114 protein-coding genes (2 of these 114 cut by a window edge) are annotated in these 115,343 nt (G+C 33.9%); 42 read left to right on the plus strand and 72 right to left on the minus strand.

All coding sequences use genetic code 11. The features are described 5' to 3' along the window. Positions 1-656, plus strand: the end of a protein-coding gene (locus Q0770_RS06260; protein ID WP_299115156.1) for a M14 family metallopeptidase. The gene continues 1,081 nt to the left of window position 1, outside the view; the window shows 656 of its 1,737 coding nt (coding positions 1,082-1,737); the start codon falls outside the window, past its left edge; its stop codon occupies positions 654-656. Here Q0770_RS06260 and Q0770_RS06265 read toward each other — a convergent pair. Beyond that, positions 653-1,042 carry a lipocalin family protein gene (locus tag Q0770_RS06265; RefSeq protein WP_299115158.1) on the minus strand — a complete coding sequence of 130 codons (390 nt, stop codon included), beginning with the start codon at positions 1,040-1,042 and terminating at the stop codon, positions 653-655. The two genes, Q0770_RS06260 and Q0770_RS06265, sit on opposite strands and share 4 nt — an antisense overlap. A gap of 59 nt (positions 1,043-1,101) precedes the next feature. After that, entirely contained in the window at positions 1,102-1,683 is a 582-nt protein-coding gene (locus Q0770_RS06270; RefSeq protein ID WP_299115159.1) for an NUDIX hydrolase, read from the minus strand. A gap of 119 nt (positions 1,684-1,802) precedes the next feature. On the opposite strand from Q0770_RS06270, the gene pyrE reads away from it, so the two are divergent. Further along, complete coding sequence (pyrE, locus tag Q0770_RS06275; RefSeq protein WP_299115161.1) at positions 1,803-2,447, plus strand: orotate phosphoribosyltransferase; 645 nt, start codon at positions 1,803-1,805, stop codon at positions 2,445-2,447. A gap of 94 nt (positions 2,448-2,541) precedes the next feature. Further along, complete coding sequence (locus tag Q0770_RS06280; protein WP_299115163.1) at positions 2,542-2,937, plus strand: SRPBCC family protein; 396 nt, start codon at positions 2,542-2,544, stop codon at positions 2,935-2,937. Here Q0770_RS06280 and Q0770_RS06285 read toward each other — a convergent pair. Next, positions 2,934-3,665 carry a biotin--[acetyl-CoA-carboxylase] ligase gene (locus Q0770_RS06285; protein ID WP_299115165.1) on the minus strand — a complete coding sequence of 244 codons (732 nt, stop codon included), beginning with the start codon at positions 3,663-3,665 and terminating at the stop codon, positions 2,934-2,936. The genes Q0770_RS06280 and Q0770_RS06285 overlap by 4 nt on opposite strands. 94 nt (positions 3,666-3,759) lie before the next feature. On the opposite strand from Q0770_RS06285, the gene rsfS reads away from it, so the two are divergent. From rsfS to Q0770_RS06325, 8 genes are all read left to right on the plus strand, one after another. Next, a complete protein-coding gene (rsfS, locus tag Q0770_RS06290; RefSeq protein WP_299115166.1) occupies positions 3,760-4,131 on the plus strand; it encodes a ribosome silencing factor in 372 nt (123 codons plus the stop codon). A 16-nt stretch (positions 4,132-4,147) separates the two neighbouring features. Beyond that, positions 4,148-6,088 (plus strand): ATP-dependent zinc metalloprotease FtsH, encoded by a 1,941-nt coding sequence (gene ftsH, locus Q0770_RS06295; protein ID WP_299115167.1) that lies wholly within the window; start codon positions 4,148-4,150, stop codon positions 6,086-6,088. A 103-nt stretch (positions 6,089-6,191) separates the two neighbouring features. Next, positions 6,192-6,800, plus strand: a complete 609-nt coding sequence (locus Q0770_RS06300) for an LUD domain-containing protein (protein WP_299115168.1) — start codon at positions 6,192-6,194, stop codon at positions 6,798-6,800. Continuing rightward, complete coding sequence (locus Q0770_RS06305; protein ID WP_299115170.1) at positions 6,801-7,625, plus strand: phosphatidate cytidylyltransferase; 825 nt, start codon at positions 6,801-6,803, stop codon at positions 7,623-7,625. It abuts the gene before it with no gap. Next, complete coding sequence (locus Q0770_RS06310; protein WP_299115172.1) at positions 7,615-8,268, plus strand: phosphatidylserine decarboxylase family protein; 654 nt, start codon at positions 7,615-7,617, stop codon at positions 8,266-8,268. Before Q0770_RS06305 ends, Q0770_RS06310 begins: the two co-directional genes overlap by 11 nt. Then, the gene (locus Q0770_RS06315; protein ID WP_299115174.1) at positions 8,265-8,531 is read left to right on the plus strand and encodes an acyl-CoA-binding protein; all 267 of its coding nucleotides are present in this window, start codon (positions 8,265-8,267) and stop codon (positions 8,529-8,531) included. Before Q0770_RS06310 ends, Q0770_RS06315 begins: the two co-directional genes overlap by 4 nt. A gap of 160 nt (positions 8,532-8,691) precedes the next feature. Then, positions 8,692-10,686, plus strand: coding sequence for a hypothetical protein (locus tag Q0770_RS06320; RefSeq protein ID WP_299115176.1), 1,995 nt, complete (start codon positions 8,692-8,694; stop codon positions 10,684-10,686). A gap of 217 nt (positions 10,687-10,903) precedes the next feature. After that, entirely contained in the window at positions 10,904-11,575 is a 672-nt protein-coding gene (locus tag Q0770_RS06325) for a hypothetical protein (RefSeq protein WP_299115178.1), read from the plus strand. Positions 11,576-11,647: 72 nt separating this feature from the next. Here the strand turns inward: Q0770_RS06325 and Q0770_RS06330 are convergent, their stop codons facing one another. The 37 genes from Q0770_RS06330 to rpsL all read right to left on the minus strand — a co-directional run bounded on the left by Q0770_RS06330 (position 11,648) and on the right by rpsL (position 38,080). Next, positions 11,648-12,559 carry a dimethylarginine dimethylaminohydrolase family protein gene (locus Q0770_RS06330; protein WP_299115180.1) on the minus strand — a complete coding sequence of 304 codons (912 nt, stop codon included), beginning with the start codon at positions 12,557-12,559 and terminating at the stop codon, positions 11,648-11,650. Between the two features lie 126 nt (positions 12,560-12,685). After that, positions 12,686-13,972: a citrate synthase gene (locus tag Q0770_RS06335; RefSeq protein ID WP_299115182.1), complete on the minus strand. Its 1,287-nt coding sequence runs from the start codon at positions 13,970-13,972 to the stop codon at positions 12,686-12,688. Positions 13,973-14,132: 160 nt separating this feature from the next. Next, entirely contained in the window at positions 14,133-17,756 is a 3,624-nt protein-coding gene (locus Q0770_RS06340) for a reprolysin-like metallopeptidase (protein ID WP_299115184.1), read from the minus strand. A gap of 241 nt (positions 17,757-17,997) precedes the next feature. Beyond that, positions 17,998-19,290 (minus strand): phosphopyruvate hydratase, encoded by a 1,293-nt coding sequence (gene eno / locus Q0770_RS06345; RefSeq protein WP_299115186.1) that lies wholly within the window; start codon positions 19,288-19,290, stop codon positions 17,998-18,000. Between the two features lie 150 nt (positions 19,291-19,440). Further along, the gene (carA, locus tag Q0770_RS06350; protein WP_299115188.1) at positions 19,441-20,541 is read right to left on the minus strand and encodes a glutamine-hydrolyzing carbamoyl-phosphate synthase small subunit; all 1,101 of its coding nucleotides are present in this window, start codon (positions 20,539-20,541) and stop codon (positions 19,441-19,443) included. 217 nt (positions 20,542-20,758) lie between these two features. Then, a complete protein-coding gene (rplQ, locus tag Q0770_RS06355) occupies positions 20,759-21,232 on the minus strand; it encodes a 50S ribosomal protein L17 (RefSeq protein ID WP_299115190.1) in 474 nt (157 codons plus the stop codon). A gap of 70 nt (positions 21,233-21,302) precedes the next feature. Further along, positions 21,303-22,295 (minus strand): DNA-directed RNA polymerase subunit alpha, encoded by a 993-nt coding sequence (locus Q0770_RS06360; RefSeq protein ID WP_087491748.1) that lies wholly within the window; start codon positions 22,293-22,295, stop codon positions 21,303-21,305. A gap of 100 nt (positions 22,296-22,395) precedes the next feature. Then, positions 22,396-23,001, minus strand: a complete 606-nt coding sequence (gene rpsD / locus Q0770_RS06365; protein WP_299115192.1) for a 30S ribosomal protein S4 — start codon at positions 22,999-23,001, stop codon at positions 22,396-22,398. 191 nt (positions 23,002-23,192) lie between these two features. Continuing rightward, on the minus strand, positions 23,193-23,576 hold the full coding sequence (gene rpsK, locus Q0770_RS06370; RefSeq protein WP_188375173.1) for a 30S ribosomal protein S11: 384 nt from the start codon (positions 23,574-23,576) through the stop codon (positions 23,193-23,195). Positions 23,577-23,678: 102 nt separating this feature from the next. After that, positions 23,679-24,053 carry a 30S ribosomal protein S13 gene (rpsM, locus tag Q0770_RS06375; RefSeq protein ID WP_299115196.1) on the minus strand — a complete coding sequence of 125 codons (375 nt, stop codon included), beginning with the start codon at positions 24,051-24,053 and terminating at the stop codon, positions 23,679-23,681. A 2-nt stretch (positions 24,054-24,055) separates the two neighbouring features. Beyond that, positions 24,056-24,172, minus strand: coding sequence for a type B 50S ribosomal protein L36 (gene ykgO / locus Q0770_RS06380; protein ID WP_008269159.1), 117 nt, complete (start codon positions 24,170-24,172; stop codon positions 24,056-24,058). Between the two features lie 25 nt (positions 24,173-24,197). Next, complete coding sequence (gene infA / locus Q0770_RS06385; RefSeq protein ID WP_007094967.1) at positions 24,198-24,413, minus strand: translation initiation factor IF-1; 216 nt, start codon at positions 24,411-24,413, stop codon at positions 24,198-24,200. A 10-nt stretch (positions 24,414-24,423) separates the two neighbouring features. Continuing rightward, a complete protein-coding gene (gene secY, locus Q0770_RS06390; protein WP_299115197.1) occupies positions 24,424-25,770 on the minus strand; it encodes a preprotein translocase subunit SecY in 1,347 nt (448 codons plus the stop codon). An 11-nt stretch (positions 25,771-25,781) separates the two neighbouring features. Then, positions 25,782-26,234 (minus strand): 50S ribosomal protein L15, encoded by a 453-nt coding sequence (rplO, locus tag Q0770_RS06395; RefSeq protein ID WP_188375176.1) that lies wholly within the window; start codon positions 26,232-26,234, stop codon positions 25,782-25,784. A 16-nt stretch (positions 26,235-26,250) separates the two neighbouring features. Next, on the minus strand, positions 26,251-26,430 hold the full coding sequence (rpmD, locus tag Q0770_RS06400) for a 50S ribosomal protein L30 (protein ID WP_045468968.1): 180 nt from the start codon (positions 26,428-26,430) through the stop codon (positions 26,251-26,253). A 13-nt stretch (positions 26,431-26,443) separates the two neighbouring features. Next, positions 26,444-26,968, minus strand: a complete 525-nt coding sequence (rpsE, locus tag Q0770_RS06405) for a 30S ribosomal protein S5 (RefSeq protein WP_188375178.1) — start codon at positions 26,966-26,968, stop codon at positions 26,444-26,446. A 6-nt stretch (positions 26,969-26,974) separates the two neighbouring features. Then, positions 26,975-27,331, minus strand: a complete 357-nt coding sequence (rplR, locus tag Q0770_RS06410) for a 50S ribosomal protein L18 (protein WP_299115201.1) — start codon at positions 27,329-27,331, stop codon at positions 26,975-26,977. 10 nt (positions 27,332-27,341) lie between these two features. After that, a complete protein-coding gene (gene rplF, locus Q0770_RS06415) occupies positions 27,342-27,884 on the minus strand; it encodes a 50S ribosomal protein L6 (protein ID WP_299115203.1) in 543 nt (180 codons plus the stop codon). 12 nt (positions 27,885-27,896) lie between these two features. Further along, positions 27,897-28,295 carry a 30S ribosomal protein S8 gene (rpsH, locus tag Q0770_RS06420; protein WP_296324860.1) on the minus strand — a complete coding sequence of 133 codons (399 nt, stop codon included), beginning with the start codon at positions 28,293-28,295 and terminating at the stop codon, positions 27,897-27,899. An 81-nt stretch (positions 28,296-28,376) separates the two neighbouring features. Beyond that, complete coding sequence (gene rpsN, locus Q0770_RS06425) at positions 28,377-28,646, minus strand: 30S ribosomal protein S14 (protein WP_188375182.1); 270 nt, start codon at positions 28,644-28,646, stop codon at positions 28,377-28,379. A 2-nt stretch (positions 28,647-28,648) separates the two neighbouring features. After that, positions 28,649-29,200 carry a 50S ribosomal protein L5 gene (gene rplE / locus Q0770_RS06430; protein WP_299115205.1) on the minus strand — a complete coding sequence of 184 codons (552 nt, stop codon included), beginning with the start codon at positions 29,198-29,200 and terminating at the stop codon, positions 28,649-28,651. Between the two features lie 2 nt (positions 29,201-29,202). Continuing rightward, on the minus strand, positions 29,203-29,514 hold the full coding sequence (gene rplX / locus Q0770_RS06435; protein WP_299115207.1) for a 50S ribosomal protein L24: 312 nt from the start codon (positions 29,512-29,514) through the stop codon (positions 29,203-29,205). 14 nt (positions 29,515-29,528) lie between these two features. Next, the gene (rplN, locus tag Q0770_RS06440) at positions 29,529-29,897 is read right to left on the minus strand and encodes a 50S ribosomal protein L14 (protein ID WP_087491760.1); all 369 of its coding nucleotides are present in this window, start codon (positions 29,895-29,897) and stop codon (positions 29,529-29,531) included. 2 nt (positions 29,898-29,899) lie between these two features. After that, positions 29,900-30,157, minus strand: a complete 258-nt coding sequence (rpsQ, locus tag Q0770_RS06445; protein WP_006988541.1) for a 30S ribosomal protein S17 — start codon at positions 30,155-30,157, stop codon at positions 29,900-29,902. A gap of 17 nt (positions 30,158-30,174) precedes the next feature. Continuing rightward, positions 30,175-30,363 carry a 50S ribosomal protein L29 gene (rpmC, locus tag Q0770_RS06450; protein WP_188375186.1) on the minus strand — a complete coding sequence of 63 codons (189 nt, stop codon included), beginning with the start codon at positions 30,361-30,363 and terminating at the stop codon, positions 30,175-30,177. 11 nt (positions 30,364-30,374) lie between these two features. Continuing rightward, positions 30,375-30,794, minus strand: a complete 420-nt coding sequence (gene rplP / locus Q0770_RS06455; RefSeq protein ID WP_299115212.1) for a 50S ribosomal protein L16 — start codon at positions 30,792-30,794, stop codon at positions 30,375-30,377. A gap of 22 nt (positions 30,795-30,816) precedes the next feature. Next, positions 30,817-31,539: a 30S ribosomal protein S3 gene (rpsC, locus tag Q0770_RS06460; protein ID WP_073085356.1), complete on the minus strand. Its 723-nt coding sequence runs from the start codon at positions 31,537-31,539 to the stop codon at positions 30,817-30,819. Positions 31,540-31,548: 9 nt separating this feature from the next. Continuing rightward, complete coding sequence (rplV, locus tag Q0770_RS06465; RefSeq protein ID WP_087491765.1) at positions 31,549-31,956, minus strand: 50S ribosomal protein L22; 408 nt, start codon at positions 31,954-31,956, stop codon at positions 31,549-31,551. A 5-nt stretch (positions 31,957-31,961) separates the two neighbouring features. After that, on the minus strand, positions 31,962-32,240 hold the full coding sequence (gene rpsS, locus Q0770_RS06470) for a 30S ribosomal protein S19 (RefSeq protein WP_008269180.1): 279 nt from the start codon (positions 32,238-32,240) through the stop codon (positions 31,962-31,964). A gap of 12 nt (positions 32,241-32,252) precedes the next feature. Continuing rightward, entirely contained in the window at positions 32,253-33,080 is an 828-nt protein-coding gene (gene rplB / locus Q0770_RS06475; RefSeq protein WP_299115217.1) for a 50S ribosomal protein L2, read from the minus strand. 10 nt (positions 33,081-33,090) lie between these two features. Next, positions 33,091-33,381 carry a 50S ribosomal protein L23 gene (rplW, locus tag Q0770_RS06480; protein WP_299115219.1) on the minus strand — a complete coding sequence of 97 codons (291 nt, stop codon included), beginning with the start codon at positions 33,379-33,381 and terminating at the stop codon, positions 33,091-33,093. An 8-nt stretch (positions 33,382-33,389) separates the two neighbouring features. Then, positions 33,390-34,019 carry a 50S ribosomal protein L4 gene (gene rplD / locus Q0770_RS06485; protein WP_299115221.1) on the minus strand — a complete coding sequence of 210 codons (630 nt, stop codon included), beginning with the start codon at positions 34,017-34,019 and terminating at the stop codon, positions 33,390-33,392. After that, a complete protein-coding gene (gene rplC / locus Q0770_RS06490) occupies positions 34,019-34,636 on the minus strand; it encodes a 50S ribosomal protein L3 (protein ID WP_299115223.1) in 618 nt (205 codons plus the stop codon). The genes rplD and rplC overlap by 1 nt, the downstream gene beginning before the upstream one ends. A 119-nt stretch (positions 34,637-34,755) precedes the next feature. Further along, complete coding sequence (gene rpsJ / locus Q0770_RS06495; protein ID WP_007650482.1) at positions 34,756-35,061, minus strand: 30S ribosomal protein S10; 306 nt, start codon at positions 35,059-35,061, stop codon at positions 34,756-34,758. Positions 35,062-35,073: 12 nt separating this feature from the next. After that, complete coding sequence (gene fusA / locus Q0770_RS06500) at positions 35,074-37,200, minus strand: elongation factor G (RefSeq protein ID WP_299115225.1); 2,127 nt, start codon at positions 37,198-37,200, stop codon at positions 35,074-35,076. Between the two features lie 6 nt (positions 37,201-37,206). Further along, the gene (rpsG, locus tag Q0770_RS06505; RefSeq protein WP_299115227.1) at positions 37,207-37,683 is read right to left on the minus strand and encodes a 30S ribosomal protein S7; all 477 of its coding nucleotides are present in this window, start codon (positions 37,681-37,683) and stop codon (positions 37,207-37,209) included. A gap of 22 nt (positions 37,684-37,705) precedes the next feature. Then, positions 37,706-38,080 (minus strand): 30S ribosomal protein S12, encoded by a 375-nt coding sequence (rpsL, locus tag Q0770_RS06510; RefSeq protein ID WP_008269190.1) that lies wholly within the window; start codon positions 38,078-38,080, stop codon positions 37,706-37,708. Positions 38,081-38,261: 181 nt separating this feature from the next. On the opposite strand from rpsL, the gene Q0770_RS06515 reads away from it, so the two are divergent. From Q0770_RS06515 to rlmB, 3 genes are all read left to right on the plus strand, one after another. Next, positions 38,262-39,950, plus strand: a complete 1,689-nt coding sequence (locus Q0770_RS06515) for a POTRA domain-containing protein (protein ID WP_299115229.1) — start codon at positions 38,262-38,264, stop codon at positions 39,948-39,950. An 81-nt stretch (positions 39,951-40,031) separates the two neighbouring features. Beyond that, the gene (locus tag Q0770_RS06520; RefSeq protein WP_299115231.1) at positions 40,032-41,666 is read left to right on the plus strand and encodes an aryl-sulfate sulfotransferase; all 1,635 of its coding nucleotides are present in this window, start codon (positions 40,032-40,034) and stop codon (positions 41,664-41,666) included. Positions 41,667-41,725: 59 nt separating this feature from the next. Further along, entirely contained in the window at positions 41,726-42,460 is a 735-nt protein-coding gene (rlmB, locus tag Q0770_RS06525) for a 23S rRNA (guanosine(2251)-2'-O)-methyltransferase RlmB (RefSeq protein WP_299115234.1), read from the plus strand. Positions 42,461-42,465: 5 nt separating this feature from the next. On the opposite strand, the gene Q0770_RS06530 is transcribed toward rlmB, so the two are convergent. Further along, a complete protein-coding gene (locus Q0770_RS06530) occupies positions 42,466-43,191 on the minus strand; it encodes a rhomboid family intramembrane serine protease (protein ID WP_299115236.1) in 726 nt (241 codons plus the stop codon). A gap of 86 nt (positions 43,192-43,277) precedes the next feature. On the opposite strand from Q0770_RS06530, the gene Q0770_RS06535 reads away from it, so the two are divergent. Further along, a complete protein-coding gene (locus Q0770_RS06535) occupies positions 43,278-44,555 on the plus strand; it encodes a replication-associated recombination protein A (RefSeq protein ID WP_299115238.1) in 1,278 nt (425 codons plus the stop codon). Here Q0770_RS06535 and Q0770_RS06540 read toward each other — a convergent pair. The 4 genes from Q0770_RS06540 to radC are packed head-to-tail and all read right to left on the minus strand — an operon-like array spanning position 44,552 to position 48,149. Then, the gene (locus Q0770_RS06540) at positions 44,552-45,418 is read right to left on the minus strand and encodes a hypothetical protein (protein ID WP_299115240.1); all 867 of its coding nucleotides are present in this window, start codon (positions 45,416-45,418) and stop codon (positions 44,552-44,554) included. The two genes, Q0770_RS06535 and Q0770_RS06540, sit on opposite strands and share 4 nt — an antisense overlap. 51 nt (positions 45,419-45,469) lie before the next feature. Beyond that, positions 45,470-46,156 (minus strand): YjjG family noncanonical pyrimidine nucleotidase, encoded by a 687-nt coding sequence (locus tag Q0770_RS06545; RefSeq protein WP_299115242.1) that lies wholly within the window; start codon positions 46,154-46,156, stop codon positions 45,470-45,472. Next, the gene (locus Q0770_RS06550; RefSeq protein ID WP_299115244.1) at positions 46,149-47,447 is read right to left on the minus strand and encodes a polysaccharide deacetylase family protein; all 1,299 of its coding nucleotides are present in this window, start codon (positions 47,445-47,447) and stop codon (positions 46,149-46,151) included. Before Q0770_RS06550 ends, Q0770_RS06545 begins: the two co-directional genes overlap by 8 nt. A gap of 3 nt (positions 47,448-47,450) precedes the next feature. Then, a complete protein-coding gene (gene radC / locus Q0770_RS06555) occupies positions 47,451-48,149 on the minus strand; it encodes a DNA repair protein RadC (RefSeq protein WP_299115246.1) in 699 nt (232 codons plus the stop codon). 52 nt (positions 48,150-48,201) lie between these two features. Between radC and Q0770_RS06560 the strand changes: the two genes are divergently transcribed. From Q0770_RS06560 to Q0770_RS06585, 6 genes are all read left to right on the plus strand, one after another. Next, a complete protein-coding gene (locus Q0770_RS06560; protein ID WP_299115248.1) occupies positions 48,202-48,645 on the plus strand; it encodes a DUF1569 domain-containing protein in 444 nt (147 codons plus the stop codon). Further along, positions 48,645-49,238, plus strand: coding sequence for an FMN-binding negative transcriptional regulator (locus Q0770_RS06565; protein WP_299115250.1), 594 nt, complete (start codon positions 48,645-48,647; stop codon positions 49,236-49,238). The genes Q0770_RS06560 and Q0770_RS06565 overlap by 1 nt, the downstream gene beginning before the upstream one ends. Before the next feature lie 99 nt (positions 49,239-49,337). Next, the gene (locus tag Q0770_RS06570; RefSeq protein WP_299115252.1) at positions 49,338-51,182 is read left to right on the plus strand and encodes a PLP-dependent transferase; all 1,845 of its coding nucleotides are present in this window, start codon (positions 49,338-49,340) and stop codon (positions 51,180-51,182) included. Position 51,183: 1 nt separating this feature from the next. After that, entirely contained in the window at positions 51,184-51,483 is a 300-nt protein-coding gene (locus Q0770_RS06575; protein WP_299115254.1) for an immunity 53 family protein, read from the plus strand. A gap of 74 nt (positions 51,484-51,557) precedes the next feature. Beyond that, positions 51,558-52,442 (plus strand): dienelactone hydrolase family protein, encoded by an 885-nt coding sequence (locus Q0770_RS06580; RefSeq protein WP_299115256.1) that lies wholly within the window; start codon positions 51,558-51,560, stop codon positions 52,440-52,442. A 6-nt stretch (positions 52,443-52,448) separates the two neighbouring features. Continuing rightward, positions 52,449-53,159, plus strand: a complete 711-nt coding sequence (locus Q0770_RS06585) for a membrane or secreted protein (RefSeq protein ID WP_299115258.1) — start codon at positions 52,449-52,451, stop codon at positions 53,157-53,159. 6 nt (positions 53,160-53,165) lie between these two features. On the opposite strand, the gene Q0770_RS06590 is transcribed toward Q0770_RS06585, so the two are convergent. After that, a complete protein-coding gene (locus Q0770_RS06590; RefSeq protein WP_299115260.1) occupies positions 53,166-54,569 on the minus strand; it encodes a hypothetical protein in 1,404 nt (467 codons plus the stop codon). Positions 54,570-54,662: 93 nt separating this feature from the next. Here Q0770_RS06590 and Q0770_RS06595 point away from each other — a divergent pair, with 93 nt between their 5' ends. Continuing rightward, complete coding sequence (locus tag Q0770_RS06595; RefSeq protein ID WP_299115262.1) at positions 54,663-55,169, plus strand: hypothetical protein; 507 nt, start codon at positions 54,663-54,665, stop codon at positions 55,167-55,169. Between the two features lie 16 nt (positions 55,170-55,185). On the opposite strand, the gene murC is transcribed toward Q0770_RS06595, so the two are convergent. The 6 genes from murC to Q0770_RS06625 all read right to left on the minus strand — a co-directional run bounded on the left by murC (position 55,186) and on the right by Q0770_RS06625 (position 62,816). Continuing rightward, positions 55,186-56,538 carry a UDP-N-acetylmuramate--L-alanine ligase gene (gene murC / locus Q0770_RS06600; RefSeq protein WP_299115264.1) on the minus strand — a complete coding sequence of 451 codons (1,353 nt, stop codon included), beginning with the start codon at positions 56,536-56,538 and terminating at the stop codon, positions 55,186-55,188. Between the two features lie 100 nt (positions 56,539-56,638). After that, positions 56,639-58,042, minus strand: a complete 1,404-nt coding sequence (locus Q0770_RS06605; protein ID WP_299115265.1) for a TolC family protein — start codon at positions 58,040-58,042, stop codon at positions 56,639-56,641. A 3-nt stretch (positions 58,043-58,045) separates the two neighbouring features. After that, positions 58,046-59,395: an HlyD family secretion protein gene (locus Q0770_RS06610; RefSeq protein ID WP_299115267.1), complete on the minus strand. Its 1,350-nt coding sequence runs from the start codon at positions 59,393-59,395 to the stop codon at positions 58,046-58,048. A gap of 9 nt (positions 59,396-59,404) precedes the next feature. After that, positions 59,405-61,066 (minus strand): peptidase domain-containing ABC transporter, encoded by a 1,662-nt coding sequence (locus Q0770_RS06615; protein ID WP_299115268.1) that lies wholly within the window; start codon positions 61,064-61,066, stop codon positions 59,405-59,407. A gap of 7 nt (positions 61,067-61,073) precedes the next feature. Then, positions 61,074-61,748 carry a TetR/AcrR family transcriptional regulator gene (locus Q0770_RS06620; protein ID WP_299115269.1) on the minus strand — a complete coding sequence of 225 codons (675 nt, stop codon included), beginning with the start codon at positions 61,746-61,748 and terminating at the stop codon, positions 61,074-61,076. Positions 61,749-61,862: 114 nt separating this feature from the next. Continuing rightward, positions 61,863-62,816, minus strand: a complete 954-nt coding sequence (locus Q0770_RS06625) for a lipopolysaccharide assembly protein LapB (protein ID WP_299115271.1) — start codon at positions 62,814-62,816, stop codon at positions 61,863-61,865. Positions 62,817-62,990: 174 nt separating this feature from the next. Here Q0770_RS06625 and Q0770_RS06630 point away from each other — a divergent pair, with 174 nt between their 5' ends. Continuing rightward, the gene (locus tag Q0770_RS06630; protein ID WP_299115273.1) at positions 62,991-69,110 is read left to right on the plus strand and encodes an alpha-2-macroglobulin; all 6,120 of its coding nucleotides are present in this window, start codon (positions 62,991-62,993) and stop codon (positions 69,108-69,110) included. Between the two features lie 96 nt (positions 69,111-69,206). Continuing rightward, entirely contained in the window at positions 69,207-69,581 is a 375-nt protein-coding gene (locus Q0770_RS06635; RefSeq protein WP_188375218.1) for a DoxX family membrane protein, read from the plus strand. Between the two features lie 63 nt (positions 69,582-69,644). Here the strand turns inward: Q0770_RS06635 and Q0770_RS06640 are convergent, their stop codons facing one another. From Q0770_RS06640 to Q0770_RS06660, 5 genes are all read right to left on the minus strand, one after another. Beyond that, positions 69,645-70,925 carry a hypothetical protein gene (locus Q0770_RS06640; protein WP_299115276.1) on the minus strand — a complete coding sequence of 427 codons (1,281 nt, stop codon included), beginning with the start codon at positions 70,923-70,925 and terminating at the stop codon, positions 69,645-69,647. A 32-nt stretch (positions 70,926-70,957) separates the two neighbouring features. Continuing rightward, on the minus strand, positions 70,958-71,512 hold the full coding sequence (locus Q0770_RS06645; RefSeq protein WP_299115278.1) for a DinB family protein: 555 nt from the start codon (positions 71,510-71,512) through the stop codon (positions 70,958-70,960). 88 nt (positions 71,513-71,600) lie between these two features. Continuing rightward, the gene (locus Q0770_RS06650) at positions 71,601-72,116 is read right to left on the minus strand and encodes a DUF4136 domain-containing protein (protein WP_299115280.1); all 516 of its coding nucleotides are present in this window, start codon (positions 72,114-72,116) and stop codon (positions 71,601-71,603) included. 69 nt (positions 72,117-72,185) lie between these two features. Beyond that, positions 72,186-73,184, minus strand: coding sequence for a GTPase ObgE (gene obgE / locus Q0770_RS06655; protein WP_299115361.1), 999 nt, complete (start codon positions 73,182-73,184; stop codon positions 72,186-72,188). 69 nt (positions 73,185-73,253) lie between these two features. Continuing rightward, entirely contained in the window at positions 73,254-74,366 is a 1,113-nt protein-coding gene (locus tag Q0770_RS06660; protein ID WP_299115282.1) for an adenylate kinase, read from the minus strand. 153 nt (positions 74,367-74,519) lie between these two features. Between Q0770_RS06660 and Q0770_RS06665 the strand changes: the two genes are divergently transcribed. The 5 genes from Q0770_RS06665 to Q0770_RS06685 are packed head-to-tail and all read left to right on the plus strand — an operon-like array spanning position 74,520 to position 79,893. Then, positions 74,520-75,674 carry a 5-(carboxyamino)imidazole ribonucleotide synthase gene (locus Q0770_RS06665; protein ID WP_299115284.1) on the plus strand — a complete coding sequence of 385 codons (1,155 nt, stop codon included), beginning with the start codon at positions 74,520-74,522 and terminating at the stop codon, positions 75,672-75,674. 2 nt (positions 75,675-75,676) lie between these two features. Then, entirely contained in the window at positions 75,677-76,156 is a 480-nt protein-coding gene (gene purE, locus Q0770_RS06670) for a 5-(carboxyamino)imidazole ribonucleotide mutase (RefSeq protein WP_299115286.1), read from the plus strand. Positions 76,157-76,168: 12 nt separating this feature from the next. Beyond that, entirely contained in the window at positions 76,169-77,011 is an 843-nt protein-coding gene (locus Q0770_RS06675; protein WP_299115287.1) for a hypothetical protein, read from the plus strand. Between the two features lie 38 nt (positions 77,012-77,049). Further along, entirely contained in the window at positions 77,050-79,092 is a 2,043-nt protein-coding gene (locus Q0770_RS06680) for a M3 family metallopeptidase (protein ID WP_299115289.1), read from the plus strand. A gap of 27 nt (positions 79,093-79,119) precedes the next feature. Continuing rightward, complete coding sequence (locus Q0770_RS06685; RefSeq protein WP_299115291.1) at positions 79,120-79,893, plus strand: hypothetical protein; 774 nt, start codon at positions 79,120-79,122, stop codon at positions 79,891-79,893. Positions 79,894-79,901: 8 nt separating this feature from the next. Here the strand turns inward: Q0770_RS06685 and Q0770_RS06690 are convergent, their stop codons facing one another. Then, entirely contained in the window at positions 79,902-81,179 is a 1,278-nt protein-coding gene (locus tag Q0770_RS06690; protein ID WP_299115293.1) for a DUF2235 domain-containing protein, read from the minus strand. Between the two features lie 100 nt (positions 81,180-81,279). On the opposite strand from Q0770_RS06690, the gene Q0770_RS06695 reads away from it, so the two are divergent. The 5 genes from Q0770_RS06695 to Q0770_RS06715 all read left to right on the plus strand — a co-directional run bounded on the left by Q0770_RS06695 (position 81,280) and on the right by Q0770_RS06715 (position 84,380). Beyond that, a complete protein-coding gene (locus Q0770_RS06695) occupies positions 81,280-81,783 on the plus strand; it encodes a GbsR/MarR family transcriptional regulator (protein WP_299115294.1) in 504 nt (167 codons plus the stop codon). Between the two features lie 392 nt (positions 81,784-82,175). Next, entirely contained in the window at positions 82,176-82,610 is a 435-nt protein-coding gene (locus Q0770_RS06700) for a hypothetical protein (protein WP_299115296.1), read from the plus strand. Between the two features lie 12 nt (positions 82,611-82,622). Next, positions 82,623-83,513 (plus strand): cyclopropane-fatty-acyl-phospholipid synthase family protein, encoded by an 891-nt coding sequence (locus tag Q0770_RS06705; RefSeq protein WP_299115298.1) that lies wholly within the window; start codon positions 82,623-82,625, stop codon positions 83,511-83,513. 56 nt (positions 83,514-83,569) lie between these two features. Next, entirely contained in the window at positions 83,570-84,124 is a 555-nt protein-coding gene (locus Q0770_RS06710; RefSeq protein ID WP_299115300.1) for a sigma-70 family RNA polymerase sigma factor, read from the plus strand. A gap of 4 nt (positions 84,125-84,128) precedes the next feature. Further along, a complete protein-coding gene (locus tag Q0770_RS06715) occupies positions 84,129-84,380 on the plus strand; it encodes a hypothetical protein (RefSeq protein ID WP_299115302.1) in 252 nt (83 codons plus the stop codon). Here the strand turns inward: Q0770_RS06715 and Q0770_RS06720 are convergent. Further along, positions 84,363-85,196 carry a hypothetical protein gene (locus tag Q0770_RS06720; RefSeq protein ID WP_299115304.1) on the minus strand — a complete coding sequence of 278 codons (834 nt, stop codon included), beginning with the start codon at positions 85,194-85,196 and terminating at the stop codon, positions 84,363-84,365. The genes Q0770_RS06715 and Q0770_RS06720 overlap by 18 nt on opposite strands. 122 nt (positions 85,197-85,318) lie before the next feature. On the opposite strand from Q0770_RS06720, the gene gcvP reads away from it, so the two are divergent. The 4 genes from gcvP to Q0770_RS06740 all read left to right on the plus strand — a co-directional run bounded on the left by gcvP (position 85,319) and on the right by Q0770_RS06740 (position 90,850). After that, a complete protein-coding gene (gene gcvP, locus Q0770_RS06725) occupies positions 85,319-88,168 on the plus strand; it encodes an aminomethyl-transferring glycine dehydrogenase (RefSeq protein WP_299115306.1) in 2,850 nt (949 codons plus the stop codon). 177 nt (positions 88,169-88,345) lie between these two features. Continuing rightward, the gene (locus Q0770_RS06730; RefSeq protein ID WP_299115307.1) at positions 88,346-89,404 is read left to right on the plus strand and encodes a 3-oxoacyl-ACP synthase III family protein; all 1,059 of its coding nucleotides are present in this window, start codon (positions 88,346-88,348) and stop codon (positions 89,402-89,404) included. A 24-nt stretch (positions 89,405-89,428) separates the two neighbouring features. Then, a complete protein-coding gene (locus Q0770_RS06735) occupies positions 89,429-89,962 on the plus strand; it encodes a methyltransferase (protein ID WP_299115308.1) in 534 nt (177 codons plus the stop codon). A gap of 51 nt (positions 89,963-90,013) precedes the next feature. Beyond that, entirely contained in the window at positions 90,014-90,850 is an 837-nt protein-coding gene (locus Q0770_RS06740) for a glycosyltransferase family 2 protein (RefSeq protein WP_299115310.1), read from the plus strand. Here the strand turns inward: Q0770_RS06740 and pafA are convergent. Next, positions 90,847-92,511 carry an alkaline phosphatase PafA gene (gene pafA, locus Q0770_RS06745; protein ID WP_299115311.1) on the minus strand — a complete coding sequence of 555 codons (1,665 nt, stop codon included), beginning with the start codon at positions 92,509-92,511 and terminating at the stop codon, positions 90,847-90,849. The genes Q0770_RS06740 and pafA overlap by 4 nt on opposite strands. 111 nt (positions 92,512-92,622) lie before the next feature. Here pafA and Q0770_RS06750 point away from each other — a divergent pair, with 111 nt between their 5' ends. Both Q0770_RS06750 and Q0770_RS06755 read left to right on the plus strand, forming a co-directional pair. Continuing rightward, complete coding sequence (locus Q0770_RS06750; protein WP_188375240.1) at positions 92,623-93,360, plus strand: ABC transporter permease; 738 nt, start codon at positions 92,623-92,625, stop codon at positions 93,358-93,360. After that, complete coding sequence (locus Q0770_RS06755; RefSeq protein WP_299115312.1) at positions 93,360-94,127, plus strand: ABC transporter ATP-binding protein; 768 nt, start codon at positions 93,360-93,362, stop codon at positions 94,125-94,127. Before Q0770_RS06750 ends, Q0770_RS06755 begins: the two co-directional genes overlap by 1 nt. Here the strand turns inward: Q0770_RS06755 and Q0770_RS06760 are convergent, their stop codons facing one another. The 12 genes from Q0770_RS06760 to porU form a co-directional block, all read right to left on the minus strand. Beyond that, complete coding sequence (locus Q0770_RS06760) at positions 94,128-95,612, minus strand: DUF389 domain-containing protein (protein WP_299115313.1); 1,485 nt, start codon at positions 95,610-95,612, stop codon at positions 94,128-94,130. It lies immediately after the preceding gene. Between the two features lie 3 nt (positions 95,613-95,615). Next, a complete protein-coding gene (locus Q0770_RS06765) occupies positions 95,616-96,698 on the minus strand; it encodes a mannose-1-phosphate guanylyltransferase (protein WP_299115315.1) in 1,083 nt (360 codons plus the stop codon). Between the two features lie 43 nt (positions 96,699-96,741). Continuing rightward, the gene (locus tag Q0770_RS06770; RefSeq protein WP_299115317.1) at positions 96,742-97,341 is read right to left on the minus strand and encodes a SprT-like domain-containing protein; all 600 of its coding nucleotides are present in this window, start codon (positions 97,339-97,341) and stop codon (positions 96,742-96,744) included. Between the two features lie 24 nt (positions 97,342-97,365). Next, the gene (locus tag Q0770_RS06775; protein ID WP_299115319.1) at positions 97,366-101,397 is read right to left on the minus strand and encodes an FG-GAP-like repeat-containing protein; all 4,032 of its coding nucleotides are present in this window, start codon (positions 101,395-101,397) and stop codon (positions 97,366-97,368) included. Positions 101,398-101,429: 32 nt separating this feature from the next. After that, the gene (locus tag Q0770_RS06780; protein ID WP_299115321.1) at positions 101,430-102,074 is read right to left on the minus strand and encodes an HAD family phosphatase; all 645 of its coding nucleotides are present in this window, start codon (positions 102,072-102,074) and stop codon (positions 101,430-101,432) included. Continuing rightward, positions 102,075-102,758 carry an SDR family oxidoreductase gene (locus Q0770_RS06785; RefSeq protein WP_299115323.1) on the minus strand — a complete coding sequence of 228 codons (684 nt, stop codon included), beginning with the start codon at positions 102,756-102,758 and terminating at the stop codon, positions 102,075-102,077. Then, on the minus strand, positions 102,751-103,746 hold the full coding sequence (locus Q0770_RS06790; protein WP_299115324.1) for a M20/M25/M40 family metallo-hydrolase: 996 nt from the start codon (positions 103,744-103,746) through the stop codon (positions 102,751-102,753). The genes Q0770_RS06785 and Q0770_RS06790 overlap by 8 nt, the downstream gene beginning before the upstream one ends. An 87-nt stretch (positions 103,747-103,833) precedes the next feature. Next, positions 103,834-105,423: a pyruvate dehydrogenase complex dihydrolipoamide acetyltransferase gene (locus Q0770_RS06795; protein ID WP_299115326.1), complete on the minus strand. Its 1,590-nt coding sequence runs from the start codon at positions 105,421-105,423 to the stop codon at positions 103,834-103,836. Positions 105,424-105,426: 3 nt separating this feature from the next. Then, on the minus strand, positions 105,427-106,428 hold the full coding sequence (gene pdhA / locus Q0770_RS06800) for a pyruvate dehydrogenase (acetyl-transferring) E1 component subunit alpha (RefSeq protein WP_299115328.1): 1,002 nt from the start codon (positions 106,426-106,428) through the stop codon (positions 105,427-105,429). Between the two features lie 135 nt (positions 106,429-106,563). Then, entirely contained in the window at positions 106,564-107,046 is a 483-nt protein-coding gene (cdd, locus tag Q0770_RS06805; protein WP_299115330.1) for a cytidine deaminase, read from the minus strand. Between the two features lie 73 nt (positions 107,047-107,119). Then, the gene (gene porV / locus Q0770_RS06810) at positions 107,120-108,319 is read right to left on the minus strand and encodes a type IX secretion system outer membrane channel protein PorV (protein ID WP_299115331.1); all 1,200 of its coding nucleotides are present in this window, start codon (positions 108,317-108,319) and stop codon (positions 107,120-107,122) included. Between the two features lie 62 nt (positions 108,320-108,381). Next, complete coding sequence (porU, locus tag Q0770_RS06815; protein ID WP_299115332.1) at positions 108,382-112,236, minus strand: type IX secretion system sortase PorU; 3,855 nt, start codon at positions 112,234-112,236, stop codon at positions 108,382-108,384. Positions 112,237-112,490: 254 nt separating this feature from the next. On the opposite strand from porU, the gene gldJ reads away from it, so the two are divergent. Then, complete coding sequence (gene gldJ / locus Q0770_RS06820; protein ID WP_299115333.1) at positions 112,491-114,161, plus strand: gliding motility lipoprotein GldJ; 1,671 nt, start codon at positions 112,491-112,493, stop codon at positions 114,159-114,161. Positions 114,162-114,227: 66 nt separating this feature from the next. Beyond that, positions 114,228-115,343: the 5' portion of a UDP-N-acetylmuramoyl-tripeptide--D-alanyl-D-alanine ligase gene (gene murF / locus Q0770_RS06825; protein ID WP_299115334.1), read on the plus strand. The gene runs 171 nt beyond the window's last position; 1,116 of the gene's 1,287 nt are visible here — the first part of the coding sequence; its start codon is at positions 114,228-114,230; its stop codon lies beyond the right edge, outside the window.

A 115,343-nucleotide genomic window follows, 5' to 3' on the forward strand; every position in this document is an offset into this window, starting at 1 on the left:
ATAGAATTGAAAGTGAGTTAACTGGTGTAAAACGTCTAAAATATGATGTCTCAAAACCATTTACTAAAGATGTAAAATATCAAAATTATTTTAAGCCTACCAAGGAAGTGAATATCCCAAAAGCCTATATCATTCCTCAAGGGATGCATCCAATTATTGAGCGACTGAAACTCAATAATATTGAGATGACTCAGCTTACAAAAGATACTACAATAACAGTTCAATCTTATAAAATCAGGGATTACAAAACACGTCAATCGCCTTATGAAGGTCATTATTTACATTACAACACTACTATTAGTTCTACTCAAGAAGCGTTAAACTTTACTGTAGGAGACTATTTGGTAGAGACGAATCAAAAAGGTATGCGTTATGTATTAGAAACCCTAGAACCAGAAGCGCCAGATTCGTTTTTTAATTGGAATTTTTTCGATACTATCTTACAACAAAAAGAAGGCTTTTCGCCTTATGTTTGGGAAGATAAAGCTCAAAAAATGCTTGAGAACGACAGTGTATTAAAAATACAATTTGAACATAGAAAAAAAGATATCACAGAATTTACTAATAACTGGTTTGCTCAATTAGACTGGCTCCACAAGCAGTCTGAACATTACGAAAAAGCACATATGCAATACCCTATTTATAGAATAAACTAAAGTTTTCGGTATCTAGCACCACAAGGCTCTATACAAGGCACAAAAAAGGTCAGTAAATCACCATTGATTTCAAAGGTATATTCATTATCTGGCAAACCACAAGCATCAGTTTGAAAAAACAACCTCTCAGAGGAGTATGTACCATTGCTTTGCGTGTTTGTATTTAATACTATATCACACATGATACCGTTAGAAGTCACAGTTCCATCAGTATTAAATGTCATCATTTTACTACTAGTAACAGGTGTAAAAGTACCACTGCCATCACCAGGGTCAGCTAATACCTCAACAAGTTGCCAATCACCAATAAGTTCAACATTATCGTCATCACTATCACATGAAACCAATACTAAAAGTAAAACTAGAAATATGCTTAATTTTTTCATAACCAAAGTTTTGTTATAGATGTAAAAAAGCTAAAAACGTTGCGTCAAAAAACAAAAAATTAGACCAAAAGCTTAATATTGGCATAGCTATTCGCCATGGCTTTTTTTATTTTTTTCTTACCTAACCACTTAACTTTTGTGATGCCCTCTTTTTCTTGTGGTATTAGTTCTCCTGAATAGTCAGTCTTCATCTCAAACCAATAGGTGATTTTTATTCTATAGCGACCACGGCGTTTAAATATATGATATGTTGTTTGTAATGGCTTAGTAATTCTCAATCCATCAACACCAGTTTCTTCTTCAACTTCACGAATTGAAGTTTCTTCTATAGACTCCTTACCTTCTACTTTCCCTTTTGGCAAATCCCATTTATCATTTCTATAAATAAATAAGACTTTACCATCATTATTATAGACTTTGCCACCGCCAGCAATAACGTTAGGTAATTTCTTCAAAAACTGCTTTAGTAATTTTTCTTCCTTTTTACCAACAAGATAGACGGCTTGCAAATTTGTGCGATTTAGCATTCTTATCACTTTTGCTAAATCTACTGACTTAAGTAAAAAAACTTTGAAGTCTGTTTCCTTATCAACCTTAGTGGTCAAGTAAATGGGTTTGTCACCTACATAAATAGTATGCATCAATCAGATAACTTATATTTTGTTCTCGTAAATGTATTCTTTTTTACAATACAGAATTTGAATTAAAAATTATTTTAATTTAAAATTTTCATCGTATCAAAATTCATTAATTTTGCGACATGATTTTTAACAAAGACATCGCCAAAAAAACTGCAGAAGTATTACTACAAATTAATGCTATAAAATTGCAGCCTAATGACCCTTTTACATGGGCTTCTGGATGGAAATCTCCGATTTATTGCGACAATCGTATTGTGCTTTCTTTTCCACCGATTAGAAATTATATAAGAGAAACTATGGCTCGACAAATCGAAGCGCTTTATGGTAAGCCAGACGTTATTGCTGGTGTGGCTACTGGAGCTATTGGCATTGGTGCCTTGGTTGCAGAATACCTAAACCTACCTTTTGTATACGTAAGACCTGAAGCAAAAAAACACGGGAGACAAAACCAAGTCGAAGGTTATATCGAAAAAGGGCAAACCGTAGTCGTTGTAGAAGATTTAATAAGTACAGGAAAAAGCAGTCTTAATGCAGTAAAAGCTTTAAATGCTGCTGAGGTTAAAGTTAAAGGCATGGTTGCTATTTTTTCTTATGGTTTTGATATTGCAGATCAAAATTTCTCTGAAGCTAACATAGAGTTACATACTCTTGGCAACTATGAAAACCTACTCGAACAAGCTCTAGAAACAAAATACATAACTAAAGAACAACAAGACATTTTAGCACTCTGGAATGCAAATCCAAGCGATTGGAACGCTAATTGATATATGCTGTTGAGTCGTAAGTTGTAAAGACGTTCGATTAGAATTTTTTAAATCAACTTTTCGTCTACGCAAATAATAATTTAATATTAAAAAAATGAACTTAGAATCTCCAAAAGTAACCTTAGATAAATCTACAGAAGACACTTTTAATTTTTTATCTGATGTAAAGAATTTTGAAAAACTAATGCCAGAAAACATTAGCAAATTTGAAGTTTTAGACGCTGATAAATTTTTGTTTGCCTTAAAAGGCATGCCAGAAATTGTATTAAAAAAGAAAGAAGCTACGCCAAATAGCAAAATTGTACTTGGTGCCGCAGGCGGAAAATTAGATTTTTCTTTAACAGCAGATATCACTGAAGTAGACGCTACAAAAAGTGACGTAAAACTGACTTTTTCTGGCGAATTTAACGCTATGATGGCAATGATGATTAAAGGCCCTATAAGCAAGTTTATTGAAACTTTATCTACAAATATGTCATCTGCTTTTTAGTAAAGTAATTGCACTTCTTTAAGGTCGTAGGCTTCGCGTATATTATCTTCTAGAAGTAATTTTAATTTACCATCATCTGTTACACCTTCAATAAAACCAGAAAAAGTCTGGTCATCAGGAGTTTTAAAAGTTGATGGTTTTTTTATGCGGAATAATAAGGCTTCGTATTCTTTTTTCAAGGTATCCAGATTACATGCTTCTAAAAGCTTAAGTTGGTTTTCAATATGTTTTAGCAAAAGATGAAAAATTTCGTCTTTACTATATACTATTCCAGTTAGTAAATGCAAGGATGATGCATTGGGTAGATTATCAAAAAATTTCTGATTTACATTTAAGCCAATCCCAATTATAGAGCCAACAAGTTTGTTGTTTTTTATGACATTTTCAATCAGTATTCCTGCTATTTTCTTATTCTCTGACAAAATGTCGTTAGGCCATTTAATCTTTATTTTTGGAGCTCGCAATTCATTTAATGCTTTAGTTATACCCAAAGCAACCGCCATACTTATATAAAACTGCTCCGATACTTTTAAAAACGAAACGTCTTTAAAGACACTAAACGTAAGGTTTTTTGATGCTTCACCTTGCCACGTAGTACCCATTTGACCTCGTCCATTGGTCTGCTCATCAGCGACAACAACTGTAAAATCCTTAGGCATCTTTTTAAGACTTAACGTCTTTAGATACGTGTTGGTAGAGTCGATGGCATCAAGTTTGATTATATACATTATAACTAGCAGGTTATTTTATAGATTTCTTATGACAATTTGGGTTAACAAGAACTAAAAAAATAATAACTTTGTATAAATTTAAAACATTTTAATGACGGAAAGAAATAGCAATGCCGACCAACTCATTACTACGATAATAAGCGGAATCGAAGAGGTTAAAGGAAAAGAGATTATACTTTTAGATTTAAGAGAAATAGAAAATACAGTTTGCGATTACTTTATCATTTGCGAAGGTACTTCAAACACCCAAGTCAACGCCATTGTAAATTCCATACAAAAACAAGTTAGTAAAAACACTAAAGACAAGCCTTGGCACGTTGAAGGTTCTGAAAATGCTGAGTGGGTTTTAATGGACTACGTTAATGTTGTTGTACATGTTTTCCAAAAGCACATCAGAGAATATTATGATATTGAAAGCTTATGGGGCGATGCAGTAACCACGCAAATAGAAACTAGTATTTAAAAAAGAAAAGCTAAGAATGGCAAAAGAAAATAAAAATTTAAACAAAAAACCTAAAGTAAGCCCGTATTGGATTTACGGAATTATTATTGCAGTTTTTCTAGGTTTACAATTGTTTGGCGGCAGCGCTTTTCAGAATTCTAAAGAGATAAAAACGTCTGAGTTTATCAAATATCTAGAAGATGGTGATGTCAAAGAGGTTGTAATTATAAGTAATACAAAGACGGCAAGAGTTTTTCTTACTGAGGACGCCTTAAAAAAGACCGTACACGAAAAAGCACGTTCTAAAGGCTTTATGCCAACAGGTAACGTTCCTAACTATACTTTAAAATTCGGAGATCTTGGAAATTTTGAAGACCGCATTGACGATATCATCACTAAAAATAATCTTCCTACATCAAGAAACGCAGACATAGAAAGTAATGCCTTTGGCGATTTTCTAATCTCGTTATTACCGTTTATTCTAATTATTGGTGTTTGGATTTTTATCATGAGACGTATGTCTGCTGGTGGCGGTGGCGGAGCTGGTGGTCAGATATTTAATATCGGAAAATCTAAAGCCAAGCTTTTTGACGAAAAAACAGATACCAAAACCTCATTTAAAGATGTGGCTGGTCTTGAAGGTGCAAAAGAAGAAGTGCAAGAAATTGTAGACTTTTTAAAATTCCCTGAAAAATATACCTCTCTTGGTGGTAAAATACCTAAAGGCGCCTTACTTGTAGGACCTCCAGGAACCGGTAAAACCTTATTAGCAAAAGCTGTTGCAGGTGAAGCAAAAGTGCCTTTCTTCTCATTATCAGGTTCTGATTTTGTGGAGATGTTTGTGGGTGTTGGTGCGTCACGAGTAAGAGATTTGTTTAAACAAGCCAAAGAAAAATCACCTTCAATTATTTTTATTGATGAGATTGATGCTATTGGACGTGCAAGAGGAAAAAACAACTTCTCTGGTTCTAATGACGAGCGTGAAAATACGCTGAATCAATTACTAACTGAAATGGATGGTTTTGGTACAAATACAAATGTTATTGTATTGGCTGCAACCAATCGTGCGGATGTTTTAGATAGCGCATTAATGCGTGCTGGACGTTTTGATAGACAGATTTATGTAGACTTACCAGACGTTCGTGAGCGTAAAGAAATTTTTGAAGTCCATCTTCGTCCTTTGAAAAAAGAAGAAACCTTAGATATCGATTTCTTGGCTAAGCAAACACCTGGTTTCTCTGGTGCAGATATTGCCAATGTGTGTAACGAATCTGCACTTATTGCAGCTCGTAAAGGTAAAAAAGCAGTAAACAAACAAGATTTTTTAGATGCTGTTGACCGTATCGTTGGTGGTCTCGAGAAGAAAAACAAAATCATAACACCAGAGGAGAAGAAAGCGATTGCCATTCATGAAGCTGGTCATGCAACGGTAAGTTGGATGCTAGAGCATGCAGCACCATTAGTAAAAGTCACTATTGTACCTAGAGGACAATCTTTGGGTGCGGCTTGGTATTTACCAGAAGAACGACTTATTGTAAGACCAGAACAGATGTTGGACGAGATGTGTGCTACAATGGGCGGTCGTGCTGCAGAAAAAGTAATTTTCGATAAAATATCTACTGGTGCTTTAAGCGACTTAGAAAAAGTGACAAAGCAAGCTAGAGGCATGGTTACCGTTTATGGTTTGAGTGACAAAATTGGTAATCTAACGTATTATGATTCTTCGGGTCAACAAAACAATGGTTTTACAAAACCATATAGTGAAGAAACTGCGGTATTGATTGACAAAGAAATCTCTTCAATCATTGAAGAACAGTACCAACGTGCTATTAAAATCTTAGAAGACAATAAGGATAAATTAACTGAGCTTGCGGATGTACTTTTAGAAAAAGAAGTCATCTTTAAAGACAATCTCGAAAAGATTTTTGGAAAACGCCCTTTTGAGAAAGCAGAAGTAATCTCTGAAGAAGAGGAGTAAAAAGGGTTCCACTTGACGAAAAAACTTAAATTAACCTAGAGTTAGTTTAAGTTTTTTTATATTTGGGTAATTGACTAAAAAAGCGCCTTAATTGTATCTCTAAATGAGTTTATTCAGAAAAATTTTTGGAGGAAAATCCCCTGGTTCCGAAGAAAAAGTTCCTAATGAAGAACGCAGCAAATACATGCCCGACATTAAACTCCCTGTAGATGAGCGTTTTACAATAAATTTTAAGGCAAATGGCGGTAAATTCTTATACTGCGAGAATATTGAAGAAGTCTACAATAGCTTAGAAAACATTATATCAGAAAACAATTGGGATGACAAAAAAGTATTTTTGTTAGACGACAGGCTACAAGACTTATTTAAAGGGTTTGAATTAGATGGTACTAAAAAGACATCTGAAAGCACTTATTTTTTCACGACCTGTGAGTATTTAATTTCTGATGATGGCTCATTGCTGATTTCATCAAATCAAATTGCAGAGAAAAAACTCAAAGAATTGCCTGCCAATTTTGTGGTTTATGCCACGACTAGTCAATTGGTCGAAAGCATAGGCGAAGGTCTTAAAGGCATTAAAAATAAAAACCAATCCAAAATCCCAACAAATATTACCACGATAAAGCACTTTAAAACCACAGAAGACAAAAACTTCCTAAGCTATGGAAGCAGTGCTAAAAACCTATACCTACTGCTCTTAGAAGACTTATAAATGAAGGAACTTTTAACGCGTGCCATTTCTGGACTTCTCTATGTCGCTTTACTTATTGGTTCCATGTATTGGGAAAACGCCTTACTAGCTGTACTTTATATTTTTGGCTTGGTCTCTCTAGCCGAGTTTAATAAGCTGATAAAGCTCAATGCCTTTTTAATTACCGCAGCAATCTTTACCTTTTTATACTTTGGTTTTTGGTATTGGTGTATGATACATACCTCATCCACAGGCACCAATGAAGCCATACAAATATTACTGGTTATTACCAGTTTTGTGAATCTGTTTTTAATCAAAGACTTGTTTACCGAAAAGAAAATGCCCTTGTTTGAGTCCAAACGCTATATCGCCACAACCTTCTATCTATCTAGTGGTTTTATTTTTATGCTACTCATTGCTAACTACTTAAATTCGTTTACACCATTTTTATTATTGGGTAGTTTTATTCTGGTTTGGGTAAATGATAGCTTTGCATATTTGGTCGGTAAAAATTTTGGACGCCAAAAATTATTTCCAAGTGTCTCTCCAAAGAAAACGGTTGAAGGCTTTTTGGGCGGCCTCTTTTTTGCATGTGTCTCTAGTTATTTTATTGCGACGTATACCGGAACATTAGGTTTTACTAGCTGGTTAATTTTAGCTATTATTGTGAGTGTGTTTGGCACCTTGGGCGATTTAATAGAATCAAAGTTTAAGCGACAAGCCGAAGTAAAAGATAGTGGTGTTATTATGCCTGGTCATGGCGGACTGCTAGACCGCTTAGATAGTATTATCTTTGCAGCACCATTTATATATTTATTCTTAAGAATTTTAAGTTATGTTTCATAAAGAAGGTCATAAAATCATACTCATTACCCTATTTATAGTAGTTGCCGCCATATTTGCTATTGATGCTTTTGTCTCTATAGAATGGTTACGCAAAGTCTTAATGCTATTGGTTTTGGTATTCTTTGTATTGATACTACAATTTTTTAGAAACCCAAAGCGTCACACACACGCTAACGAGAAACAAGCACTTTCTCCTGTAGATGGCAAAGTGGTGGTGATTGAAGAAGTCTTTGAAAAAGAAGTCTTTAACGACAAGCGCATACAAGTTTCTGTGTTTATGTCACCTTTAAATGTGCATGTGACACGTTATCCCATAGCTGGTAAAGTGAGTTTTAGCAAATACCATCCTGGAAAATATTTAGTGGCTTGGCATCCAAAAGCCAGTGAAGAAAATGAGCGTACTACGGTTGTTGTAGAAAATGAAGGCTTTGGAAAAGTCTTGTACAGACAGATAGCTGGTGCATTGGCAAAACGTATTGTTAACTATGCTAAGGTCGATGATACCGCACAGCAAGGTGCCGATTCTGGGTTTATAAAATTTGGCTCAAGAGTCGATTTATTTTTACCTTTAGATGCAGATATTAAAGTTGCCCTCAACCAAAAAGTAAAAGGTGGCGAGTCTGTGATTGCAGAAATGAAATGAGCCAAAGCGAGTTAGATATAGCATTTGAAGCCGCCGTAAAACGGGTTAACGACCATACGGACCCATTTCCTGCAGATTTTTTATTACGCCTCTACGCTTACTACAAAAAAGCCACTAACGATTACGGCAGACCAAGTAGCCGAAAGCAAATTATTAATGCTTTTAAAACCAATGCATTGTTCCAAGTGCAGGACATCTCCGAAGAAGAAGCCAAGCAACATTATATAGATTTGGTAAATCACTACTTTTTGTACGGAAAGTAAACCAAAAAGCCTCAAAATTCTCTTTTTTTAGTCATTTTGCCCTAAAAAAGTGCAAAAACTACGTATTTCTACGTATAGGAATTTAGGTTTCTTTTAGCGAACTTCACAAAATAATTAATAGTTCACTTTATCTCCTTATCTAACATTATTAAAAAACTAAATGAAAGAAACAGGCATTCATCCAAATGTGAGTTTAAACAAAGCTGGAATAAGGCATACTGAACAAAGTATTATAAAGCATTTTAGTAATTTGTTTAGTATCTCATTTGCAAAATCCCATAATTTCAAGGGAGCGTGGTATAATTTTGCTTTTCTAAAACCTACAAAAGAATTAAGAGAAAAATATAGGTTTCAAAATGAAATGCTACTTATAGCAACTTCTTATGAGAATTTCGATACAAGAACATTTGATTATGTAGATAAACTGATGTTTGAATATCAAAACAGACTTGACAAATTATGTGTAATATTAATTAGTGGTGATAAAAAAATAAAAACTAAAATCACTTCTCTTGCCCAACAAAATCCAGAGACTAGAATAATTATCCCTTTTAGTTATATAGACTTTTTTAAAAGTAAACCTGAACAACTGATAAATCAACGATTAAAAGAATTTTTTTATGGAAGAGATTTATTTGCATTTGAATCACCTTTACAGAATGATGCTTATTTTTATGGAAGAACTGAAACTGTACAATTCTTTTATGACAAGTATAAATCGGGAGAAAACAGCGGACTATTTGGTCTTAGGAAAATTGGAAAGACATCAGTTCTTTATGCCTTAAAAAGATACTTGAGTTTACGAGGCGAGAATGCTGCCTTTATAGACTGCCAAGAACCTGCGTTTCATAAAAGAAGGTGGTTTGAGTGTCTTGAGTTTATTGTTAATCAGTTACTAATTGAAGTTAATAATTCATTTCCGAAGAAGGGAAATATCAAATTAAACTCTAACTACTCCGAAAAAGATGCATCTATATTTTTTGAAGAGGATTTAAAAAAAATATACAATACATATAAAAAGAGTAGACTTTTATTAATATTTGATGAAATAGAGAATATAACATTTGATATTTCACCAACTGAACATTGGAATAAAGACAATGATTTCATCTTATTCTGGCAATCTATTCGAGCCATATACCAAAAAAATCAAGGCTTATTCTCATTTATAATAGCTGGTGTAAACCCTAAAACTATAGAAACTGGTCTCATTAATAGTTTTGATAATCCAATTTATAGAATGATAACACCTAATTATTTAAAACTATTCAATCATACAAATGTTAGTGATATGGTTAAGAATATTGGTAATTATATGGGATTAGATTTTGATGAAGAAATAATTACTTTTTTAACAGATGATTTTGGCGGACATCCTTTTCTAATTCGCCAAGTTTGTTCTAAAATTCATCAGGAAACTTCAAGTAGAAGACCTACTAGAGTATCAAAATTCTATTATAAAGAGAGAATAGAAGATTTTAATAAACATCTTGCTGACTATGTTGAGCTCATAGTAGATGTATTAAAAAACTGGTATCCTATTGAGTTTGAACTTTTAGAACATTTAGTTATAGGTAATATTGAGGAATTTGAAAAAATTAGTTCTCTTTCAGACAAAACTATTAATCACTTAATTGGTTATAACTTAATTGAAAAATCAGATAATAAAGTTTATCACGTAAAAATAAACGCAGTTAAAAACTACATTTTAGAACACACTAAAATCCAACAGAGTTACTCAAGAATAGAGGATAAATGGTCTTCCATAACTAAAAAAAGAAATAGTCTAGAATTGAAATTAAGAAGTGTACTAAAACTTTCTTTAAGGTTTAAATTCGGTCAAATCAAAGGTAAATCTGAATTCTTAAAAATCGTTGAAGAGAAAAGAAGAGAAAGATTAAATATTCTGAACTTAAATGAAATTTTTAGTGATAAAGGCGAAATATACTTTTTAGACATCCAAAAATACATATCAAAAAACTGGTCAGATTTTGAAAAAATATTTTTGGATAAAAAAAAGTTTGAGATTTATATAGACTTATCAAATAGTAATCGAATTGATGCTCACGCAAAAGACATGAATCAAGAAGATATGACTATAACTATCTCTGCTTTGAATTGGTTAACTGAAAAATGTAATAACTTCTTAGAATAAAATTTCTTTGAAAAAGGAATTTTATTCCCTAATCAAAGGCATGATACTACAACGCAGCAAGCCTTCTTGTTTGGCAATATCTAAAACTTATAGAAATACTTAAATACCCGTTATCGGGTATTGATACATGCTGTCATTTTATTGATTTTAGTTCTATATAAAAACTGAATTTATCTATTCACTAGATAGTATATGTAACAACTTAAAATCAAAAAAAATGGAAACAAGAAGAACTAAGTTAAAATTCATTCCTTTCACACCAAAAGAACTAAATCATGAAACAAAATTTTACGGGACAATTAACGGAGAAGAGTTCGAGTTAGTTGGTGGTGGGATTGGACAACCACATAATGGAAATTTAAATACAGAACTAAGATCTACAAAAGGGCCCGTAAATTTCCAAATGTTAGCCATTAGTGACGGACCAGTAATGGGATACCCAACATATAGTAACTACCAAAAAGGAGGCTATGATTTGTTCAAGATTTCAGATGGATACAAATACACAAGAAAATGGAAATTTTCATGTGGTGGTACAATGGAAAGTATTCATCATGTTAAAAGGTTTGATGATAAAATGACAGGTGATTTTAAAGTTTTAAATGCAAATTTTGATGCACCTACATTGGCTTATAAAGAAACTCATGTAGAAACATTTTATCCAGATGGTCCTGGTCGTGTAAAAAGTTATTTCAAATCTAGATGGGTTACAGAAAATGGGGGAGAATATACTGCCGATGTTGAAAGCACATACTATTTAAACCACAATCTTGAACTTCCATACACTCATTTTAGATTTATTAAATTCACTACATTTCACTCGGACGAAGTGTTTAGACAAGACGAAATATTAACGGTAATACACGACCCTGAAGCCTTAAATCTATAAATTATTTTCTAATGAAACATATTGAGAGCCATTGTTGATTCAATGGCTTATACTTTTAAAAACTCTATTAACCTACTCTCTAATCAAAGGCATGGTACTACAACGTAATAAGCCTTCTTGTTTAGCAATCTCAGCGTAAGGGACTTCCTCAACGGTAAAGCCTTGCTCACGTAACCAGGTATTTAAACGGGTAAAGTTTTGCTCAGAGATAATGACCTCTTCAGAAATGGAGAAGATATTACTATTCATGTGATACATCTCGTCTTTGGTAATTTCAAACACATTGTCCTTACCAAAATAATTGACCAACCATTGGTATTCTTCCTCAATTAAAAAGCCGTTTTTATGGATAATGGCTTTGTCCTTACCTATGGGTTGAAAACAGCAGTCTAAATGCAAGGCGTTCTCTTTTGGGTCGGTATTAGATTTACGCAGTTCAAAAGCCTTTACTTTTTTATTTGGGAATAATTCTGCCAAGGCATTAATCGCTTCAATATTAGTGCGTGCCGTGATATAATCTGGGTAATCTTCGCCAGTATAGGTACCAATAAAAATATAATCGTTCCAAGGCATGACATCGCCGCCTTCGACATGGCATTCTTCTGGCAAACGAATAATGTTTTCGTTACCAACTGTAGACCACACGTATTCCGTAGCATGTATCTCTTGGTCACGGTCTGGTAAAATATTAGAGATGATTAGCTTATCTTCTATGACAAAAGAGATATCGCGGGCAAAAATCTGGTTGTAATCTTTTATAATTTCAGGACGATACACCGTAACATCATACTTTCTCAACACCTCAGCGACAGCTTCCATTTCTGGTATCATATCTTCTTCCTTAGGATAGGTACCTGCCAATACGTGTTGCTTGCTTTTAGGGTCGTAACAGTCTTCTGCTTTTGGCGTTGGGCCATTACTTTTTGCTGTACCTAAAATAACCGCTTTAAGTCTTGAGGTTTCGTTTTGTATGTTGAGTTTCATTCTTAATAATAAACAGGTGATAAAAACACCCCTAAAGTCCCCTCAAGGGGACAATTTTACGTTTAACTTTTGTAATGATTAGGCATAAAAAAGCTTCATAATCTCTTATGAAGCTCCTTGTTGCTTTTATCTGTTTTCTATTGACGTAAACGGTCTTAATGTTTCGCCAGTGTATAATTGACGTGGACGACCAATTGGCTCTTTGCGCATACGCATTTCTTTCCATTGTGCAATCCAACCTGGTAAGCGTCCTAAGGCAAACATTACGGTAAACATCTCTACAGGAATACCCATAGCACGGTAAATAATACCAGAGTAGAAATCTACATTTGGATATAATTTACGGTCAACAAAGTATGGATCTTCTAAGGCTTCTTTTTCTAAACCTTTAGCAATCTCTAAGATTGGGTCTTCTACACCTAAATCTCCTAATACTTCTGCCGCAGCTACCTTGATAATCTTTGCTCTTGGGTCAAAGTTTTTATAAACACGGTGACCAAAGCCCATTAAACGGAAAGGGTCACTCTTGTCTTTGGCCTTAGCCATGTATTTTTTTGTGTCGCCACCATCTTCTTTAATCGCTTCAAGCATTTCTAATACGGCTTGGTTAGCACCACCATGTAATGGTCCCCAAAGTGCAGAAATACCTGCAGATAGTGACACGAATAATCCAGCGTGCGAAGAACCTGTGATTCTTACCGTAGATGTCGAACAATTTTGCTCATGGTCTGCGTGTAAGATGAGTAACTTATCTAAAGCATTTACTAGAATATCATTCTGTTCGTAGTCTTTGTTAGGACTTTTGAACATCATCTTTAGAACATTCTCAACGTAACCTAAATTGTCATCGCCATACTCTAATGGTAAGCCTTGCTTTTTGCGCATGGTCCAAGCTACCAATACTGGAAACTTCCCTAAAATACGAACAATGGCATTGTACATTTCTTCTTCAGAATCTACATTTACCGATGATGGGTTAAACGCCGTCAATGCACTTGTCAATGAGGATAAAACACCCATTGGATGTGCTGCCTTTGGAAATGCATCTAGGATTTTCTTGATATCATCATCTACAATTGAATGCGATTTAATATCTGTATGAAACTTATCTAATTGTTCTTTATTTGGTAACTCTCCAAAAATCAACAAATACGCCACTTCTAAGAAGTCTGCTTTTTCTGCCAACTCCTCAATAGAATACCCACGATATCTTAAAATGCCTTTTTCGCCATCTAAAAATGTAATAGCACTCTCGCAACTCCCCGTGTTTTTATAACCTGGATCTAGCGTAATAACGCCTTTTGTGCTTCCTCTAAGGGCTTTAACATCTATAGCAACTTCATTTTCTGTTCCGGTAATAATTGGAAACTCATGTTTCTCTCCATTTACCTCCAATATCGCTTTGTCTGACATATCTAATGTTGGTTTTTACTTGAATTTTTAAGGATTACGAAATTACGAAAACTACATCGATTTCGAAAGTGTATTTACAATCGTTTTAACATAATATAAATGGCAAAAAAAAGCTGAAACCCATTTCTAGATTTCAGCCTTAAAAAACGAGAAAAAAAATCTATCGTTTTATTACTATTTTTTTATCGATTGTAAACTGATCGGCTTTGATTCTTACAATATATAATCCGTCAGAAATATTATTGGTTTCTACAGCTATACTATTGCTATTTGGCTGATAGTCTTTGTTTAGTATTTCTCTACCTCTAATATCAAACAGTTGTACGTTAATGTCATTAAACGTTCTTCCGAATGCGATATTAAAATCTCCATTATTTGGATTAGGGTATAGATTAAAGTTTGCAGTATCTAGCTCATCTATGCCTAAGACAACATTAAAACTAAACTCTTGTCCACCCAAAATAGCACTGTCATTTCCTTCTACAGAAAACTTAAAACTATCCGCAGCGGTACTTGAACCATCATGCGTATAAGACAATTGATTATTAGCTATAGCCGTTTGTGTAAAAGTATCTCCGATACCTACTGCAACAGCGTTATTATACAAGATTCCGTTAGATGGTAATTGCGTAATTGTATACGTTAAATCACCATCAACAGCTCCAGGTTGTGCAACTTGTAATTCCGTTAAGCTTACTGTTGTAGACATACCTTGGTTTAATCCCATATCGATTTTGTTGACGATAGTAACATCATTTACAATTTGTAACTCACCACAAATAGTAACGCTAAATGCATTAAAAGTTCCTCCTTGAGAATCTGATTCTCTATCTGTTGCTAATAACACCCAAGTTCCTTGTCCGTTAGAGCCATCAAATCTTGTAAAAGCTTGACTAGGTAAAACATTACCACTAACTCTTGGTGTCCCAGAACACGATAATGAAGAACCTGCATCGGTAAAAGTGACATCAAAATTACTTCCTGAAGAACAGTCTCTATTGTAAACCTCTGCAAATAAGCCAGCAGGTGAACTAAATTGCATTTTAATATCTCCAACATCTGAATGGGTCGCATTCATATAAAATGTTACATCATTAACTATAATATCATCTGGAACGTCCACTCTAGCACTTACCGCATTATTTGAAAATGTTTCCCACTCGTCATCGTTATCTTCATAATATTCATTATCATAAGTAATACACACATCATTTGCGGTTTGGAATACAAATATTTCGCCAAAACTACCTGCTATGCATGTGTTTTCTGGTCGTACTCTCCAGTAATATATTGTACCTGCAGAAAGCGATGTTGTTTGATATTCTGTAGCATTAGCTACTGTAGCAGATTCAGCGAGTACAGCAAAATCTGGTGTTACAGATACTTCTATATCGTACTGTGAAGCACTACTTAATGCACCCCAGTTTAATAAAGGATTAGCAGATTGGTTTCTTGCCCCATTAGTAGGACTTATAAGATTGACATCGCCAATGGTATTATCAAATACATTTAATAGCACATCAAAAGTCTCAGTAGCAGATGTGGTTTGCCCTTCACCTTGAATTGTAATTGGGTAATTACCTGCTACAATTGCACCTGTATTAGAAATTGTAAGTGTAAAACTCCCTACTGAATTTATAGTTGTTGTAGACAGTGTTGCTGTAGTCCCAGCTGGAGCTCCAATAACAGTTAAATCTACATTTTCTGTAAAACCAGGAGCTGGTGTATAATCTAAATTGAACACACCATCTGTAGGTTGGCATATAGATACTGTTGGGTTTGCAGATGTAAACTCAAACGTTCCTGCTTTTATTTCAAAATCTGCATTAGACAAATCGAAGAATATATTACTAGCTGCCTCAATTTTAATTCTATTTGTTGTACCAATATTGTTAGGCACAGTTATATTTTGTGAACCGTCATTGGTGACATTTGATGCTAAAGTGACAGGATATGTATATCCACCATCAGTAGATAGCAATATATTTACATTGGGTGATAATGTAGCTGTATTATTAACATTCCATGTAATAGTCTCTGTAGCTCCAGTATACCAAATTTCACTACCGGTATTTGGAGATGACACTAAGAATGGTCCAGCTGAACCAGAAACTGTAATAACAGTATTATCATGATCTGTTTGACCTCCGGCAACAGCATTATCTCTTACAGTAAGTCTAAAGTCTAGTTGACGGCCAACACTAGGAAGAACCTCCCAAGTTGGCGTTGTATTATTAATTACAGACTCCAAATTTGGAAATGTCCTTGTTGGGTCTGTTACTGGAAAATTAGTTCTAAACACTGGTCCACCTGCATTTGAAGGTAATGGTGGCTGAGCATAAGAACCGTCATTATCGTATTGCTCCCAATTGTAAGTTAAAACATCTGCTCCATTAGGATCTGATGAACCACTCCCATCTAATATAAAAGGTGTAGAGAATGGTATTGTGTAATTAGCACCTGCATTAGCCGTTGGCTCTATATTAGAAATAGATATTTCTGTTTCGCAGGCATCTACTAAAATAGATGATGACATCTGAACAATACTTCTTGCATGAAAATAACCATCACTATTATCTTGAACATTTGGGGCACAAATACCAGCATATCCCATAATTGTAGAAGCACTTCCTGGCTCATAATCATCACTAACTTTAGAACCAAAACAAGCGTTATAATAGGTATGACCAGCACCATATTGGTGACCTATCTCATGTGATACATAATCAATATCAAAAGGATCGAATTCAGGCGTTACAATTCCTGTAACACCTCTACCTTTAGTTGTGCTTGCACATGGACTTGTTCCGGCAATTCCACCACCGCCTGTAGAAAACACGTGTCCGATATCATAAGCTCCTGATCCTATTATTCCTGAAATATTAGATGTATTTACACCTATCATTTGACTTCCACTATAATTATCATAGGGTTCAGTGTCCGGAGTAGGGCTATCTATATTTACGCCATTAGCATAAATTAATCTATCATTATCTGGCACTAATTGAAAAGTTACAGCAAAATCACGTTCGTAAACTGAGTTAACTCTTGCCACTGTAATTACCATAGCTGCAAGTGCATCGGCTCTTGCATCACCATTACCAGGGTTGCCATCATCATGGTAAGCTGTATACTCAGATGTACATGCAATTGCTATTTCATATCTTCTTAAAACTCCATCTTGGACGTTTCGTTCAATTTGACTTGTATCAAAACTCTCTTCAACCTCATTCTGAACATCATCTGCATAGCATCTCCAATTATCAGAAGAACTTCTTGTATAATCAAATCTGTTATACACTACATAATTTGATGTGTCTCCCTTGGCATAAGGATCAATGTAAACTGTTTTTTGTCCTGTAATTACACCCCTAAATCCTTGAGAAGTTATTGTGAAATAAATCTTATTTAATGGGTTTGAAATACTCTGACCGTAATATGTAGAAATAGCTGGGTATTTAGCAGCTAAATCTGGATGCATCACATCTGTTTTTTGAATTCTGTAATTTTCTATTGTACCATCAGGATTAGGAAACTGTGATATTATTGTTGATCCTCTCATACTATTTGAGATACGATTAGGAGCATTGCTAATATCATTAACAAGCTTATTTAAATCCAAGGCAAATACTTTATACGTATTAGGAATAATAACTCTCTCTAAACTTTTAGTTCTGCTAGAAAGTTGGTTTTCTTGACGCTCTTTCCATACGTTAGATTGCGTTTGGGCAAAGATTGAAAGTGTCAAAAAACTCGATACAATTAATAGTAAAGTTTGTTTCATAGTAGGCTAATTATATGACTCTAAAGAAATTAGGGCTTCTTTAATTGATGGTAAAACTAAGATTATTTACAAGAAAATCAAGCGAAAAATTCATTTTTTTAACGATTAAATACATTTTTTTATCGTTTAAGTGTTATTTTTTGAATTAAAAAAAGGAATTTACTTACAAAAATAGCATAGGGATAATAAAAAAAGCAGCATTATATAATGCTGCTTTTAAATAGAATATTTTTTATTCTTGTTAACTAATCTTAAACGCTTTAGTTTGAGGAAAATAAGCCACTTCTCCTAATTCTTCTTCAATGCGTAATAATTGATTGTATTTTGCCATACGGTCGCTACGTGAAGCCGAACCTGTTTTAATCTGGCCAGTATTTAAGGCTACTGCTAAATCTGCAATGGTATTGTCTTCAGTTTCTCCAGAACGGTGAGACATCACAGATGTATACCCTGCATTGTGTGCCATATTTACTGCAGAAATCGTCTCCGTTAAAGTACCGATTTGATTTACCTTAATTAATATGGAGTTAGCAATACCTTCAGAAATACCGCGTCCTAAACGCTCTACGTTAGTTACAAATAAATCGTCACCTACTAACTGCACTTTGTCTCCAATCTTATCGGTTAAGTATTTCCAACCTTCCCAATCGTTTTCGTCCATACCATCTTCAATAGAAATGATTGGATATTTTGAAGCTAATTCTGCTAAGTAATCTGCTTGCTCTTGGCTTGTTCTTACTTGTCCAGATTCACCTTCAAAAATGGTGTAATCGTATTTTCCGTCTTTATAGAATTCTGCCGCAGCACAATCTAAAGCAATCATCACATCATCACCTAAGTTATAACCTGCATTGGCAACAGCTTTTGCAATCGTTTCTAAAGCATCTTCTGTTCCGCCAGCTAAGTTTGGTGCAAAACCACCTTCGTCACCTACAGCAGTACTTAAATTACGGTCATGCAATACTTTCTTCAGGTTATGGAAAATCTCTGTCCCCATTTGCATAGCATGCGTAAAGTCTTTTGCTTTTACTGGCATGACCATAAACTCTTGAAATGCAATTGGTGCATCACTGTGAGAACCACCGTTAATGATATTCATCATTGGTACAGGTAAGGTATTTGTAGAAACACCACCAACATATCTGTACAATGGCATATTTAATTCGTTAGCTGCAGCTTTAGCAACAGCCAAAGACACCCCTAAAATAGCATTAGCGCCTAATTTTGATTTATTTGGCGTATCGTCTAAATCAATCATTAGTTTATCGATAGCATTCTGCTCAAAAACAGAAACACCCAATAACTCTTGAGCAATTATGGCATTGACATTGTCAACTGCTTTTAAAACACCTTTACCCATATAGTTGTCGCCGCCATCTCTAAGCTCTACAGCTTCATGCTCGCCTGTTGATGCACCAGATGGTACAGCTGCACGGCCCATAACGCCGTTTTCTGTAACAACATCTACTTCTACAGTTGGGTTACCTCTTGAGTCAAAAATTTGTCTTGCGTGAATGTTAATGATAATGCTCATTGATATTTTAATTTTAATGAATTTCAAATTTACGAAAATAGCTAGCTATAACTATCGCCGTGGTTTATTATTACGATTAATAATTACGAAAATGTTTTCGCAACTAAAAAATGGCAACAGAATATTGATTTTGTTGCCATTTTTTCATGATTATTTTTTCAAGTTTTCGATAAACTCATCGAAAAGATATGTTGAGTCGTTTGGACCAGGACTTGCTTCTGGATGGTATTGCACCGAAAAACAATTTTTATCCTTAACACGAATTCCCGCAACAGTATCATCGTTAAGATGTACGTGCGTAATTTCTATATTAGCATTGGCTTCCGTTTCTTCTCTACTAATTGCAAAACCATGATTTTGAGAGGTGATTTCACCTTTACCAGTTAATAGGTTTTTTACTGGATGATTAATGCCTCTATGACCATTATGCATTTTGTAGGTTGAAATACCGTTTGCCAAAGCAATCACTTGGTGTCCTAAACAAATACCAAATAAAGGTTTATTCTTAGCGATGATTTCTTTTGCCACTTGCTGAGCTTCCACCAAAGGTTCTGGATCACCAGGTCCGTTTGATAAGAAATAGCCATCAGGGTTAAATGCTTCTAATTCTTCGAACTTTGCGTTATAAGGAAACACTTTGATGTAAGCATCGCGTTGTGCTAAGTTTCGTAGAATGTTCTTTTTAATACCTATATCTAAAGCAGCAATCTTATAGGTTGCATTTTCATCACCATAGAAATAAGGTTCTTTTGTAGATACTTTTGAAGCTAGCTCTAAACCATGCATACTTGGTTGCTCTGTCAATTGCTTTTTTAAGCTTTCAACATTATCTACTTCTGTAGTAATAACAGCATTCATAGCACCATTATCTCTAATATAACTTACCAAAGCTCTGGTATCTACATCAGAAATGGCTAAGGTATTATTGTTTTCAAAGAATTCTTCTAAAGATCTATCTGCTCCTGGACGAGAATACTCAAAACTGAAATTTTTACAAATCAATCCTGCAATTTTTACTGAGTCTGATTCTACCTCAGAATCTTTAGTTCCGTAATTACCAATATGTGCATTGGTTGTTACCATTAATTGTCCAAAATAAGAGGGGTCAGTGAAAATTTCTTGGTAACCCGTAGTACCAGTGTTAAAACAAACTTCACCAAATGCAGTTCCTTCTTTACCTATTGACTTTCCGTGAAAGATAGTACCGTCTGCAAGTAGAATAAGTGCTTTTTTTCTTTGTTTGTACTTCATGCGTTGTGTTGTGTTAGTCTCTTTTTTAGTTTTACACTTCGACTGAGCTCAGTGCATTGCAAAATTCCAAAAAAAAAGGATAAACTGAAACAGTTTATCCTTTATAGTTATCAATGCTTATTAACACTCGATAATCGAGGTTTGTAAAATGAAGAAAGCCGTTTAGAAGTAATATCAATATTGAATTTACAATCTGTTTGCTTTCTTGCTTTCATTTTTATTCTTCTTCGTTAGTAGCTTTAGTTTCTACTGGCGGAGTCGCAACAGCTTTACTACCACCTCTTCTACTTCTACGAGTTGTTTTCTTAGCAGTTTTACCTGCATTGTAAAGCTCGTTGTAATCTACTAACTCAATCATTGCCATATCAGCGTTATCACCAAGTCTATTTCCTAGTTTGATGATTCTTGTATAACCACCTGGACGATCACCAACCTTAGCAGCAACGTCTCTAAATAATTCTGTTACAGCTTCTTTTTGTCTTAGTTTAGAGAATACAATACGTCTGTTGTGTGTTGTATCTTCTTTTGATTTAGTAATCATTGGCTCAACAAACTGCTTTAAAGCTTTTGCTTTTGCAACAGTTGTATTAATACGCTTGTGCTCTATTAAAGAACAAGCCATATTAGCTAACATTGCTTTTCTGTGTGCTGTTTTACGACCTAAATGATTGAATTTTTTTCCGTGTCTCATGACTCTTGTTTTATCATCTTGCTACCAAACTCTTTTATGAGGAGCAAAATATGATTAGTTTAATTTATAATTAGTCTTTGTCTAATTTGTATTTACTTAAATCCATTCCGAAGTTAAGACCTTTAACGTTTACAAGCTCTTCAAGCTCAGTTAAAGACTTCTTACCAAAGTTTCTGAATTTCATTAAATCGTTTTTATTGAAAGATACTAAGTCTCCTAAAGTATCTACTTCTGCAGCTTTTAAACAGTTAAGTGCACGTACAGAAAGATCCATATCAACTAATTTAGTTTTCAATAGTTGTCTCATGTGAAGTGACTCTTCATCATAAGTCTCAGTCTGTGCAATTTCATCAGCTTCTAATGTAATACGCTCATCAGAGAATAACATGAAGTGGTGAATTAATATTTTTGCTGCTTCAGTTAATGCATCTTTTGGATGAATTGAACCGTCAGTTTGAATTTCGAAAACTAATTTTTCGTAATCCGTTTTTTGCTCAACACGGAAGTTTTCGATTCCGTATTTTACATTTTTTATTGGTGTATAAATTGAATCTGTAAAGATTGTACCTATTGGTGCAGATGCTTTTTTATTTTCTTCTGCTGGCACATAACCTCTACCTTTTTCAATTGTAATTTCCATGTTAATGTTAACCTTTGGATCTAAGTTACAGATTACTAAATCTGTATTTAATACTTGGAAACCAGAGATAAACTTTTGAAAATCTCCTGCAGTAATTTGCTCTTGACCAGAAATAGAAATTGTAACAGTTTCGTTATCAACTTCATCAATTTGACGCTTAAAGTTAACTTGCTTTAAGTTCAAAATCATTTCAGTAACATCTTCAACGACACCAGAAATTGTAGAAAACTCGTGATCTACACCTTCTATTCTAACCGATGTTATTGCAAACCCTTCTAAAGACGATAATAACACACGTCTTAAAGCATTACCTACCGTTAATCCGTAACCTGGCTCTAATGGTCTAAACTCGAATTTACCTTCGAATTCATTAGAATCAATCATGATTACTTTATCGGGCTTCTGAAAATTTAATATTGCCATATTTTCTTCGTTTTAATTGTTATCTAGTTGCGCGGTTTATAAGTTTGAAGAAGACCCAATAAACCCTTTGGCTAAATACCAATATGATTAATTAATTTTATTATTTAGAGTAAAGTTCAACGATAAATTGTTCGTTGATTTGCTCAGGAATTTGAATACGTGCAGGTACAGAAACGTAGTTTCCTTCCATTGTATCGTTGTTCCATGTAATCCATTCGTACACACTGCTAGAATTAGCTAATGAGTTTTGAATAGCTTCTAAAGATCTAGATTTTTGTCTTACACCTACAACATCTCCAGCTTTTAATTGGTAAGAAGGAATGTTTACCTTTTCACCGTTTACTGTAATATGTCTGTGAGAAACTAATTGACGTGCACCGCTACGTGTTGGAGCGATACCCATTCTGAATACAACGTTATCTAAACGAGATTCACATAATTGTAACAATACTTCACCAGTAATTCCTTGTGCAGCAGTTGCTCTTTTAAACATGTTTCTGAATTGCTTTTCTAAGATACCATAAGTATACTTCGCTTTTTGCTTTTCCATTAACTGGATTGCATATTCAGATTTTTTTCCACGACGTCGGTTGTTTCCGTGCTGTCCTGGAGGATAGTTACGTTTTTCGAAGGCTTTATCATCTCCGAAGATAGCTTGACCAAATTTTCGAGCTATTTTAGTTTTAGGACCAGTATATCTTGCCATTTTACATTTGTTTTGAGAGTGATTTTAGAATTAAGGTCTTATACTTATCCTTCTAAACCGTTTGCCTCTCGTTGATACTTGTTATTATTTTTCAGTTTGCAAATTTACACAAAATAAACTAATCCCAACATAGTAATTGAAATTAGTTTATTTAATGATTTTCAACACCTTAATGATGTTGTAGTATATAATTATACTCTACGTCTTTTTGGTGGACGACATCCGTTATGCGGCATTGGTGTAACATCAATAATTTCTGTTACTTCGATACCAGCATTATGTATAGATCTGATAGCAGATTCTCTACCATTACCAGGACCTTTTACATATACTTTTACTTTCTTTAAACCAGCTTCTTTAGCAACTCCAGCAGCATCTTCTGCAGCTAATTGAGCAGCGTAAGGTGTGTTCTTTTTAGAACCTCTAAAACCCATTTTACCAGCTGATGACCAAGAAATTACGTCACCTTTTTTATTTGTTAAAGAAACAATGATGTTGTTAAAAGATGCTGTTATGTGAGCTTCTCCTACTGCATCAACTATTACTTTACGTTTTTTTGTACTTGACTTTGCCATATTTTTTAGTTTCTAGTGTTAGCTTTTAGTTTTGAGAATCCTAAACTTTTACATTTCAGACAGATTCATCTAACCTAATTACTAATGACTAATGTCTTTTTATTATTTAGTTACTTTCTTTTTGTTAGCAACCGTTTTTCTTCTACCTTTTCTTGTACGAGAGTTATTCTTAGTACGTTGTCCTCTTAATGGAAGACCAGCTCTGTGACGGATACCTCTGTAACATCCAATATCCATTAAACGCTTAATGTTTAATTGAGTTTCAGAACGTAATTCACCTTCAATTTTGAAAGTTCCTACAGCTTCACGGATTGCTCCGATTTGGTCATCTGTCCAATCTTGTACTTTTGTGCTTTCATCAACTTTAGCAGTTTCTAAAATTTCTTTTGCACGACTTCTACCTATTCCATAGATATAAGTTAAAGAGATAACTCCTCTTTTTTGTTTTGGTATGTCTACACCTGCAATTCTTGCCATAACTACCCTTGTCTTTGTTTGAATCTAGGATTCTTTTTGTTAATTACGTAAAGTCTTCCTTTTCTACGTACCAATTTACAATCGGCACTTCTTTTTTTAACTGATGCTCTTACTTTCATCTGTTTTGATTTTTAAATACTAATATTAGTATCTATAAGTTATACGAGCCTTAGTTAAATCATAAGGACTCATTTCTAATTTTACTTTATCACCTGGTAATAACTTAATATAATGCATACGCATTTTACCAGAAATGTGCGCAGTCACAATATGACCGTTTTCTAATTCTACACGGAACATAGCATTTGATAATGCTTCTATAATTGTACCGTCTTGCTCTATTGCTGCTTGTTTTGCCATTGTATAAATATTATGCTACTGCTTTTCTATTTTTACCTGATTTCATCAAACCGTCATAGTGCTTGTTCAACAAATAAGAATTTATTTGCTGCATCGTGTCTATTGCAACTCCAACCATAATTAATAGTGATGTTCCACCGAAGAATAAGGCCCAACTACCTTGGATACCCATTAGCTTTACAACAAATGCTGGGAACACAGCTATAAGTGCTAAGAAAATAGATCCTGGTAAAGTAATCTGAGACATAATTTTGTCTAAATATTCTGAAGTTTCACTACCTGGACGAATGCCTGGTATAAAACCACCACTACGTTTTAAATCGTCTGCCATTTTGTTCGTAGGAACAGTAATAGCTGTATAGAAATATGTAAATACGATGATTAAAAACGCAAACAATACATTATACCAAAACCCGAATGGGTCTGAAAAATTAGCTTGCATCCACTGACCTGCGTCAGTTTCTTTTAACCATGATGAACCACCTATTAAACTTGGAACAAACATGATCGCTTGAGCAAATATAATTGGCATTACACCAGAAGCATTAAGTTTTAGTGGTAAGAACTGACGAGATCCAAATACGTTTTTCTCAAAACCACCAGAAGCAGTTCTACGAGCGTATTGTACTTGTATTTTACGTACAGCCATTACTAATAATACAGATGCTAATATGATTAAGAACCATATTACAATCTCTATAAGAATAAGCATTAATCCTCCATTACCTTCTAATCTAGATACTGCATTTTGGAAAAATGCTAAAGGTAATGTTGCAATAATACCAACCATGATTAATAATGATATACCATTACCAATACCTTTGTCTGTAATCTTTTCTCCCAACCACATTGCAAAGATACAGCCAGTAACTAATATTACTATTGAAGAGAAATAAAAGATGCCTCCTGTACCCAATAAAAATGCTGATGTTGGAACACCTAATGATGGTAAACTTACTAAGTATCCTGGTGCTTGTACCAAACAAATAGCAATAGTTAACCAACGTGTGATTTGGTTGATTTTCTTACGACCACTCTCTCCTTCTTTTTGTAGTTTTTGTAAATAAGGAATAGCAATTCCCATTAACTGAACCACAATCGAAGCCGAAATGTATGGCATAATACCTAATGCAAATACAGAAGCTTTAGAAAAAGCTCCTCCAGTAAACATGTTTAATATGGCACCAATACCACCATCAAAATTTCCTGAGAAATCAGATAATTGAGTAGCATCTATACCTGGTAGTGTTACTTGAGCACCAAAACGATATACTAATAATAACCCAAAGGTTAAGATTATTCTATCCTTAAGCTCTGTAATCTTCCAGACGTTTTTTAATGTTTCTATTATTTTCATTCTATATTATCTTATAAAGTTACAGCTTCACCACCAGCAGCTTCTATAGCAGCTTTTGCCGACGCAGTAAATTTATGAGCTTTAACTGTTAATTTTGCTTTTAATTCTCCTCTTCCTAAAATTTTAACTAGCTCATTTTTTCCAGCTAATCTTAATTCTACTAGAGTATCAAAATCTACAGTGTCTTTAATCTTCTTAGCTTCTACTAACTCTTGTAATGTATCTAAGTTTACACCTTGATACTCTACTCTGTTGATATTAGTAAAACCAAACTTAGGCACACGACGTTGTAATGGCATTTGACCACCTTCGAACCCTAATTTCTTAGAATAACCAGAACGTGACTTAGCACCTTTGTGACCTCTTGTTGCAGTTCCTCCTTTTCCAGAACCTTGACCACGACCAACGCGTTTTCCTTGTTTTTTTACTGAACCTTCTGCAGGTTTTAAATTACTTAAATCCATTGTTAAGTTATATTTTTTAAGCTTCCTCTACAGAAACTAAGTGTTCTACTTTCTTAACCATACCAAGGATGTTTGGTGTGGCATCGTGCTCTACAACTTGACCGATTTTCTTTAAGCCTAAAGCTTCTAATGTAAGCTTTTGTCTTTTTGTACGGTTAATTGCACTCTTAACTTTCTTTACTTTAATCTTTGCCATCTTGTCCTAATGATTATCCGTTAAATACTTTTTCAAGTGAAATACCTCTTTCTTTAGCAATAGAACCTGCATCTCTTAATTGTAATAATGCGTCAAAAGTTGCTTTTACTACGTTATGAGGGTTAGATGATCCTTGAGACTTAGATAATACATCATGTACACCTACGGCTTCAAGAACTGTTCTTACAGCACCACCAGCAATAACACCAGTACCAGGAGCAGCAGGAATAATATTTACTCTAGCTCCGCCATATTTACCTTTTTGTTCGTGAGGTAAAGTTCCTTTAATGATAGGTATTCTTACCAAGTTCTTCTTAGCATCTTCAACTGCCTTTGCAATTGCTGTAGCTACATCTTTAGATTTTCCTAAACCTTGTCCTACTACACCTGCTTCATCACCAACTACTACTATAGCAGAAAAACCAAATGCTCTACCACCTTTAGTTACTTTAGTAACACGTTGTACGCCTACCAAACGGTCTTTTAAATCTAAACCTCCTGGTTTTACAAGCTCTGCGTTTTTATATTTTTGATACATAATGTCTTAAAATTTAAGTCCTGCTTCTCTAGCACCTTCTGCTAATGATTTTACTCTACCGTGGTATAAGTATCCACCTCTATCAAAAGAAATAGTCTCAACACCAGCTTTTAATGCTCTTTCTGCAATTGCCTTACCAACTAAAGCAGCAACTTCGGTTTTATTACCTTTTGCACTACTTACGTCTTTATCTCTTGAAGATGCAGCAGCGATAGTTTTACCAGTCACGTCATCTACGATTTGAGCATAAATTTCTTTATTACTTCTAAAAACAGATAATCTTGGTCTAGCTTCAGTACCAGATACAATCTTACGTATTCTGTTTTTTATCCTTTGTCTTCTTTCGTTCTTTGTTAATGCCATAACCTTACTATTAAGCTGATTTACCTGCTTTTCTTCTTAATTCTTCACCAACAAACTTAACACCTTTACCTTTATATGGTTCTGGTTTACGGAAACCGCGAATTTTAGCTGCTACTTGACCAACTAATTGCTTGTCGTAAGACGTTAACTTTACTATTGGGTTTTTACCTTTTTCAGAAATTGTTTCTACTTTAACTTCTGGAGCAATATCCAATATAATATTGTGTGAAAAACCTAAAGCTAAATCTAATTTTTGTCCTTGGTTTGATGCTCTATAACCTACACCTACCAACTCTAATTCTTTAGTCCATCCTTTAGACACACCCTCAATCATGTTAGCGATTAAGGCTCTATACAAACCATGCTTTGATTTGATTTCTTTCTTTTCTGAAGCGCGCTCTAATGTAATAGTAGCATCTTCTATTTTAATATCAATACCTGAGTACTCTTGAGTTAACTCACCTAATTTACCTTTTGCAGTAATTACGTTGTCTTTAACTTCAACTGTTACACCTTCAGGAATTGAGATTGGATTTTTACCTATTCTTGACATATCTTCCTGTTTTTAGTATACGTAACATAATACTTCACCACCAACATTTTCTCTTTGCGCTTGCTTACCTGTCATAACGCCATGAGAGGTAGAAACAATTGCAATACCTAAACCATTTAAGATTCTTGGCATTTCGTTAGCGCCAGCATACTTACGTAAACCTGGTGTACTGATTCTTTGAATTTTTTTGATGACAGACTCTTTTGTGTCTTTGTTGTACTTAAGAGCAATCTTGATTGTTCCTTGTACAGATGAGTCGTCAAACTTGTAACTTAAAATATATCCTTGGTCGAATAATATTTTAGTTATCTCTTTCTTTAAGTTAGAAGCAGGAATCTCTACCACTCGGTGGTTAGCTTTTACTGCATTTCTAACTCGCGTAAGATAATCCGCTATTGGATCTGTATACATAGTTATTAATTTGCGGAATCGGTTTTTGATAATTGAACTTTTCTATACCAAACCTGAATCCAATTTATAATTCTTTTTAGTTTACCAGCTTGCTTTTTTAACACCTGGAATTAAGCCTTTGTTAGCCATTTCTCTAAACATAACACGAGAAATTCCAAACTGTCTCATATAACCTTTTGGTCTACCAGTAAGCTTACAACGGTTATGCTTACGAATTGGTGAAGCATTCTTAGGCAACTTTTGTAATGCTTCGTAATCTCCAGCTTCTTTTAAAGCTTTACGCTTCTCTGCATATTTAGCTACCATTTTTGCACGCTTTACCTCGCGGGCTTTCATTGATTCTTTAGCCATAATTAGTTCTTTTTAAAAGGTAATCCTAGTTCTGTTAAAAGTGATTTTGCTTCCTTATCAGTATCAGCAGTTGTTACAAACGTAATATCCATACCAGAAATTCTGTTGATTTTATCAATATCAATCTCAGGGAAGATAATTTGCTCTGTAATACCTAAGTTATAATTTCCACGACCATCAAAACCAGTAGCTTTGATACCGTTAAAATCTCTTACTCGTGGTAAAGCTGAAGTTACTAAACGATCTAAGAACTCATACATTTGTTCACCTCTTAATGTTACCATAGCGCCAATTGGCATACCTTTACGTAACTTAAAAGATGCAACATCCTTTTTTGATAATGTATGAATAGCTTTTTGACCAGAAATTTTAGTTAATTCTTCCACAGCGTGGTCAACTAATTTCTTATCTGCTACAGCAGCACCAACACCTCTAGAGATAACTATCTTAGTAAGTTTAGGCACTTGCATTACATTTTTGTAACCAAATTCTTCTGTAAGAGCAGTAACAACTCTGTCCTTGTACTCTTGTTTTAATCTTGCAACGTAAGCCATAACTAAATTACTTCATTAGATTTTTTAGAAAATCTCACTTTATTATCACCATCCATTTTGTAACCTACTCTTGTAGTTTCTCCTTTACCTGTTAATAAAGATAAATTTGATACGTGGATAGCTGCTTCTTTCTCTACAATACCACCTTGAGGACTTTGTGCACTTGGCTTAGTGTGTTTCTTTACCATGTTCACACCTTCTACGATGGCTTTATTCTTTTCCTTTAATACTTTAAGTACTTTACCTTCTGAACCTTTATGGTCTCCAGCTATTACTTTTACAGTATCTCCAGTTTTTATTTTAAGCTTTGTCATTTTTTCTTAATGTATTAAAGCACCTCTGGTGCTAATGATACAATTTTCATGAATTGTTTATCACGAAGCTCTCTTGCTACTGGTCCAAAAACACGTGTTCCTCTCATTTCACCCGTTGGGTTTAAAAGTACACATGCGTTATCGTCAAAACGGATATAAGATCCATCAGGGCGTCTAACTTCTTTTGCAGTACGTACAACAACAGCTGTAGAAACAGCTCCTTTTTTGATGCTACCATTTGGTGTTGCAGCTTTTACTGAAACTACAATTTTGTCTCCAACTGATGCGTAACGTCTTTTTGTACCTCCAAGAACACGGATAGTTAATACTTCCTTTGCTCCTGTGTTGTCAGCTACTTTTAATCTTGATTCTTGTTGTACCATAATTACTTCGCTCTTTCAATTATTTCTACTAATCTCCAACATTTAGACTTACTTAAAGGTCTTGTTTCCATGATCTTTACAGTATCTCCGATATTGCAGTCGTTTGTTTCGTCATGAGCAACATATTTCTTTGTTTTCAAAACGAATTTTCCATACATAGGGTGCTTTACCTTTTTTACTTCGGCAACTACGATTGACTTTTGCATTTTATTGCTAGTCACTACTCCTATACGTTCTTTTCTTAAATTTCTTTTTTCCATCTTTCAGCAGAATACAATTAGTCTTGTCTATTAGTTAACTCTGTTGCTATACGAGCTACGGTACGTCTTACGTTACGTAACTGAATAGGATTCTCTAGAGGAGATATAGCATGTGCCATTTTAAGGTCTGTATAACTCTTTTTTGTCTCACCAAGTTTCTCTTGTAACTCAGCTGTAGATAGCTTTTTAATTTCTGATTGCTTCATAATATTTTTTATTAAGCTTCGTAATCTCTAGCTATGATAAACTTAGTTTTAACTGGAAGTTTTTGTGCTGCTAAACGTAATGCTTCTTGAGCTACATCTAATGGCACTCCACTTATTTCAAATAAAACACGACCTGGTTTTACAACTGCTGCCCAATATTCTACAGCACCTTTACCTTTACCCATACGTACTTCAAGAGGTTTCTTTGTAATAGGCTTGTCTGGAAATATTTTAATCCATAACGACCCTTCTCTCTTCATGTAACGAGTAGCTGCAATACGCGCTGCTTCTATTTGACGTGCAGTAATGAACGTTGAATCTAAGGCTTTGATACCGAAAGTTCCATTTGATAACAAATGACCTCTTCCAGAGTTTCCTTTCATACGTCCTTTTTGCTGCTTACGAAATTTTGTTCTTTTAGGCTGTAACATTTTCCTTCTTTACTTTAAAAAATTACTTTCTACGACGTTGGTTTCCGCCTTTTTTGGCACCGCCACGTCCACCTTTTCCTTTTTGTTTAGAAAGGCCTACTAATGGAGAAAGTTCTCTTTTTCCATAAACTTCACCTTTCATAATCCAAACCTTAACACCTAATCTACCATAAGTAGTATGTGCTTCAACTAAAGCATAATCGATATCTGCTCTAAAAGTAGATAACGGAATACGTCCTTCTTTGTAGTGCTCAGAACGTGCCATTTCAGCACCATTTAAACGACCACTAATTTGGATTTTGATTCCTTCTGCATTCATACGCATTGCCGCAGCAATTGCCATCTTAATTGCACGTCTATATGAAATTCTACTTTCAATCTGACGAGCAACAGAAGCTCCTACTAGATACGCATCTAACTCAGGTCTCTTAATTTCAAAGATGTTCAACTGAACTTCTTTTCCAGTAATTTTTTTAAGCTCTTCTTTTAACTTGTCTACTTCCTGACCACCTTTTCCGATAATAATACCAGGTCTTGCAGTAGTAATAGTAACGGTTACAAGTTTAAGCGTACGCTCAATAATTACTCTAGACACACTTGCTTTTGATAAACGAGCGTGAACATACTTTCTAATCTTATCGTCTTCGGCTAACTTGTCTCCATAGTCATTACCACCGTACCAGTTAGATTCCCATCCTCTGATAATACCTAAACGATTTCCGATTGGATTTGTCTTTTGTCCCATATCTCTATCTTAGCTTTGTGTTTTGTTTAATGAATCTACCACAACTGTTACATGGTTAGATCTTTTTCTAATTCTATGTGCTCTACCTTGAGGTGCTGGACGTAGTCTTTTTAACATTGTACCACCATCTACTCTAATTTCTTTTACAAATAAATTAGCTTCCTCAATATCAGCGTCTTCATTTTTAGCTTGCCAGTTTGCGATTGCAGACAATAACAATTTCTCTAAACGACGTGATGCCTCTTTTGGGCTAAATCTAAGAATCTGAAGAGCTTGCTCTGCCTTTTTACCTCTCACTAAATCCGCTACTAAACGCATTTTACGTGGTGATGTAGGACAGTTATTTAGCTTAGCAAAAGCAACTTGCTTTTTCTCTGCCTTAATGGCATCTGCCATTTGTTTTTTACGACTTCCCATGATTCTTATTTTTTACCTTTATTTTTTGCACCTGCATGACCACGGAATGATCTTGTTGGTGAAAATTCTCCTAACTTATGACCTACCATGTTCTCAGTAACATATACTGGAACAAATTGACGACCATTATGCACAGCTATGGTTTGACCAACGAAATCTGGAGAAATCATAGATGCTCTAGACCAAGTTTTGATAACTGTCTTTTTGTTTGAAGCTACATTTTCTGCAACTTTCTTTTCTAACTTATAATGGATGTAAGGTCCTTTTTTTAATGAACGTGCCATACTACTTTCTAATTATTTCTTTCTACGTTCTACAATGTACTTATTACTCGCTTTGGTCTTAGAACGTGTTCTGTAACCTTTAGCAGGAATACCGTTTCTCGATCTTGGGTGACCTCCTGAAGACTTACCTTCACCACCACCCATTGGGTGATCAACTGGATTCATAACTACTGGTCTAGTTCTTGGACGTCTTCCTAACCATCTACTTCTACCAGCTTTACCTGATACTAATAATTGATGATCTGAGTTAGAAACAACACCTATAGTTGCCATAGCGTTTGCAAGAATCATTCTTGTTTCACCTGATGGTAACTTAACTGTAGCAAACTTACCGTCTCTTGCCATTAATTGAGCAAATGCTCCAGCACTACGCGCCATAACAGCACCTTGACCTGGACGTAACTCTATACAAGAGATGATAGTACCTAATGGTATTTCACTTAATGGCATTGCATTTCCAATTTCTGGAGCTACACCTGTTTCACCAGAAACGATTTTTTGACCTACTTGTAAACCATTTTGAGCAATAACGTAACGCTTCTCACCATCTTGGTAGTTTAATAGAGCAATAAATGCTGTTCTGTTTGGATCGTACTCGATTGACTTAACTTCAGCTGGAATCCCAGTTTTGTTACGTTTGAAATCGATAATACGATACTTTTTCTTATGACCACCACCAATATAGCGCATGGTCATTTTTCCTTGACTGTTTCTACCACCAGACCTTTTTTTCGGAGCAAGCAAGCTTTTCTCCGGCTTATCAGTAGTAATGGCGTCAAATCCATTAACTACTCTAAATCGCTGGGCTGATGTAATCGGTTTTAATTTTCTTACTGACATTGATGTCTAATTACATGTTAGCGTATAAATCTATTGTTTCACCTTCCGCCAGTTGTACAATTGCTTTTTTGACAGCATTTGTTTTACCATGTTGCACACCAGTTTTTGTAAACTTAGTCTTGCGATCTGGACGGACATTTATTGTGCGAACTTTTTCAACAGAAACTCCATAAGCAGCTTCAACTGCTTTTTTGATTTCTACCTTGTTCGCCTTTGTATTCACCTGAAACGCATACGCGTTAAGCACCTCGCTTTGCATGGTTGTCTTTTCAGTGATTATCGGTTTTATTAAGATACTCATCTTGTTTTCTATTTACTTAAATTCGTTTCAATTCCTTCTAATGCACCTTCTAAAAGAACAACTTTATTAGCGTTCATTATTTTATAAGTGCTTAATTCTGAGCTAGTTATAACTTCAGAACGTTTTAAATTGCGCGACGACAAATATACATTATTATTTGAGTCACCCAACACAAACAGTGTTTTTTTGTTTTCTACCTCTAAGGCTTTCAATACATTAACAAAATTCTTTGTTTGTGGTGTTTCGAAACTAAAGTCCTCTAACACAACAATTGAGTCTTGATTTGCCTTTATACTTAGTGCAGATTTACGTGCTAAACGCTTAACATTTTTGTTAAGTTTAAACCCGTAATTTCTTGGTCTTGGTCCAAACATACGTCCACCACCTTTAAATACACCAGACTTAATAGAACCTGCACGTGCTGTACCTGTCCCTTTTTGTTTTTTAATCTTACGTGTACTACCAGCAATTTCTGCACGCTCTTTAGCTTTATGCGTTCCTTGTCTTTGATTAGCCAAGTATTGCTTAACATCTAAATATACAGCGTGATTGTTTGGTTCAATAGCGAATACGCCTTTAGAAAGCTCAGCTTTTCTACCCGTATCTTTTCCTTTTATATCTAAAACTGCTACCTTCATTACTTCTGAATAATTACATAAGAGTTTTTGTGTCCTGGAACACAACCTTTAACTACTAATAGGTTTTTTTCTGGAACTACTTTGTAAACTCTTAAATTTTGAACTTTAACTGTTTCACCACCCATTCTTCCGGCCATCTTCATTCCTTTGAATACTCTCGCAGGATAAGAAGCAGCACCAATAGAACCAGGAGCTCTTAAACGGTTATGCTGACCGTGTGTCGCTTGACCTACACCAGCAAAATTGTGTCGTTTTACAACACCTTGAAATCCTTTACCTTTTGAAGTCCCTGCTACATCAACAAATTCTCCTTCGATAAAGTGCTCTACAGTGATTGCATCACCTAACTTGTACTCCGCATCAAAACCTTTGAACTCAGCAACTTTGCGCTTTACAGAAGTACCCGCTTTTTTAGCATGACCTAAGTCTGCTTTAGTAGCGCTTTTTTCTGTCGCGTCATCGAAACCTAATTGTAGTGCACTATAACCGTCCACTTCTTCAGTTCTGACTTGGGTAACGATACATGGTCCAGCTTCGATTACTGTACATGGAATGTTTTTTCCATTTTCATCGAAGATGCTGGTCATACCGATTTTTTTTCCAATTAACCCAGACATATTTAATTTATTTAATTATTAATTCTTATTTAAAATTCAAGGCTGAAAATACGTTTCAGCCTTGAATTGTATTTTTCCGTTTTTCCCTTGCTCGCAGCTCAGGACATGTTTAGTTCAAATTACACTTTGATTTCTACTTCAACTCCACTTGGTAATTCAAGTTTCATTAAAGCATCAATCGTCTTAGAAGATGAAGAGTAAATATCTAATAACCTCTTGTAAGAGCTTAATTGAAATTGTTCTCTTGACTTCTTATTTACGTGTGGTGAACGTAACACAGTGAAAATTTTCTTGTGCGTTGGTAATGGAATTGGACCCGTTACAACAGCACCTGTACTTTTTACTGTTTTTACAATCTTATCAGCAGACTTGTCAACTAAATTATGATCGTAAGACTTTAATTTTATTCTAATTTTCTGACTCATTTTCTTTTAGTTTTAAGCTTCTACGCCTTTAGCTGCTTTGATTACTTCTTCTGATATATTTTGAGGAGTCTCTGCATAATGAGAGAATTCCATAGTTGATGTTGCTCTACCTGAAGATAGTGTTCTTAATGTAGTTACATAACCGAACATCTCAGATAATGGCACTGTAGCTTTCACTGTTTTAGCACCAGCTCTATCTCCCATATCACTTACTTGACCACGACGACGGTTTAAGTCACCTACGATATCACCCATATTTTCTTCTGGAGTGATAACTTCAAGCTTCATGATTGGCTCCATAATCACTGCTTTTGCAGCTTTTGCAGCAGCTTTAAATCCTAATTTTGCAGCTAATTCAAATGATAACTGATCAGAATCTACATCATGGTAAGATCCGTCTTTTAATGTAACCTTCATTGCATCTACTTCGTAACCCGCTAATGGACCATTAACCATAGCCATTTTGAATCCTTTTTCAATTGAAGGTATAAATTCTTTAGGAACGTTACCACCTTTAATAATAGACTCAAACTGAAGACCTACTTGACCTTCATCAGCTGGCTCAACTGTAAATACAATATCAGCAAACTTACCACGACCACCAGATTGTTTTTTGTAAACTTCTCTATGATCTGCAGCTCTTGTTATAGCTTCTTTGTACTCTACTTGTGGTTGACCTTGGTTAACCTCAACTTTAAACTCACGCTTCAAACGGTCTACAATTACATCTAAGTGTAACTCACCCATACCAGAAATAATTGTCTGGCCTGAAGCTTCGTCAGAACGTACTGTAAATGTTGGATCTTCTTCAGCTAATTTAGCTAAGCCCATTCCTAATTTATCAACATCTGCCTTAGTTTTAGGCTCAACCGCGATACCAATTACTGGATCAGGGAAGTCCATAGATTCTAAAACGATAGGATGTTTTTCTGCTGTTAATGTATCTCCTGTTTTAATAGATTTAAATCCAACAGCAGCTCCAATATCACCAGCTTCGATAAAATCGATTGCATTTTGCTTGTTAGCATGCATTTGATAAATACGAGAGATACGTTCCTTTTTACCAGAACGGTTATTCAATACGTAAGAACCAGCGTCTAAACGACCAGAATATGCTCTAAAGAAAGCTAAGCGACCTACAAAAGGGTCTGTAGCAATCTTAAATGCTAAAGCTGCGAATGGCTCCTTTACATCTGGCTTACGAATTTCTTCTTGATCAGTATCTGGATTCATACCAACGATACCTTCTTTATCTACTGGAGAAGGTAAATAACGACATACAGCATCTAATAAGAATTGTACACCTTTATTTTTAAATGCAGAACCACAAATCATTGGAATGATTGCCATATCCATTACAGCGGCTCTAAGTGCAGCGTGCACTTCTTCTTCTGTAATAGAATCTTCATCTTCCATGAACTTCTCTAATAAGTTCTCATCGTAGCTTGCTACTTCTTCAATTAATAAAGCTCTATATTTTCTAGCTTCTTCTTTAAGCTCTTCTGGAATTTCAATAACATCAAAAGTCGCCCCTTGAGTTTCGTCATGCCATACAATAGCTCTGTTTTTAACTAAATCAATGATACCTTTAAAATCTATCTCATCACCAATGTTTAAAACGATTGGCACTGCGTTAGACTTTAACATATCTTTTACCTGTTGACAAACACCTAAAAAGTTAGATCCTTGACGGTCCATTTTATTAACGAAACCGATACGAGGCACTTTATAGTTATCTGCTAGTCTCCAGTTAGTTTCAGATTGCGGTTCAACACCATCAACTGCACTAAATAAGAACACTAAACCATCTAGTACACGTAATGAACGATTTACCTCAACGGTAAAATCAACGTGACCAGGAGTATCAATAATATTAAAATGGTATCCTTTAGTATCTGGAGTTGGTTTTCCATTTTCAATTGGAAACTCCCATGTACAAGTTGTTGCAGCAGAAGTAATTGTAATACCTCTTTCTTGCTCTTGCTCCATCCAGTCCATTGTTGCAGCACCATCATGTACTTCACCAATTTTATGAGAAACACCTGTATAATACAGAATACGTTCAGTAGTAGTAGTTTTTCCTGCATCAATGTGAGCAGCAATACCTATATTTCTTGTAAATTTTAAATCTCTTGCCATTACTAATTAAAATCTAAAGTGAGAGAATGCTTTATTTGCTTCTGCCATTTTGTGAGTATCAACTCTTTTCTTGACAGCAGCACCTTCTTCTTTAGCTGCAGCTAAAACTTCTGAAGCTAAACGTTGTGCCATAGATTTCTCGTTTCTTTTACGAGCATAACCTATTAGCCACTTCATTGCTGTAGAAACTTTACGGTCTGGACGAATCTGCATTGGAATTTGAAATGTTGCACCACCAACTCTACGACTACGTACTTCTACGTGAGGCATAACGTTAGATAAAGCATCTTTCCAAATTTCTAATGCTGTTTTTTCATCATCTGTTTTCTTTTCTTCTACGATATCGATTGCATCGTAAAACACTTTAAACGCCACAGACTTCTTTCCATCCCACATCATCATGTTAACGAAACGCGTTACTAACTGATCGTTAAATTTTGGATCTGGTAAAAGAGGTCTTTTTTTCGCTTGTCTTTTTCTCATGTCTTCTTCTTAAAGTTTTTAATTACTTCTTAGGGCGTTTTGCACCATACTTAGATCTACGTTGAGTCCTTCCAGCAACACCTGCTGTATCCAAAGCACCACGAACGATGTGATATCTAACACCTGGCAAATCTTTTACCCTTCCACCTCTAACCAATACTATCGAGTGCTCTTGTAAATTGTGACCTTCTCCACCGATGTATGCATTAACCTCGTTTCCGTTTGTTAAACGAACCCTTGCTACCTTACGCATTGCTGAGTTTGGTTTCTTAGGTGTCGTTGTATAAACACGAGTACATACACCACGTCTCTGAGGACACGAATCTAAAGCAGCCGATTTACTCTTCTTGGTTATTTTGGCTCTTCCTTTTCGTACTAATTGTGAAATTGTTGGCATATATTTCTATATAAATTTTTGTTAACCCTCTCTTTTGAGGGCTGCAAAGGTAGAAATATATCTTTATTATTCAAATAGTTGTCAATTAATTTTACAAAGAAATTTCTATATTGAATTTTTGACTATACAATTAAATGTATTTTTACGTTGTCTAATTAAAATTGTCTCCAATTTATCCTTTATGAAAAAACGGTTGTTGTTTGTTTTTTTTATTGTATTTCTAACAAATACTAACCTCTCTATTGGACAAAACATAAAACTTAAAGCTAGTGGCAAATCTAAAGCCGCTACAAAAGAAATAGATTCCGTTGGCTACGCAAAGCGTTTTCCAAATTATATCTCTCTAGAAACTGAAGTCTATGCCTTAAAAGAAAAGCTCATTCGTCGTGGCTTTATAGACACAGAAATTAAAGAAATTATTAAACAAAATGATTCTCTTTTTAATGCAACATTATATATAGGACAAAGAATTAATGCTATCAAAGTCTTTTTTGGTTCTGAATTTAACCTCAAATTACTTCAATTTTCCGAAGTTAAAATAGGTTCAAATTACTTTGAAGTTAATATCGAAAAACTTGAAACAACATTAGATATTCTAAATAAAAGGATTGCTGAGCAAGGCGACCCGTTCTCTACCTTAAAACTTAAAAACATTAGAAAAGAAAATGAAGATTTAATTTCTGCAGATTTGCATATTGAAACAAATCAAAAAAGGCGTATTGACAAAATTGTTGTTAAAGGTTATGAGAGATTTCCGCAATCCTATATAAAGCGGTTTCTAAAGCTTAAAACTGGTCAATCATTTAATCTTGAAGATATAAAAGCAAAAACCGAAAAGTTACAAGAATTACGTTTTGCAAAAGAGATTAAAGCGCCTGAAGTATTATTCACAAATGACTCTACTATACTTTACTTATACACAGAAAAGACTAAGAGTAATAATTTTGATGGCTATTTAGGGTTTGGCACGAATGAGAATACTAATAGGATTGACTTTGATGGTTACATAGATTTAAGACTAGTAAATAATCTAAACTTTGGAGAATCTTTGAGGCTCTTCTATAAAAGTGATGAGATAGATCAGCAGACTTTTGATGTAAAAATAAATGCGCCTTATATATTTGGCTCTCCAATTGGACTAGATCTTGGATTAAATATCTTTAGAAAAGATTCTACGTTTTCAACTACCACACAGCAAGCACGGATAAGCTATCAGGTTAATGCTAATCACAGAATCAGCGCTGGCATAAAAGGTTCTGTTTCTAGTGATTTACTTGATACAAATTCTGCATCACTAGATGATTACACCTCTAGCTATTATCAAATTGGTTACAATTATATTAAACCACAATATTATGACCCGTTATTTCCTATTAATTTTTGGTTTGATATCAATTCTAATTTTGGAAATAGAACACTAAATAATATTGAACAACGACAGACTGCATTTACACTAGAAACTTATAAAATCTTCAACCTCAATAACAGGAATAGTGTTTTCTTAAGACTTACAGGCGCTTCTTTAAGTTCGGACAATTACTTAGATAATGAATTGTATCGTTTTGGAGGTATAAACTCAATAAGAGGTTTTGAAGAGAATAGTCTAGTTGCTAATCTATTTGGAGTCATAAATACTGAATACAGATACCGATTGAGTAATAGTATCTATATACACTCTGTTATTGATGCCGCATATTTTGAAAACGATATTAGTGACACAAAAAATAAACTTTTTGGCTTCGGATTTGGTTTAGGTCTTTTAACCAAAGCGGGGCTATTTAAACTTAATTACTCTAGCGGCAAAACAGAAAATGTTCCTTTTAAATTATCAGATTCTAAAATTCATGTAAGTTTAACCGCTACATTTTAACATACCAATTCTTCCTATCGTTATTTAGAAACTTAAAAAAATGTAAATAAATCATTAAGTTTGCGAAAAAAAGCGGCAACTATGAAACGAACACTACTCTTTTACATTCTATTATTTTCGTTCATTACCTTAAATTCTCAGAATACCGTAGGTACAATATCTGTAACTACGGATGTCTATGATGGGTATACGCTATTTTCAACCCATACAAAAGCCCACTTACTAGATAATTGTGGGCAAGTTATAAACACTTGGTCAAGTACTTATTTACCAGGAAACTCAGTATACCTATTACCAAATGGTAATCTATTAAGAACAGGAAGGTTAGCTCAAGGAGCAAATCCAGTGGCATTGCCAGGAGCTGGAGGTGTGGTTGAGCTTTTTGATTGGGATGGCAATATACTTTGGACTTGGATAGATAGCTCCGAAACCTCAAGACAGCATCATGATGTTTTTCCAATGCCTAATGGCAATGTACTAATTCTATCAGCAGATATAATGACTCAAGCAGAGGCAATTCAAGCAGGTAGAGATCCTTTACAGCTTTTAGATTCTGAATTATATAATGAAAGAATATATGAAGTAGAACCAGATGGGGCTACTGGCGGAACCATTGTTTGGGAATGGAATGTTAAAGATCATTTAATTCAAGATTTTGATCCTGACCCTAGTATAGATAATTTTGGTGTAGTTGCAGATAATCCTGGAAAAATTGATATTAATTTTTTAAATGGTTTTGATGCTGAAAACAATTGGTTACATATTAATGCTATACAATATGACGAAGAATTCGATCAGATTATTATTAGCTCTCGTAGAATGAGTGAAATATGGGCAATTGACCATAGCATAACTACTGCTCAAGCTGCTGGTGTAGCTGGTGACTTGTTATATAGGTGGGGAAATCCACAAGCATATGATCAAGGAACTGCAGCTGATCGACAGCTATTTGGGCAACACACACCTCATTATATTCCTTCAGGATTACCTAATGCAAGAAAAATTATGTTATTTAATAATGGGTTTGGAAGAGCGCCAGAATACTCTGAAGTTGTAATTATCGATCCACCAGTAGACATAAATGGAAATTACACTTACACTCCAGGTACTGCATACGGACCTACAAATACATTTTTTAGATATCCAGAAACTGCTCCAACTTCTAATTCAGAATTTTACTCTGCTATAATTAGTAGTGCCAGACAACTACCCAATGGAAATATATTAGTATGTGAAGGTAGAGAAGCGTTCTTTTTTGAGTTAGATACCAATAATAATATTGTATGGGAGTATGCTTCTCCTATAAGTAATGCTGATGGAACAGTTTATGATCAAGGCGACCCAATACCACCAAACAACTTTGCATTCAGAGCCACAAAATATAGCACAACTTATTCAGCTTTTGATGGTCGTGATTTAACACCAGGTGTTCCACTAGAAAATAATCCAGATATATCATCATGCCTTAGCACACTTAGTGATAATAATTTTGAAATTACAAACGTAACACTTTATCCAAACCCTATACAAGACTTCCTAAACATTGAAGCTAACATTAATATAGAAAAGATTGAGTTTTACAATATTTCTGGCGCTAAAATTCTTGAGTCTTCTAAAACCAATAATATTGATGTTTCATCAATAGAAAAAGGGATATACTTTGCTAAGATATATAGCGGAGAAACATCAATTAGTAAAAAAATAATTAAACAATAATTAATAACTAATTATTACAAACCACTCCTTAATGGGGTGGTTTTTTTTATTTTTGCAAAATGAAAAACGAAACAACTGTATTTGGATTACGCGCAATAATTGAAGCTATAAATTCTGGCGAACAAATTGATAAAATTTTTCTTCAGAAAGGGATGCGAGGTGAACTTTTTCAGGAGCTTGAACAAGTTATACGCCAAGCAAGAATAAATGCTTCATATGTACCAATTGAAAAGTTGAATCGTTTATCTAAAGGCAACCATCAAGGTGCTGTTGCTCAAATATCACCAGTGGCTTTTCATGATATAGAAGATTTAGTTATCAATACTATTGAATCTGGAAAAACACCATTATTTCTTCTATTGGACCAATTAAGTGATGTTCGTAATTTTGGCGCTATTGTTCGTACCGCAGAATGCACTGGTGTTTCAGGAATAATTATTCAGAAAAAAGGTGGAGCTCCAATAAATGGTGATGCTATTAAAACTAGTGCTGGAGCTGTATTTAAAATTCCTATTTGTAAAGTAGACCACATTAAAGACGCTGTATTTCATATGCAAGCTTCCGGTATAAAAGTTATTGCTGCAACCGAAAAAGCTAAAAATTTTATTTATAATGTTTCCTTAAATGAACCTTGTGCAATTATTATGGGTTCTGAAGGTCGTGGTATTAATCCTTCCGTTTTAAAAGCAGCCGATGAACAAGCCAAACTTCCAATCTTAGGAGATATAGAATCTCTTAATGTATCTGTAGCTTGTGGTGCTTTCTTATATGAAGCCGTTAGACAACGCCAATAAAGTAATCATTCTTCTTCTTTATTTTTAAAAGTATATTTTATTTCAATTTCAGGTTTAGGTATTTCATCCTCGAGAATTTCAATAAAATTACCATTTTCATCAAAATGTTTCATAAACGGGTCATCGGCTTCATTATATGTCTCAGTTTCCCAAATATATCTTTCAGGCTTAGCGATATGACTTCTAAACAATAGTGCAAAAACAAAACCTGTAATAAGGCCACCTAAATGCCCTTCCCATGACATACCTTCTTTTATAGGAAATATGTACCAGATCGTACTACCATACAAAAAAATGATAATTAATGACAATGCAATTAACCTATAGTGTTTTGCAAAAATACCTTTGAAGAAGATAAAGCTCACTAGCAGATAAATTACACCACTAGCTCCTATATGATTGCCTGATTTACCAATAAGCCAAGTCAAAAAGCCCGAAACTATAACACCAAAAAACAATACTCGCCATGCTATTTTATTGTAAAAGTAAAATAACGCCATTGACAAGACTAAAAGCGGAATAGAGTTATTATATAAATGACTTAAACTTGAGTGTAGAAATGGGCTTGTAAATATCCCAAAAAGACCTTCAGGCTTATTAGGATATATACCAAAATGTCTTATGCCAGAATCGATACGAACCTGATACCAAAACACCAACCAAATAGAAAAAACTAATAGTAATGGATAGACTATTACTGAGGTTGAATATTTAAATTGCTGCTGGCTCATACACAAATTTAATAGTAGTTTGTCAAAATTCTAGCCAAGTCGTGTTTTAATGAAATATTGTCACACTGATTTTGTAATTTTAACCTATGAATATTCCTTTAGCAGAACGTTTACGTCCTAAAACGCTTAATGATTATATTAGTCAGACACATTTGGTCGGAAAAGATGGCGCGCTCTTTCAGCAAATAAAAAGTGGTGTTATACCATCTCTTATTTTATGGGGGCCACCAGGTATAGGCAAAACTACTTTAGCCAATATTATTGCAAATGAATCTGAACGTCCATTTTTTAAATTAAGTGCCATTAATTCTGGTGTCAAGGATATTCGCGAAGTCATTGATAAGGCAAAAAAAAGTGGTGGACTATTTACGGCTAAGAACCCTATTTTGTTTATTGATGAAATCCATAGATTTAGTAAATCACAACAAGACTCTTTATTAGAGGCTGTTGAAAAGGGTTGGGTGACATTAATTGGTGCTACAACAGAAAACCCAAGTTTTGAGGTTATTCCTGCCCTACTTTCTCGTTGTCAAGTTTATATTCTAAATTCTTTTAGCAAAGAAGATTTAGAAGCCTTATTAACACGTGCAATGAATGAAGACGAATTACTCTCAAAAAAGAAAATAAAACTCAAGGAAACTGAAGCTCTGCTTAGGCTTTCTGGTGGAGATGCCAGAAAATTACTTAATATTTTTGAGCTCATAGTCACATCATACGACCAAGATAAGATTACAATTACTAATGCCGCTGTTTTAAAGCAAGTACAAACTAATACTGCACGTTACGATAAAACTGGAGAACAGCATTACGATATTATTTCGGCATTTATAAAATCTATAAGAGGTAGCGACCCAAATGCTGCTGTATACTACCTTGCCAGAATGATTGAAGGTGGTGAGGATGTAAAATTTATTGCTCGTAGATTGTTAATCTTAGCTAGTGAAGATGTTGGCAATGCCAATCCAACTGCTTTGGTTATTGCTAATAATACATTTCAAGCTGTATCTGTTATTGGCAATCCAGAATCTAGAATAATTCTGAGTCAATGCACTACATATCTAGCAAGTTCTCCAAAAAGTAATGCTGCTTACCAAGCCATAGGTAAAGCACAACAATTAGTTAAAGAAACTGGCGACTTATCTGTACCATTATCTATTAGAAATGCGCCTACAAAACTCATGAAAGAGATTGGATATGGAGATAACTATAAATATTCCCACAACTACGAAAATAACTTTGCAGATCAAGAGTTTTTACCCAAAGAAATCAGTAATACCAAATTATATGACCCAGGCAATAATGCAAGAGAAAATGCTCAACGTCAATTTTTAAAACAACTCTGGAAAAAAAAATACGGTTATTAAAATTTAATATTCAGTTCTTTTTTAGTGTCGTTTTCTGAATAAAACCATTTATCGCCTTCTTTAAAAACAATAGCATTTTTACCTTTTACTGTATACACATTAGGAGCTGCAGTTTTAAAAAGTTCCATTTCTATTTCTTCTGAATTAGCATTTACTAATTGATAACCGTTTTGAGTGATTTTAGCCAAAAAAGCTGATGAATTATTAGCTTTTTCTACTTCTGCTTTTTTGATTGCTTCTTCCTCTACCTTTGCCTTTTCTATTTCTGCTTTTTTTAGAGCCTCTTCTTTTTGCCTTTTTAAATCCTCTACTTCCTTCTTCAGTTTTTCAACTTCTGCCTTGGCTTTCTCAGCTTCTTTATTACTTTCTTTAATGTTTTCTAACTTGGTTTGTATTTCAGATTCTTTTTCTAAAGCAACTTTAGAAGAAGCATCGTACTTATAATTTAAAAATGCAATACTTTTAAATGCTTGCTTTATGACTTCTGGATAAGCTTTACTGTATTCTTTTATTTTTGTTTGGCCAACATCTGATAAAAAAATAAGCTCCCCATAACAATCCTTTAATTCAATCTGAACCTTACTTTTAAATACGCCAGGCACTTTAACCAAGTTTGCATATATCCCTAAACATCTGTCTTTAAATAAATCTTCAGGTAAATTTTCCTCATCGAAATACACCATAAATCCTTCATTTTTAAACAAGTGACGAAGCAAAGTACTCGTTCTATATTTATCCTTTCCTTTTAAAAAATCGAACTGCAACGGCACAACCACGTATTTATAATTGTTTATATCTTTCTGAGCCAAACCTTTAAAACTTATACAAAGTATGACTACAATAAAAACTAACTTTTTGAACATTTTTATGTGTTTAAATATGGGTAAATATAATTCTTGTTTTCCAATTATAATCTAAAACAATTCTTTTAGCCTTGCCAGATGAGTTATTTGCTTAAATCTATTCGTCTTATTGGTATTTGAATAATCAAAATGAATCGCATCTATACCTACATCAATAGCGCCCTGAATGTCGGCCTCGAGATTATCCCCAATCATTATACTATTTTCTGCTCGCGCATTTGCCAAATCTAATGCAAAATTAAAAATCTTAGGGTTTGGTTTTTTTACACCTACCATTTCCGAATTAGTAATTGTTGCAAAATACTGCTTGAGGTTTGAAGCTTTCATTTTGTTTTCCTGAGCTTCTTCAAAACCATTAGTTATAATATGCAACTCATATTTCTCGCTAAGATAATTTAGCACATCATGTGTGCCATCGAAAACATGATTAAATGAAGATAAATACGTAATATAATCTTCAGACAATACATGTATTAACTCGTCAGAAATTGACACCCCTATCTTATCAAAAGCATCTTTTAATCTTCCATATCTCAACTCAGCTTTTGTAATCTTTTCTTCTCTATATAATTTCCAATACTGAAAATTAATTGGCTCATAAACATTTAAAAAATCTTTTAAGCCTACATCTATATGATGCATCCCAAAGATTTTCTCGAAAGTTAAACCTGAGTTTTTATCAAAATCCCACAAAGTATGGTCTAAGTCAAAAAAAATATGCTTAATTGTATTACTCATTTACTGAATTTATAGTGAGATTAAATAGTTCTTTAAAGCCACTCCAAGCATTATCATCACTAACAGAATAGTTATGAAATACTGGGCTAAATGTACCATCTACCTGTTTAATGTTTTCTATAAAGCGTAATAAGTTTTCCTTCTTATCAAGTAAAGACTCGTATTTTAACAAGGCAAAATCCATAAAATGATATGGATGAATTTGCAATGGTGTTTGTACTTCATAGTCTAAATCATAAAACAAAAATGGCGTACACGTTCCTGCTCTAAAAGCTAGTTCATTAATATAACCCATAGTATGCTCTTGGGGTATTTCTAACTCAACCGCATTTCTATATGTTGTTGGAAGATTAAGTTTAGAATGCGAATTTCTAATAGCAAGCAAATTTACATTTGTTATACTCTCTAGTTTTTGTTTTTCTTTCTTTAGAATTTTTAAATCTTCTAATGCAAAATATGATGCTTTTAAGCCTATATTACAATAATCACCAACAGATTTTATTAACGATACAAATTGTTTTTTATTAATACTTATGTTTTTATCATAGGTAGAATAAGCACCAATTAAAAAGAAAACTGTAAACTTAAAGGGTACACTTTTTTGTCTATTTATTATCCAATTAAAAGTATCGAACGGATCTTTTTTAAATCCTGACAAAACAGATACTCGCTCATAGAATTGTCTAAACATAAGCCTAAAAACATCTCCAAAAACACCACCAATAGTTCTTAGCAATCCTTTATATTTATACTTATAAGCGCTTGGCACATCTATAATAGGTGCCACATTATACTTACGAGAAGGAAATTGATAATTAGGAAAACGCTCTTGTAAAACAGTTTTTAATTTAAAAGCCCAAATATCTACAATAGGTATATCAAGAAAATCTTCCTTTTTAGCTAAACTTTCTGTAGCTAAAAACCGTCCATAATCATCGTTGACATGAGGTAAATACTCTTCATAACGACTCAGCAAATAAAAAGAAGCCGCAAAAATGTCGTAAGGCAAATTACTACGTTCTCCCGTTGCAAAAAAACCTTTAGTATCATCCCAATCATTAACAGTGATATCTATATCTGATAAGCCTTGTTCAAAAAGCAGACTATGACTCCTTATAAATATCTCATTACTTAAAGGCTGCTTAGCATATGACATTTTTATTGAATCGTGTGCAATAAAATCTTCGATTTTTGATGTAAAAGACACTTCTAACCCTAAAATACGCTTGCATAAATGCTTAAATGTATAAGTTAATCTAGGAGTGATTTTATGTGTGTAAACTAGGAGCATCTATTACAATATATTTTCATCAGCAAAACTAAAGTATGCTTTTTCAGTTATAATTAAATGGTCTAGAACTTTTATATCTAAACTCAATGCTGCTGTTTTTAATTTTTGAGTAATATTTTTATCAGCTTCGCTAGGGTTTAATGTTCCAGACGGGTGATTATGACATAAAATTAAAGCAGTTGCTCCTACTTCTAGTGCTTGTTTCAATACCAAACGTACGTCAACTAAAGTTCCTGTAATTCCGCCTTTGCTAAGTTGTTGTTTATGTATAACTTTATTTGAGTTATTTAAGTACAGTGTCCAAAACTCTTCATGAGATAACTCTCCTAGTATTGGTTGCATGATATCATAAACGTCTCTACTACTCGTTATTTTTTCTTGTTTTACAACATCTTCTAATTTACGTCGTCTTCCTAATTCTAAAGCTGCAGCAATAGTAATAGCTTTTGCTTCACCAATGCCTTTAAATGATTGTAGTTGTTTAAGAGATAATTTACCTAAAGCATTAAGATTATTATCTACACTAGCCAATATACGCTTGCATAAATCTACAGCACTTTCTTCTCTACTCCCAGAACCAATAAGTATTGCAACTAATTCTGCATCGCTTAACGTAGATTTTCCTTTATCCCTGAGTTTTTCGCGAGGTTGATCATCTTGTGACCAGTTTTTAATTGAAAATGAAGTCGGCTTTTCTGACATGCACTAAAGATAAAAAATTGTAAATTTCAGAATCAATTAAAATTCAATTATTATGAAATCATTTTTTGAAGACGGTGTATATAACGAAATCTCAACGCGAATAAATAACTTAAACGAAGACACAAAAGCACAATGGGGAAAGATGAATCCTGGACAAATGCTACACCATTGCCAAATGCCATTAAACATTATTCTAGAAAAAGAAGATTATGGTGTAAAACCAAATTGGCTTGTTAATCTATTATTTAAGAAATCAATGTACAGCGATAAGTTATGGCGAAAAAACTTGCCTACAGCTCCAGGATTTAAAATTACAGATGACAAAAATTTTGAAGCTGAAAAAGTGGAAATTATTGCCCTTATTAACGAATTAAATACTCAGCGCGAAAGAGAAGACTGGCAACCTCATCCGGCATTTGGGAAATTAACAAAAGACCAATGGGGGAAAATGCAATACAAGCATTTAGACCATCACCTTAGACAATTTGGAGTGTAATGAATTATCCACCAAAACATCACCAGGATAATGACATCAATCACATGGTTGAAGTGATAAAAACCTACCCATTGGCTACAGTGATTTCTGTAAAAGATAGTCAACCTCTTATTACACATTTACCATTAGTTTATGAAAATGAAAAATTAATTGGACATATAGATATATATAACCCGCAGGCACAATTATTAAAAGATGATAATGATGTGACCATCATATTTGCTGGCCCTGAATGTTACATCTCTCCAAGTGTTTATACAACAACACAGTTACCTACTTGGAACTATATTAAAATACACCTCAAAGGCAAAGTAAAAGCTATTGAAAGCAAAGCAGCTTTAAAACAGTCATTAATTACAATGACAGAATTCTTAGAAGCACCCGACCATAAATACGTTCTTGAACCAGATAACCCAAGACTAGATAGAAATCTAAACTATATTGAGATGTTTGAAATTGAAATTACCAATTGGGAAGGCAAGTTTAAGCTCTCACAAGATAAAAATCCTAAAGATACTAGAGCAGCTCTAGAAGAACTAATAAAAGTTAACCAAGAAAGTATAAAACAATTTTTGGATAAGGTCTTTAAATAAAACGTAATTCTTTTACTTTTTCGCGACAAATACCTCGACTGTATTAAAAATTAAAATTTCTAATACTTTACCTTTGATGGGTAATAAAAGATGATCATAATGCAAAACCAAAATATCATAAACTACATAAAAGCCGTATTAGATAATATGCCAACAGATTGGTTGAATCTAACCACACATCGCCTAGATATCTACAACGAAAGGTTAGCCAAAACAGAATTTATAAATCAATTCGATATACTATTCAAAAACAATAACTCGGAAGCATCTGTACTTCAAGCCCTACCAACTGCTTATGACTACATTAGGTTAGGCCATCCGTTATCTTCTGTTTTTGAATGGGCAATTGCCAAAACTCATAATATTCAATCAGAATATGTGATTAATTTTTCGTCTCAGATCATGCCCATTCTGGCAGTTCTTAGAAAGAATTTACTCGATAACAAAGACACATTAATTGCATACAAAGAGAAATTACCTAACGAGTTTAATGCAGAACTTTTAAAACGTGTTTACGGTTATAGTTTTGAAACAAAACAGATTCAGAACGCAGAAGCTATACCTGAATTTAATGGTAGTGTTATTTACGTTTCTAATGAATACACTATAAGTACAAATCATCTAAACCCAAACATTGATTTTTACATCAATCTTTATGAAAATTTAGGTAGTGTTATTCTTATTAATGGCGAACAAAACCAAATCTACGTTTCAGAAATTCAGCATGTGAGGCGTCGAGAAAGTATTGCCATGACACCTCAAAATACCTTGACTGCTTTAAAAGCTTTGGTTGAAAACTCAACTCTAGAAACTAAAAACAGCAATCGTGAAGCGCATAAACAAGGTGTTTTAGAATCTATCAATACGGTTACAAAAACAACAGGCAAACCGTTAGTTGGCTCAAGCGGGTTGTCCATACAATATGCCATTATGATGGGGTTGATTGACGATGCGCAACAAAACCACCAAGGCAAAGCCATTAAATTTATTGTACCAACAAATTGCTACGGCGGTACAAACGACCAAGCCAGACGTGTTGCCGCTTGCAACAATAATGTTGACGTTGTAGACTTAGAAGTTGATGGCGACAATGATATGGTAAGCAGCTTAAAAACGGTTTTAGATGCTATTGCAGACCAAGATGCTATTCCGTATATCATTGCAGAAATTCCGACTAATCCAAGAGTTGAAGTTCCGGATTTGGAAGCGTTAAAAGCAATGCTTAATAAAGCCCGAAAAACAGCCTCAGGCGCTAATGCCACTTCTCCTGTATTTATTTTAGATCAAACCTTTTGCCCAAATATTCAGTTTTTAGCTGAAGGCAACATATTAGCAACAGGAAGAGCAATCTCTTATGCGAGTGGCTCTAAATTTCCTAGTGGTGGAAAATGCACTGCTGGTTATTGCGTGGGCAACAAAAATTCTGAAAGTCTTATGGGGAAGATTGCTATTCATCTATCGCTTTGCGATAATGAAGCTACAGATTTTCAGTATGAAGTTTTAGCAGAGCAAATGCCGTCTATGAATCAAAGAGTTGAAGCGGCTTATAAGAACACAAGAGAATTTGTAAACTTCATAAGTGAAAAGCTACCTGAAGCCAAAATCAACTTTGTCTCAGAAGAACTTGCGGCGCGAGGATTTACACCCTCTGTTTTTTCATTAGATCTATCAACAAAAGGAAATACAGATGAAGAAAGAGAGGCATACAAGCGAGAACTGAATCACAAGCTCATTAATTTAATGATTACTAAAATCCCAAATGAAAGTAAGTACTGCGTAAGCTATGGGCAATTAAAGGGTTGTTATTGGACTATACCTGCTACCTCAACCCAGGGCACCACCAAAGAAGGTGACAAAGACTATATTGCTCGTGTGGCACTTTCTGGGAATATGGATTTAGAACGTCATAAAGACATATTTCAAGAATTTGTAGCTGGTATTTAGGATGGATATTATAGACTGGATACAAGATTGGTTTGCAAATAACTGTGATGGCAACTGGGAAAAGAACGAAATTATTCAAATTACCAACATAAATAATCCGGGCTGGGAAGTTGAGATTGATATATCTAAAACTTCAATCGCTAAGCTCGAAGTCAAATGGATATTAAACGAAAATGGAAAACAAGATTGGTATGGTGTAAAAATTGAAAATCAAAAATTTACAGCAGCTGGTGATATTAAAAAATTGCCTTTCTTACTAAACCTGTTTCGTGAAATGATTGAAAAGGTGGAGCATCAGTAATGCTTGACTTTCAAATTAGATGCTCTAAAATTCGTAACTTACTGCAAGCAATTAACTTACTTTTTCGTATCATTATGAAAGACCTTAAAAAAGAAGACATCAACCAAGACGTATTTGATTTGTATGACGACTATGCGCATAACAAATTAAACCGCAAGCAATTTATTGAAAAACTTGGTATCTATGCTGTTGGTGGCCTAACGGTATCATCCTTGCTCAGTTTTATGTCTCCTAATTATTTAGATTCATTACTGGTTAAACCAGACGACCCAACTTTAGATTCTGAGTATATCAATTACGATTCTCCAAAAGGAGGTGGAACAATAAAAGGGCTTTTATCTAAACCTAAAGGTGCTAAAAAATTGCCAGGTGTTATTGTTGTTCACGAAAACAGAGGGCTTAATCCATATATTGAAGATGTCGGGAGACGTACCGCAAAAGAAGGTTTTATAAGCCTTGCTCCTGATGCATTATCACCTTTGGGCGGTTATCCAGGAAATGATGACGATGGTAGAGCAATGCAAAAAAAGCGTGACCGAAGTGAAATGCTCGAAGATTTTATTGCGGCTTATGATTACTTAAAAAATCATGAAAATTGCACAGGTAACGTTGGTGTAGTTGGCTTTTGTTTTGGCGGTTATATTTCAAATATGATGGCTGTGCGTTTACCAGAATTAGGGGCTGCAGTACCTTATTACGGCAGACAACCCGAAGCAGAAGATGCAAAAAAAATTAAAGCGCCACTACTACTTCAATATGGCGAATTAGATAAACGTGTTAACGCGGGATGGCCAGCTTTTGAAAAAATATTGAAAGAAAACAATATAGAACATACGGCTTATACTTATCCAGAAGTTAACCACGGTTTTCATAACAATACAACACCACGTTACGATAAAGAAGCTGCCAAGTTATCATGGGAACGCACCATAGCATTTTTTAAGAAGCATTTAAAATAAAACATAATGAAAAAATTAGCCTTATTCACTATCTCCTTCTTCGTTTACTTTACCATCAATGCACAAAGTATCATCGGTGCTTGGGAAAGTTTAAGCGTTTCAGAAAGTGGTAAACAACTAAAACATATTGTCATCTTTGCGGACGGTTACCAAGTATTAACGACTTATGAAGCCGATACAGGAAAATTTATTCACACAAATGGTGGCACGTGGAAATTAGAAGGTGATATAATGACCGAGAAAGTCGAATTCCATACAGATAACGCAGAGCTTATTGGCACTGAGTCTAACTTTAAAGTACGACTAACAGATAATGAAATTGAAGTTGTAGATACCGGCATGACCATGAAAAGAATAGACAATGGGTCGCCCGGAAAATTGCGAGGTGCTTGGCTAATGTCTGGAAGAATTAGAGACGGAAAAACACAATTACGCGATACAAATAGACCTCGAAAAACCATGAAAATATTATCAGGCACCAGATTTCAGTGGATTGCGTACAATACGGAAACCAAAGAATTTAAAGGTACTGGTGGCGGTACTTATACCACTAAAAATGGTAAATACACTGAGAATATTGAGTTCTTCTCAAGAGACAATTCCAAAGCTGGTTTGAGTTTAGAATTTAATTACGATTTAATTGATGGCAAATGGCACCATAGCGGTTCATCAAGTAAAGGACAACCCATCAATGAAATTTGGAGTGTTAGGGAATAATTAGACTTAATCAAATCGCTCGGTAATGTTGATTGGATATTTATCCATAATTCTTCTTCTTTCCTTATTTAATTTTTCGTCTCGATTGAATTGATTTTTATGAATTTCTGCATCAATAGCACTATAATCTTCGGCATCTCTTAACTCCTTGACAGCACTTTTATGAGCTGATAAAACATTGATATAATCTTGGTAAGTTGTATTATTATCATATCGATATTCAAAAATCGTTGATTCATCAACATAATTACGTAACTCTTGTTTTAGGTTATCGATTGAAAACCCTATCCCATTAACTGAAATTTCATGAGAAACATCAATTACTATTGTGTCAGTAAAAACCCTATTACCATAAATACTAAACCTCTCTGGTTTTGGAGGACTTGCATACACATCTAACTTTTCAATTGATGAAGAAATATCATGCGTAATTCTATTATTATAAAATTTAGATGAAGACTCATTGGTGTTTAGAATTTCATAAATTAATCTATATTTTCCTGAATCATAAATCTCTAATTCAAATTCTTTTATAGATTTTATTGGTAAATCTTTATTAGCTCTTAATCTGGGTGAGTTTCTATATGTCTCATATACTAACATGGATGAATCCCATTTTCTGATATGACTAAAAACTTCATGTAATTCAATATTTTCATTTTCTAAAGTGAAAATTGCAACTTTGCCATCAGGCTTAAAATCCATTTTAAAAACTAATTCCCAATAATAATTACGTCTTCCATCTTTATATTCATGTAAACTTGATGGCACATCTACTGTTGGATTTTTTGCTAACATTTTCTCATCAAATGACTTGTAATCGACAACTTCTATTTTACTTAGTATAAAAGTTAAGCTAAAAAAGGTAATAAAGTGTATTAGTGAAATTCTCCAACGCCTTTTTCTCAACACCAAAGAAATTGTTTTCCAAGAATCAAAATAAAGAACAGTAATTAATAATACTGATGGAATAGCAAAATTTTCAATGAAAGCAGAACCCATGTGGTTTGATGCAAATGCAGCAAATAAAAACCAAATTTTAGCAAACCAATGTATAAAGTTGAATCCTAAAAAATTTTGGTCATTCATAATCCTATTTCGCTTATTGTTTCGATGAGAAAACATTTTTTGAGGACGACTAAATAAAAAATTAATTGCAATAGAGTTACCCATTAGCATTGAAATAGCTGCAAAAAACAGGTTGTAGAACCTTCGTTCACTTTCTGGAACGATGATGGGACGATTTTCAAAATCTAAAAAAAGCATCCGGTCTGTTTCTCGCAAGACGAAAAAGAAACTATATATTACCAATGCTGAAATTAAACCTAACAGAATAGACAACACAATTCTCTTTTTCGAAATTGCATTGAAACTTAGTTTTGAGTCATAAAACAGACGGTTAAATTTCATAAGTCTACGTAATGTATTATTAGTATAAAATAGCTATTCTTTGTTACTAGGTAAAACCAATAAATTGATATATTGTCATATAATATATATTAGATGAAAGCTTTATTTTATATTCTACTAATCCCAGTGTTTATATTAAATGTGAATGCTCAAGAGGTAATTGATTTTGACGATTTATATATCGACACTAATAACTTAGCGTATAAATTTTCCAATGACTCACTTTTCTCAGGCATATGTGAAAAAAGACGTAGGAACAAACATTTAGTTTTAGAAGAACATTTTGAAAAAGGAGTTATTACAATAGCGAAGTACTATTACAATGGGAAAAAGAGAATTGTTTCTGATAGTGTGGTTTATAACGTTTTAAAACCTTTTGAGTATAAAACTATCTATTATTTTGATTTAGATTCTAATCTCCAAGAAAAAGAGAGTTATGATGAAACTGGTAAATATATTTTAAAAGAGGAATTTGAAGATGGGAAACTAATATATAGCTGCCAATATAATGGAAAGAAAAAGCATGGTAAAGAATTCTGTTATTCTAAAGATGGAAAACTTTTAGAGTTTGAATATAATAATGGTAAAAAATTAAAATAGAATAAGTCTTTTAATTTTAAAAAAGCTCTTTTACCTCATCAAAATCCAAACCACCGTAATTACCCGAGCTCATTAAAAGCAGAGCTTTATTTTCAAAATTCTGTGAGAATAAAAAGTCTTTAAAATCCTGTGGATTGGTATAGATAATTAAATCATCACGTTCAAAAGCATCAGCAATTTGTTGGTGCGAGACTTCTTCGAGTTTTTTAATTTCAACAGCGTGAGGTGAGTAAAACACAACAGCTTTGCCAGCTGCATCAATTGTGCCTTTGTATTCTTTTAAAAACTCCGCATTAAGGCTGCTATAAGTATGCAATTCTAAGCAAGCTAGTAATTCTTTGTCTTTGTATTGTGCTTTTACAGCCTCAGTAGTGGCCTTTACTTTACTTGGTGAGTGTGCAAAGTCTTTATAAGCCACAGCCGTTTTAGACTCCGCTATTTTCTCCAAACGTTTACTCGCACCTTTAAAGGTAGAAATAGCTTCGTAAAAGTCGTCCTCATCAATACCCATATGCTGGCAAATCCATTTCGCGCCTGCTAAATTATTCAAGTTATGTGCGCCAAAGACTTCAATTGGCATTGGACCTTCAGGGGTTTCTAAAAGTGTTTCTCCGTTTTCAACTTCGTATTGTGGCGTTTGGTACGGTAATTTTCTAATCTGGTTTTCAGACGCTTCCACCACACGTTTTACTTCGGCATCTTCTTCATTGTAATTAATACTTCCACCACGGACTATTGAGTCTACAAAAATGCTAAACTGCTCCACATAATTTTCATAGGTTGGAAACACATTAATATGGTCCCAAGCTATTCCGCTTAGCAACGCAATATTTGGTTTATATAAATGAAATTTTGGACGTCTATCTATCGGAGAACTTAAATATTCATCACCTTCTAAAACTATAAAATCATTGTCTTCGGTCAATTTTACCATGATATCAAAACCTTCAAGTTGTGCGCCGACCATATAGTCGACATCTCTATCGTGGTAATGCATCACATGCAAAATCATGGACGTTATCGTTGTTTTCCCATGGCTTCCACCAATAACAACTCGTGTTTTATCTTTAGATTGTTCGTACAGAAACTCAGGATAGCTATAAATCTTAAGACCTAAGTCTTGAGCTTTTAGCAGCTCAGGATTATCGGCTTTGGCATGCATACCTAAAACAATAGCGTCCAAATCAGACGAAATTTTTTCTGGAAACCAACCAAATGACTCAGGTAATAAACCTTTAGCTTCTAATCGTGATTTTGAAGGGTCAAAAATAGTGTCGTCACTTCCTGTGACTTTGTAACCTTTATTGTGAAGCGCTAAAGCTAAATTATGCATTGCTGCACCACCAATGGCGATAAAATGTACGTTCATTTGGTAAATATAAAATTTAGTCTATTAAAAAGGAATTAACGTATTAGATTTCTCGATTAATGCTCGAAATGACAATACTTGTTTCACCTCTTACTTATCACTATAACTCAGGATTAACTGCCAAACTATTAAATAACTTTGCTTTAGTGTTGAAAAATTTATTCTGAATTTCTATAGCTTTAAGTTGACCTTCTATAAGTTTTGACTCACGAGAATTGACTAGAAACAAAGAGCTTTCGCCTAATTGAAACTTGCGTTCTTCGGCTTTTAGCATTTGTTGATAGTCGCCTACCATTTGTACTGTGATTTCGTTTTGGGTAACATAAGAATCTAACTCTTGCTTTAGGCCATTAATCTTATTCTGAAGATTAACGCGAGTGGCATCAATTTCAAATTCAGTATCGCTTAATTTTATCTTAGCCAACTTTAAATCACCACGTTCCTTTCTTAAAAATAGAGGCGTACTTATTTTAAAACCACCTTTGTACTCTTGTGTATTAAATGAGCGTGCGATATCTGGCGTTTCCGTCAGAAAATTGTATTCTAAATCTACACGTGGCAACAGCATATTAGCTTTCAATCGTCTTTCTACATTCAAACTTTGGCGCTTAAAATCTAAAGATTGCATTTTTGGATGCACATCTATAACAAGCTCTTGACTTCGTAATTGGTCTAAATTAAAAGTAGTATCAACAATTGGCTCTGAATTAATATCTGGGATAACATTTGGCTGTAACTCCACAGGAATATTGTTATCTAACCACAGAAAAGTTGATAGTTCTAAGGAAGCTTTCAGTAGTTGCACGCGCGACTGTTCTAAGCTTAGTTTTCTACTATTTAAAGCTATCCGAGCTTCTGTGGCATCAATCTGTGCATTTTCGCCTAATTCTACACCTCGAACAACACCACGATATCGTAACTCAGCATTGGTCAAGAAATTTTCGAAGAGCTTTAATTCATTATATGCTTTTAACCATTTAAAATACACCTTTGATGCTTCAAACAGAATATTATTGACATAAATATCTCTATCTGCCTTGGCTTGCTCTCTAAATAATTTAGCTTGCTTTAGCGATGCCATTCTATCATTAATTAGCAATCCTCTTAAAACTGGGACTGATACACCAGCAGAGTACAAACCTCCGTCTGGTATAAAATTTTCAGGATTTAAAAAATCTCCCGTATTCTCTTCAAAAGATGCTTTTAGCTCTACTCCAAACCATGTTGGTACTTTAAATGTACCATTGAGTTGTTCCCAATATTCTGTGCCTTTAAGTCTTTTCTTATCATAATCAACATCAATTTTTGGATCAAATGCACCTCGGGATTTTAATAATTTCGCTTGGCTTTCGTCAATAACCAGATTAGCTTGTTTGACAATAGGATGAAATTTTTTGACATAGCCCAAATACTCATCAAATCGTAACACATTTGCTAGACTATCTGATTGAGAAAAACCAGAGAGGCCAAAAGCCAATAGAATAAATGAAATTAGATTTTTCATTGATTACTTCTTTTTTGCTTCTGTATTTTCGATAGGTTGATAATAATTTGGTGGAAAACCATTGAGTTGCCTCCATAACTCAAACCAAATTGGAACATCGTCTAATAATGCCATTGTAAATGCACCTGAGCCTGCACGTACATCTTTTGGCCATGGATGGTCTTCTGAGTCTGGTTTAAGTAGCACTCTGAACTTACCGTTTGGACTTATAAAACGCTCTACAGCAACAACCTCAGCACCATATGTCCCATAAGAGACATTTGGCCAACCACTAAAAATGATTGCTGGCCAACCATCGAACTGTACACGGACTTTCTCGCCTTTGTGGATCAATGGCAAATCTATTGGCTCTACAAAAGTCTCAACGGCCAAATCTACATTTGCAGGAATGATTCCAACGAGCTCCTCTCCTTCTTTAAACGTTTGCCCAATACCACCACGCAATGCTGTATTTATAAAACCATCGTATGGTGCTGTTATGTATAACAATCCATTACGTATACTGTAATTAGACACATCACTATCTAGTTTTTGTACTTGAGCTTCTGAATCGAACTGATTGGATTGTGCTGAAAATTTCTCGCTTTGTGCTTTTGATATCTTATCAGCATATTCGGCTTTCAGCTTAGAAACCTCAATCTTTGCATTAAGCACACCGTTCTTACTTGCCAACAACTTAGCTTCTTGAGAAATACGCTTAGCTTCTGTTTCCTGTAATTTTACCCGAGCATCTTCAACACGTTTAAGTGCTGTAAATCCATCTTTAAATAAAGATTCTGCACGGTCGTATTTGGTCTGCGCGATACTTAAATTGGTCTTTGCAGCTTCTAAGTCTATACTGTCTGCTTGGACTTTTAATTCAGATTGATATATTTTGTTCTGTGCCTGTTCAAGTTTTAATCGTCTTTCACTTGACAACGCAGAAATACGAACATCTTGTGCTTTTACCTTACCAGCATAAGACTCAACGGCAAACGCTTTTGCATCACGTTGGTTTTGTGTTCGCTGCACCAAATTTGGATCAAAGTATTCACTCTTGATTTCAGCGATTTTCATGATGGTATCACCCTTTTTAACTTCATCACCTTCGCGTACAAACCACTGCTGTATACTACCAGGAATTGGTGATTGTATCGTTTGTGGTCGTTGTTCTGGTGTTAATGTTGTGACTTTACCACGCCCAGATATATTCTGGGTCCAAGGCAAAAAGAGTGTTATAAAACCTACTATGGTAAATCCAGCCAAAAAACGACGCCACAGTTTATAATAATCTTTATTAAAAACGAGCGCTGCAGATTTAAACTTAGATAAATCTACTTCTTTATTTAAAGCGTTACGAGATATATTTAACATGGCTTATGTTTAAATGATTTGACCTTTTTGAAGGTTAATAACTTGAGAACAACTGCTAATCCATTCTTCATTAAAACTTACAACTACTAATGACCAAGGATGTTTAGCATCTGTCAAGTAATTAATTATTCGTTTGGTTTCTGCAACTTCAAAATGTTCTAATGGCTCTTCTAAAATGAGCATATGAGGTTGTTTTAAAATAGCTCTTGCCAACATTATCTTTTTGGAAACTGTAAACGGAATTTGTCTACCTTCAGGATAAATGATGGTGTTTAAACCTAACTCTGTTTCTTTTAGATAATCTGTTAATCCTACAACTTTTAAAACTGCTTCGATAGTACTTGTAGTTACTGATGTATCACCAAGTGTTAGATTCTCTTTAATTGTACCTTCAAAAGGTGTTTCGTCACTAAGCACTAATCCCAAGTGTGACCTGTAACTATTCAGCGACAAGTTACTTATTGCGGTATCATTAAGGAATATTCGTCCTTTACTTGGATTAAGAAGTCCAGAAATAATTCGGATGAGACTCGATTTACCTGAACCGCTTTCGCCTTTAATTAAAATTCTACTTTTTGAATTGATATTAAAAGACACATCCTTTAGAATTGGTAAACTTCTATTTGGTACTTTATAAGAAACATTATCTAATTCAATTTTGAAATCCTTATCAATGCTAACTAACTCTCCTTCTTGTGATTCGATTTTCTTGTCAACTACTTGCCCCATTTTTTCTAAAGAGGTTAGCACATCATAGAAAGACTCTAGAGCTAGGATTAGTTTTTCAACAGAAGCAATGACCAGTAAAATGATAATTTCAGCGGCTACAAATTGTCCGATATTCATCTCTTGATTAAGCACTAGTAACCCACCAATAATAAGTAATCCAGCAGTTACTAAAACTTTGAAACCAATCATTTGAATAAACTGAATTATCAGAATTTTGAAATGGCTCTCTCTGGCTTTAAGATAGCCTTCGACAAGCTTATCGTTTTTATCTACAGCTAAAGATGTTTTTCCTGAAATTTTGAAACTCATTATAGATCTCGCCACTTCTTGAATCCAATGCGCCACCATATATTTTTTCTGAGATTCTAGTAGACTTGTATTCATACCACTTTGAATGGTATACTTAAATACAACATAAATGAGTAGTATAAGTAAAACACCAAAAGCTATAAAAAACGGATGATAGAATGACAGTAAAATCAGTGCAAACAAAATCTGTAGAACCGCAGCAGGAACATCAATAAGTAGTTTTGCCAGACCTTTCTGGACTGCCAAAACATCAAAGAAACGGTTAGCCAATTCTGGTGGATAGTAATTGTATAATTGGTCCATTTTTATCTTAGGAAACCTATATGTAAACTCAAAAGAAGCACGCATGAATAAGCGCTGTTGGACCGTTTCTATAATTCGCATTTGCATGAATTGCAACACACCTACAAAAGCAACACCAATTGTTACTAAAACAACCAATACAATCCATGATGTACTAACTTGAGCACCTTGAATTAAGTTGATAATAGCTTGAATACCTAAAGGCAAAGTCAAGTTGATTAATCCGGCAAATACAGCATAATATATGACTTGAAATAAATCTTTACGCTCAAGTTTAAGCAGGCCTAAAAACCGCTGCCATGGCGTTAATACAGGAATTTCGTTACTCATCTTTGTCTTAAGATTTAATAGCGTTAATTGTTAATTCTTGGAAAAATTTTGTTGGTGTAACGGTTTCGCTACAATCTGTAATTGATGTAAAATGTTCTTTTAAGAAATGTTGGTGTAATGCACCCTCTATTATAGTACTAGAAATACTTGACGCGTATTTATAGTCTGCATTAATAGTTAAAATCATATCACGAAGTCGAGTAATTAAACGCTTATAAACCACGAAGTACCCTTCTTTGTTTTCGCTATCAACTTCTTTAGTTAAGTATGATTTTGAATATTCATTAATAATGATTTGATTAAGCTTTATCTCATTAATATGCAAGAAATCGTTATCCTCCTTTATGGTTCTTGTCACAACCTCAATGGCTTTCAATAATTTTTCTGTTGGGTTAGGCAAATTAGATGTAGAGAATACCAATTGATATTCAATCCAAGCCCAATACCAAGATGTTAGATATAAAAGAAGTTTATGCTTACTTTCAAAATAGCGATAAATAGAACTCTCGTTAGAACCAATTTTAGTTCCTAATTTTTTGAATGTAAAACTATCAAAACCTATTTCATCAATTAAAAGAATACTATGACCTATAATACGCTTTCCTAAATCTGAAGATTCTGGATCTTTTAAAAAGATTTTTTCTGGTACCGAAATCTTAATAGTTGAGAGTAGACTTTTCATATTTAATTATTTAAGACGCAAATTTAATAGTATTACTATCAATTTTGCGAATAATTAACATATATTTAGGCTAAATGACTCAGCTTGAGGTATTAATTCAGTAAAAAAGCGTTTTTATTTTCTTGAAATCGCAGCTTTTTCTTTTAAAGCTTGCTTAAAATCTGAACGGATAGTAAGGGCTTTGTCTATATATGACAAGGCTTTTTCTTTGTTGTTTTTGTGTTTATATATTTGAGCTAATCTATAATAAGCCCATTCTTTAGGTACACCATCAGCAGCAGTATAGTTTTGTATATACTTAAGCAGACATTGTTCTCCTTTATTTAATTGAATGTTATAGTCTGCAGAGACTTTACCTAATTGATAATGTAACGCATTACGGTTGTGTTTTTTCTGAGAAGCCTCAATTGTTTCAATAGCTTTTTGAGGTTGGTTTTGAGATTCGTATAGATTAGCTAATTTCTCAAAACAATTAACAGAACCTCCAACAGCTACAGCTTTTTTATAATATTTTTCGGCGAGTTCTGGCTCATCGTCATATTCGTAAATATAGCCTTTGGCCAAATAACCATCAACCTTCGATAGTGCTTCTAGTTCATTAGCATACTTCAATGATTTCTTTTTACTTCCACCGACGATTCCCGGTAATGACATATATAGTTCTACCAAAGCCCAGCGTGTGTCTATATGATTTGGGTCTAGCTCAGCAGCTTTTAAAAAAGCCTTTTTTACATCACCAATAATTCCTAAAGCTCTTAACTTACTAATACTTAAAGCTTTCATCCCTAAGGCGCCGCCGTACTTGTAATGGTAGTTGGCATTTTTAGCATCTAATAGCGTTAGCTTTTTGTATTGCTCGATAGCTTCATCCCACTTTTCTTGATAACCATATGCATCTCCTAATAATTCAATTCCTTTTTTATCTGTCGAATTGTTTTGCACATAAGTCTGCATTAACGCTTCGGCCTTAGTGTATTGTTTTTTATTAAAAAAAGTCTCTACGCGCTCAAAATCACTTTGACCAAAAGTTATAAATGGGAATAATAAAAGGAGGACTACTTTTTTCATATACAGCTAACAAAAATACAACTTGTATTATTATAAATTGACGCTATTATTTTTCTTTGCTTACAACTGTTTCCCTTTTAAAATTACTAACTTCACTCATCTAAGTCCTAGATTGACTTAAATTGTGTTTTTTGGAATACCTTTTGAAGGTATTTTGTTGCAAATACTAAAATCATGAAACAATACATAACCATTTTTATGCTCATATGCTTCGCCTCTTTTTCTTCTGCTCAATCCAAGTATTACGATACACAATGGGAAGCTGTGCAGAAATTAGAAAATGAAGGCTTAACTAAATCTGCTTCAGAATTAGCAGATAAAATCTATATCAGAGCTAAAGGTGATGAAAATAAAGTTCAGAGAACCAAAGCATTGCTTTACCAAAGTAAATACATGCAAATTCTAGAAGAAGATTCGCAATTAAAAATTGTAAACAATTTTAAATCCGAAATAGCATCTAGCGACATAGTTACCAAACGTTTATTGGAGAATATATTAGCTAATTTGTATTGGCAATATTTCCAACAAAATAGATACAAGTTTTATAACCGCTCTAAGACAGAAGAAAAAGTAAATGACGACTTTAGAACATGGGATTTAAAAACACTTTTTGCAGAAATACACACTTATTTTCAAAACTCATTACAAAATGGTTTAATGCTTCAGCAAGAGCCTTTAGAGAATTACAATGCGCTATTAATTAATACCAAAAACTCTAAAATATATAGACCTACACTCTATGATTTTTTAAGCTATAATGCCTTAGATTTTTATAAAACTCCAGAAAATACAATTACTCAACCTGCATATAAGTTCGTCATTGATGATTCAAAATATATAGCACTAAGTGATAAGTTTATTAACCTAAATATTACATCTAAGGATTCGGTTAATCTTCAACTTAATGCGTTAAAAATTTATCAAAATCTTTTAAAATTTCATCTAAAAGATAAAGCATCAAAAGCGTTTGTGTCGGCAAATATTGAGCGCCTAAATTTTGTAAAGCAGAATGCTACTTTTACCAATAGAGATATCGAGATTATAAAAACTTATGAGGCTGAGTTAAATACTGTAAAAGACAATCCAGTTTCAGCACTATATAGTTTTGAGATTGCTAGTCATTTGGTAAATCAAGGCTCTACTTTCAATCCAAAAGCTAAAGACAATTCTGAAGATATCAGATGGAAAAACAAAGAAGCTTTAACGCTCTGCAATACTATTATTTCAGAATTCCCAGAGAGTGATGGTGCAAAAAAGTGTGAGGTATTAAAAGCACGAATTCTTCAACCAAGCCTAAATTTAAAAACAGAACGCTATATTCCAATAGACAAACCAGCACTTATTTTAGTTAATTACAAAAACCTTGAAGCACTTAATTTTGACATACATAAAGTCAGTCTTTCAAAGATTAAAAAGTTTAATCAACTCTATAGAACAGAAGAAAGAAAACAGTTTCTATCTAAATTAAAAGTTCATAAGAGCTTTACAAGTCAGCTTAAAAATGAAAATGATTACCAAAATCACAGCATCGAAGTTGTACTACCAAATTTAGAAAACGGACTCTATATTATTGTTGCAAAAACAAGCACTTCAGTTTTTGCGACTGCCGATATACAAGTTACTGATTTAGCAATGGTACAAACTCAGGAAAATGATAAAATCACCTATCAAGTTATTGATAGGAATAATGGAAACCCTATTGTAAATGCTAAAGCAGAATTAAGATATAGAGCTAATAGAAATTACGATAAAGAACTCAGTAAATCATTTACGACGGACCAATACGGCAAGTTTTATTTTAATAAAAATAATAATACCTACAACTCAGCTTATGCTATTATTAAAACGGGTAATGACACAGGTGTTTTCGGCGAGTCATATATAAGTAGACTTCGCAATAGACAGGAGAATACTACGACTAACTATATGACTCATATTTTCACAGATAGAAGCATATACAGACCTGGACAAACGGTTTATTTTAAAGGTATTTCTACTAAAACAGAGCTTAAAAACACCACTGTAGTTTCTGGTGAAAAAGTCACAGCAACGCTCCATGATGTTAATGGACAACAATTGAGTGAACTAATACTTACCACTAATGACTATGGGTCTTTTAATGGCGAGTTTATTTTACCAAATGGCGGGCTTACTGGTGATTTTGCCATAAGAACTGTGTCAGATAAAATGGGCACTTACAGCGAGTACTTTTCTGTTGAAGAGTACAAACGTCCAAAATTTGAAACTAATTTTACACCTGTTACAGAAACTTATAAGGTTAACGATAGCGTAATCGTAAAAGGTAATGCCATTGCCTTTTCAGGTAGTAATATCACGGATGCAAAAGTAGTCTATCGCGTAAAGCGACAAGTCCGTTTGCCACGTTGGTATTATTGGAGTCGTCCTAGTTACAATTCTGAAGCACAAGAAATCACTTTTGGAGAAACTAAAACGAACAATAAAGGTGAATTTGAAGTGACCTTTAAAGCTCTTCCTGACGAAAGTGTATCTAAAGACAATTTACCTGTTTTTAATTACGAAATCACGGCAGATGTTACTGATATTAATGGCGAAACCCGAAGCACCTCAACAACAGTTAGAGTAGGCTATCATGCACTCACAGCAAATATACAAGCACCTCAACGTATTGATAAATCTAAAAAAGAAACAGAGTTAACTATTAACACGTCTAATCTTAATGGCGAATTTGTTCCTGCAAAAGGACGTATAAAAATCTACAAGCTCAACGCTCCAAATGCTGTTTTACGTTCTCGTCCTTGGCAAGCTGGAGATTATAAGATGTTGACGGAAGAGGCCTTTAAAAAACAATTCCCGCATTGGTCCTATGATAACGAAAATCGTATAGAAAATTGGAGCAAAAGCAAAGTGATTTTTGAAACCCAATTTGATACTGAAAAATCAAAATCAGTACTCTTAAAACGAATAAAAAAATGGACTTCTGGTGCATATCTCATTACTCTAGAAACCAAAGACAAGTTTGGGCAAGATGTAAAAGATAAAACCTACACCATGCTTTATAGTGATGCTGACAAAACATTGGTAGACCATAAATTATTTGATATTAGCTTAGATAAAACCGAATATCAAACCAATGATACGGCAATACTAAATTTTGGAAGCTCAGCTAAAGACCTAACAGTAACGATTGAAATAGAAAAGGATAAAAAAATTACTAAAACGCAACTTTATAAGCTTAGCAACTCTAAGCAAAGCATAAAACTACCTATTGGCAAAGATGACCTTGGTGGGTTTGTAGTGCATTACAGTTTTTCAGCATTTAATTATTATGTATCTAGCTCAGTAAAAATTAATGTGCCTTATCCAAAAACCGATTTACAAATCGAGACCAGTACATTTAGAGATAAGCTACAACCAGGACAAGATGAAACATGGCAGTTTAAAATCAAAGGACCAAAAGGCGATAAAGTTGCAGCTGAAGTTCTGGCAAGTATGTATGATGCTTCTTTAGACGAATTTAAACCACATAACTGGGATTTTAGCCCAATATCTAAACCTTCATATTATACAAATGCCTATAAGAATAGTAATCTAAGTTTTGGCACTTCTACATTTAGAAGAAATAATAGCTTTAAAAGCATCCCAAGTTATTCGTATCAAGGCTTTGATAGATTGAATTGGTTTGGGTTTCGTTTTGGAAATAATAGAATGCAATTTAGGCGAAAAGCCATGGCATTAGAAAATAGCGCATCAGAGAAGAAACTTCAAGCTGTAATGGTAGATGAAATGGAAGTGATGAGCATCGCTGATGCATCTGATACTGCAGATAAGGAGTTTGATGATTTCAATTATTATAGAGGTAGTGTTTATAACAAAGATTCGAAAAAAGCAATTGTCTTTAACAGCAGAGAAGAAACTGATGGATTAAATATTATATCTGAAATAACAAATAAAAATATTGATTCGAAAAAAATCCAAATCCGCAAAAACCTTCAGGAAACCGCATTTTTCTTTCCGCAATTACAAACGGATAAAGACGGTAATGTAAGTTTTAATTTTAAAGCACCTGAAGCGTTGACCAAATGGAAATTACAATTACTAGCTCATACCAAAACTTTAGAAAGTTCAGTAGCACAATTTGAAACTGTGACTCAAAAAGAATTGATGGTGCTACCAAATGTGCCTCGTTTTTTACGTCAAGGTGATGCTATTACCATAAGTACAAAAATTGCAAATCTTACAGACAAAGCATTATCTGGGCAAGCACAATTAATCTTAGAAGATGTTATTACAGGTAAAGACATTTCAGAACAACTTATTGGGTCGAATGCAGTCGAAAATTTTTCTGTAGACGCTAAAGGCAATACGCAAGCGAGTTGGACATTAAAAATTCCAGACAACATCCAAGCTGTGCAATACAAAATCATTGCAAAATCTGAAGATTTTAGTGATGGCGAGCAAAACGTTTTGCCTGTTTTAACAAACAGAATGCTGGTTACAGAAACCTTACCAATGTGGGTGCGCTCTAATCAGACCAAAACATTTACTTTAGATAAGCTAGCATCAACAACATCGTCAACACTTAAACATCATAAGCTAAGTTTGGAAATCACGTCTAATCCAGCATGGTATGCTGTGCAAGCGTTACCTTATCTAATGGAATATCCATATGATTGTAATGAGCAGACCTTTAGCCGTTATTACGCCAATGCTTTGGCGCAACATATTACCAAGTCTAATCCAAAGATTGAAGCTGTTTTTAACCAATGGGCGTCTCAAGACGCACTTATCTCAAGCCTAGAAAAGAACAACGACTTAAAATCTCTTTTAATAGAAGAAACACCTTGGTTACGTGATGCCCAATCCGAAACGGAACAGAAAAAACGTATTGCTTTATTATTCGATTTAAACAAAATGAATAATGAGTTGCAATCTTCAATACGCAAACTAAAAACCAATCAACATAACTCTGGTGCTTGGCCTTGGTTTAATGGCGGAAGAGATAACAGATATATTACACAGCATATCATTTCAGGTTTTGGTCACTTGAAACAACTTGGAGTCAATTCGACAGAGCAAAGCGACGAGAAATCTCAAATGATTGAAAAAGCCATTCAATATTTAGACAAAGAATTTGTAAAAGAATACAAGAACCTTAAAAAGTACAACTCTAAAGTAGACTTAGACAAAGACCATTTGTCCTACACACAAATGCACTATTTATATGTTCGTAGCTTTTATCCAGAAATTAAAACTTCAAATGAGGTCAATAAAATCATGGATTACTACAAAGGTCAAATCCAAAAGTATTGGTTGAGTCGTTCTCTATACGCCAAAGGTTTAATGGCGTTAATTATGCATAGAAATAATGATAGTAAAACTGCTGGCAAAATCATGAAATCTCTAAAAGAGAATAGTATTACTTCGGACGAATTAGGCATGTACTGGAAAGCCAATATGGCTTCTTGGTATTGGCACCAAGCACCAATCGAAACACAAGCGCTATTGATTGAAGCCTTTTCAGAAATTGAAAATGATACCGAAACGATTGACAACCTTAAGATTTGGTTACTTAAAAATAAGCAAACCAATAAATGGGAAACAACTAAAGCAACAGCCGAAGCAGTTTATGCATTATTACTTCAAGGTAGTGAATGGCTAGATGCTACAGAAGCTGTTGATGTTACTGTTGGTGACGAAGCTATTTCACCTTCAAAATTAGAAAACGTAAAAGTTGAAGCTGGTACAGGTTATTACAAAACCTCATGGAATGGTAATGAGATACAGCCTGAACAAGCAAAAGTCACCCTATCTAAAAAAGGAGAAGGTATCGCTTGGGGCGCCATGTACTGGCAATATTTTGAAGATTTAGATAAAATTACTTCAGCAGAAACACCTTTAAAACTAGAGAAAAAACTATTCTTAAAAACAAATACAGATCGTGGTGAGGAAATTTCTGAAATCACAGAAGACACCAAACTCAATGTTGGTGATTTGGTTAAAGTCCGAATAGAATTACGTAGCGACCGCGATATGGAATTCTTACATCTTAAAGATATGCGTGCTGCTGGTTTTGAGCCTATCAACGTGTTATCACAATACAAGTGGCAAGATGGTTTAGGTTACTATGAGAGCACAAAAGATGCTGCAACTAACTTCTTTATAGACTTTTTGCCAAAAGGTGCTTATGTTTTTGAATATGATTTGCGCGTCAATAATGCTGGTGACATGAGTAATGGCATTACAACAATACAGTCCATGTATGCACCAGAATTCAGCAGTCATAGTGAGGGAATTAGAGTTACTGTAGAATAGCATTTGTTAGTTTATCGCCGTGAAATCGACAAAACTCAAGTGAGGTCAAAAAATATAATTTGTATCTTACTTATCTAACTAATAAAATTTACAATTATGAATTCAAAAGTTTTTATGGTTCTACGAATCTTACTAGGTGTTTTTATCCTAGTTTTTGGTGTGAATAAATTTGCTGGATTTTTACCTCCACCAGAAGGTATGTCTGCAGATGCAGGTGCCTATTTTGGGGCATTAACTAATGCAAAAGTAATGGACCTTGTAGGTGTTGTTGAAATCATTGCCGGACTTGCATTAATTCTGAATAAGTTTGGAGCATTATTAGCACTAATACTTATGAGCATTTCTGTAAACGCAGCATTATTCCACGCTACTTTAGATCCAGGAAATATAGCTCCAGCTTTAGCACTATTAGTCTTAAATATTGCTGTACTATACGGTTATAAAGACAAATACAAAGCTTTGCTAAGCTAATACATAACTAAAAGAATAAAAAAGAGGCTTATAAAAGCCTCTTTTTTATTTAAATTTTTACACCTACATATTAAAAGGATATTCACTTATCCAAGTGAACTCTTTTCTTGATAATGTAAAACTATTTTTATTCATTTTTTTAGTATAGACATTAATAGTATCTTTTTCTGATATATAATCAAAATTTACAGTGGCACTATCAACTTCTTTAAAATTCATATAAAAAGTCTCTTTATCCCTACTCCAACTTGTTAACTTAAATCTATCCTTTAAACTGTCTTTTTCTATTCCGTAATACGTTGTTTTTGGGCTGCTGTATCTTTGTATCCTTAAAGAACCTTGCCATTGCACACCAATGTGTTTCCATAAACGATTATCTCTATAGTCATTTAAAGTATCTCCATTTACTGTAATATTGGTAATCTCGTATGCTCCATATAATAATGGCTTTTCTGCTTTAGCACCATATAATTTTTCATTCTCTAAAACATTTACAAAACCATAAATGAGTGCATAACCAATTATTAACGCCTTAAAACTTTTTATAGCTATTGTAATACCCTTATTAAAAACTGGTCTTTCTATTACCGAAAGCTTAGTTTTAATATTTGTAAAGAAAAATAAGCACAGTTTTTTTATATCTCTAGATAATAAAAACAATGTCATTATAACCAAATGTGTAGACACCATTTTAACGGGAACATCGTAAAAGTAATTAACAGCCATTACGTTAAGTGTTGTCATTAAAGTAATAACTAATCCAAAAGTTAATGTCCTTCTAAACAAAAGTAAGACCGCTAATAGTTCTGCTATGCCCATAAATATGTTGTAACCTTTAGAAAAACCTAAGAATGTCCATGCTAATCCCATTGGCGAAGTATTGCCAATTTCACTCAACATTCTATATGGACCTGGATAAGGGAACTGTAATTGAATCACTTTACTTAAACCATAAGCTATAAGCATCAGAGCAATATAATAGCGTACTGCTACAGTTAACCAATAATAAAGTTTTTTGTAGTCAAAACGTTTTCTATCTATCAATGACCATATAATAGCACCAATTACAGCAGCTAAAAATATGGTTAGTAATGTAACGTAGTCAAAAAGTGTATCACCACTACCTGTATTTTCCCTGAAAGTTATTTCAGTTATGCCATAAACATTTTCTCCTAACCATGGAACCAATTTCTTCATCCATTGCAATGGATATGAAAATATTGTATACCAAAAAGGGTAAGCACTATTGTTTTGAAAAGCAATGAATAATAAAAAGTAAATAAAGATGAATCGAAAGCCTATTTTATCTAAAATTGACCATGATTTTGTTTTGACTGATGACATATTGTGTATAAATTATTACAATAAATATAACACTATTTAATACGTTTAGAAATCATTGCCAATTGCCCCATATGATTCGCCTGATGTTCCATAACATGAAACCACGCCCAGTGGTTAGTCATACCTCCATTTTTCTTTGCAAACCAATCATCATCTTTTTCTTTTAAAAGTTCTTTTGTTTTTGCTCTAACTTCATCGTATATGTCTAGATAATACGATATAGGCTTTCCAACAAACTCTTTACGAGCTTTATCGCCAAGACTTAAAGCGGTTCCCCATTTTGCTTCTTCATCTTTATTAAACTGTCTGCCTTCAAAAGTATAAACCTGATAATATTTCTCTGTTGCGGCCAAATGGTAAATCATAGCACCTGGTGTATTGGCATTTTCATCTAAAAGAAAGTCAGTGGCATCTTGGTCTAGATTTTTAACAATACGCTCTACTCTAGCCTTTAGACCATCTAACATGGAAACCATGTTCCCTATATCATTTGAATAGCCTTTTGGTGGTTTTACATCATATTGTGCGTTAGAAATTGTAAAAAGACAAACGAAAAGAATACTGAAAATAAATTTAGAATATTTCATTAATTGAGAGTTTAGTTTATATAAATGTAAATCGAACATCTCAATTTTTGAGAGGACTTAACAACAACTTAACGAAACATAAAATACATTACTTTTTAGGAGGATATTTACTAAACACTTTTTCTATTAGTTTCATAAAGCTTTCCTCACGTTTTTCAGGCGTATTACCAATATTAGAAATCGTAGTTATTGCTTGCCAAAAAACTCCGTTTTTTGAATCGTCTACAAACTCTATACTAATCTCTCGCATAACTCTATTTTGACCTACAGGAATACCAATAGACACACCACCACCAACATTACGGCCAGTACCACCAATACCTACACCAACATTACTATTTGAATTTGAAGTTACCTCACCAGATTGAATATCTATACTAAAACTTGGTGTTTCTGATTTTTCAAAGCCCATGATTTTAAGCTTATCGTCTATAGCTCTAATAAGACGCTTCTCATCTAGTTGATTAAAACCAGACTTCATATCCGTGAAATAATTGTAGGTTTTATATTGAGTGAAGTCGGTGTCTTTTTCGTAATCGTAATCTACAAAAGCACCACATGACGTAAATAGCAGTAATACTAAAAGGAATCTTAGCAGTTTCATCTTTTTATTTTAAAGATACTAAAAATTGAAACTGAAGTATAAATTTTAACGCTTTAAGAATAACAAAATTTAGGAATTAAGTATCTTCCAAAGCTTATCTTTTAGCTCCTGAATGCCTTGATGAGCAACGGATGACATAAACATATAATCAATGTTTAAATCCCTATCTAACTCCACTTTCATCTCCGCTTTTAATTCATCATCTAATAAATCAGATTTTGACACTAGAAGAAAACGTTCTTTGTCCAACATTTCAGGATTGTAACGTCTTAACTCATCTAACAAAACTTCGTATTGCTTAACGATATCATCAGCATCAGCCGGTACTAAAAATAGTAATATTGAATTACGCTCTATGTGTCTTAAGAAGTAATAACCTAAACCTTTTCCTTCGGCAGCTCCTTCAATAATACCAGGTATATCTGCCATTACAAAGGACTTAAAATCGCGATACTCAACAATACCCAAATTAGGCTTCAAGGTCGTAAACTCGTAATCTGCAATTTTTGGTTTTGCAGACGTCATCACAGACAATAATGTCGATTTTCCTGCATTAGGAAAACCAACTAAACCAACATCTGCTAATACTTTAAGCTCAAGAGTAATATGCCTTTCTTCCAAAGGAATACCAGGCTGAGCGTAACGCGGTGTTTGGTTTGTAGAACTTTTAAAATGCCAGTTACCTCGTCCACCTTTTCCGCCTTCTGCAACAATTTTTTCCTGACCTTCTTCTGTGATTTCAAAAAGGATATTGTTAGTTTCTGTATCTCTTACAACTGTACCAAGTGGCACATCAAGATACATATCCTCACCATCAGCGCCTGTACTTCTACCCGAGCTACCATGGGCTCCATGACCAGCTCTAATATGTCTTTTAAATTTTAAGTGTAAAAGTGTCCAAAGATTAGGATTACCTCTTATAATAACATGACCGCCACGACCACCATCGCCGCCATCAGGACCACCTTTCTGTATATATTTTTCGCGATGTAAATGTGCAGAGCCTTTTCCTCCGTTTCCAGAAGAGACATGCATTTTTACGTAATCTACAAAGTTGCCTTCAGTCATATTTGTTTCCCGAGACATCGGGAATCTTTAAATTAGTAATCTATACTAGGCCTATCTTATAAATAAAACTTATAATTTATCAAGAACAGCGCTTAAACGTTCTGTAATTTCTTCAATACTACCAACACCATCGACACCAAAATACTTATCTTGAGAAGAATAGTAATCTTTTAGGATGGCTGTTTTATCGTAGTACTCTTTGATTCTGTTTCTTATAATACCTTCATCAGCATCATCTGGTCTTCCGCTCGTTTTTCCTCTTTCTAGTAAGCGACCTACCAAAACTTCATCTTCAACCTCTAAAGCAACCATGGCGTTAATTTGAGAATCTTTAGTGTTCATTAATACGTCTAAAGCTTCAGCTTGAGCATTTGTACGTGGAAAACCATCAAAAATAAAACCTTTAGCGTCTGCATTTTTTTCAACTTCAGCATTAAGCATATCAATGGTTACCTCATCAGGTACTAATTCGCCTTTATCCATATATGATTTGGCTAGAGTTCCTAAAGCAGTCTGATTTTTTATGTTATATCTAAATACGTCTCCGGTAGAAATATGTACCAAATCGTATTTGTCTTTTAAGAAATTTGCTTGTGTACCTTTGCCTGCTCCTGGAGGGCCAAATAATACAATATTAGTCATGTGCTGTGTTGTTTTTAGTTGATATACTTCGGGTAAATCTCTTCCTAAGCCGTTATAGTCTAAGCCGTAGCCTACTATAAATTTATTTGGAATTTCTATACCGACATAATGCAGTTTAAAGTCTTTCTTATATGCCTCAGGCTTATAAAACAAAGTCGCAATTATCAATTGCTTCACTTTTTCATTTTTAAAAATACGATGCACTTCAGCAAGTGTATTGCCTGAATCAATGATATCCTCAAGAATAACAACAGTTCTATCTGTTAAATCTTGAGTTAAACCGATAAGTCTTTGGATATCTTCAGTAGATTTCACACCATCATAAGATGCTAATTTTATAAAAGTAACTTCACAAGGATGTGGGTACTTTTTCACAAAATCACTCACAAACATAAAAGAGCCATTAAGAATCCCAACAAATATGGGCATTTCATCCTTTAAGTCTTTTGCAAGAGCATCAACCATTTGTTGTACAGCATCTTGTATTTTCTCTTCTGAAATAAAAGGTTTAAAGTATAAATCCTGAAGCTTTACGAGCATGTTTTAATTTTAAAAGGGCAAAGATAATCAAATGATTAACGATAGTCGATTTTTGGTTTCCTATTTTGGAATATTCTTCTATAATTAGTGTATTTTTGTTATTCAATTTTCAATTTCTAACTAAAGATTTCCGAACTATTTGGAATACCGAATATGAGCTATTTCTCTTCAGACTTTAAACTTGGCATTTTAGGTGGCGGACAGTTAGGCAAAATGATGCTTTACGCCACAAGAAAATTTGATATTACCACAAAAGTAATCGACTCTAGTAAAGATGCACCTTCACGACTCGCTTGTGACGAATTTTTAACTGGAGATATTCTAGATTATGATACTGTTTTAGAATTTGGACGTAGTGTAGATTTACTCACTTTTGAAATTGAAAACGTTAATGTTGATGCACTTGAAGCTCTAGAAAGTGAAGGCAAAAAAGTATACCCATCATCAAAAACGCTAAGAACAATTCAGAATAAAGCCACTCAGAAATTATTCTATACTGATAATCATATTCCCACTGCGCCATTTTCGCGATTTGCGTATGCTTCAGAAATAGAAGATGCTATTGATAATGGAGGATTATCGATGCCGTTTGTATGGAAAAGCGCCCGATTTGGATACGATGGACAAGGTGTGAAAGTAGTTAGAACTATTTCGGATTTAAAAGACTTACCAAATACAGAATGTATTGCAGAAACATTGATTCCATTTAAAAATGAGCTAGCGGTAATTGTTGCAAGAAATGAAAGTGGTGAGATAAAAACCTATCCAACGGTCGAAATGGAGTTTCACCCCGAAGCCAACCAAGTAGAATATGTATTATGTCCTGCGCGTTTGCCAGAATATATTACCAAAAAAGCTGAAGCATTAGCCTTAAAAGTTGCAGGTGCATACAAGCATGTTGGGCTTTTAGCTGTTGAAATGTTCTTGACTAAGGATGATGATGTTTTGGTTAACGAAGTAGCTCCAAGACCTCACAATTCTGGACATTACAGTATTGAAGGCAGTTATACTTGCCAATTTGAGCAGCATTTAAGAGCCATCTTAAATTTACCTTTAGGAAAAACCGAAAGCACGGTTGCTGGTGTTATGGTAAATCTTGTTGGTGCAGAAAACCACACAGGAGATGTACTCTACAAAAACATAGAAGATATTATGGCTATGGATGGTGTGACGCCTCATATTTATGGAAAGAAGCAGACAAGACCTTTTCGTAAAATGGGACACGTCACCATTATAGATAAAGATATTAATAAGGCTAGAGCAATAGCTCAAAACGTTAAAGAAACCATACAAGTAATAAGCAAATAGTTATGAGTAAAGTAGGGGTAATAATGGGAAGCAAAAGCGATTTGCCAGTAATGCAAGACGCTATTGATATTTTAAAAGGGTTTGACATCGAAGTCGAAGTAGATATTGTATCTGCTCATCGTACACCAGACAAACTTTTTGACTATGGTAAAAATGCACATACTAGAGGCATTAAAGTTATTGTTGCTGGTGCTGGTGGCGCTGCTCATTTACCAGGTATGGTAGCCTCTTTATCGCCATTGCCAGTTATTGGCGTTCCTGTTAAAAGTAGTAACTCAATTGATGGTTGGGATTCTGTATTATCTATTTTACAAATGCCAGGAGGTGTTCCTGTAGCTACAGTTGCCTTAAATGGCGCAAAAAATGCAGGGATTTTAGCAGCTCAAATTTTAGGCTCTAGCGACAAGTGTGTTTTAGATAAAATTCTAATCTACAAAGAAGGCTTAAAAGCTAAAGTTATTGATTCTGCCAAAGACCTTTAATTAAGATTTAAATTGAAATATCAGATATACATTTTTGGTTTACTACTGGTTTTATTCAGTTGTAATAATAAGAAAGAACTTGACTTACCATTAGAGGAATACAAAAACGAAATTCAAGCACTAAATAGTAAAGATTACTACAACTATTGGGAAAAGCTAAATAATTTTGACCAGAAGGTCGTATTGGAAGCTAAAAGTCATAAAGCCTACGATTCATTATCACTTGTTACGCTTATTAAGTCTGCTCTTTTTTATGAACTCAAGGGCGATTCAATATTTAAAGCGCCTAACACTTATAATGAGTTCTTTTTTATTCACAACCATATACCTAAATCCAATTTAGACTTCTGGCCTTTATTAATAAAACAAAAAGAACTTACAGGAGAACTACTGATGTTTCCATCTTATCAACTAGAGGGTCTCGCAGGTTCCTTTTATGATTATTCAGTATTTGGACAAGATAGTATTTATGATAGTCTCTTATCTAAAATTAAATCTAAGCCTAGCACGAAAATAAGTGACGCTTTGATTGATACTTACATAGAAACTAAACAGATTCAAAAATTATCTATAAAGGAAGAAATTGGAATTTGGTATCGAAAAAGATTTAAAAACGAATCCTACGAAGCTCCAAAAGGTAATTTTGAGTTACTGAAACTATCAGATGATGGCTATTATATAAGATTTAATAAAGCAGGTTTTAAGCCAGTAAACATTATAGAGAAAAACAGTAAAAGCTTAACATTTAAACCAAAGCACGAGCCTTTTGGTTGGTGTTTTGTGCTTAGTAATGATGGTGATTTACGTTTATATAATGAAAAAAATGCTTTATTAATAGCATATACCAAAGCCTAACTTTCACTGATACAAATCTATTTTAATATTAAATGTCAATGAACATTCTAAATAAAACCTTCAATACAGCATACAATACCGCCCCATTTGCGGACATAAAAACTGAGGATTTTTTACCAGCTTTTAAAATAGCTATAGAAAAAGCGCGTGCCGAAATTGATGCTATTGTCTCTAATTCTGAAACTCCAACATTTAAAAACACTATTGAAGCTCTAGATTATACTGGTGAAGAATTAGACAGGATTTCGAGTATTTTTTTCAACTTAAATTCTGCCGAAACTAATGATGAGATTCAGAAAATTGCCCAAGAAGTCTCGCCTTTGTTATCAGAATTTAGTAATGATATTACGTTAAATGAAGAACTATTTAAGCGTGTAAAATTAGTTTATGATTCTAAATCCACGTTGGAATTAACTACTGAACAAGAGACACTTCTTGATAAAAAATATAAAAGCTTTTCCAGAAACGGTGCCAATTTAGACGCTACAAAAAAAGAAAGGCTTCGCAAAATAGATAAAGAATTAAGCCAACTCAAATTAAAATTTGGTGAGCATATTCTAGCAGAAACCAATACATTTGAGATGCTTCTAACTAATGAAGCTGACCTTTCTGGTTTGCCTGATGGCGCCAAAGAAGCAGCAAAGCAATTGGCAGAAGGCAAAGGAAAAGATGGCTGGTTAATTACTTTGGATTATCCGAGTTATATTCCGTTTATGACTTATGCTGATAATCGTCAATTAAGAGAAAGGCTATCTAAAGCTTTTGGAAGTAAAGGCTTTAAAGGGGATGAGCTTGACAACCAAAATAATGTTTTAGAGATTGCCAACTTAAGAAATGAGCGTGCGCAATTGTTAGGCTACAAAACGCATGCACATTTTGTTTTGGAAGAACGTATGGCGGAAACGCCAGAAAATGTCCAGAACTTTCTTAATGAGTTACTTGAGAAAGCAAAACCAGCAGCTGAAAAAGAATTTGAGGAATTAGAAAAATTTGCAAATTCTATTTCTGGGTCAGTGAGCGGAGTCGAACTGCAAAAATGGGATTCAGCATACTATTCTGAAAAATTGAAACAAAAATTATTCAGTTTAGATGATGAGCAACTAAAGCCTTATTTCAAATTAGAAAATGTTATTAATGGTGCTTTTACGGTAGCTGAAAAGTTATTCGGATTAAGATTTGAAGAAATTGATACGATTGACAAATACCATGAAGATGTCTTAACTTATAAAGTTATTGACGATTATGGCGAATTGGTTTCTATTTTTTATGCTGACTTTTTCCCAAGAGCAGGAAAACGTAATGGTGCTTGGATGACCTCTTTTAAGCCTCAAATGATAAAGAATCAGGTTAATGAGAGACCACATGTATCCATCGTTTGTAATTTCACAAAGCCCACACCAACAAAACCTTCATTACTGACATTTAATGAGGTGACGACGTTGTTTCACGAATTTGGCCACGCATTACATGGCATGTTGGCTAATACCACATATCCGAGTTTATCTGGCACAAATGTCTATTGGGATTTTGTAGAGTTACCAAGTCAGATTTTAGAAAACTGGTGCTACGAAGAAGAAACATTAAAACTGTTTGCTACACATTACGAAACTGGTGAGGTTATTCCGATGGAATTAATCGAGAAAATAAAAGCTTCTGCAACATTTCACGAAGGCATGCAAACCTTACGTCAACTGAGTTTTGGTTTATTAGACATGGCTTGGCATGCGCATGAAAACCCTTCGGAAATATCTTCAGTAAAAGATTTTGAAAACAAAGCCTTTGCTGGCACAAATCTTTATCCAGATGTCACAGAAAATTGTATGAGTACTGCTTTTGCGCACATCTTTCAAGGTGGTTATTCGTCTGGTTATTACAGTTACAAATGGGCAGAAGTTTTAGATGCCGATGCTTTTGAATATTTTAAGAAAGAAGGCATTTTTAATAAAAAAGTAGCACAGAAATTTCAAGCCTTTGTTTTATCTCAAGGCGGTACAGAAAACCCAATGACTTTATATAAAAAGTTTAGAGGTCAAGAGCCTAAACCTGAAGCCTTATTGAGACGTGCTGGGTTGATAAAATAACAACTTGAATATCTCGTTTATTCAATAATGAGACTATTAAAGCTTTTTGGTCATATTCTATTTATAATATTACTAACTGCGGCAACACAAGTAGGTGGCATAATTTGGTTACTAACCTTGATAATTTGCAAGAAATTTGAATGCAAAAAGCGATTTGTATTTCCTGTATTATACTTAGCATTTAATCTTTTAATTATTCCGCCAATAGCAAAGTTTTTCGGTCGAGAAAAACTCCCTATTTTTAATGAGTATGTAAAACCTGCAAACTGGTTTTATCCGCTTGCCTTTAGAAATTATGTGAAACCTGAATTGAATACTCTACTTAATAATGTTTCAAAAGAAAGCAATACAACGATTAAATACTTAGATGCCAATTTTCCATTTTTTGATGGCTTCCCTCTTTTACCACACTTAAGCCATAATGACGGCAAAAAAATAGATTTATCATTTAAATATCTAGATAGCAATGGTGAATCTACAGAACAAAACTCGTCATTCTCAGGATACGGAGCTTATATAAATTCAAATAAGAATTATACTGCTTCTAGGTGTATAACCAAAGGCTATTGGCAGTATGACTTTTCAAAATACTTGTCTTTCGGAATTTCTGATGATGTTGTGTTTGACTCAAAACGCACGAAACAATTAATAAAAGCTTTAGTTAAACAAGTAAATACTCAAAAGCTATTTATAGAGCCACATTTGAAGGAGAGCATGGGATTAACCAACTATTCGAAAATACGCTTTCATGGTTGCCAAGCCGTAAGACATGATGACCATATTCATTTACAAATAGAGTAATTGCAGTATTAATCTACCACATTAATAACATCACAAGGTTCTTTATAGATTCTCCTATTTCCTATAGAGTCAAAACACTTTTTAAAGGGCTCTTTATCAAACCAATCTAGGGGGTCTTTTTTTAGTTTTTTAAAGTTTGGTAACAAGCCTAGCTCTAGACGTTTTATCACAGAACTATGAATGTTTATTTTACCATTATTATAATTTTCGCCATTTTCTATGAGATATAAAGGGATGTCTCGGTTCCTTCTTTTGTAAAAGAAACCTAAAAAGCCTTTTTCGGAATCATGAATTTCGCCTTTAATATTTTTGTCAGTAAGTGACACCTCATCAAATAAGTTATAATCTTTTAACTCACTGACCATCCAATCTAAGGATAGATAAGATATTTCGGGGTTATCAGTATATCCTCCTCCAACATCACTATGAGCACCAGCAAACCAAACTTCTTTAACCACATCATCTAAAATTTTATTTCGCCTTAATTTTATATTATTACAACTTGCCAAAATTGGCGTAAATATTTGTGCTCTATTATCGTCCAATGCTACAGCATGAAAAACCTTATTGACGTTTACAAACTGATTAAGGTGACTGTCATTAGGGTTACAAAATTTCTCTTTATAATCTGGTGCAGCTAAAGCTTCAACATTATCAAACAGGCCTAAAACCTCAATAGTTATATTAGGTATTCTAATAATTTTTTGATTATTATCATTCTCCCATTTTTCAATAACTTTTTCAACTTTTCGTTGTCTTTCAGTATGTGTAATATTACCTCGATAGGCACTATACATTTTTTTGATTAAACGTATTTGCTTCACACTATCTATACCTTTTTCGAGTTCTACCATACCAGCGGTGTAAATAAAATCAGTTAGTACTTGGCATGTAAAAGCACCTCTACTAAAGCCAAATAAGTGAATCTTATCACCACGTTCTTTTTTATAACGCTTCATCAAAAAATCATAAGCTTCCACTACATCTCTCTTAACGCCAACGCCAAATGCCATGCCTGAAATTTTAAAGTCATTTCCTCCACCAACACCAACAGTGTAAAACGTATCAAGAGTATCGCTAACCTTAGCTAGCCGCCTAAGCTTATTAACATTGGTATTATCTTCAGGTGTATTTGAGGTGCCATCAATAAAGATTAAGATGTCTTTAGAGCTATTAGTATTTGAATTTGGACTCACTAAAGGTGCTGTAGATTTACAACCAACAATTAATAGAGATATAACCAAGTATTTAGCTATAGCATGAACATCATTATGTAATGTAATCATAGGAGTTTAACTTTTACTCAAGGCCTAAGTTATAAAAATGATAATGAAAATAAACTTTCAATAATTATTGAAAGTTTAAAAATTATTGTATATTTGTTCCATGCAATACCAAGAAGCAAAAGAAAAATTTATAAGCACCTGGGGAAGTTTAGGTACGCTTTGGGGCATCAATAAAGCCATGGCTCAGATACAAGCTTTACTTTTTATCTCAACCAAGTCATTATCTATGGAAGATATTATGGAAGAACTTAAAATCTCTCGTGGTAATACAAGTATGAATTTAAGGCAGCTCATGGATTGGGGTATTGTGACTAAAGTTTTAGTCTCTGGAGAACGTAAAGAGTTCTTTACTACAGAAAAGGATGTGCAAGAATTAGCTCGTATTGTAGCAAAGGAAAGAAGCCGAAGAGAAATAAAGCCTGTCATTAAGGTTTTAGATGAAGTCTCATCAATTAAAAATGATGGCACAGAAAAAACAAAAGAATTAATTAAACAAACAAAAGCTTTAAGAGAATTAACTGATGATTTAGATACTCTAATGAATAAGTTAGTGAATCAAAAACAAAACTGGTTAACAAAGTCTGTTTTTAAACTCATGAAATAGGACTATATTTTTTTAAATCAAACTTTCAATTTTTTCTGAAAGTTTAAAATATTAAGAATTATGAAAAGTTTGTATTCAACTAACAAAGTATTAACCATATTGGGTTTAGGCATCTCATTAACCTTTTGGGGAGGTATTTTGGCTTTACCAATACTTGGTCTGACTCAAATAATTATGTCAGTTATAATCTTTAGAAATAAATCTTCACTTAGCAAAGGGACAAAAAAATTGTTTTACATATACATTATAGTCACAATAACTTTGGCTGGAACTTTTAGATTATTAAGCGAAGTTAAAAGTCGCGAGTCATTAATGCTATTGCTCATTTGGATGTTTATCTCAGCATTTTTAGCACTATTTCACTTATACATAACCTATAAAATTAAACAATCATGAAAACTCAAATTCCAAATTGGTTAATCATAATAGGAGGTTTTGGTCAAATATTTACTGCACTAATCTATCCTTATATAAGACATAAAGTTTTTGATTGGTATAATGATGTTAAACAACTAAAACCTTTAAATCAGGAGATTGCTAAAACTTACGGAAGGTACATTCAAGGTTTAAATTTTTCTTTTGGTCTTATTGCCATTCTATTACCAAACGACCTAAAAAATGGAACACATCTAGCCCTAGCCCTTACAGGACTTATTGCTGCTTATTGGGTTGGCAAAGTAGCAACGCAAGTCGCTTATTACCCAATGTATCAAATACCACAGAAGCCAATTTTCAAAATTGGAAGTTACTTCATGAATTCTCTATTTACTTTATTTGCAATAGTATACACATGGTTAGTCATCTATAACATTTCTTTAGTCTTTTAAATCAAAATCATCATGAAAATACAATCAATATCACTCAACAATCATTCAGAACAAAATAGAATAGAAATGGTAGATTTCTATAACGAAGCTACTGAGGATTATGAATTTTGGAGTAACGATTATAACATGCACTTTGGCTATTATATTCCTTTTAAGACTAATCCCTTTAAGCGTGACTCTATGCTTAACCAAATGAATACTCAAGTTTTAAAAAGATTAAAAATTGGTTTAAGCAAAAATCGATTAATAGACTTAGGATGTGGTATGGGTGGCACAATGCGGCATGCTTTAAAACTATATAAAAACATTATAGCATATGGTGTTACATTATCAGATTTTCAAGTAAAGCAAGGAAACAATTTACTCAAAGGAGAAAATGGTATAATTATTAAAGAAAACTACAATAACACATCTTTTAAAAGTAACTCATTTGATTCTGCAGTAGCAATAGAGAGCTTTTGTCATTCAGGTCATAGTTATAATTCTCTTAAAGAAGCATATAGAATTCTAAAACCTGGAGGACGATTAGTCATTGCTGATGCATTTCTTAAAAAAGAGAAAAACAAACTCTGCAGAGGTAGTAAATATTCATATAAAAAACTATGTAATCATTGGAGTTTAGAAAAACTAGAAACACATACTTATATTCAAAAAAGCTTAAAGGAAATTGGTTTTAAAAGTATTACTGTAGAAGATGTGTCTTTTAAGGTTGCACCATCAGTATTACACGTTCCTTTTGCAATTACTGGCTTCATTCTAGGAAAATTATTAAGATTCAAATCAATTAAGAAAGAGAGTCTCCATAACTTAAAAGGGTCCTTTTATGCACTACTTGCCGGATTACATATGAAAAATTTTGGATATTACATTATAAGCGCAACAAAATCAAACACTTATAACTAATCAGAATTCTCGTTTTTTTATCCTATTTTTAATGCCAGAAAATTACGCCCAGAGCAATGGCAGAACATACTATAAATCCTAACGATTGGATTAAACTTTACTCCGATTATCTATTTAACTATACGATTACACGTGTTAGTGATAGAGAAATCGCTCAAGATTTGGTTCAAGAGACCTTTTTAGCGGGCTTAAAATCTATGGCAAACTTTAAGGGTGAAGCCAGTGAACGTACTTGGTTAATAGCTATTCTTAAAAGAAAAATCATTGACCATTATCGAAAAATAAATTCTAATAAAGGAAAAGCTGAAGTACGTATGTCTTACAACAGTGATACAGAAACAGAGGGTGATTGGTTAGAAGAGCGTGTTGCTGACCCTTATGATAAAACAGCTGAAGACACAATTGAAAATACAGAATTAGGCGTTGCAATCCATGATTGTTTGGGTAAACTTCCAGAAAAACAAGCAAATGTTTTTAAAATGAAAACCCTTTTAAATTATGAAACTGAAGCAATTTGTAATGAATTGAATATTACAGCGTCTAACCTTTGGGTAATTATCCATAGAGCAAGAACTGCTATGGCTAATTGCATGGAAGAAAATTGGTTTTAAAATTATGAGTAAACTAAAATTAGAATGTCACGAAGCAAATCATATATGTGACAAAAATCAGTATAAAGAAGCATCTTTAAGAGAAAAGATAATTTTGACTTTTCACTTAATGTACTGTCGTGCTTGCAGAAAATACACCGCTAAAAATACACAACTAACAAAGTTAGTGAAGAATCCTAAAGTAGAAACTTTAGACAATTCTGCTAAAAACAAATTACAGCAAGCATTTGAGGTAGAACTAAGTAAACAGCAATAGTATTATAAGCCAAAATATGGGCAAAGCTTCTACCCAAAAAGCACTATAATATTTATGCTGTTTTTTTGAAGAAAATATTAAAAGTAGAAGCGTCATAAACATTATTATTAAAGTTGAAAAAACAGATGTATCATCAATTTCATCTTTAAAAAATTCTAACATCATAAAAACCATTAGTAATAGCACGCCTATTATTTTGGTTTTTTTTATGCCTATTTTTTGAGGTATCGTGGCCAATTTTAAGCTGTCATAGTTCAAATCACGGATTTCAAAAGGCAGCATTAAAACCAACACATAACAAAACCTCTGAAAAAGTGCTATCCAAGTGTCTGCGGATAATTCTATTCCTGCATTCATAATTGGTAATAGCACACTGACAAAACACCAAACTAGAGCAATTACATAAATCTTTGCTCCACTTATTTCTCTTAAATTCTGCTGTTCATCAAACAAATATTTTTTGGGAATTAGAGGTATCGCATACAAGAATGTGGCAGCTGCTAAAAAACCAATTAAAGTTAAAGTTCTTAAGCTAAGCTGAAATAAGTAATAACACATCAACACAAATGCCACTGCAGAAAACAATTGAATAATACGTAACCAATTGGCTAAACTCCTGTGGTGAAACTTTGCCAAACCAAAATACTTTATAAAATTATAGGCAGTAATAGTGGCACAAAAGACAAAATATAGCACATTTTCGTCATAAGGTAAATCAAACGAAATCAAAGTGACCCATGTCATCGCATAAACAGCAAATGCGACATGAATACTGCTATTTATATAAAAATTAAAAACGGACTTTAAAACCTTCACATCGTAAAAATAACTAAAGTGTTAATAACGTACCATTTCAGTTAAAAACTTTAGTATTCCTTAACTAAAAAAAAGGGCATATTCCGTATTTTTGCTTATCAAAAAATACAGCGATAAAAAGAATGGACACAACATCTTTTGCATTAAGACATATTGGCCCTAATTCTCAGGAACAAAAGGCTATGTTAAACACCATCGGTGTTATGAGTATAGAACAGTTAGTATCTGAAACAGTACCTGCTGATATTCGTCTTAAAAATGATTTAAATTTAGACTCTGCATTAAGTGAACAAGAGTATTTAAGTCATATCTACGAACTATCTCAGCTTAATAAAGTTTTTAAAACATATATAGGTTTAGGTTATCATCCTACAAATCTTCCTGCAGTAATTCAACGTAATATATTAGAAAACCCAGGTTGGTATACAGCATATACGCCCTACCAAGCAGAAATTGCCCAAGGTCGCTTAGAGGCTTTACTTAATTACCAAACTATGGTTATTGATTTAACCGGTATGGAGATTGCAAACGCATCACTTCTAGACGAAAGCACTGCTGCAGCTGAAGCTATGAGCTTGCTTTTTGCAGTTAGAGAACGTGATCAGAAAAAAGCAAGCGTAAATAAATTTTTTGTGTCTGACAGCATATTACCACAAACCCTATCATTATTACATACAAGAGCCATCCCTATTGGTGTAGAATTGGTAATCGGTGAAGCTGAAAACTTTAGCCATTCTGAAGATTTCTTTGGAGCATTATTGCAATACCCAGGAAAAGATGGGCAAATTTCTGATATCAAAACATTTATAGAAAATGCTAATGCTGCTCGTATAAAAGTAGCCGTAGCAGCAGACATACTCAGTTTAGTAAAACTAGAAGCTCCCGGTAAATTTGGTGCTGATGTTGTAGTAGGTACTACACAACGTTTCGGTATCCCAATGGGTTATGGTGGCCCACATGCTGCATATTTTGCAACTAAAGAAGCCTACAAACGTGATGTTCCTGGCCGTATTATAGGCGTTACCAGAGATTTAAATGGTAACCGTGCACTTCGTATGGCTTTACAAACACGAGAGCAACACATTAAGAGAGCTAAAGCAACTTCAAATATATGTACAGCACAAGTACTACTAGCTGTTATGGCAGGAATGTACGCTGTTTATCACGGGCCTAAAGGTTTAGAATTTATCGCTGATAAAGTGAATAATTCTGCAGCAACTCTAGCAGAAGCGCTTGGCAAGTTAGGCCTTGAACAAACCAATACATATTATTTTGATACACTTCAAATAAAAGCAGATGCTTCAAAAGTAAAAACTGAAGCAGAAAAACGTGAAGTGAACTTTTTCTACCCAGATCAAGAAACAATTACAATTTCTATAAACGAAACCACTTCAATTTCTGATTTAAACCAGATTGTTGAAATTTTTGAAATCGTTACAGGAAAAAGCACAGACAAAATAACATCAATTTCAGAGATTGAAACTATTCAAAATGAATTAAAAAGAACATCTGACTTCTTAACTTTTGATGTCTTCAATTCATACCATTCAGAAACAGAGTTAATGCGTTATATCAAACGCTTAGAACGAAAAGATTTAGCATTAAATCACTCGATGATTTCGCTTGGTTCTTGTACAATGAAACTTAATGCAGCATCAGAAATGTTGCCATTAAGTTGGAGCAGTTGGGGAGCAATTCACCCTTTTGTACCTGTAGAACAAGCAAAAGGTTACGCAACCATGCTAAAAGCTCTTGAAAAGCAATTAAATGAAATTACAGGTTTTGCTGGTACATCTTTACAGCCTAATTCTGGTGCTCAAGGTGAGTTTGCAGGTTTAATGGTCATAAGAGCCTATCATCAGTCACGAAATGACCACCATAGGAACATCTGTTTAATTCCTTCTTCGGCACATGGGACCAACCCAGCAAGTGCAGTAATGGCAGGAATGAAAGTTGTAGTGACTAAAGCTTCAGATGATGGAAATATAGATGTTGAAGACTTAAGAGCAAAAGCAGAATTACATAAAGATAATTTAGCTGCCTTGATGGTAACTTATCCATCAACTCATGGCGTTTACGAATCTGCAATTAAAGAAATTACACAAATTATTCATGACAATGGTGGACAAGTCTACATGGATGGCGCTAATATGAATGCTCAAGTAGGCTTGACAAATCCAGGAAATATTGGAGCTGACGTATGCCACTTAAATTTGCATAAAACCTTTGCTATTCCTCATGGTGGTGGTGGACCTGGTGTTGGTCCAATTTGTGTTGCAAAACAATTAGTCCCGTTTTTACCGACAAATCCGATTATAGAAACTGGAGGTAATAAAGCTATTACAGCTATCTCTGGAGCTCCATTTGGATCTGCGTTAGCATGTATTATTTCTTATGGATATATAAAAATGTTAGGCGCCAAAGGATTAAAAAAGTCTACTGAAGTAGCTATCCTAAATGCTAACTATATTAAAGAACGTTTAGAAGGCTATTACCCTACATTATACACTGGAGAAAATGGTCGTGCAGCTCACGAAATGATTATCGATTGTCGTGATTTTAAAGAGAATGGCATTGAAGTCGTTGATATTGCAAAACGATTAATGGATTACGGTTTTCATGCACCGACAGTGTCTTTCCCAGTTGCAGGAACTATGATGATAGAACCCACAGAAAGTGAAAGCAAGGCCGAAATGGACCGCTTTTGTGATGCTATGATTTCTATTAGAGAAGAAATTAATACAGTTTCAAAAGAAGAACCAAATAATGTACTTAAAAATGCTCCTCATACTATGGCAATGCTAACTTCTGATGAATGGTTACTGCCATACTCTAGAGAAAAAGCAGCTTTTCCATTAGAGTTTGTTGCTGATAATAAATTTTGGCCAACGGTAAGACGTGTAGATGAAGCCTATGGTGATAGGAACTTAATATGTAGTTGCGCACCTATTGAAGCATACATAGAAGCATAAATTAAGTAATTTATAGATTTTAGAAAGCACTCTTTTTGAGTGCTTTTTTTATGGTTTTTATAGAAATAATGGCAAATATTAAGAATATCAAAAAAATAACTCGATTTACAATTTAAAAGCCCTGAAAGTCATTTAATTAGTTAGCTTAGCAGATTAGTTAATACAAATTTTTTCAGAATGGCTATTAAAATAACAGGAACAGGAAGCTTCATACCGGAAAGCATAGAGCGCAATGAAGATTTTCATGAACATCAATTTCTCAACACTGATGGTTCAAAAATTGATTATCCTAATGAAGTTATTGTAGAAAAATTTAAAGCTATCACAGGAATTGTGGAGCGTCGCTATGCAGATAAGCAATTAACCTCATCTGACCTTGGATTTCTAGCCGCTCAGAAAGCCATTGACGATGCAAATGTAGACATGGAAACCATAGACTACATTATCTGTGCTCACAATTTTGGAGATGTTAAACACGATACTATTCAGAGTGATATCTTACCTTGTTTAGCTTCAAGAATCAAACATCGTTTACGTATTAAAAACCCAAAATGTGTTGCCTATGATATTTTATTTGGTTGCCCTGGTTGGGTAGAAGGTGTTATACAAGCACAGGCATATATTAAAGCAGGCATGGCCAAAAGATGTCTGGTTATTGGTAGCGAAACATTGTCTCGTGTGGTTGATAAACATGATAGAGATTCAATGATTTATTCAGATGGTGCAGGCGCTAGTATTGTCGAAGCTTTAGACGGAGAAGATGGCATTTTAGCACATGAAACTGCTACATTCACATATGATGAAGCTTATTATTTATTTTTTGGAAAATCTAATAACAAGGATATAAGCTCTGATACGCGCTACATAAAAATGCATGGCCGTAAGATTTACGAATTTGCTTTAACTAATGTAGCTCAAGCCATGAAAGACTGCTTAGATAAAAGTGGACTTGATATTTCTGAAGTAAAGAAAGTATTGATTCATCAAGCCAATGAAAAAATGGACGAAGCTATTGTTAAACGTTTCTACAGACTTTATAAAGCTAAAGCTCCAAAAGATATTATGCCAATGAGCATCCATAAGCTAGGAAACAGTTCTGTTGCTACAGTACCTACACTATTTGACTTGATTAGAAATAATAAATTAGACAATCACAAGATTAATAAAGGTGATGTTATTATTTTTGCAAGTGTTGGCGCTGGCATGCATATTAATGCTATCGTTTACAGATATTAATAATTCTGTTTACAGAAAGCTATCATGTATAAATATTTTCCGCATAAGCGCTATAAGCATACACTTGAATTTTTAGAAGCTCATATATCTACTTCTAAAACCATTTTGGATTTAGGTGTAGAAAATCCGTTCACCAAAATCATGAAAGAGCGTGGTTTTAAAGTTGAAAACACAAAAGGTGAAGATTTAGATTTTGATACCTCAACAATAGAAAATTCGGAAGCAACCGTTGTAACAGCCTTCGAAATTTTTGAACACTTATTATCACCACTTACAGTATTAAAATCTATTAAAGCAGATAAACTAATTGCAAGTATTCCAATGCGCTTATGGTTTTCTCCAGCATATCGTAGTAAAACAGATATATGGGACAGACATTACCACGAGTTCGAGGATTGGCAATTCGATTGGCTTTTAGAAAAAGCAGGTTGGCAAATTATAGCTTCAAAAAAATGGACAAATCCCACCAAAAAAATTGGAATTAGACCTATCCTTCGATGGTTTACACCAAGATATTATATTGTTTATGCTGAGCGCATAAAAAATTCCAAGGACTAAACTCTAAATTCCAAATCTGTTTGATTAGATTTGAGTTTAAGAAATTAAAGTTTGAGGTTTTATATTGTCATTCCTGCTCATAATGAAGAAGATTCTATTGGTCTAACATTAGACTCTTTAATTAATCAAACGCATACACCAAGTAAAGTTGTTGTGGTTAATGACAATTCTTCTGACAGTACTCAAACTATTATAGAAAGTTTTGAAAATAAATTTGAATGGATTTCTTTTATTAATATTACATCATCTAACAAACATATCCCCGGAGCAAAAGTCATAAACGCCTTTTACAAAGGATTTGAAACACTAGATGATAATTACGACATCATCTGCAAGTTTGATGCAGATATTATATTACCTTCAAATTATCTCGAAACACTAACTATCATATTTTCTGAAAATAAAAACGTTGGCATTGCTGGTGGATTAGCCTATATAAAAAAGAATAATGATTGGGTTTACGAGAACATTTCAAATAAAGATCATGTACGTGGTCCGTTTAAAGCTTACAGAAAAGCATGTTTTGAAGCTATTGGCGGATTAAAAGAGTCTATTGGTTGGGACACTGTAGACACCTTACTTGCTAAATACTATAATTGGGAAGTAAAAACTGACCATAGCTTAAAAATAAGACACTTGAAACCGACTGGAAATTCTTATAATTCATCTTCAAAATATTTGCAAGGAGAAGCACTTTATAAAATGCGTTATGGAATTTTTATTACAGTAATTTCCGCAGCAAAAATGGCATTAAAGAAACGTAGTATTAATACTTTCTTCAATTATATAATAGGATATCTTAAGACTAAGGAACGTATTGTCTCCAAAGAGCAAGGTAAGTTTATTAGAAAATTACGTTGGAAAGGTATTCTAAACAATATAACCTAGTCCAAAACAAACCCTAAAGGCATACCTGTTGCTCCGTTAGGAAAACTAATACCTAATAAAGCTGAAATAGTTGGAGCAATATCAGGAATTACTGTTTTTTGAAGTGTGATTCCATGCTTAATACCTTTTCCAAAGAATAACAATGGCACATGCGTATCGTAGTTTAATCCGCTCCCATGAGTAGATCCTGTTTTACTATAGGCAATATGAGCAATATCGTCAACCACAATCACATCACCAGAACGTTTTTGGTTAAAACCGTTTTGCAGTAAAGCTTCAATTCCGGTAGTAAAATTGGTTGAGTTCATTGTTGTAGCTGTATATACTTTTGCAATATTATCATAACTGATTTGCTCATCTACCAAATCTTGTTCGACCTCATGTAGATTTAAGTTAAGTTCTTTAATCTTTGCTTTATTAAAGAAAATTTGATTATTACTCACATTCTCTACAATATCTTTAGTGCCATATTTTTCTTCTAGAAAAGCTATAAACTTTTTCTTTCGAGAGTTATAATCTAAATATCCTGCAGGTATATTTACTGACTGCAAATATGCTGGCACATTAACTGCTCCATGATCAGCTGTTAAAAACACCGTGTACTCACCAGTTCCAACTTGAATGTCTAAAAATTCGAAAAAACGTTCTAAATCTTTATCCAACCTTATGTAAGTATCCTCAACCTCTTTAGAATTAACACCAAAATTATGACCTACATAATCCGTAGAAGAATAACTAAGAGTTAAAACGTCCGTGCTTATATCTTCACCTAAGTTTTCTCCTTTTATAGCGGCTATTGCAAAATCCGTTGTCAAGCTGTTTCCGTAAGCCGTGGCTTTTAAAAGATCAAAACCACCATTCTCTCCTTTCAATTTTGCTAAATCATAAGGAAATGTTGCTTTTTCTTTTCCTTTAAATCCACCTTCAAAATTATTATCATCATTTCCACTTTCTACATAAGTGTTTATATCATAAAATGTGTCCCAAACTTTAAAGTAAGATTCAGCTATATCAGAACTATTAAAATCGCTAACCCATTTTGGCAAATCATTTCTGTAAAAAGAGCTTGTTATCCAAACACCTTCTTCCTTACCATAAAACCAATAAGCACCATCGGCTGTATGACCTGCAGGTAAAATAGCACCTCTATCTTTAATAGCAATACCAATAGTTTTTCCTCGCATTTGAGTAAATAACTTATTTTCGTCTGCAAAGCTGGTCGTCAACATTCGATGTGGTGACATCTGTCCTGCAGTACTCTCCGTACCAATAGACTTTACACTATCGTCTCCAGCACAATACACTACTTCTTTCTGTACTTTATCATACCAATTATTAGAAATTACACCATGATATTTTGGCGTAGTCCCTGTAAACACTGATGCATGACCTGGACCAGTATATGTTGGCACATAATTAAAATGATTGTTTTTACAGTTAAATCCTTCTTTCATCATACGCTTAAATCCACCATCACTAAATTTTGAATAAAATCGAGTTAAATAATCATAGCGCATCTGGTCGACTACAATTCCAACAATAAGTTTTGGATTTTTAGTTTCTGAAATACTAGTATCGTTAGAATTTCTTGATTCTACTTTTTGAGCATTACATGATATCAATGCAAAACAAACTGAGAAAATTAGGATGACTTTTTTCATTTATTAGCTGTAATATTAAAGCACAAAAATAACGGTTTTAGATAGATGTTAATTTAATAAAATAGTATTTAACGAAGAGTTTTTCATAATTTAGCATTAACAACAGTTTAGATGAAATACCTACACAATATTGGTGTCTATTTTTTAATGATTAAAGACATGTTTCGCAAACCCACTAAGTGGTCAGTTATGCGAACCCTAATTCTAAAAGATATTGATGACCTTATTATCAACTCTCTTGGTATCGTAGCCTTTATTTCGTTTTTTGTTGGTGGTGTTGTTGCTATACAAACCTCATTAAACATATCTAACCCGTTAATCCCTAAATATTTAGTTGGTTTTGCTACCAGACAATCTATAATATTAGAATTTGCACCTACTTTTATTTCTATAATTATGGCTGGTAAGGTAGGTTCTTTTATAACATCAAGCATTGGTACTATGCGTGTTACGGAACAAATAGATGCACTCGAAGTTATGGGTATTAATTCTTTAAACTATTTAGTATTTCCAAAGTTTATAGCTTTATCTCTTTACCCTTTTATTATATCAATTGCTATGTTTTTAGGTGTTTTAGGAGGTTTAGCCGCATGTGTTTATGGAGGTTACGGAACATTAGAAGATTATATTGAAGGCATCCAAACAGATTTTATTCCTTTTCATATTGTCTATGCATTTATAAAAACACTTGTATTTGCATTTTTACTAGCCACAATACCTTCTTTTTATGGCTATTTCATGAAAGGTGGTGCATTAGAAGTTGGTAAAGCGAGTACCACGAGTTTTGTTTGGACTAGTGTTGTCATCATTTTAGCAAATTACTTTTTAACAAGTTTACTTTTAGGTTAATGATAGAGGTTAAAGATTTACATAAGTCATTTGGAGAAGCTCATATTTTGAAAGGCATTAGTACTGTTTTTGAAAAAGGTAAAACCAACTTAATTATTGGACAAAGTGGATCTGGTAAAACCGTATTCCTTAAATGTCTTTTAGGTCTTTTTGAATACGAAAAAGGAGCCATTTCTTATGAAGGGCATGTAATGAGTGAATTAACCGCAAATGAAAAACGAGACTTACGCGCTCAGATAGGTATGGTTTTTCAAGGTAGTGCCTTATTTGATTCAATGACCATTGCTGAAAATGTTATGTTCCCATTAAGAATGTTTACTAAGCAAAGTAAGAGCGAAATGGAAGACCGTGTTGATTTTGTATTGAAGCGTGTTAACCTTCCTGATGCGCATAAGAAAATGCCTAGTGAAGCTTCAGGAGGAATGCAAAAACGTGTTGCTATTGCTCGTGCTATTGTAAATAATCCAAAATATTTGTTTTGTGATGAACCTAATTCAGGTTTAGACCCCAAAACAGCTATTGTTATTGACAACCTTATTCAAGAGATTACAGATGAATATCAAATGACTACTGTCATCAACTCACACGATATGAACTCTGTTATGGAAATTGGCGAAAAAATTGTCTTCTTAAAAGATGGCTACAAAGAATGGGAAGGTTCTAAAGACACAATTTTTAAAACAGACAATGAAGCTGTAACTAACTTTGTTTACTCGTCTAACTTATTTAAAAAAGTAAGACGCATGTACATTGAAGAAAATCAGTAATTAATTTCTTCGCACAACGACAGAATCAGTTTTAATTTCTTGTTTTAACCATAGTATCAACTCCTTTTCCTTAATAGAGGCTAAACTATCATTCAGAGTACTTTTCCAAACTACATCTGCAACATCAATAGTATCAATTTTAATAAAATCTCTAGATTCTAACATTCTGGCATAACCCAAATATTCTAAATCATTGAATCTAATTTTTGCATCTTTTGCTAGGCTAGAAAAAGAAATATTATCAGCAGTGTTTTTAGCTTCTAACTGCTGATTAAACTCAGAAACAGTCTCTTGCAAATCACTAACTTGTTTTTCAAGACCAGAGATAATTAAATCTTTTTTATCCAATTCAGAAATGGCTCTATCGTAAGCATCTGAGATTTTATCAAAACTGCGATTTTTATTACCAGAGATTATTAATTCAAAATCTTTAATCTTATCATAGTCCTTTATTTCGTTTTTCCAATCTGCAATAGAAGCATCTGGCACTTCTCCATTAAAGTATAATGTTATTTTTTTCTCATCATAATTTGGTGTTCCGTTTTGAAACCATAGCTCACGATTAGACCTAACTTCATTTTCTACAAAGTTTTCATAATCATTTACCAAACCACTTTTTTTGAAAACTTGAATGAATGTAATTGTTGGATAAATCATCACTAAGATTGCAACTAGACCAGCAAATCTAGCTATGCGTCTTCGTTTAGCCGAATTAGCATACTTCAACATTGGAAAACGCAATACCTTAAGAACAATAAATGTTGCTAATGCAATAAAAATAGTATTGATGGTAAACAGGTTCATTGCTCCTCCAAAATAAGACCAATTACCATTAGCCAAACCATAACCAGCTGTACAAAGTGGAGGCATTAAAGCTGTGGCAATAGCCACGCCAAAAATTACTGAGGCAATGGTACCCTTTTTTGTACGTGCAATTATAAGTGCTAATCCTCCAAAAAATGCAATAAGCACATCTCTTAAATCTGGAGCAACTCTTCCTAAAAGCTCGGAAGTTTCTTTCCCTCCTAAAGGGAAAAATCTAAAAAACAAGAAAGCTGTTAGTAAACTTAACACTATCATTGTTGCTAAGTTTATTAATGATTTTTTTAGTGTATCTATATCATTTAAAGCGATAGACATACCAATACCTAAAATAGGCCCCATTAATGGAGAAATAAGCATCGCTCCAATTACTACTGCTGTAGAGTCAGCATTAAGACCCACTGAGGCAACCATAATTGAACAAACTAAAATCCATGCTGTTGCTCCTTTAAAAGAAACATCATCTTTTATTGCTTTTATAGTAGCATCTCTATCTGTATCTTCTCTAAAGTCCAAAAGCTCATGCAGAAAATGAGAGATACTAGCAAAAAGCCCTTTAGCATCTTGTTTTACGGCTTCTTTTTTTTCTTCAACAACTTTGTCTTTATTTAATTGTTGTCTTTGTTCTTCTTCAGAAAAGTTAAATTTATTTTCTTCACTCATATTTTAACCATATTGTTCTCCAAATTTATCTTTCACAGATTGGAGCACCTTCTTTATATCTTGTTCTTTTGTTTTAGGAAAGATAAGTAAAACTTCGTCTTTGTCTACAATAATATAATCTTCTAGGCCATCTAGAACAACAACCTTATCGTCTTTGGTGCGTATCATATTACCCGAAGCATCTTCGGTCAAAGTTTTTGCATTGACAACAGCATTATTATTAGAATCTTTATCGAGCTTATCATAAAGACTTCCCCATGTTCCTAAATCGTTCCAATCGAAAGTAGCAGGAATTACATATACATTTTTACTCTTCTCCATGATGGCATAATCCACGGAAATGTTTTCTGCCTTACCGTAGTTGTCTCTTATAAAATCGTCTTCAAACTCAGTGTTATAGGTAGATATACCTGCTTCAAAAAGTTGAAAAAGCTCTGGCTGATTATTTTTAAATGTATTCACAACCGTTTTTGCACTCCACATAAAAATACCAGCATTCCAAAGAAAATTACCTTGACTCAAAAACGATTTTGCTGTTTCGTAATCTGGCTTTTCTCGAAATTGGTTTACCGATTTTATATTTGAAGTAGAATTTTTATCATATTCAATATAACCATATCCTGTATTAGGAAATGTTGGTGTAATACCCAAAGTCATTAGAGCATCATTATTTGAGCAATACTCAAAGGCTTGACTTACATTTTGTGTGAAAGCGTTTTCATCTTCTATCCAATGATCACTAGGAGCAACAATCATTACCGCATCAGGGTTTTCTTTTTGGATTTTAAGAGACGCATATAATATACATGGCGCTGTATTACGCATTGCAGGTTCTAAAACAACTTGGCGCTTTGTGACACTTGGTATTTGCTCAAATACCAGGTCGTTATAACGCTCGTTGGTAAGTATAAATATATTTTCTTCTGGTATCAGTTGCGCTAATCGATTAAATGTTTTTTGGATAAGAGTATCTCCAGTTCCTAACATGTCGTGAAACTGTTTTGGAAAATCTTGCGTGCTTACTGGCCAAAAACGTGAGCCAACACCACCTGCCATTAAAATAGCGTAGTAATCTTTATTTTTCATCAAATTAATTTTTCCCTTTGCTTTTGGGGTTCTTAATAGATAATTATTCTTCTAACAACTCAACCTCAGCATTTGGGTTAAACAAATATAACTTTCCTGAACTTATTTCTAGGCACTCATAGCGTTTTCTGCGTTTTGCTCCCTTCCTGAATATACGTCCGTTGTATAGCTTAAATGTTACACCTTCCTCTATTTCAAAAATAAAAGTTTTGTCGTTTTCCTCATCATATTGCTTTAATGCCAATGCTAAATCTGCATCTGTATCACTTGAGGCTTTAGGATTTCTAAAATGTTTGGCTAATAGTGGTAATAGATTATTTGGAAATATTTCTGGTCGTAAAAAAGGTAACATTAAATGCTGAAAGGTAAGTTTCCACTCCTTACCATGTGGCTTGATAAAATGTCCATGTTTTTGATACGCCTCTAAGTGAGCAATTTCGTGAATTAAAGTAATTAAAAATCGATAAGGATTTAAATTAGAATTTACAGTTATTTGATGCTTTCCATTAGGCAACATCCTATAATCACCGTGCCTAGTTTTGCGTTCGCCTTTTATTTTGACAACGAGGTTATCAGTACTGATTAAGTCTTGAATTAAAAATTTTGCTTCTTGAGGAATATATTGAAAAAGTGTTCGTTGCATGCACCCAAAGTTTTGACTTTTGCCTTACTTAGTAACTACAACCATTTTTGAATTTCCATTTACTCGTAATACATAAAGACCAGTTACAGCATTATTCAACCTAATACGAGTTATACCAGTATCTTCATCATAATCTGAAGCAATAATATCTATCATTCTTCCTCGAATATCAAATACTTCAATGACATCATTTATAGTTGTACTCGTAATAAAAAACTGTTGATTATTAGTTGGGTTAGGGTAGATTATTTGTTCTGTAGTATTATTTGGGTTTGATGATGATTGAAAGTACGGCAACGCAAACTCAAAAGTATCATCTGCTACTTTCTGACCAATAAAACGGCCAGGCAAATCATCTGCTGGTGGATGAATTCCACCCCAAATACGAGATAAACTTGTTTGGTCTGATGCGTCTCTGTATGTTGCCCATTGCAGAACTACATCAACAGAGGGTCCTTTTTCGAAAACTAAAAATTCATCTTTTTTAGCTACAAACTCACCTATTCCTCCTGGAAAAAATGGGTCGCCTGTAAGCTTAGTCAATATCTCTGATGCTGCTCGAGAAAATGTAGAATGTCCTGATACATATCCAGCAAATGGTGGTGTAACAAATGTAGGTCGTTGGTAAGGATACCAATCTTCAGCTAAAATCCAACCAACACCTGCAACATCTTCTTCAGGATCATTAATAAAATCGTGACCTCTCCATGTATATAGTTTTACCTTTCCGATATTTTGACCGAAGAATCCAGCTAATGGGTCACCAGCTTCAACTAATTCTATTAATCCCGGAATTAATTCAAAACCAGAAGGACTATAATTAGGTAAAGTCTCATCAGAACTTTGACCTTGTTCATCTCCCATATAACGTATAGCAGATATAGGCCTAATATAATCATGCCACCCTTTTACACTCCATGCTGCTATGGCTGAATCATGCATTGCTCCACCAAGAATAAAATAAGCTTTAACATCCCATTCCAAGGCATTTAAAATATCGCCTTGACCTTGGAAACGCTTTTCGAACTGTGGGTGATCGTTAACGTAATTCAATATTGTAAACCAATGCCCTGGAGGTGTTTCAGAATCTGGACCGTCTGCCCAAAATTCTGCTAAAACTCTTGCATAGTCACCACGTGGCACCATGTTAGAAACATATGGTGCTGAAGTTTTAGGATTCATGGCATGACCAGTACCTATATCTCCACCTTCTGTAAAATTGTAGAATGATGGATAATCTTCAAAAGCTGTTGGGAAATCAGCAATATCTGTATTACCAATAGCCCCAGGTGAAATATCCCACATGACACCATCACTTGGATCTAAATGCGATTGCCAAGCAGACACCATAGAGAAGCCCCATTTGTATTGTTCACTTTCAGTATCTTCAACTGTAGTATTTATTTGTGGAGGTGTTATTGGGTTATGGAAAACACGGTAGTTGTTTCCATCTCTATTAAATACAGTTACATCCTCTTCTTTTAAGGCAAAACCATTTACATTTCCCCATTCTGGACTTAAAAATTCGGGAACATTACCTTCAACTACATTTCCGCCCTGGTCTATAAATGTATCCAACCCTAAAGGTTGCCATCTATTAGGATCCACTACTGGTGGATTATCGGGAAGCTCCAGATTATATGCTTGGTTAACTGGCTGATAAAATTCATTATCAAATCCTGTACTCTCACGTGAACCGTCTTGTAATCCGTAATCTATAATAGTTTGCGCTACATAATTACCTAATGCTGCAGCATTTCCGAATTCATATAAAACAGAAGTTAATGAGGTCTCATAACCTAATTTTTCCATTAATAAATCTATACGCTCTTGGTTAGATTCTGCTCCAGGAGAATTCTGAAATCGATATGATAATAATCGATACATGGCGTAACTTATAGCCTCGTTAACAGATTCTTCATTTGAATTAATTGGAATAAAATCTACTAGTTCACTAGTAAAGTCTTTAACTTCGTTACCTATTAAGTATGGTTTAGCTTGGTCATCATAAATAGCCCATATATCGTACATTGCTACACTTGTGTGAAATAAGTTTCTTGCATGTACTGTTGGCCTCGCAAAATCTCCACGAATAGCACTTAATAATACTTCATTCCATAATCTTGCAATTGAAATATTTTCTGGTAAATCTGTTGCATTTAACTCAATATTTATTGAAGCTTCTAAACTAGAACATTGATTATCAGATTCTATTACAGACACTCTACCTTCTGATTCCAACTCCCAATGCACTGTAATCGCATTAGTACCTTGCCCACTTAATATCTGCCCTCCACTAACTGACCAAACTGCTGTTGAGTTTGCTCCAATATTGTATAAATAAGTTTGCGTTGAATAAAATGCGGCTGTAGTAGCACCTACTATTGGCTGATTATCTATATAAGTACAACTACCATCATCTAAAGTAGCCTCAGAATTGTACGAACATGAAACTGGATCTGTACATCCATATATTTTTTCGCTTGGTTGAATATTTAAATCTGTTAAACTTCCACCTTCAATAGCTAACATTGTAGAATTAATCGTCGCATTACTATGTGTTTCTACTAATCCTGAAGGCCAAGTAATTTCTATAGAGGTTATAGATGTTTCATCATCCAAACCAAAATGCAATGGCATTAAACTTTGGCTCAAAAATCCAACTCCAGATTTATATCTTATCAATGTTCCATCTGCAGTAGTTAACTTTACAATTGCGCCAACCGCATCACGATTAGAGGTTGTGCCTTGTAATTCTAACTTAAACCAATTCAGCGTTGGGTTTACATCGTCAAAATCTAAAGTCCTGTTTTCGTATAAAAAAGAAGGTCCATCATTATTGGTAACATATAAATCTATATCACCATCATTATCATAATCCCAATCTATAGCTTCTACACTAATTGTTTGCTCATTGAGATTTAAAGATTGTGATACATCTTCAAAGGCATTTTGACCTTGTGCATTTAAGTTTCTGAAATAGAAATTAGGCTCTACACTTCTATCTTCGAACTCATAGCCATTAACAACATATAAATCTTCATCTCCATCTAAATCAAAATCAGAGAATCGAGTTCCCCATGCCCATAATGTATTTCCTAAGCCAAAGGTGTCTGCATTTTCTGTAAATGTATTATCACCATTATTGGTTAACAAAAAATTATCATCAATTGCAGTTACAAATAAATCAAAATAACCATCTCTATTATAATCGCCTATGGTAATACCCATATCATCACCCATGGTATTTACGCCATAAGCTCCCGCTTGATTAGTAAAACTTGTTGCGCTATTATTTATGTATAAATCATTAGGCTCATCAAAATCATTTGAAATATACAAATCCATAAAACCATCTTCATTAAAATCAAATGGCAGAGCCGTATAACTCGCTAGACCTGATTGCGCTTGAATACCTATAGATACTGTAACATCAGTAAATGTATTATTACCATTATTTCTGAATAATTGATTGCTATCGCATTCATCCCAATCGCTGATATAGATATCTAATAGTCCATCATTATTATAATCAAACCACGTTGCTCCAGTATTTCTGCAATCATTTAAGGTATCAAAACCTGCAATAGACGTTAAATTTGCAAATGTTCCATTTCCAAGATTTCGAAATAATTGTACTTTAAAAGAATAAGTCAAAAATAAATCTGGAAAGCCATCATTATTATAATCTCCCCAAGATGCGCCACTTTTTTGACCTTCTAAACCAAACCAGTCCGCTCCACCTTCATCCTGAGAAAGTAGCTCTGTTAAACCTGCTAATTCTGTAACATCAGTAAATGTACCATCGTTATTATTTCTAAATAAACGGCTTAATGTTTTTGGACTATCTAGGTCATCATTTGCTTTAGCAACTACGAAAATGTCTAAATCGTTATCGCCATCATAATCAGCTACGGCTACTCCGTTATTTTCTTCTAGAATACCAAGCCCTGTAATATCTTCTACTCTGTCAAAAGTTTGACTATATAGGTTCTGGATTGAAACACACAAAACCAAGAGAATAACAAAATAATTTTTGAGTATTTTTCTTAGCATAAAATTCTTTTTTGCTAATATAAAAATTACTCTTAATTTTCTGTTAATAAACAAGGTAGATTTAACATGTTAACAAACGTCTTATCGGCTATTTTAGACAATTCGTCATTATAGTCATGAGCCGTGTAAGCAAATACTGTAAAGCCACCTTTTTTTGCTGCTTCAACTCCTGTGATGCTATCTTCAATAACCAAACATTCTTTTGGCAAAAAATTCATTGTTTTTGCAGCCAATAAAAAAATATCTGGCTCTGGTTTCCATTTTTGAATCGTGTAGCAACTAAATATTTTATCTTCAAAATAAGATAATAGTCCTGTAAGACTTAAATTAAGTCTAATTTTTTCTTCCGGTCCACTTGAAGCCACACAAAACGGAATTCTTAAATTTTGCAAAACATGCTCTATATTTTCTACAGGGCTTATATTTTCTTTAAAAGCTTGGTAAGAACGTCTTCTATATTCTTCTATAAAATTATTTGGAAGTGGTTTATTAATTAATTTAGAAACATGATTAGCGACAACACTTAATGCGTTCCCTTTAAAATGTTCAAATCCATAATCCAAATTAATATTAGCTCCTAACTCATTAGCCATATCGACCAATATTTGATTGCCAATTGACTCACTATCTACGAGAACACCATCACAATCAAAAATAATACACTTGTATTTTGACATTTATGGTGTAGAATTAGATACTTGGAGGGTTTTTCCGTTGTAATATTTGTTTCCGTTTAAAGAAAAATTGAAAACATATTCTGCCATTTCTAATGCTGTTGTTGGTGCTTTATAGCCTGGAAATGCTTCTTCTAACATTTCAGTTTGTACAGCACCTAAAGCTAATACATTAAATTGCGGTCCAGTTTCTTTATACTCTTCAGCCAGCAACTCATTTAAGGTAATTACAGCACCTTTACTAGAACTATATGCTGCTAGCCCTGGAAATTTCATACTACCTTGGATGCCTCCCATAGAGCTAATAGTAACTACATGACCATCATTTTTCATGTAAGGCAAAACGACTCGGGTCATTTCTGAAACACCAAAAACATTTGTTTGATACACTTTAGTAAAATCTGAAATGGTAGTCTCAGCAAAAGGCTTATTAAGTAGTGTACCAGCATTATTGATTAAAACATCAACATGTTGCCATTCGTTACCGATAAAAGTTTCTACTTTTTTATAATCGTCTTCATTAGACAAATCCAAAGAAAAAGATGCAACATTTTTTAAACTTAAATTAGCTACAGGCTTATTATTCCTAGATAATGCCAAGACCTTATGACCTTGCTTTGAAAAAAGTTGTACCAGCTCAAAGCCAATACCTCGGCTTGTGCCTGTGATAATTATGTGCTTACTCATCGCTTAAGACTACTTCTTTGGTTGTAGCGTTCATCATACCTTCTAATGCTGGAATCATTTTATTAATAAAACTAGCCATGTGATTATAGTCCATTTTATCAGCTTCATCATCTACATGATGATAATATTCAAAATTTGTAAAATCAAATGTAGAAATAGCATGTGCTGGCATATTTAACTCCTTAAAAAAAGGAAAATTATCAGATCTAAAAAACAATTGAAACTCCTTAGCCTTTGGAAAGAATCCAACTACCTCTTCACCTGCATACTTATTTAAAGTTGTGGCAAAGTTAGAACGATTATAACCACTCATATATGCCATAGATTTATCTTCTGCTCTAGGTATTCCAATCATTTCAAAATTTATCATTGTATAGGCATCTAAACCTTGTTCTTTTAATCGTTTTGCTAAATGTGCTGAGCCTTTTAATCCCATTTCTTCGGCCGAATACAACGTAATCAAGATGCTACGTTTATTAGTCTTAGATTTTGAAAAATATCTACCAAACTCCATTGCCGCAATGGTTCCTGAGGCATCATCATTAGCACCGTTAGCAATACTATCACCATTAACTTCTTTACCTTTACCTATATGATCATAATGGCCTCCGAGAATAACAAACTCATTTTTTAGTTCTGGGTCATTGCCTTCAATCATGCCTACCACATTATAACCTGTAAGTTCGCCAAGCTTGAATGTATCTCTATAGGTTTCAAAATAAGGTTTAATATTATTTTTCTTGAAGTAATTCTCTATAAAAACTGCAGCTTTTTCTATTCCTTTACTTCCTGTTACCCTTCCTTCTAACTCATCAGATGCTAAATATTCCATACTTTTCTGAACATCAATAGCTTTGATTTCTATTTTTTCTGCTTTAGCAACTTCATCTCCTGATTTACCATTAGCTCCATTCTTTGCTTTAGTTTTAAAAACACATGACGTGATAATTACACATAAGATTACCAGTAGCGCACTATATTTTTTCATAATAAATGATTTAAGCATTAAAGATAAAAAACCTGACTCGAAAAAAATTCAAATCAGGTTTTAATATTATTATATATAATTACTAGTTTAAACTAGCATTGTTATTGGGTTTTCTATATATCCTTTTAAAGTCTGAAGAAATTGCGCTCCAGTAGCACCATCTACAGTTCGGTGATCACAAGCTAAAGTTAATTTCATTGTGTTTCCTGCAACAACATGACCATCTTTAACAACTGGTTTTTGAACAATTGCACCAACTGACAGAATTGCGGAATTAGGCTGATTGATAATAGATGTGAAGCTCTCAATGCCAAACATCCCTAAGTTAGATATTGTAAATGTACTGCCTTCCATTTCGTCAAGCGTTAATTTCTTGTCTCTAGCTCTACGTGCATAATCTTTGACAGCTGCTCCTATTTGAGGTAAACTCTGTTCATTTGCAAAACGCACTACAGGAACAACTAATCCATCAGGTACTGCAACAGCCACACCAATGTGAACATGATTGTTTAAACGCATTCTATCATCAAACCACTGAGAATTAACTTGTGGATGCTGACGCAATGCTAAGGCACATGCCTTAACAATCATATCATTAAATGAAATTTTTGTATCCGGAATAGAGTTGTATTGCGTACGGAATGCAATGGCATTATCCATATCAAACTCTACGTTTAAATAATAGTGCGGTGCTGTAAACTTAGATTTAGCTAAATTCTTAGCTATTGCTTTACGCATGTTGCTATTAGCAATCTCATCAAAGTCTTCTTGTCCTGTGGCAACAAATTTAGCAACTGGTGCTGAAGATGTCGCAGCAGTAGAAGGCGTAAAGTTCTCAATATCTCGTTTTACGATTCTACCATTTTCTCCAGAACCATTTACTTGACTTAGATTAATACCCTTTTCTTCTGCCATTTTTTTAGCCAATGGCGAAGCAAATACACGTTCGTTTGAAGATGTATTAACTGTGTTTGCGGCAACAACTTCTTTTTTAGTCTCAGCTTTTAGTGCTTCAACTTTCTTTTCAGCTTTTGGAGCTTCTTCTTTTGCTGGAGCATTGACTTTGAAATTTTTAACAACACCTGAAACATCTGTGCCTGCAGGTCCAATCACAGCTAATAAAGCATCTACCTTTGCAGAATCACCTTCTTGTAAACCAACATGTAATAATGTACCTGAATTGAAAGACTCAAATTCCATTGTGGCTTTATCTGTTTCTATTTCAGCTAAAATATCACCCTCTTCTACTTCATCGCCTACATTTTTTAACCAAGATGCTACAGTACCTTCTTCCATAGTGTCACTTAAACGTGGCATGGTTACTACGATAACGCCTTCAGGCACTTCTACAGAATCGTTCGAAGCTTTTTCTTCACTCTCACTATCGTTCGAAATGACTTCAGAAGTATTTCCATTTAGCAAATCTGAAATATCTTCTCCTTCTTCTCCTATGATTGCTAAAAGTTTATCTACTTCAGTAGTTTCACCTTCTTGAACGCCAATATGAAGTAAGGTTCCTTCGTAGAAAGATTCAAACTCCATAGTAGCTTTATCTGTTTCAATCTCAGCTAAAATATCACCTTCTTCTACTTTGTCTCCAACTTGTTTTAGCCATGTTGCAACGGTACCTTCTTCCATGGTATCGCTTAACCTTGGCATATTAATTACTTCTGCCATAGCTTACTTGATTTTATGGTCTATAAATGGATAATCTTCTTGCTCGTATACAGCGTCGTACATGACATTCTTATCTGGATATGGAGAATCTTCAGCAAACTTCTCGCATTCTGCAACCAAATCCTTAACACGCTTATCAATGACTTTAATATCATCTTCTGTTGCGTATTTTTCTTCAAGAATAATGTCCTTAACCTGTTTGATAGGGTCAATTTTTTTATATTCTTCAACCTCATCTTTAGTTCTGTAATGCTGAGCATCAGACATAGAGTGTCCTCTATAACGATACGTTTTAACCTCTAGAAAAGAAGGCCCTCCTCCGTTTCTAGCTCTTGAGATTGCTTCATCAAAAGCTTCGGCCACTTTTATTGGATTCATTCCGTCAACAGGTCCAGAAGGCATCTCATAGCCTAAACCTAACTTCCAGATATCTGTGTGATTAGCTGTACGCTCTACTGAAGTTCCCATAGCGTATCCATTATTTTCACAAACAAAAACTACAGGCAAGTTCCATAACATCGCTAAATTGAATGTTTCGTGAAGTGAACCTTGACGTGCCGCACCATCACCAAAGCAACAGATTGTAACAGCATCTTTATCATGATACTTATCACCAAAGGCAATACCTGCGCCTAGAGGAATCTGTCCTCCAACAATACCATGACCTCCATAAAAACGATGTTCTTTAGAGAATATGTGCATAGAACCACCAAGACCTTTTGATGTCCCGGTTGCTTTTCCGTAAAGCTCTGCCATAACACGTCTTGGATCAACACCCATACCAATTGGCTGTACGTGGTTACGGTAAGCCGTTATCATTTTATCTTTAGTTAAATCCATTGCATGTAATGCTCCGGCTAGAACAGCTTCTTGTCCATTATATAAATGAAGAAAACCTCTTACTTTTTGCTGAATGTAAACGGCTGCAAGTTTATCTTCAAACTTTCGCCAAAACAACATGTCTTCATACCACTTTAGGTAAACTTCCTTTGTTACTTTTTCCATCTATCTTTTATGTATAAAATGAATCTACTGTCTACATGACAAAGCAGAACAACAAAAATAATATTTTAAGCTATAACGAAGAAACACAATTCTGTAAAAATTGCGCTATATTTTAAGTAATATATAACGAAAACGTTACAGTACTGAGCTTTCGAAAAGTAAAGGTAAAAGATTTGCTAAAGATTCTGATTTTACAATCTTACCTTCGGCTCCCATAAAATAAATTTCAATTGGTTGGTTTTGTTTAATCTCATACTCAGCTATTGCTTGTCTACATGCACCACATGGTGGAATTGGCTTGTCAGTCATCTGATTTTGAGAAGATGCTGTCAATGCCATTTTTAGCATTTTTGATTTAGGATAAGTTGCGCCTGCATAATAAATTGCCGTGCGTTCTGCACATAGCCCGGATGGGTAAGAAGCATTTTCTTGATTACTTCCAGAAACTATTTCTCCATTATCTAATAATATGGCTGCTCCTACATTAAATTTTGAATAAGGTGAATATGCATTTTCACGAACTTTTATTGCTGATTGCATTAATTGTTGAACATCCTTTGGAAGTTCTGCCATGGAATCATAAACTTCTAATGTGGTTTCAATTTTAACTTCCTTCATGTGACACTCTTTTAGACAAAAAAACTATTGTCTTTCAACAATAGTTTTGATTAATCAGAATATAAATTTACGACTAATATTCTGTATACTCGCCATCACCAAAATTAAATGTTAGTGAGAAGCGAAGTGTGTTTTCTAATGGGCTCTGTACACGAGATGCAGAGAACAAATATGATAAATCTAAGTTTATTGTTGTGTATTTAAATCCAGCACCTAAAGCAAAGAATTTACGAGCCCCTTTTTCTTCAGCTTCATTAAAATATCCCGCTCTTAAAGCAAATGAATTGTTATAAGTATATTCTGCACCTAAAGCGTAAGTAAACTCCTTAAGCTCTTCGCTAAATCCACCCGGAGCATCTCCGAAAGATTGAAAAACACCTGATAGGAAACTTACATCATTGTCTTGACCAGCTGTTATTATTGTTGGCTCATCACTATCTTGCACTTGGTCTCCATCAGTATCTACATATCCTAATTGTGGTGGAGTTGGCACTAATAATTTTGCTACCTCTGCGGTTATTGCAAGTTTACTATTCTGATCAAAAATAAAATCAAAACCTCCACCAAGTCTTAAATTAGTTGGCTGGAATACGTCTTGCCCTCCATCATCATAACTAAACTTAGGTCCTAAATTTTGGATAGCGAATCCTAATCTCCAACGACCATTAAAATCATTATACGCTTCTTCTTCACTTTGATAATAACCAGTAATATCTGCCCCGAAAGAACTTCCCGCATTTGCATTAGGATCTACTTGACCAATACGTAATGCTGATCTAAAATATCTTAGACCTACAGCCATTGCAAATTGATCTGCTAACTTTAAAGAATACGCTACATCCACTGCATACTCGTTAGGCTTTACTGCAACACCTGGTGATGTCGCATCTTGAGTTAAAACAATTTCTCCAAGACTAAAATACTTTACACTTGCAGATACAGCACTATAATCATTTAATCGATTAAAGTAAGTTGCATAACTAATAGATATGTCATTAACTAATCTGGTTAAATATGGTGTAAAACTAACACCTAGTCCAGATTTTGCTTCTGAAAATGCATATTTTGCAGGATTGTATTGTTGAGAAAATCCATCAACAGATGTAGCCACACCCATATCTCCTAAAGAAGCAGAACGTGCATCAGGAGCAACTAACATAAAAGGTATACCAGTTGTTATTACTGAAGACTGATCTGGAAAAACTATAGTTTCTTGTGAAAATGAAACATTTACAATTGCAAATGCTAATATAAAAGTTAAAGTATTTTTCATTCTTAATAGTTATCTTATTACTATATTAAATAGTTAAAAGTGTTAACAAATATAATTTAATATTACAGTATTACAAGTTTTTGAATCTTTTCTATCTGCTTATTTAAACGTTGAGATTTTACTTTTAGTTTATATATATAAACGCCTTTTCCGATTTTATCTCCAAAATCATCTCTACCATCCCAAACAATATCTCTAGACAAAGTGCTTGTTGATTTACTAGAGGTATTAGTTTGCCCATTTAATGTTCTTACCAATTTACCTGAAACTGTAAATATCTGTACAGAGACATCTAAAACATCACTACTATTATGATTAAACCAAAACTCTGTGTAGTCTACAAATGGGTTTGGATAATTAAGTACATTATCTATTACGAGTAGTTCATTATTATTAAAAACCTCAAACTGTATTTCAGAAACTGAAGAATTATTATAAACATCCCAAGCCTTCACTGTTAATGTATGCATTCCTGCTTCTAAATCTCTAAATACAAAGGTTACAGTTCCGTTTGTATAGTCATCTAAACTAGCTTCATAATAATCATTTAGCACAAAAGGATTGGTTTCATCTCCATCTAAAATAGCAGTAATATCATGACCAATACCACTTGCTGTATTAATTCCGTTATCGTCTTGTAATTTGACTAACAATGTGGGCGATTCATTAGTTATGCCTCCTGAAACAAAATTTTCGTCATTCATGAACAAATTAATCAATGGTCCAATATTATCTTCTTCTGCATTTTCGTTAATACCACCGACTTGGATATCAAAACTATATCCATTTTGATCTTCTAATACATTATTTCGTTTTGCATAAAAACTAACTTTTCCTGGACCGATAGGTATACCAATATCTCTTGGCACTACAAAATTAAAGTCGAACTGACCATTCTCAATTGTAGCTTGTCCTTTAAAAATTATTTCGCCTAATGTTGTAAAATCTAATATTATAATCCCATTATTATCAGAAGTGTTATCATTTGCTAGTGTTTGCCTTTGTATTTCTTTATCAAAAACTGTTGCTGTTAACACCCCGTTGTAATTAGTCAATACATTTCCACCTAAATCAACAACTTCTCCTGACATCTTAACCTTACCTAAAGCTTCTAAAACATCTGTAGTTTGCGAAATAGGCGTGTCGTTAATATGTGTTAATCTAATATTTGGTCTTGGTACAGCCAGTTTCATAGCTGGGTCACCTATAAAATGGACTAAACGATTCTGAGAACTTCCAGCAATAGCTGGATCTAATTTAGTTAGTCTAAGAGCTTCGGCCATTGATGGGTAATCATTAGAGCCATAAGCAAACAAATAGTCTTCTAAAATTTCGTTATAAGTGGTACCAACACCAACAAATATTGTGCGAGTCGTTGTAATTAATGCTATTGCACCACCTTTAGTATTCCAATATGTAAATTCTCCTGCTGTCTGTAAACCTGGATTATCATATTTAGTATAGTCACAAGTCACAGTAATAAAGCAATTAAATCTACAATTATTGTTAATCTCTTGAGAATCATTAATGTCAAATATTCGTTCATCAGCAAGACCTAACTCTCCACCATGTCCAAAATAATTAACCACTAAAACACCCACATCTATAGCATTCCTAAAGGCATCGTTTACGTCAGGATATCTATCCCCACCAGAAGAAGATTGCTGCTGAAAAGCATCTGAATGTATTTTAATAGAATTAAAAAATGGTTTTTGAGCTTGTACATCTGTGGCTACATCATCAGTTGTTTGCTGAAGTACTATCTCAAAAGGTTCGTCTACATCATCCGATACTAGTAAGATATTATTTCTCCAACTACCATAAGATTCTTGTGCATAATAAGCTTCAATCTTATCTGCAACTTCCTTTGCACGTTGTGGGCTATCTGCTATCATTCTACCAACTGCAATGTCTAGACGATTAGAATTTGTAAGTGTCCCCTCGTTATCGTCCATCATACCATAAAAGTCATCTGAAATAAGAGAATTAGTTAAGCTAAAACTATTTAGCGAAAACCACGAGGGCACAAAATTGGTATTGTTATTAAGTCTATCTTTATAATCATAAGAGGCATCTCCAAACAAACCTATATACTTTACTCTGTTTTCTGGAGCACTTGCATTATCATAAACGTATCTAATAAAATTTCGGATGGCTGCTATATCTTGATTTCCTGAACTGAATTCGTTGTATATCGTTTGAAGTGTAATCACTTTTACATTTAAATCATATTCTTTTTTATTAATCTCTGCGACTCTTTGTGCTTGAGATAAAAATATTTGAGGTGTCATCAACAAATAATCAATATCTTGAAACTGTCCTTGATCATTATTAAAAATTGTGCCTTTTAAATCTTGATTTGCAACTTGACTATTAGCTTCACGCTTGGGATTTAAAAAATCAGAACCCGAGAATGCCACATAATTTCTTAGTTCTCCTGCTGTTGCTTTTAAGTTAATCTCTGAAGATGCATCTGAATTATTAAAAGACTGAACATTAAAAATATCTGTAACATCCCAAACTTGTTCTACTTGGGTAGCATTACCAATATTATATTGAACTATTCCAAAACTTGTAGTTACACTTCTATTCTTAAAAAACAACTGCTCATCTACATATAATAATTGCCTTGTAGCCTCAATATTAATATAATCTAAATAGGCTGCTGCTATAGGGTTACCATTATTATCGTATTCGAGGTTTATCTCTAAATCCTCACCTGTTACTGAAACATTACTATTAAAAGTAGTGCCTGTAGCAAAAGTAAATGCATCAGGGTTAAAAGGTTGTAGATTTAATGTTGTCGCACTAGCTCCATTAATAGTTATTGTCATAGTAGACGGCAACTCAGAAACTGAACCTAAGGTTACTGTAACTCTTACCGGGACAGAAGTATCTACATTAGGTATGCTGAAATTATAATTTCTTTCATTCTCAACATCAAATTTATCGCCGAACCATCGCCGCCCAACTTTAACCAAATTAAACTCATCAACTTCATAAAAATCGTAATCTTCAAAAGCATCTATAATAATATCTGCTGGTTGATCTGTTTGTGTTAACTCAGAAATACGTTTACCATTACCTCCACTAATATTTATATAGTAATAGGTTTTATCGGTATATAAATTTAGATTCGTATTCTGTTCCTGATTAAAACCTTGAGGTCCTTTAGCATAAAACAGAATATGATCTTGATTATCAAAACGGCCATCTTCTTCTCCAACAAATTGGATAGCATTTTCCGTTAAATCAATAGCATGTTCAGCAGAATTAAGGTAAGGTAACATCTCACCTCCATTGCCATAAATTTTTAAATTTCTCGGGTCTATAGAATTTACATTAACACCTAATTGGCTAACAAAATTCTTTGACAATCTAAAAACTCCTGTAGTATCAACATAAAAACGATACCAATCTCCAGATGCCAAAATTGAATTGCTTATAGTCGAAAAAGAAGATTGACTAGCTGAACGATTTAAAATACCTGTGTTATAGTTAATAACAAAACTTGTTAATTTCTTAAACGTATTGCCTTCTTTTATTATTGGGTTAATTTCTAAATATACAGAACGTTTACCTCTGGCTTCTGTATTAACTAATAATGGTTTTACTTCTGTCTTAATGGTAGAAAGATCTAAATCCCTTAATTCAGATTTAGAAATCTGGCTATAAACAGTATTACTAAGAGTTATTGAAGTTTCATCTACAAATCCATTCTCATTCCATTCCGTAAAATAGTTAAGACCATTCTCAACATCGTAACTAAAATGATTTGTATCAAAGGAAGGGACTTCAATTTTTGCATAACTTGCTTCTAAAGTTCTATAACCATTCCAATTAATCGTAAACTCCTTTTGTTGAGCAAACGAAAAAAAACACAATAGTATAAAGAAAATAGTAAAGCTCTTTTTCATGGTAAATAAACGCACAAGTTTATGCCTTATTATAAGGTTGCAATTTTTATTTCAAAAGTACAACAATAATTTATTTTGACACTCGTTATTGATAAGTGAATTCAACGGTTGAAAGTATTAAAAATCCGTTGTAATGAACAAAAAACAGGATGAAATGCATATTTTTTTACACTTTATCGATAAAAAATGTTGCTTGTTCGTCTTTAATTACTATATTGCACGTCGAATTTAAAGAACTTACTTAATCTATAGTTATGAAAAACGTCATGAATTTTAAATTAATAGCAGCTGCAGCCCTAGTAGTTACTGCTTTTAGTTGTAAACGCTCATCAAACAATAGTAACGTAGATAGCGCTACTGGTTGGGCTATTAATGACAAACAAGGTGGTTTTCAATACAACACCAAATTTAAAGAGCAAGAGACACCTCCTGGAACTGTGTTCGTAGAAGGTGGAACTTTTACCATGGGTAAAGTACAAGATGACCCTATGCATGATTGGAACAATAGTCCTTCTCAGCAACACGTTCAATCTTTTTACATGGATGAATCAGAGGTTACCAATGCTAATTATCTTATGTATTTGGACTACTTAAAAAGTGTTTACCCTCCAGATGACCCTGCTTATGCAAACATATATAGAGGTGCTTTACCAGACACATTAGTTTGGAGAAATCGCCTAGGATATAATGAAATGATGACAGAGAACTACTTACGTCATCCTGCATATGGCAATTACCCAGTAGTTGGTGTAAGTTGGATACAAGCTGTAGAGTATGCGAGTTGGAGAACAGATAGAGTTTCAGAAATGACATTACAAGAAGCTGGATATCTTGAGAGAGATTCTCAATATAAAGCTGAAGCTAATAGCACATTCAATACGGATACATATATTAATGCACCAACGAAAACTTACGGTGGTAATGATTCTATTATTAACCCTGTAAAGTCTAGAAAGCGTGTTCAAGTAAATGCAAAAGGCGATACTATTAATGTATATGCAAAACGAGAGTCTGGACTTATAGGTCCAAAATATAGACTACCAACAGAAGTTGAGTGGGAATATGCAGCTCTTGGTATGAGTGAGTTAAGAAGCTATAACATCTATAGAGGACGTAAAAAATATCCTTGGGATGGACAGTATACAAGATCAGGTAAACGTGCAAAGCGTGGTGACCAGTTAGCTAACTTTAAGCAAAGTAAAGGTGATTATGGTGGAATTGCAGGATGGTCTGATGATGGTGCAGATATCACACAAGAAGTGAAGTACTACGAACCTAACGACTATGGTATTTACGATATGGCAGGTAATGTTGCAGAGTGGGTTGCTGATGTTTACAGACCAATAGTTGATGATGAGTTTAACGATTTTAATTACTACAGAGGTAATACATACTACAAAAATGCCATCAATGATGATGGTAGTGTAAAAATTGTTCAAGAAACAGTTTATGACACCTTGAGTAATGGAAAAATTGTTGCTAGAAATCTTCCTGGTGAAATTGAAACAGTACCAGTAGATGAAGATGAAACATATCTTCGCACAAACTTTGATAGAAGCGATAACAGAAACTTTAGAGATGGTGACCAAAAATCATCTAGATACTATAGAGACAATTTTGAAGATGGTGAAGACGGAAAATTTGATACTCGCAAGATGTATAATTCTCCAAAACATAGTATCGCAACTGATTCTGCTGGTGGTAAAATGCTAAAAGAATTTGATAAATCTGACAGAAGAACATCATTAATTAATGACGAAGCTCGTGTAATTAAAGGAGGCTCTTGGAAAGACAGATCTTACTGGATTGACCCTGCTCAACGTAGATTCTTCCCGCAAGATATGGCAACAGACTACATTGGTTTTAGATGTGCAGTTTCTAGAGTTGGTTCTAAATCAAAAACTAACAAAAAGAAACGTAACTAAAAAGACGACATAAATTTATATAAGAAGTCCTAACAAATATGTTGGGACTTTTTTATTTTTATAACTATGAAAATAGAAGAATTACATCATATATATAAAAGCTGTAAATCTGTATGCACAGATACAAGAAAATTACAAAAAGATGATATTTATTTTGCTTTAAAAGGCGATAATTTTGATGGTAATAAGTTTGCCAAAACTGCTTTAGAAAATGGTGCCAGTTTCTGTGTCATAGATAACCCGACACTTAAAAATATATCAGAAAGTTTCATTTTAGTTGATGATGTATTAATAGCATTGCAACAATTAGCTAATTACCACAGAAAACATATTACATATCCTATTATTGCGCTAACCGGAAGTAATGGCAAAACAACTACAAAAGAGCTAATATATAAGGTACTATCATCTTGCTATAAAGTAAAAGCAACAAAAGGAAATCTAAACAATCATATAGGCGTCCCTTTAACACTTTTAAGTTTCACTAAAGACTTAGATTTTGGCATTGTAGAAATGGGTGCAAATCATCAGAAAGAAATAGAATTTCTGTGTTCTATTGCCGAACCAGATTTTGGTTTAATTACCAATTTTGGTAAAGCACATCTAGAAGGCTTTGGAGGTATCGAAGGCGTCATAAAAGGAAAATCAGAACTTTATAACTACTTAAAAGAAAACAACAAAACTGCTTTTATAAATACTGATGACAAAACACAGATAGAGCAAATCGGAAATTATACGAAATGCTCCACTTTTGGCTCAACTGATACTAATGACTGTGTAATCAATTTTAAAAGCGCCAATCCTTTTGTGCACGTCTCTTATAATAATCTTTTTATTGAAAGTAAGCTCATAGGAAACTATAACTATGGAAACATAGCTGTAGCAATAGCAATCGGTCAATATTTTAAAGTTTTACCTGATAAAATCAAGAATGCTATAGAAGCATACGAGCCAGATAATAATAGATCTGAAATAATTAACATAAAAACTAATACGATTATTCTGGATGCCTACAATGCAAACCCCACAAGTATGTTAGCCGCTCTCAACAACTTTAAACAATTAGAAGCTGATGATAAAAAATATCTTTTCTTAGGCGATATGTTTGAGCTTGGAATATCAGCTAAAGAGGAACATCAAGCTATTGTCGATTTTACTGAAAATAATTTTGAAGATAATATA

This window comes from uncultured Winogradskyella sp. (assembly GCF_947501905.1).
Lineage (GTDB): Bacteria > Bacteroidota > Bacteroidia > Flavobacteriales > Flavobacteriaceae > Winogradskyella.

What these genes read in the sequence shown, in the direction of transcription:
- Q0770_RS06265 (WP_299115158.1), bottom strand. Translation starts at nt 1,042, where the DNA reads ATGAAAAAATTAAGCATATTTCTAGTTTTACTTTTAGTATTGGTTTCA.
- Q0770_RS06270 (WP_299115159.1), bottom strand. Translation starts at nt 1,683, where the DNA reads ATGCATACTATTTATGTAGGTGACAAACCCATTTACTTGACCACTAAG.
- pyrE (WP_299115161.1), top strand. Translation starts at nt 1,803, where the DNA reads ATGATTTTTAACAAAGACATCGCCAAAAAAACTGCAGAAGTATTACTA.
- Q0770_RS06280 (WP_299115163.1), top strand. Translation starts at nt 2,542, where the DNA reads ATGAACTTAGAATCTCCAAAAGTAACCTTAGATAAATCTACAGAAGAC.
- Q0770_RS06285 (WP_299115165.1), bottom strand. Translation starts at nt 3,665, where the DNA reads ATGTATATAATCAAACTTGATGCCATCGACTCTACCAACACGTATCTA.
- rsfS (WP_299115166.1), top strand. Translation starts at nt 3,760, where the DNA reads ATGACGGAAAGAAATAGCAATGCCGACCAACTCATTACTACGATAATA.
- ftsH (WP_299115167.1), top strand. Translation starts at nt 4,148, where the DNA reads ATGGCAAAAGAAAATAAAAATTTAAACAAAAAACCTAAAGTAAGCCCG.
- Q0770_RS06300 (WP_299115168.1), top strand. Translation starts at nt 6,192, where the DNA reads ATGAGTTTATTCAGAAAAATTTTTGGAGGAAAATCCCCTGGTTCCGAA.
- Q0770_RS06305 (WP_299115170.1), top strand. Translation starts at nt 6,801, where the DNA reads ATGAAGGAACTTTTAACGCGTGCCATTTCTGGACTTCTCTATGTCGCT.
- Q0770_RS06310 (WP_299115172.1), top strand. Translation starts at nt 7,615, where the DNA reads ATGTTTCATAAAGAAGGTCATAAAATCATACTCATTACCCTATTTATA.
- Q0770_RS06315 (WP_299115174.1), top strand. Translation starts at nt 8,265, where the DNA reads ATGAGCCAAAGCGAGTTAGATATAGCATTTGAAGCCGCCGTAAAACGG.
- Q0770_RS06320 (WP_299115176.1), top strand. Translation starts at nt 8,692, where the DNA reads ATGAAAGAAACAGGCATTCATCCAAATGTGAGTTTAAACAAAGCTGGA.
- Q0770_RS06325 (WP_299115178.1), top strand. Translation starts at nt 10,904, where the DNA reads ATGGAAACAAGAAGAACTAAGTTAAAATTCATTCCTTTCACACCAAAA.
- Q0770_RS06330 (WP_299115180.1), bottom strand. Translation starts at nt 12,559, where the DNA reads ATGAAACTCAACATACAAAACGAAACCTCAAGACTTAAAGCGGTTATT.
- Q0770_RS06335 (WP_299115182.1), bottom strand. Translation starts at nt 13,972, where the DNA reads ATGTCAGACAAAGCGATATTGGAGGTAAATGGAGAGAAACATGAGTTT.
- Q0770_RS06340 (WP_299115184.1), bottom strand. Translation starts at nt 17,756, where the DNA reads ATGAAACAAACTTTACTATTAATTGTATCGAGTTTTTTGACACTTTCA.
- eno (WP_299115186.1), bottom strand. Translation starts at nt 19,290, where the DNA reads ATGAGCATTATCATTAACATTCACGCAAGACAAATTTTTGACTCAAGA.
- carA (WP_299115188.1), bottom strand. Translation starts at nt 20,541, where the DNA reads ATGAAGTACAAACAAAGAAAAAAAGCACTTATTCTACTTGCAGACGGT.
- rplQ (WP_299115190.1), bottom strand. Translation starts at nt 21,232, where the DNA reads ATGAGACACGGAAAAAAATTCAATCATTTAGGTCGTAAAACAGCACAC.
- Q0770_RS06360 (WP_087491748.1), bottom strand. Translation starts at nt 22,295, where the DNA reads ATGGCAATATTAAATTTTCAGAAGCCCGATAAAGTAATCATGATTGAT.
- rpsD (WP_299115192.1), bottom strand. Translation starts at nt 23,001, where the DNA reads ATGGCAAGATATACTGGTCCTAAAACTAAAATAGCTCGAAAATTTGGT.
- rpsK (WP_188375173.1), bottom strand. Translation starts at nt 23,576, where the DNA reads ATGGCAAAGTCAAGTACAAAAAAACGTAAAGTAATAGTTGATGCAGTA.
- rpsM (WP_299115196.1), bottom strand. Translation starts at nt 24,053, where the DNA reads ATGGCAAGAATTGCAGGTGTAGACATACCAAAACAAAAAAGAGGAGTT.
- ykgO (WP_008269159.1), bottom strand. Translation starts at nt 24,172, where the DNA reads ATGAAAGTAAGAGCATCAGTTAAAAAAAGAAGTGCCGATTGTAAATTG.
- infA (WP_007094967.1), bottom strand. Translation starts at nt 24,413, where the DNA reads ATGGCAAAACAAGCAGCAATAGAGCAAGACGGTACAATTATAGAAGCA.
- secY (WP_299115197.1), bottom strand. Translation starts at nt 25,770, where the DNA reads ATGAAAATAATAGAAACATTAAAAAACGTCTGGAAGATTACAGAGCTT.
- rplO (WP_188375176.1), bottom strand. Translation starts at nt 26,234, where the DNA reads ATGGATTTAAGTAATTTAAAACCTGCAGAAGGTTCAGTAAAAAAACAA.
- rpmD (WP_045468968.1), bottom strand. Translation starts at nt 26,430, where the DNA reads ATGGCAAAGATTAAAGTAAAGAAAGTTAAGAGTGCAATTAACCGTACA.
- rpsE (WP_188375178.1), bottom strand. Translation starts at nt 26,968, where the DNA reads ATGTATCAAAAATATAAAAACGCAGAGCTTGTAAAACCAGGAGGTTTA.
- rplR (WP_299115201.1), bottom strand. Translation starts at nt 27,331, where the DNA reads ATGGCATTAACAAAGAACGAAAGAAGACAAAGGATAAAAAACAGAATA.
- rplF (WP_299115203.1), bottom strand. Translation starts at nt 27,884, where the DNA reads ATGTCAAGAATAGGTAAAAATCCAATCTCAATTCCTGAAGGTGTAACA.
- rpsH (WP_296324860.1), bottom strand. Translation starts at nt 28,295, where the DNA reads ATGTATACAGATCCAATAGCGGATTATCTTACGCGAGTTAGAAATGCA.
- rpsN (WP_188375182.1), bottom strand. Translation starts at nt 28,646, where the DNA reads ATGGCTAAAGAATCAATGAAAGCCCGCGAGGTAAAGCGTGCAAAAATG.
- rplE (WP_299115205.1), bottom strand. Translation starts at nt 29,200, where the DNA reads ATGGCTTACGTTGCAAGATTAAAACAAGAGTACAAGGACAGAGTTGTT.
- rplX (WP_299115207.1), bottom strand. Translation starts at nt 29,514, where the DNA reads ATGACAAAGCTTAAAATAAAAACTGGAGATACTGTAAAAGTAATAGCT.
- rplN (WP_087491760.1), bottom strand. Translation starts at nt 29,897, where the DNA reads ATGGTACAACAAGAATCAAGATTAAAAGTAGCTGACAACACAGGAGCA.
- rpsQ (WP_006988541.1), bottom strand. Translation starts at nt 30,157, where the DNA reads ATGGAAAAAAGAAATTTAAGAAAAGAACGTATAGGAGTAGTGACTAGC.
- rpmC (WP_188375186.1), bottom strand. Translation starts at nt 30,363, where the DNA reads ATGAAGCAATCAGAAATTAAAAAGCTATCTACAGCTGAGTTACAAGAG.
- rplP (WP_299115212.1), bottom strand. Translation starts at nt 30,794, where the DNA reads ATGTTACAGCCTAAAAGAACAAAATTTCGTAAGCAGCAAAAAGGACGT.
- rpsC (WP_073085356.1), bottom strand. Translation starts at nt 31,539, where the DNA reads ATGGGACAAAAGACAAATCCAATCGGAAATCGTTTAGGTATTATCAGA.
- rplV (WP_087491765.1), bottom strand. Translation starts at nt 31,956, where the DNA reads ATGGGAAGTCGTAAAAAACAAATGGCAGATGCCATTAAGGCAGAGAAA.
- rpsS (WP_008269180.1), bottom strand. Translation starts at nt 32,240, where the DNA reads ATGGCACGTTCATTAAAAAAAGGACCTTACATCCATTATAAGTTAGAA.
- rplB (WP_299115217.1), bottom strand. Translation starts at nt 33,080, where the DNA reads ATGTCAGTAAGAAAATTAAAACCGATTACATCAGCCCAGCGATTTAGA.
- rplW (WP_299115219.1), bottom strand. Translation starts at nt 33,381, where the DNA reads ATGAGTATCTTAATAAAACCGATAATCACTGAAAAGACAACCATGCAA.
- rplD (WP_299115221.1), bottom strand. Translation starts at nt 34,019, where the DNA reads ATGAAGGTAGCAGTTTTAGATATAAAAGGAAAAGATACGGGTAGAAAA.
- rplC (WP_299115223.1), bottom strand. Translation starts at nt 34,636, where the DNA reads ATGTCTGGGTTAATTGGAAAAAAAATCGGTATGACCAGCATCTTCGAT.
- rpsJ (WP_007650482.1), bottom strand. Translation starts at nt 35,061, where the DNA reads ATGAGTCAGAAAATTAGAATAAAATTAAAGTCTTACGATCATAATTTA.
- fusA (WP_299115225.1), bottom strand. Translation starts at nt 37,200, where the DNA reads ATGGCAAGAGATTTAAAATTTACAAGAAATATAGGTATTGCTGCTCAC.
- rpsG (WP_299115227.1), bottom strand. Translation starts at nt 37,683, where the DNA reads ATGAGAAAAAGACAAGCGAAAAAAAGACCTCTTTTACCAGATCCAAAA.
- rpsL (WP_008269190.1), bottom strand. Translation starts at nt 38,080, where the DNA reads ATGCCAACAATTTCACAATTAGTACGAAAAGGAAGAGCCAAAATAACC.
- Q0770_RS06515 (WP_299115229.1), top strand. Translation starts at nt 38,262, where the DNA reads ATGAAAAAACGGTTGTTGTTTGTTTTTTTTATTGTATTTCTAACAAAT.
- Q0770_RS06520 (WP_299115231.1), top strand. Translation starts at nt 40,032, where the DNA reads ATGAAACGAACACTACTCTTTTACATTCTATTATTTTCGTTCATTACC.
- rlmB (WP_299115234.1), top strand. Translation starts at nt 41,726, where the DNA reads ATGAAAAACGAAACAACTGTATTTGGATTACGCGCAATAATTGAAGCT.
- Q0770_RS06530 (WP_299115236.1), bottom strand. Translation starts at nt 43,191, where the DNA reads ATGAGCCAGCAGCAATTTAAATATTCAACCTCAGTAATAGTCTATCCA.
- Q0770_RS06535 (WP_299115238.1), top strand. Translation starts at nt 43,278, where the DNA reads ATGAATATTCCTTTAGCAGAACGTTTACGTCCTAAAACGCTTAATGAT.
- Q0770_RS06540 (WP_299115240.1), bottom strand. Translation starts at nt 45,418, where the DNA reads ATGTTCAAAAAGTTAGTTTTTATTGTAGTCATACTTTGTATAAGTTTT.
- Q0770_RS06545 (WP_299115242.1), bottom strand. Translation starts at nt 46,156, where the DNA reads ATGAGTAATACAATTAAGCATATTTTTTTTGACTTAGACCATACTTTG.
- Q0770_RS06550 (WP_299115244.1), bottom strand. Translation starts at nt 47,447, where the DNA reads ATGCTCCTAGTTTACACACATAAAATCACTCCTAGATTAACTTATACA.
- radC (WP_299115246.1), bottom strand. Translation starts at nt 48,149, where the DNA reads ATGTCAGAAAAGCCGACTTCATTTTCAATTAAAAACTGGTCACAAGAT.
- Q0770_RS06560 (WP_299115248.1), top strand. Translation starts at nt 48,202, where the DNA reads ATGAAATCATTTTTTGAAGACGGTGTATATAACGAAATCTCAACGCGA.
- Q0770_RS06565 (WP_299115250.1), top strand. Translation starts at nt 48,645, where the DNA reads ATGAATTATCCACCAAAACATCACCAGGATAATGACATCAATCACATG.
- Q0770_RS06570 (WP_299115252.1), top strand. Translation starts at nt 49,338, where the DNA reads ATGCAAAACCAAAATATCATAAACTACATAAAAGCCGTATTAGATAAT.
- Q0770_RS06575 (WP_299115254.1), top strand. Translation starts at nt 51,184, where the DNA reads ATGGATATTATAGACTGGATACAAGATTGGTTTGCAAATAACTGTGAT.
- Q0770_RS06580 (WP_299115256.1), top strand. Translation starts at nt 51,558, where the DNA reads ATGAAAGACCTTAAAAAAGAAGACATCAACCAAGACGTATTTGATTTG.
- Q0770_RS06585 (WP_299115258.1), top strand. Translation starts at nt 52,449, where the DNA reads ATGAAAAAATTAGCCTTATTCACTATCTCCTTCTTCGTTTACTTTACC.
- Q0770_RS06590 (WP_299115260.1), bottom strand. Translation starts at nt 54,569, where the DNA reads ATGAAATTTAACCGTCTGTTTTATGACTCAAAACTAAGTTTCAATGCA.
- Q0770_RS06595 (WP_299115262.1), top strand. Translation starts at nt 54,663, where the DNA reads ATGAAAGCTTTATTTTATATTCTACTAATCCCAGTGTTTATATTAAAT.
- murC (WP_299115264.1), bottom strand. Translation starts at nt 56,538, where the DNA reads ATGAACGTACATTTTATCGCCATTGGTGGTGCAGCAATGCATAATTTA.
- Q0770_RS06605 (WP_299115265.1), bottom strand. Translation starts at nt 58,042, where the DNA reads ATGAAAAATCTAATTTCATTTATTCTATTGGCTTTTGGCCTCTCTGGT.
- Q0770_RS06610 (WP_299115267.1), bottom strand. Translation starts at nt 59,395, where the DNA reads ATGTTAAATATATCTCGTAACGCTTTAAATAAAGAAGTAGATTTATCT.
- Q0770_RS06615 (WP_299115268.1), bottom strand. Translation starts at nt 61,066, where the DNA reads ATGAGTAACGAAATTCCTGTATTAACGCCATGGCAGCGGTTTTTAGGC.
- Q0770_RS06620 (WP_299115269.1), bottom strand. Translation starts at nt 61,748, where the DNA reads ATGAAAAGTCTACTCTCAACTATTAAGATTTCGGTACCAGAAAAAATC.
- Q0770_RS06625 (WP_299115271.1), bottom strand. Translation starts at nt 62,816, where the DNA reads ATGAAAAAAGTAGTCCTCCTTTTATTATTCCCATTTATAACTTTTGGT.
- Q0770_RS06630 (WP_299115273.1), top strand. Translation starts at nt 62,991, where the DNA reads ATGAAACAATACATAACCATTTTTATGCTCATATGCTTCGCCTCTTTT.
- Q0770_RS06635 (WP_188375218.1), top strand. Translation starts at nt 69,207, where the DNA reads ATGAATTCAAAAGTTTTTATGGTTCTACGAATCTTACTAGGTGTTTTT.
- Q0770_RS06640 (WP_299115276.1), bottom strand. Translation starts at nt 70,925, where the DNA reads ATGTCATCAGTCAAAACAAAATCATGGTCAATTTTAGATAAAATAGGC.
- Q0770_RS06645 (WP_299115278.1), bottom strand. Translation starts at nt 71,512, where the DNA reads ATGAAATATTCTAAATTTATTTTCAGTATTCTTTTCGTTTGTCTTTTT.
- Q0770_RS06650 (WP_299115280.1), bottom strand. Translation starts at nt 72,116, where the DNA reads ATGAAACTGCTAAGATTCCTTTTAGTATTACTGCTATTTACGTCATGT.
- obgE (WP_299115361.1), bottom strand. Translation starts at nt 73,184, where the DNA reads ATGACTGAAGGCAACTTTGTAGATTACGTAAAAATGCATGTCTCTTCT.
- Q0770_RS06660 (WP_299115282.1), bottom strand. Translation starts at nt 74,366, where the DNA reads ATGCTCGTAAAGCTTCAGGATTTATACTTTAAACCTTTTATTTCAGAA.
- Q0770_RS06665 (WP_299115284.1), top strand. Translation starts at nt 74,520, where the DNA reads ATGAGCTATTTCTCTTCAGACTTTAAACTTGGCATTTTAGGTGGCGGA.
- purE (WP_299115286.1), top strand. Translation starts at nt 75,677, where the DNA reads ATGAGTAAAGTAGGGGTAATAATGGGAAGCAAAAGCGATTTGCCAGTA.
- Q0770_RS06680 (WP_299115289.1), top strand. Translation starts at nt 77,050, where the DNA reads ATGAACATTCTAAATAAAACCTTCAATACAGCATACAATACCGCCCCA.
- Q0770_RS06685 (WP_299115291.1), top strand. Translation starts at nt 79,120, where the DNA reads ATGAGACTATTAAAGCTTTTTGGTCATATTCTATTTATAATATTACTA.
- Q0770_RS06690 (WP_299115293.1), bottom strand. Translation starts at nt 81,179, where the DNA reads ATGATTACATTACATAATGATGTTCATGCTATAGCTAAATACTTGGTT.
- Q0770_RS06695 (WP_299115294.1), top strand. Translation starts at nt 81,280, where the DNA reads ATGCAATACCAAGAAGCAAAAGAAAAATTTATAAGCACCTGGGGAAGT.
- Q0770_RS06700 (WP_299115296.1), top strand. Translation starts at nt 82,176, where the DNA reads ATGAAAACTCAAATTCCAAATTGGTTAATCATAATAGGAGGTTTTGGT.
- Q0770_RS06705 (WP_299115298.1), top strand. Translation starts at nt 82,623, where the DNA reads ATGAAAATACAATCAATATCACTCAACAATCATTCAGAACAAAATAGA.
- Q0770_RS06710 (WP_299115300.1), top strand. Translation starts at nt 83,570, where the DNA reads ATGGCAGAACATACTATAAATCCTAACGATTGGATTAAACTTTACTCC.
- Q0770_RS06715 (WP_299115302.1), top strand. Translation starts at nt 84,129, where the DNA reads ATGAGTAAACTAAAATTAGAATGTCACGAAGCAAATCATATATGTGAC.
- gcvP (WP_299115306.1), top strand. Translation starts at nt 85,319, where the DNA reads ATGGACACAACATCTTTTGCATTAAGACATATTGGCCCTAATTCTCAG.
- Q0770_RS06730 (WP_299115307.1), top strand. Translation starts at nt 88,346, where the DNA reads ATGGCTATTAAAATAACAGGAACAGGAAGCTTCATACCGGAAAGCATA.
- Q0770_RS06735 (WP_299115308.1), top strand. Translation starts at nt 89,429, where the DNA reads ATGTATAAATATTTTCCGCATAAGCGCTATAAGCATACACTTGAATTT.
- pafA (WP_299115311.1), bottom strand. Translation starts at nt 92,511, where the DNA reads ATGAAAAAAGTCATCCTAATTTTCTCAGTTTGTTTTGCATTGATATCA.
- Q0770_RS06750 (WP_188375240.1), top strand. Translation starts at nt 92,623, where the DNA reads ATGAAATACCTACACAATATTGGTGTCTATTTTTTAATGATTAAAGAC.
- Q0770_RS06755 (WP_299115312.1), top strand. Translation starts at nt 93,360, where the DNA reads ATGATAGAGGTTAAAGATTTACATAAGTCATTTGGAGAAGCTCATATT.
- Q0770_RS06760 (WP_299115313.1), bottom strand. Translation starts at nt 95,612, where the DNA reads ATGAGTGAAGAAAATAAATTTAACTTTTCTGAAGAAGAACAAAGACAA.
- Q0770_RS06765 (WP_299115315.1), bottom strand. Translation starts at nt 96,698, where the DNA reads ATGAAAAATAAAGATTACTACGCTATTTTAATGGCAGGTGGTGTTGGC.
- Q0770_RS06770 (WP_299115317.1), bottom strand. Translation starts at nt 97,341, where the DNA reads ATGCAACGAACACTTTTTCAATATATTCCTCAAGAAGCAAAATTTTTA.
- Q0770_RS06775 (WP_299115319.1), bottom strand. Translation starts at nt 101,397, where the DNA reads ATGCTAAGAAAAATACTCAAAAATTATTTTGTTATTCTCTTGGTTTTG.
- Q0770_RS06780 (WP_299115321.1), bottom strand. Translation starts at nt 102,074, where the DNA reads ATGTCAAAATACAAGTGTATTATTTTTGATTGTGATGGTGTTCTCGTA.
- Q0770_RS06785 (WP_299115323.1), bottom strand. Translation starts at nt 102,758, where the DNA reads ATGAGTAAGCACATAATTATCACAGGCACAAGCCGAGGTATTGGCTTT.
- Q0770_RS06790 (WP_299115324.1), bottom strand. Translation starts at nt 103,746, where the DNA reads ATGAAAAAATATAGTGCGCTACTGGTAATCTTATGTGTAATTATCACG.
- Q0770_RS06795 (WP_299115326.1), bottom strand. Translation starts at nt 105,423, where the DNA reads ATGGCAGAAGTAATTAATATGCCAAGGTTAAGCGATACCATGGAAGAA.
- pdhA (WP_299115328.1), bottom strand. Translation starts at nt 106,428, where the DNA reads ATGGAAAAAGTAACAAAGGAAGTTTACCTAAAGTGGTATGAAGACATG.
- cdd (WP_299115330.1), bottom strand. Translation starts at nt 107,046, where the DNA reads ATGAAGGAAGTTAAAATTGAAACCACATTAGAAGTTTATGATTCCATG.
- porV (WP_299115331.1), bottom strand. Translation starts at nt 108,319, where the DNA reads ATGAAAAATACTTTAACTTTTATATTAGCATTTGCAATTGTAAATGTT.
- porU (WP_299115332.1), bottom strand. Translation starts at nt 112,236, where the DNA reads ATGAAAAAGAGCTTTACTATTTTCTTTATACTATTGTGTTTTTTTTCG.
- gldJ (WP_299115333.1), top strand. Translation starts at nt 112,491, where the DNA reads ATGAAAAACGTCATGAATTTTAAATTAATAGCAGCTGCAGCCCTAGTA.